This window comes from Streptosporangium sp. H13245 (genome assembly GCF_055690525.1).
Window position 1 is genome coordinate 173,015 of record NZ_JBSZKT010000007.1, and the last position, 114,248, is coordinate 287,262.

Genomic DNA, 114,248 nt, shown 5'->3' on the forward strand with positions numbered 1-114,248 from the left:
GGAAGAGCGGGATCGAGGTCAGCAGGTGCCCGATCGCCAGCCAGATCCCGGCCACGAGGAACCAGATCACGTTGCCGACGGTCGACAGCACGCCCGCCTCGGGGTCGCGCACCACGGTCCGGCCGAAGGGCCACAGCGCGTAGGCGGCGATCCGGAACGACGCGATGCCGAACGGGATGGTGATGATCAGGACACAGCACACGACTCCCGCGAGGACGTAGCCGATCGCCAGCCAGATTCCCGCGAAGACCAACCAGATGACGTTCAACAGCGTCCGCATATTTACGAGCATGTCAGGCGAGATGGGGCCGTTCCCATCCGGTGTCCCCCTGGCATACCCCTGATCCGGCCCGGGCCCATCCCTTACTCCGGCACGCCGGGCCGGGCGGAACCTGTCCTTTACCCCGGCCACCCCGATACCCCGGCCACCCCGACCGCTCCGGCCACTCCTGGCCGGGCGTGGCCTGTCCTTTACCCCGGCTCCCCCGGCTCCCCCGACCGCTCCGGCCACTCCGGCCCGAGCGGGGCCCGCCCCTTGCCCGGCGGCCCGGCGAAGGCCTGGGCGATCGCGGCCCACGTCCGGGCGATCTCGCCGCGTACCAGCAGGGACGTGTCGGCGAGGTGGCGGCGCTGGACCACCAGGAGGCAGAAGTCGACCATGGTGCCGCGGACCACGTCGACGGCGTCCGGGGGCCCGGCCTCCCACGGCGACCCGTCGGGCATGGTCAGCTCCACCCGCACCGGGCGCGACGGCGGCTCCAGGCCGCGCACCGCGAAGCCGTACGGCATGGCGCGCACCCCGAGCGTCGCCACGTGCCTGAGCCTGGCGGTCGGCACGCGTGCGACGCCGAGCGCGTCCGCCACGTCCTGCCCGTGGGCCCAGGTCTCCATCAGGCGCGCGGTGACGAAGGACGCGGCCGACATCTCCGGCCCGTACCAGGGCAGCCTGGCACCGGCGTCCAGCCGGGCGAAGGACTCCAGGACCCTGGCCCTCGCCTCGCGGAACCACTCGTGGATCTGGGCGGCGGTCAGGCCGCGCGAGGCGGCGGCGAGCTCGTCCACGGCGGAGTCCCCGCGGGCGAGGAACGCGGGCAGCGCGGCGCGGAACGCCTCGGGGTCGTCGGCGGAGACGGTGGCGGCGTCGTCGAACCAGGCGAGGTGGCCGACCTGGTCCCGTACCGCCCAGCCCTCGGCCGGGGTGGGCAGTTCCCACTCGTCCGGGCCGAGACCTGCGATCATGGCGTCGAACTCGGCCGTCTCGGCGCGCAGGTCCGCCAGCAGCTCGTCCATCAGACCCATGACGCCTCCCTGTCGCGGCCCAGACAAGGGTAACCGAGTGACGTTCTAGGAGGAACGGCGCAGAATGGACCCATGATCTGCGAGGAGTGCAAGGAGCGCCGGCACGAGAAGTGCCCGGGCGGCTCGTGGTGCGACTGCCAGCACCAGCCCGCCCCCGAGCCCCGGGAGTCGGCCCTGGACTGGCCCCGCCAGGGCTGACCGGACATCCCGGCGCCCCGCCGCCCCCGGCCCCTTCGGCTCCCCGGCGCGGGCCCGGACACCACGGCCGCGTCCAGATGGTGGACCCCACGTTGGACATCCACGGTGCCCGAGGTATCGTCGTAGACATGCCAGCGGACCCATTGCTCGTCGTGCGACGCCACGTCGACCTCCTGCGTGTCCGCAGTGCCATCTGTTGTGACGTCCGTTAACCGTCGCCCCCTGCTGATTTCACCCAGCTCGGCCGCGTAACAGGCGTCCTCCTCTGAGTAATCGACCCCCGCACTCGACGATGAGGCGGGAGGTGCCGCCCGTGCGCGTCCGGAAATCATTCCATCGAGCCACAATAAGGACGCGCGCATGACGACCCCTGCCCGGTCGGCGAATCGACATCACAAGCGCCCGCGCGGCGAAGGTCAGTGGGCTCTCGGTTACCGCGAGCCGCTGAACAAGAACGAGGAGAACAAGAAGAACGACGACGGGCTCAACGTCCGTCAGCGGATCATCGACGTCTACTCCAAGCGCGGCTTCGACTCCATCGACCCCGCCGACCTGCGGGGCCGGATGCGCTGGTTCGGGCTCTACACCCAGCGCAAGCCCGGGATCGACGGCGGCAAGACCGCGATCCTGGAGCCGGAGGAGCTCGACGACCGCTACTTCATGCTCCGCGTCAGGATCGACGGCGGCCGGCTCAACCTGGCCCAGCTGCGGGTCATCGCCGACATCTCCAACCTCTACGGCCGGGGCACCGCCGACGTCACCGACCGGCAGAACATCCAGCTGCACTGGATCGAGATCGAGGCCGTTCCCGACATCTGGGAGCGCCTGGAGTCGGTGGGCCTGTCCACCACCGAGGCCTGCGGCGACACCCCGCGCGTCATCCTGGGCTGCCCGCTGGCCGGGATCGACACCGAGGAGGTCCTCGACGGCTCCGCGCAGATCCAGGAGATCTACGACACCTACATCGGCGACCCTGCCTTCTCCAACCTGCCGCGCAAGTTCAAGTCCGCGGTGAGCGGGTGCCCGGCGCACTGCACCGTGCACGAGATCAACGACGTGGCGTTCGTGGGCGTCGTGAACGAGAGCGGCGAGCGCGGCTTCGACCTGTGGGTGGGCGGCGGCCTGTCCACCAACCCGATGCTGGGCAAGCGGCTGGGCGTTTTCCTCACCCCCGACCAGGTCGCCCCCGCCTACGGCGGCGTGATCGGCATCTTCCGCGACTACGGCTACCGCCGCCTGCGCCACCGGGCCAGGATCAAGTTCCTGATCAGCGACTGGGGTCCCGAGAAGTTCCGCGACGTCCTGGAGAAGGAGTACCTCGGCTACACCCTGCCCGACGGCCCCGCGCCCGAGCGGCCGCGCGGCGGGCGCAGGGACCACGTGGGCGTCTTCCCGCAGAAGGACGGCAACTTCTACGTCGGCTTCGCCCCGAAGGTCGGCCGCCTCGACGGCGACAAGCTGCACCTGATCGCCGACATCGCCGAGCGGCACGGCTCCGACCGGGTGCACACCACGGTCGAGCAGAAGATGGTCATCCTCGACGTGGCGCCCGACAGGGTCGACAGTCTCGTCGCCGAGCTGGAGGCGGGCGACCTGCGGGTCAAGCCCTCCACCTTCCGCCGCCAGACCATGGCGTGCACCGGTATCGAGTTCTGCAAGCTGGCCATCGTCGAGACCAAGGTCACCGCGGCCAACCTGATCGACGAGCTGGAGCAGCGGCTGCCCGACTTCAAGAGCCCGCTGACCATCAACGTCAACGGCTGCCCCAACTCCTGCGCCCGCATCCAGGTCGCCGACATCGGCCTCAAGGGCCAGCTCGTCGTGAACGACGAGGGCGAGCAGGTCGAGGGCTTCCAGATCCACCTGGGCGGCTCGCTGGGCGTCAACCCCGGCTTCGGCCGTAAGGTCCGCGGCCTGAAGACCACCTCCGAGGAGCTTCCCGACTACGTGGAGCGCGTGCTCCGCAACTTCGAGAAGCTGAAGAACGAGGACGAGACCTTCTCCGACTGGGTGCAGCGCGCCGACGACGCGGACCTGAAGTGAACGGCCGGGCAAGCGGGATGAGCGGGACGGGGGCGGGCGGATGAGCGAGCGAGCCGTTCCCTTCCACTGCCCGTACTGCGGTGAGGAAGACCTGGAGCCCTACGAGGGCGACGGCGGCTGGTACTGCCGGTCGTGCGTGCGCGCCTTCAAGCTGAAGTTTCTCGGAATCGGGGTGCGCTCGTGACGCGCGGCGAATCCGGTGCGGCGAACGCGACGGCCGCGGAGACCGGCGAGGTCACCGCGGTTCGTACGGCCCGCACGGCGAGTTCCGGCACGACGACGAGCGCGACGGCCCGCGAGGCACGACCTGCCCGCGCGGCGAACGAGGATTGGGTGAGCGAGCGATGACACTGGTGGACATCGAAGTCGGATTACGTCAGCAGCGGGGGACGCTCGACCTGCAGGAGATCGTCGAGTCGGCCGCGCGCTTCCTGGAGGACGCCTCGGCCCTGGAGATCATCCGCTGGGCGGCGGCGACCTTCGGCGACCGGCTCTGCCTGACCGCCTCCATGAGCGACGCCCTGCTGATCGACCTGGTCAGCCGGGTCAAGCCCGGCGTGGACGTGCTGTTCATCGACACCGGCTACCACTTCGCCGAGACGATCGGCACCCGTGACGCCGTCCAGCAGGTCTACGACGTCAACGTGATCGACGTGAAGCCGTCCCGCACGGTGGCCGAGCAGGAGCGCGACCTGGGCCCGCGCCTGTTCGGGCGCAACCCCGACCTGTGCTGCTACCTGCGCAAGGTCGAGCCGCTCAACCGCGCCCTGGAGCCGTACCTCGCCTGGGTCTCCGGCATCCGCCGCGACGAGGCCGTCACCCGCGCCGGCGTCAAGGTCGTCGAGTGGGACGCCAAGCGCCAGATGGTCAAGATCAACCCGATCGCCCGGTGGACGCAGGAGGACGTCGACAACTACATGGCCGACAACGGGGTGCTGATCAACCCGCTGCACTACGACAACTACCCCTCGATCGGCTGCGCCCCCTGCACCCGCCAGGTCGCCCCCGGGGAGGACCCGCGCAGCGGCCGCTGGGCGGGCATGGGCAAGACCGAGTGCGGGCTTCATATATGACGTGGCGTGCCCCTGGGACACCGCTGGTCGCGGTGGCGCACGGGTCGCGTGACCCGCGCGCCGCCGCGACGGTGGAGGACCTGCTCGACCGGGTACGGGAGGCGCGGCCCGATCTCCTCGTCCGCACCGCCTACCTCGACCACGCCTCCCCGACGCTTCCCGCGGCGCTGTCGGGGCTGGCCGAGGCGGCGGTGCTGCCGCTGCTGCTCACCGCGGCCTACCACAGCCGGGTCGACATCCCCGGCGCGCTGGCCGAGGCGACGGCCCGCAGGCCCCTGCTGCGCGTGCGCGTGGGCGCCACGCTGGGCCCGCACCCGCTGCTGGTCACCGCGCTGGAGCGGCGCCTGGCCGAGGCGGGCGTGCGGCCCGGCGAGCCCGGCACCGACGTGGTGCTGGTCTCGGCCGGTTCCAGCGACCCGCGGGCCAACGCCACGGTCGCCGGGATCGCCGGAGACTGGGCGAGGCTGCGCGGCTGGCGGTCGGTGACCGCCGCCTACGCCTCGGCCGCCGGGCCCACCCCCGAGGAGGCCGTGCTGCGCCTGCGGCGCTCGGGAGCCTCCCGGATCGTGGTCGCCCCCTACCTGCTGGCCCCCGGTCACTTCGCCGACAGGATCCGCCGCGAGACCCTGGCCGCGGGCGCCGACGCCGTCGCCGACGTGCTGGGCGCCGCCCCCGAGGTCGCCACGGTGCTGCTCGAACGCTACGAGCGGGCCGTCCACCGGCCAAGGGCCCTGGCCACCGCCTGAGCCCCGGCGGGGACGGAGCCGCTCAGGGGTTACCCGCAGGTGTGGCGTCCCCGCCCTCGCAGCTCAGGCGGACCATCTCCCCGGTGCGCGGATCCAGCTGGCGCACGTTGTCCCGGCAGGCCGGGGAGATCATCTCCCGTACGGTGAGCGACCACTGGAGGGGGAAGGGCCGCGCCGCGGCGAGCCGCTCCTGCCAGCCCTCGAAGAACCCCTCCATCCCCTCGGCCAGCTGCCCGGCCGTCCTGGGGGCCCCGCCGATCTCGCCGGGCAGTATGACCGCGGACACGGCCCGCCCCCCGGCCGGGCGATCCTCCTTCGGGATCACGCTGACGCCCGAGATGTTCCTGAAGATCTCCATGTTGTATCCGCCGGGACCGGTCCCGCAGACGTGCAGCTGGGGAGGGCCGTCGCCGATCCAGACGAGCGCGCGCCGCAGCGGCCCGGAGCAGCTGACGGTCACCTGCAGGGACCTGCCCCCGGATCCGATCCGGAGTTCCTCGCGTGTCCCGCCGGTTCCGTAGGCCCTCCTCGCGACCTCCTCCCCGGGGTACGCTCCGCCCATCGGCCGTGACGTCGTCGGGACGGTGGGGGACGGCCGGGCCATGACGCCGGTCCAGACGTCCGGGTCGTCGGCGACGCCGCCCGCGGGCGTGTTGAGGGCCGCCGCGACGACGAGGACGGCCGCGACCGCGCCGCCCGCCGTCCAGCGGCGCCGCCGCCTGATCGCGCGGACGCGCCGGTGGACACCGGCGACGGCCACGCCCCTGTTGCGGCTCTCGCCCTCGTCCTCGTTCAGGATCTCGCGCAGTTCGAATTCGGTGATCGTCATCTCAGCTTCCCGTGGTGATGGCGGCGACGGCCGCGGGATCGACGCGCAGCTTGCGCAGTGCCCGGCTGGCCTGGCTGCGTACGGTCGCCACCGAGCAGCCGAGGATCTCGGCGATCCGCTGGTCGGGCAGGTCGGCGAAGTAGCGCAGGACGATCACGGCCCGCTGTCGGCCGGGGAGCCCGGCCAGGACCTGCCGGACCGCCTCCCGCGTGGCCACCGTGTCCATCGCGTCGCCGTCCGGCGCCTCGGGGAGGACCGCGCTCGGCACCTCTCCTCGCCACCTGCGCCGCCACCAGGTGGCGTGGGTGTTGACCAGGATGCGGTAGACGTACGGGTCCGGATCGTCGCCCACCCTCCGCCAGGCGAGCCACGCCTTGGCCAGGGCCGTCTGCAACAGGTCCTCCGCGGTGCCCCAGTCGCGGCACAGCAGATAGGCGGCCCGTAACAGCCGGGCCGAGCGCTGCTCCACGTAGTACTCGAAGTCAGCCCGATCTCGCATCGGGGGATCCTCACTGTTCGGTGTGTGTCACCGATCACTACGCCGTGGAGACGCCGGGACGTTGCACGTGTCCCGGAGCCGCCCGCCGGGGAGCGGGAGGCGGGGCCGCCGTCAGTGGCGGGGCGGCTGAGGGGGGTGGGGAGGCTGGGGCGGCGCCGGGGGCCACGGGGGCGCGGGCGGATGCTGGTGCTGCGGGTGCGGCGGGTGCTGCGGATGGGAGGGGTGGACCTGGTGGGAACCCGGCCCGGCCCGGTGGTAACCCGGCTCCCCGCCGAGCTCGCCGCGCAGTTCGTCCCACTGCTTCCGCCAGGCGGCGATGGCCTTCTTGAGGGGTTTGGTCCTGGAGTCCCCGACCACCTTGACGTCTCCCATGAGGACGTAGGCGGTGACCCGGACGAGCGGCGCGTTCGTGCCCGGCGGCGCCTCGACGACCTGGACCTTCTTGTCCCCCATGATGGCGATGCCGTCGAGTTCGACGTCCACCCCGTCCGGGACGATGATCTTCACGTTCCCCATGACGGCGGTGGCCATGATGTCGACCACTCCCCCGGTGCGCACCTCGGCCTGCCGCAGGTCCAGCAGGACGTCGCCCATCACGGCGACGGCGCCGAGCGGCTTGTCGATCCGCCACGTGCCGCGCCGCTTGGAGCTGCTCATCACCGCCACGAACCAGCGCCGCACCTGGCCGCCCCGCTCCGCCGGAGGCGGGAAGTAGGCGGGGGACGCGGGCGCCGGACGGCCGCCGGGCAGGTCGGAGGTGACCACCGCCAGCTCGGCCTGGGTGACGGCGGTGTAGGCCGCCTCGGTGCGTTCGGTCAGCTCCCCGAGGGTCAGACGGCCCTCGACGGAGGCGACCCGCAGCCACTCGACGGCGGATTCCCGCTCTGCGTCCGAGACCCGCATTTCCCCGGGATCATTCATAACTCACAACATATCGCGAGTTGCCCTGATAGAGGATCCCCCTGGGCGAGGAAGGCCGACAAACACATCGGATGACGTCCCCTCACCGGGACACGGGGCTGGCTTACGGCCGCGCTGGGAGGGCACGCCATACAGGGCGCCACCTAGAGGGCGCGCACGGCCCGCCGGAGCGGCACGCCATGAGGCGTACGGCCGCATCGGGGAGCACGCCATATGATCCGGAGGCATGTACCGAGAACTCCTGGACGCGGTGGCGGCCAACGACGCCGAGCGGGCCGAGCGGCTGCTGCAGGGTGGCACGAGCGCCGACCCCGAAGGCGCGGAAGAGCCCACCGCCCTTTACCTGGCATCGAACCGGGGCCGCGTGGACGTCGTACGCGCGCTGCTGGCCCACGGAGCCGACCCCAACCGGATCAGCGGGGGCGAGGACGAGGGCCTGCCCCTGTCGGCGGCCTCCGCCTGGGACCGCGTCGAGGCCCTTGAGGCGCTACTGGCCGCCGGTGCCGACGTGTCGGGGCGGGAGGCCGGTGGGTGGACCGCCCTGCTCTGGGCCGCCGCCAACGGGCGCGACCACGCGGCCCGTACGCTGCTCGCGGCCGGGGCGAACCCCGAGGACGCCAACGAGAGCGGCGACACCGCGCTCACCCTGGCCACCCGGCGCGGCGCCCTGGGCGTCGTGCAGACGTTGCTGGGAGAGGGCGCCGAGGCCGACCGGCCCGACGGCGACGGCGACACGCCGCTGTCCATCGCCTACGACTGGCTGGGCACCCAGCTGGAGAGCGCGCTCCTGGAGCAGATCACCGAGCAGGCCCCCGAGGACTCGCAGTTCGTCGTGGGCCGCAGCAGGGCGAAGGACGGCACCGACCTGGTGACCGTCGCGGCGGTGGGCCCCGACGGGACCCGCGTGGCCGAGCTCACCTGCCAGCGCGGGCACGCGGCCGTCGCCACCCTGCTGGAGGACGCCACGGGTGAGCGGCTGCCGTTCGACGACCTGGTCGAGCGGGCGATGCCGTACCGGGACATCGACGAGGAGGCCGAGACCTGGTGGACCGTGGTCGGCTCGCTGAGCAAGCGCGGCGACGGTGAGACCTTCGACGCGGCGGCGCGGCTGTGCGCGAACGAGGATCCGCGCAAGCGCGAGTTCGCCGTCGACGTGATCGCCCAGCTCGGCTTCACCGAGGACGAGAAGCCGTACCTGGAGGAGGCGCTGCCGGTCCTGCGCCGGATGGCGGCCACCGAGGGCGACGAGCGGGTGCTGCGCTCGGTGCTCGGCGCGCTCGGCCACCACGCCGACCCGCGCGCCCTGCCCGAGGTGCTGGAGATCATCACCGCCGACGGCTGGACCCGCACCCAGGCCGACCCGGCCGCGCTGGCCGCCGTCCTGCCCCCGGGCCACGCCGAGGGGCTCGCGCTGCTCGTCTCCATGACCGAGGACCCCGACGCGGAGGTACGCGACTGGGCCACCATGGGCCTGGCGGGCCTGACCGAGGACCCGAAGGACAGCGAGCGGATCCGCGACGCGCTGGCCGCCCGCCTCGACGACGAGGACCTGAACACGGTCGCCGAGGCCACCCGCGGCCTCGCCACCCGGGGCGACGCGCGGGCCCAGCGGGGCGCCGACCGCGTGCTCGCCGAGAGTGACGAGGACGACGACTACATCCGCGATCTGGTCAAGAACCCGTGACCCGCGGGCCGGGCGCCCGGCCCGGCCGGCCGTTCCTCGTCCCGCCGTACGCGCCCGCGTACGGCGGGGTGAACTTCCGGAGGCCGGTGTCCGACTATGGACGAAAATCGGATATAGCGTCTAATAAAGGGCGCCACCCCTCCGAAAGGATGTTGAGATAGGCGCAGAAACCGGCGACGAGCCGGATGAGTGACCGGAGGCCGCACGTGACCCATGACGTCTTCAACCAGGCTCACCCGCTCACCGGGCACGACGTGTCCGCCGACGCCGCGCTGATGGACGGCGTGGAGCGCGAGGGTGCGGGATGGGCCACCGGGGAGCTGCACCGGCTCGGCCTTCTCGCCGGTTCCGAGCAGGCCCAGGACTGGGGACGGCTGGCGAACGAGCACCCGCCCGTCCTGCGCACCCACGACCGGTACGGGCGGCGGATCGACGAGGTGGAGTTCCATCCCGCCTGGCACGAGCTGATGACCGTCGCCGTCGACAACGGCATGCACGCCACCCCGTGGTCGAGCGCCAGGCCGGGCGCGCACGTGGCCCGCGCCGCCAAGTTCTACGTCTGGAGCCAGGTCGAGGCCGGGCACGGCTGCCCGATCTCGATGACCTACGCCTCGATCGCCGCGCTGCGCCACAGCCCGGCGCTCGCCGCCGACTGGGAGCCCCTGCTGGCCTCCCGCAGCTACGACTTCGGGCTGCGCCCGCCGCTCGGCAAGCGCGGCGTGCTCGCCGGGATGGCGATGACCGAGAAGCAGGGCGGCTCCGACGTGCGCGCGGGCACCACCCGCGCCGAACCACTGGGCGACGGAAGCTACGCCCTGACCGGGCACAAGTGGTTCAACTCGGCCCCGATGTGCGACGTGTTCCTGGTCCTCGCCCAGGCTCCGGGCGGGCTGTCGTGCTTCCTGCTCCCCCGCGTCCTTCCCGACGGCACCCTCAACGCCGTCCACCTGATGCGGCTGAAGGACAAGCTGGGCAACAAGTCCAACGCCAGCGCCGAGGTGGAGTACCACCGCGCGACGGCCTGGCTGGTCGGCGAGGAGGGCCGGGGGGTGCGGACCATCCTGGAGATGGTCAACATGACCCGGCTGGACTGCGTGATCGGCTCGGCGGCCGGCATGCGGCACGGCGTCACGCAGGCCGTCCACCACACCCGGCACCGCGGCGCGTTCGGCAGGAAGCTCGCCGACCAGCCGCTGATGCGCAACGTCCTGGCCGACCTGGCCCTGGAGTCGGAGGCCGCGACCGTCCTGATGACGCGGCTGGCCGGGGCCACCGACCGGGCCATCGCCGGGGACCAGGCCGAGGCCGCGCTGCGCCGCACCGCGCTGGCCGTGAGCAAGTACTGGGTCTGCAAGCGCGCCCCGGTCCACGCGGCGGAGGCGCTGGAGTGCCTGGGCGGGAACGGCTACGTCGAGGAGTCGCAGATGCCCCGGTTGTTCCGCGAATCGCCGCTGAACGGCATCTGGGAGGGGTCGGGGAACGTCGCGGCGCTGGACGTGCTGCGCGCCCTGGGCCGCGAGCCCGAGGCGCGGGAGGCGTTCTTCGCCGAGGTCGCGCTCGCCGCCGGAGCCGACCGGCACCTGGACGCCGCCGCCGACCGCCTGCGCAAGTCCCTGGACGACACCACCGACTTCGAGGTCCGCGCCCGGCGCGTCGCCGAGGACATGGCGCTGGTGCTGCAGGGCTCCCTGCTCGTGCGGCTGGCTCCCCCGGCCGTGGCCGACGCCTTCTGCGTCTCCCGCCTGGGTGGCGACGCGGGCCGCGCCTTCGGCACCCTGCCCGCCGGTCTGGACCTGGACGTCCTCGTCGAGCGCGCCTCCTTCTGACTTCTGACTTCCGATGTACGGCGTCCGGGGTAACGGGTGCTCCGGGACACGGTCGGGTCACGGCGCCGAGTAGGGTCGGTCATGGCCAACGGTTCATGATCGAAAGGACAATCGCCATGGCGACGACACGTACCGCGACGACCCAGTGGAAGGGCGCGCTGCTCAATGGTTCGGGCACCGTCTCCCTCGAATCCTCCGGGGTGGGCACGTTCGACGTGTCCTGGCCCTCGCGCGCCGAGCAGGCCAACGGCAAGACCTCCCCGGAGGAGCTCATCGCGGCCGCCCACTCCTCGTGCTTCTCGATGGCCCTCTCCCACGGGCTCGCCCAGGCCGGCACCCCGCCCCAGACCGTGGAGACGACGGCCGACGTGACCTTCCAGCCGGGCGAGGGCATCACCGGGATCGTCATCTCGGTCCGCGCCCAGGTTCCGGGCCTGACGGCCGAGCAGTTCCAGGAGGCGGCCGAGACGGCCAAGGCCAACTGCCCGGTGAGCAAGGCCCTCTCGGGCACGACGATCAGCCTCAACGCCGAGCTGCTGAGCTGATCGCGGCCGTACGCGCACGATCGGGCTGACCGGGACCGAACCGCTCCGCCGGGCGCGACCCCGGAGCGGTCGGTCGCCTCGAACCGGTCACCCTGGGTGGTCGGCGGCGGGCCGATCACGACGCCTTCGCGGCCACGCGTGTCCCGCCGGGCACGCGTGGTCACGTGACGCGTACGGAAACGGTAGGTACGGAAAGCACGCCATACCCCGGATACGAAACTCCTCCATACCACCTTAAAGTGACAGGGGCGAGAACACCCTGCACAAAGGGAGCCTTACCAGAGGAGAATAGGGTTACATGCGCGCAGTCTGGCCGGGAGAGTCTTATCCGCTCGGCGCCACCTGGGATGGCGTGGGTACCAACTTCTCACTGTTCTCCGAAGTAGCGGAGCGTGTCGAACTCTGCCTTTTCGGAGACGACGGCCGCGAGGAGCGCGTCGAGCTGACCGAGGTCGACGGATTCGTCTGGCACGGCTACGTCCCGGGCATCATGCCCGGACAGCGGTACGGCTACCGGGTCCACGGCCCCTACAACCCCTCCCAGGGGCACCGGTGCAATCCTTCCAAGCTGCTTCTCGATCCCTACGCCAAGGCCGTCGAGGGTGACGTGAAATGGAACGAGGCGATGTTCTCGTACCGGTTCACCGACCCGGGCAACCGCAACGACGAGGACACCGCCCCCTTCATGCCGAAGAACGTGGTGACCAACCCGTTCTTCGAGTGGGGCAACGACAGGTCGCCCCGGACCCCGTACCACCAGACCGTGATCTACGAGGCGCACGTGCGCGGGCTCACGATGCGCCACCCCGCGGTGCCCGAGGAGCAGCGCGGCACCTACGCGGGGCTGGCGCACCCGGCGGTCATCGAGCACCTGCTCAGCCTGGGCGTCACCGCGGTGGAGCTGATGCCGGTGCACCAGTACGTGCCCGAGCACGCGATGGTCGCCCGGGGGCTGACCAACTACTGGGGCTACAACACGATCGCCTACCTGGCCCCGCACGCCGCCTACTCCGGCTCGGGCCAGCGCGGCGAGCAGGTGCCGGAGTTCAAGGCGATGGTACGGGCGCTGCACGAGGCGGGGATCGAGGTCATCCTCGACGTGGTCTACAACCACACCGCCGAGGGCGACCACATGGGGCCCACGCTGGGCTTCCGCGGCATCGACAACCGGGCGTACTACCGCCTGCACGACGGCGACCGGCGCTACTACCTCGACTACACCGGCTGCGGCAACTCCCTCAACGTCCGCTCGCCGCACGCCCTCCAGCTGATCATGGACTCGCTGCGCTACTGGGTGCTGGAGATGCACGTGGACGGCTTCAGGTTCGACCTGGCCTCCGCCCTCGCTCGCGAACTGCACGACGTCGACCGGCTGAGCGCCTTCTTCGACCTGATCCAGCAGGACCCGGTGATCTCCCAGGTGAAGCTGATCGCCGAACCGTGGGACGTGGGCCCCGGCGGCTACCAGGTCGGCAACTTCCCGCCGCTGTGGATGGAGTGGAACGGCAAGTACCGCGACAGCGTGCGCGACTTCTGGCGCGGGAGCGGGTCCGCGCTGCCCGAGTTCGCCTCCCGGCTGACCGGGTCCGCCGACCTCTACGCCATCTCTGGGCGCCGCCCGGTGGCTTCCATCAACTTCGTCACCTGCCACGACGGGTTCACCCTGACCGACCTGGTCTCCTACGACCACAAGCACAACGAGGCCAACAAGGAGAACAACCGCGACGGCACCGACGACAACCGGTCGTGGAACTGCGGGGCCGAGGGCCCGGTGGAGGACCCGGGGATCGTGAGCCTGCGCCGGCGCCAGCGCCGTAACCTCCTGGTCACCCTGTTCATCTCCCAGGGCGTGCCGATGCTGCTGGCCGGTGACGAGATCGGCCGGACCCAGCACGGCAACAACAACGCCTACTGCCAGGACAACGAGACCTCCTGGGTCGACTGGTCGCTGGTCAGGAGCGAGGGAGATCTCCTCGACTTCGTCAGGAGCCTGTCCAAGCTGCGGCGCGAGCACCCCGTGTTCCAGCGGCGCCGCTTCTTCCACGGTCACAAGGCCGACGACGGGACCCGCGACATCGTCTGGCTCACCCCGGCCGGGGAGGAGATGTCGGCCGGTGACTGGCACACCGGCTACGCCAAGTCGCTGACCGTCTTCCTGAACGGCGACGCCATCACCGAACCGGGCACCCGGGGCGAGCGGATCGCGGACGACTCGTTCCTGCTCCTGATCAACGCCCACCACGAGGACATGTCCTTCACCCTTCCCGAGGCGAGGTACGGCAAGCGGTGGCAGCGCGTGCTGGACACCGCCGACGACGGGCCGGGCGAGTCCCCGTTCCCCGAGGAGTCCTGGCCCGCCGAGTCGTCGGTCGAGGTGACCGCGCGCTCGGTACGGATCCTGCGCTGCGCGCGCCTGTAGGGGTCTTCCGTACCTCTCTCGGACCTCCGTACCTCTCTCTAGACTCCGGACGCGATCGCGGCGGTGAGCAGGACGAGCACGAACGTCACCACCCCCACGGCGCCGTGCAGCAGGACGGCGACCGTGGGGAAGCGCTGCTCGGCGCCCCGGGCGTGACGGCCACCGCCCAGCCAGCGGGTGAACATCGCGAAGCCCAGCAGCGCGGAGGCCGAGAGCACGCCGAACGACAGCCAGGCGAAGAGCGGATCCAGGGTGACCACGTAGACGATCCAGCAGACCAGGGCGGAGACCGCCAGGATCGGATGAGCGAAGACCAGCAACGTCGGAAAGCGAGTGACCTTGGTCGCCTGCTGGCGCAACCCTCCCCCGGAGAGCCAGATGTACAGCAGGTAGATCCCGACCATCGCGGTGATCAACCAAGTCACAATCGCAACAAACCCCACACAGCCCTCCCGTGTCTCCAGGGATGAATCATGTATCGGGAGTCGCCCGAAGTCACTACAAGCCATCACAACCGTTATCGACCACGCTGTGAAAACCCGCGGACCGCCTTCACGCGAAGGTGAGAAAGCCTCCACGCGAAGGCGGAGCGACCGCGTACGGAGGCAGGGCGGCCTTCGCACGAAGGCGGGGTGACCTCCGCGCGGAGGTAGGGCGGTCGCATGCGAAGGTGGGGCAACCTCCGCGCGAAGGTGCGGCGGTCGCATGCGAAGGTGGGGCAATGCGCCTCATCCATCCCGAGACCTCCGACGAGGTCGACCTCGCGCGGGCCTACGCCTACCCGGACGGCCCGTGCCTCAGGATCAACATGGTCGCCAGCGCCGACGGCGGGACCTGGCTGAAGGGACTGTCGGGCGAACTGTCCGGCAGGGGCGACCGCCAGGTCTTCTGGGTGCTGCGCGGGCTGGCCGACGTCGTCGTGGCCGGGGCGGCGACCGTACGGGCCGAGGGGTACGGCCCGGCACGGGCCAGGCCGTCGTGGCGGGGGCTGCGCGAGGGCCGCCCGGCCGTCCCGCCGGTGGCGGTGATCACCCGTGGGCTCGACCTCGATCTGTCGGGCCCGCTGTTCGCCGAGGCGGAGCCGTACGCCCGGACGATCGTCGTCACCTGCGAGGCCGCGCCCAGGGAGCGGCGCGAGGAGGCCGCCAGGCACGCCGACGTGATCGTGGCCGGGGGCGAGCGGGTGGATCCGGCGCTGGCGGTACGGGAGCTCACCGAGCGCGGCCTGGGCCGGATGCTGTGCGAGGGCGGCCCGAAGGTCAACGCCCAGCTGGCCGCCGCGGACCTGGTCGACGAGCTCTGCCTCACGGTGAGCCCGATGCTGATCGGCGGGGACGCCGCCAGGGTCCTCGACGGCCCGCCCTCACTCGCGCGCCTGCGCCTGGCCCACGTCCTGGAGGACGAGGGGTTCCTCTTCACCCGGTACGTCCGGCGACGCGAGGAGGCCGGAACCGCCTGACACCGGAACTCCGGACACTCCCCGGTTCCGGGGGTCCGGGGGTCCGGGGGGCCGGGATCCTCCGACACCCGGGACACCGCGATTCCCCGACACCGAGACTTCCTCACGCCGGAGTCCGGTGGGTTCCGGCGGTCCGTGAGGCTGTATCGGCATTCGTATGGACATACTCCCAAAGAAGCGATATATCTCGAACATGCCACGAACCTCCTCCTCCGGTGACGACCTGCGCGCCTCCCTTGAGGCCCGCCGGGACCTCGGGCCGGAATACGAAGACTCCCTCGTCGAGGGTTTCCTGGAGAAGATGGACCAGGAGATCGACAAGCGGGTGGACGACCGGCTCGCCGCCCGTGCCCGCAAGGAAAGTCCCGCGGTCCGCCCCTCCGTGGACGCCGGGCAGCGACTGGCCCTGGCGATCGTCTCCCTCGTGCTCGGGGTGCCGGGGACGGTCGCGGTGTCCTACTCCGGCCTGGGCGACGCGCTCCTCGGGTTCGTCATGGTGCTCCTGTGGGTCGGGGTCATCGGCGTGAACGTGACGTTCACCACCGGGCGGCGCCGCCAGGGCTGACCTCCGCCACCCCCGCACGCTCCCGGACGAACACGCGCCCGGAAGGTTTCCCGGCACGGCCGAGCCCCGCTCACCCGTGCCGGGCTTTTTCATCTTTGTCACAAAGATCAGAGAAGACTGTGATGTTGACGATTCTCCTGGTTTACTCCTCGTTCATGGAAGGGAAATACGGAGTCGCGCCGCGGGGGTGCGGCACGCGTGACATCCAGGAGGCCGGTGCGCAGTGGTCGACGTCAACACCGAGGCCCTCAAGGCCGCTACCCAGGACTTGATCAGCACTCTCCGTCCCATCGCGGAGCAGGTCGGCACCCTGGCCGAGGGCACCCATCTCAACGCCCTCCAGTGGGGGGTCATCGGCGCGGTCACGGTGGCCAACAACTACACACCGGCCCGCGAGTACCAGGCCAAACAGGCCGCCGACTTCGTCAAATGCCTCGACGGCATCAACGCGGGACTGCTCAGCGTGGTGCTCCACTACCGGGAGGCCGAACTGGCGACCGCCACCCGCGCACAGGACGCGCAGAAGATGGCGGACCTCCCGGCCAAGATCGCGTTGGACAGGTCCGACCTCGAAAAGGCGACGCAGGGCAAGGCCCTGGGGCCCACCGACTAGACAGGGGGAGGCCCCATGGCGGGCGAAGAGGCTTTCATCGGCGGTGCCGCCGAGGTCGCCGTCATCGGCGGGATGAAGGCCCTGGGCAAGTACGGCCCGGCATGGGCCGCCAGCCTGGCGAAGATCCAGCTGGCCGGAACGCTGGCCAGGCCCGCGGCGGGCGCGTCGGCCGTATGGCTGCTCGCCCAGCCGTGGGGCGACGAGGCGATCACCAAGGTCTTCAACGACTGGCGCACGATCAACCTGAAGCTCACGCACCTGCGGAACAGGGAGTGGGACAACGAGCTCAAGGCGATCCAGACCGCCTGGCCGGAGGGCGAGGACCGCAAGGCCTTCGACACGTTCATGTCGGTGGTCTACCAGGAGGTCCAGCAACTGGAGACGGCCGCGCTGCAGATGGCCAACGCGGTGCAGAACGCCCAGTCGGACATCCACAAGATCGTCAACAACGCCGGGGTGGTCGTCGACAGCCTCCTGGGCATCATCATCGCCTCGGAGATCGCCGAGCTGATCGGCAAGCAGATGATGGCCTCGGCCATACCGCCGGTCGCCGCGAAGGGCGCCGTGATCGCGGCGATGGCCAAGGCCACCCAGGAGTCGTCCGGGCTCCTGCTGATGGGCACCGCGGTCAACACGATCGTCGGCGCGACGGCGGCCATCATCTTCAGCTTGGGCAACCTGACCTCGCTGATGAGCGCGGACAACCAGTTCCCCATGCCGCAGGCCAACCTCGACAGCGACGGCGCGGACGGCAAGACGGACTTCGACGACATCGTGCGCAAAAGCGCGGTCAGATCGCCGGGGGAAGGCTGGTCCTACACCTGACCGCGTACGCGGGGCGGGGCGTGCCCCCGCCCCGCGTACGGCTGGCGTCACACGAACACCGATACGCGTGGCCGCGTCAGGGCGCTTCAGAGTACGTATCTGTCGCACGTCGCACGAGCACCGGCGCGGCCCCGGCGCGTGCCCATGTCCGACCTCGTACCCGCCGCACGGCTCCGGCACGGGACCGTGTCAGGCCCCGTACCTGTCCCGTGGATTCGGCGCGGGGCCGCGTCAGGCCTCGTACTTGTCGCGCATCTCCCGCAGGTTCCGCAACGCCTCGGCGACGCGCGGATCCGCAGAGATGCCGGTCCCCGAGTCCAGGCCGGGCATCCGCCCCTGCAGCGCCTCGCTGAAGCCCGTCATGCCGCCGAGCAGGGGGGCGAGCACCTCGTCCATCCGGGCGGCGGCCACCTTCGTGGCCTCCCCGACGGCCTCCATGATCGCCTCTCCCAGCGCCTCGGAGCCCAGTCTCATGGCCCTGGGGTTGATGTCGACGCCCAGCAGGGCCCCGCCGGGGGCGACCTCCACCTTCACCAGCCCGTCGGCCGCCTCGCCGTGGCCCCGCATCTCGGCCAGCTCCTCGCGCATCCCCTCGTACCGCGCCGAGAGCTTGTCGAACCCCTCCGCCAGCCGGTCCACCTCAGGGTTGCCTGTCCGCCCGAAGCGGCCGTCAGCCGTGGTCATCCGATCCTCCAGGAAACGACTCAAGATCAAAGAACACCGTACGCACTCTAATACCCCGTCCGGCCGCGGCGCGGGTCCGCCACGAGGGGATGTGTGACGGCGACGTTCAGACGTGCACGGCCGACCAGCCGATGTGGGGGGCCGCGCGGCCGAGCAGGCTGGGCAGCGCGGGGTGGAGGCCGGAGGGCAGCTCGTCCTCGCCGAACCAGGTCAGGTTCACGACGCGGTCCGGCTCCGACGACGTGACCTCCCGCGGGTCGACCAGCACCGCGAACTGGACGGACACCCAGTGCGTCAGCAGGTCTCCCGAGGTCCGCCGCACGTTGACCACCCCCACCTGGACCAGGTCCTGGGCGGTGGCGCCGAACTCCTCCCCCACCTCGCGCCGCACGCACTCCTCGAAGTCCTCGCCGAACCCGAGCTCGCCCGCGCCGGAGTCCCATACCCCACGGCTGTCTCTCGCCCTGGGACCGCGCATGTGGAGGAGGACGCGGCCCGCGCCGTCGTGACAGACGAAGCTACAGCTGACCCCGATGTGGGCACGACCCGCCGGGCGGGGATCGACAAGGGTCCGGTCGTCGCGGTCGCTCAAGGAAATCCGTCCTGGGGGAGGGGAGGCGCGGGCGTCCGCCCGCCGGTCGGGAACAACCGTAGGCCAACAGGAGGCCGAACCGCACTGCGATATCGGCCGCACCCACCCCGGGGCCGTCGACACGGGTAGGTCCGCCCCGGAGCCGCCACGGCGGCGGGACCGGGCACTCAACGGGACGGACCGCACAATCACCTGCCGTACCCACCGGTGTCCAGGCGCTGGCGCGCCGCCCGGACGGTGGCATCGTGGCCGATCCGCGGAACGCGGAACGACCGGCAGATGATTTCACCCCTCAGCGGGAAGGCGAAACACCCCCCACATACCTAAAGACGCTAAAACGGTCATCAAAGGATGCTTCGCCCTTCAAAATTTTTCCGGCCACACACGGGGCACTTCGGACGCATCGATACCGCGCACGGCCTCCCGCGAACCACGGGCCCCACCTCCGGCGTTCCGGACTCGAACGAATGCCCGCCCGATCGCCGAACGGGACCGCGAGGCCGTCGATACCCTGCGGCGACAGTGCCCCTCCCCCGCCAAGGGCGATAATTGCCCCATGAATCCTGCCGTTGAATGACCCATTCCATGGGCCTTTGCCCGTCGTAGATTCGCCGGTGTCAGCGAGAGAGGCCCGGTGGGAAACCGGGCCGGACATCCGGGAGAACCCATGAACACCGGCACGAACCAGCCGACCACCCCCGTTCTGGTCCACGCCGCGGACGCCGAGTCCCTGCAGGACGGCGCCACCAGCCTGATCACGCTACTCGCCGACGCGGGCGCGACCGGCGGCGCGCTGACCGTCAACCGGGCGTCCCTCAGCAAGGGCTCGCCGGGCGCTCCCGCGCACTTCCACACCAGGGCCACCGAGATGTTCTTCATCTTGGACGGCACGGCGCGCATCCTCGTGAACGACGAGATCCTGACCCTGGGCAAGGGCGACTTCCTGACCGTCCCGCCGACCGTGCCGCACGCGTTCGCGCCCGCCCCCGGCTGTGAGGCCGAGATGCTGGTGGTCTTCACCCCCGGCATGCACCGATTCGACTACTACCGGCTGCTGGAGCGCGTCTACCGCGGCGAGGCCACGGTGCGGGACATCCGCGACAGCTCACAGGAGTACGACAACCACTACTTCGACAGCCCCGTCTGGTCGAAGTCCCTCGCCGAACGCTGAGCACCCGTCCGGGCCGCGCTCCCCCGTGGCCCGCCGTCGCGGTCGTCCTCCAGCACCGCCCTCCCGGCCCCGAACCCCCTCCTGCGCCCGCCTCGGCGACCGCATAGGCTGGTGGAATGGACAAGGTGGTAAAGAGCGACGCCGAGTGGCGCGTCCAGCTCTCTCCCGAGGAGTTCCGCGTGCTCCGCCAGGCGGGGACCGAGCGCCCCTTCACCGGCGAGTACGTCGACACCAAGACGGTGGGCGTCTACAGCTGCCGGGCCTGCGGCACCGAACTGTTCCGGTCCGATACCAAATTCGACAGTCACTGCGGCTGGCCGAGCTTCTACGAGCCGTCGAAGTCCGAGGCGGTGACGCTGATCGAGGACCGCTCGATGGGCATGACCCGCGTCGAGGTCAGGTGCGCGACCTGCGACTCTCACCTCGGCCACGTGTTCCACGGCGAGGGGTACGGCACACCCACCGACGACCGTTACTGCATCAACTCCGTCTCGCTGAGACTGGAGCCCGTCGAGTAAGCTACCGGCTCACACCGAAGGCCCCGCCGGACCACATCCGGCGGGGCCTTCACGCGCTTGGACAGCCACATCGCCCCATCCGGAAGGTTAGCGAGCCGCCGGGAGGGGCAGTGCGTTACGCATAGTATCCGGAGACCTCCGAAGCGTGATCACCTAAGGAGCCCCCGTGCATCTCCGTCACAGATGGGAGATCATCGAGACCATCGGCCGGGTGGTCACCCAGCGCTGCTCGATCTGCGGCAAGACCAGGGTCCGGGTGATCCCGGTGGCGCCCCGCGCCGACTACCGCGGCCTCGGATAGCCGGACCGTCGTGGCCTCCGGTGGCCGGGCTATCGCGGCCTCGGGTAGGTGAGGCGGCAGTCGGAGTCGTCGGGGCCCAGGACGTTGGCCAGGACCGGGTTGCCGTTCTCCCCGAACTCGGCCTGGACGAAGACCACGGGGCTGGGCGTGCCGAGCTCTCCGACGAGATAGTCGACCCCCGCCTCGCAGAGCTTGATCGCCTGCTTCGAGTTGTCCGCCGTCTCCGGCAGGTCCGTATATATCCGTAGATAGCCGCCGACCATGCGGATGTCCTTGACCCGCTTGGCCGCCTTGCGGCTCTCGAAGTAGGCCATCGCCTTCTTGTCGGTGTGCCTGGACGGCCCCGACGCCTCGGTCTCCCTGTCCTTCTGGCGTTTCTTCTCGGCCTTGGACCGTTTCGCGGCGGACTCCTCGCCCTTCGTACCCTTCCCGTCCACCTCGGCGGCCACCACCGCGCCACCCGCCGCGCCGTTCGCCGGGGCCCCCGGCGGCGCCATCGCGGCCACCCCGCCGGGAACCGGCACCCGGGCCGTCTCACCCCCGGGAGCGGACCCGCCGGAAAACCACCCGCTCACCGCGAGGGCCCCCACCGCGAAGGCGACGACGGCCACCGAGACCTCGAGAACGCGTGAGCGAGACTTCTTTCTCCGGCGCCCCCGAGCACGCCGCCTGGATCGTGCCAGAGCTTCGCCCCTTTTCACCCTTGGCCTCACATAGACAGGTGATTTTCCCCGAGTATGACAAAGCCAAGGGAAGGTAAAGAGACCTTCACCGGATTATTTTTCGCCGGGTCGTCACAGGAGACACATCCCTTACCTGGTGAAACTCCCGACACCCATGGACGTCACGAAGCGGCGCCGCCGCCGGGCCGGAGCCCCGCGGCGACGGAACGCGCGAAGACCTACGGCAGCGCCGCGATCAGCTCGCTCGGGGGCTTGCGGACCCCCGTGTAGAAGGGGATCTCCTCGCGGGTGTGCCGCCGGGCCTCGGCGCCGCGCAGGACCCGCATCAGGTCGACGATGCGGTGCAGCTCGTCGGCCTCGAACGCCAGCATCCACTCGTAGTCGTTCAACGAGAAGCAGGCCACGGTGTTGGCCCGCACGTCGGGGTAGTCGCGGGCCATCCTGCCGTGCTCGGCGAGCATCCGGCGGCGGTCGGCGTCGTCCAGGAGATACCACTCCAGGGAGCGGACGAACGGGTAGACGCTCACGTACGCCCGAGGCTCCTCCTCGGCCAGGAAGGCCGGGATGTGTGACTTGTTGAACTCGGCCGGGCGGTGCAACGCCATCGCCGACCAGACCGGCTCGGCCAGCTGCCCCAGGCCGGTACGGCGGAAGCGCGAGTAGGTCTCCTGAAGGTCCTCGGCCGTCGGAGCGTGCCACCAGAACATGAAGTCGGCGTCGGCGCGGAAGCCCGCCACGTCGTACAGGCCGCGGGTGACCACGTCCTTGCGCCCCATCTGGGCCATGAGCTCCTCGACCTCGGCGGCCATGCCCTCGCGGTGACCCGGGCAGCGCTCCCTCATCCTGAAGACCGACCACATCGTGTAGCGGATCACCTGGTTCAGGTCGCGCGCCTTGGGCCGCGGGTTCCCGTCCGTCATCGTCACCCCTTTGTCAACGAATCGGTGCTGTCCTGCCATTCTCCCGTGGGATCCAGGTGGTCGAGAATCCGGGCCGCCGCGGTACGGGCGGTGGCGACACAGGCGGGAATGCCGAGACCGTCGTAGGCGGCACCGCACAGGGCCAGGCCGGGCTGCCCGGCCGCGGCGGACCGGATGCGGGCCACCCGGTCGAGGTGGCCCACCTCGTACTGCGGCAGGGAGCCTCCCCAGCGGGTCACCCGCGAGTCGCGGGGCAGCCCGCGCACGCCCATGACCTCGGCCATCTCGGCCATCGCCAGCGCGACCAGCTCCGCGTCGTCGCGCTGGAGCACGGTCTCCTCGCCGATCCTGCCGATCGAGCAGCGCAGCAGGACGAGGCCGGGGTCGCCCTCGGCCAGGTGCGGCCACTTGACCGAGCTGAACGTGACGGCCTTGATCGGCCGCCCGTCGACGGCCGGGACCAGGTAGCCGCTGCCGGTCGGCGGCCCGGGGAACGCCTCGCGCGGGTAGGCGAGGGTGACGATGGCCATGCTGGCGTACTCGATCCTGGCCAGCTCCGCGGCGGCCCCCGGCACCTCCCGGGCGAGCAGCCGGCTCGCCGCGGAGGCGGGCACCGCGACGATCACCGCGTCGGCCTCGACGGTCTCCGGCGCGGGGACGGGACCGGTGACCAGCAGCCAGCCGTCCTCGGTCCGCCGCAGCTCCCTGACCGTGACACCGGTCCTGATCTCGGCCCCCGAGGCGGCGGCGACGGCCTCGGGCAGGCTGCCCATCCCCCGCCGCAGGGTGGTGAAGACCGGCCCGGCGTCCTTGGGGGCGTCGGCGGTGATCTCCCTGGCCGCGCTGAGCAGCGACCCCCCGGACCTGGCCGCGATCGCGATCCTCGGCATGGTCGCGTCCAGCGAGAGCCGCTCGGCCCTGCCCGCGTAGACGCCGCCGAGCAGCGGCTCGACGAGCCGGTCGACCACCTCCCCGCCCATCCTGGCCCGGATGTACGCCGCCACCGACACGTCGGCGGTGACGCGCGTGGCCGGGAGGATGTGGTCCAGCGGCACCCTGGCGAGGCCCGCGGGGCTCAGGACCCCCGACCTGGCCAGCGCGAGGACGTCGGAGGGCACGCCCATGACGTGCCCTTCCGGCATGGGCCGCAGCGCGCCCCTGCTCAGGATGCCCGCCCGGGTGGTGCCGGGAAGCCTCAGCTCGTCACCCAGCCCGGCCAGCCTGGCCAGCTCCTTGCCCTCGGGCCGCCGGGCGAGCATCGCCTCGGCCCCCGCGTCCATCGCGACCCCCGCCACCTCCGTGGCGTGCAGCTTGCCGCCGACCCGCGACGCGCCGTCGAGGACGGTCACCCTGAGGTGCTCGCCGTACCGCCGCAGGTGCCACGCGGCGGCCAGCCCGGCGATCCCGCCGCCGACGACCACCACGTGCCTCCGCTTGCCTTCCATGACTCCCGACCGTATCGCCCCCTCCCCCCGCCCGCGTATCCCGCCGTACGCCCCCGGCACCCCGTGACCCGGCGGCGCGCAGAACGTGACGCCATCGTGACTGCCCCCCGCCGAACCGCTCCACCGCGCCCGGCGTCATGAGGTTCATGAGCAGATTCCGGTACGGTCCGCGCCTGACGGTCCCCCTGGTGGGCCTGGCGCTGTTGGTGTCCGCCTGCGGGGGCGGGGCCGTCGAGAGCACGTCCTACGGCGGCGCGGCACCCGCCTCGGAAGTACAGGCGCCCAGGCAGGCCGCGCCCGAGGCGGCCATGCGGGACGCCTCGGGCAACGCCGCCGCCGCCCCGGCCGAGCCCCGGAAGGCCGAATCCCAGAAGACCGCCCAGGTGAAAGTGGTCCCACAGGACCGGGCGATCATCTACACGGCGGAGATGACGGTCAGGGCCAAGGACGTCACCGCCGCCGCCGACAGGGCCCGGCAGATCGTCACCACCGCGGGCGGCTACCTGGCCATGGAGAGGTCGGACGCCCGCTCCGGCGGCGAGGGCTCCGCGACGCTGGTCTTCAAGATCCCTCCGGGTAACTATCCCGGCACGCTCGACCGCCTGGGCAAGGACCTGGGCACCCGCGAGTCGCTGCAGCAGAACACCGAGGACGTCACCGAGCAGGTGGCCGACGTGGAGAGCAGGCTGAAGTCGGCCAGGGCCGCGCTCGACTCGCTGCGCACACTGCTGAAGCGGGCCAACACCATCGGCGAGGTGCTGGAGGTTGAGCGGGAGGTCTCCAACCGCGAGAGCGAGCTGGAGTCCCTGCAGGCCAGGCAGAAGACCCTCGCCTCGCAGACGAGCGTGGCGACGCTGACGCTGAACCTGGTCGGCCCGGCGACCGTGATCCCGGAGGAGGACGACGAGCCGTCCGGCTTCCTCGGCGGGCTGGAGACGGGGTGGCGCGCCTTCGTCGCCGCCGTCAAGGTCGGCCTGACGCTCCTGGGCGTGCTGCTCCCCTGGCTGGTCCTGCTCGGCCTGGTCTGGCTCGCGGTGGCCTTCGTGCTCCGCCTGCGCCAAGGGTTCCGCGACCGCGGCAGGCCGCTCGCCGCCACACCCACGGCCCCCGAGCCGGACGACGATGACGATAACGACGACGGCGACGAGAAGCCCGTCCCGGTGAGCCCGGGAGGGAGCGGCGTCCCCGGGTGAACATCCGGGGACACGGGCGGTCAGCGGGCCGGGGTCTCAACGAGGGCGCCGTTCCCCCTAGTCCGGAAAGGGACGGCGTCCTGGGGGCGCGGGGTTCGTTCCCGCAGGCTCGGCGGGGACGGCGTCCGGAACACTCCGGGTCAGCGGGCCGGGGCCTCAGCGAGAGCGCCGTTCCCCCGGGTTCGGGAGGGACGGCGTCCCCGGAAACCCCGGGTCAGCGGGCCGACGTCTCGTGGACGAAGTCGGTGAGACGGGCCAGCTGGTCGGGGTCGGTGCCGGGCAGCACCCCGTGGCCCAGGTTGAACACGTGGCCCTCGGTCCCGGCCGCGCGGGCGAGGATCTCACCCGCGCGGCGCTCGACCACCTTCCACGGGGCGAGCAGGATCGCCGGATCCAGGTTGCCCTGCAGCGCCTTGCCCGGCCCGACCCGCGAGGCGGCCTCGTCGAGCGGGACCCGCCAGTCGACGCCCACGACGTCGGCCCCCGCCTGGCCGAGCAGCCCGAGCAGCTCGCCGGTGCCGACGCCGAAGTGGACGCGCGGGACCTCCAGGGCGGCCAGGCCCTCGAAGATCCGGCTGGTGTAGGGGAGGACGAACTCGCGGTAGTCGTCGGGGGACACCGCGCCGACCCAGGAGTCGAAGAGCTGGACGGCGGAGGCCCCGGCGGCGATCTGCACGCGCAGGAAGCCCAGGGTGATCTCGGTCAGCCGGTCCATGAGGGCGTGCCACAGCTCCGGCTCGCCGTACATCATGGCCTTGGTGTGGTCGTGGTTCTTGGAGGGGCCGCCCTCGATGAGGTAGGACGCCAGCGTGAACGGCGCCCCCGCGAAACCGATGAGGGGGGTCGCGCCCAGCTCCTTCGTCAGCGTCTGGACGGCCTCGGTGACGTAGGAGACGTCGTCCGGCTCGATCGGGCGCAGCACCCTGGCCGCCTCGGCGTCCCTGATCGGCGTGGCCACCACCGGCCCGACGCCGGGCTTGATGTCGAGGTCGACGCCGATCGCCTTGAGCGGGACGACGATGTCGCTGAAGAGGATCGCCGCGTCCACGCCGTAACGGCGGACCGGCTGCATCGTGATCTCCACGACGAGCTCGGGGGTGGCGCAGGCCGTGAGCATCGGCACCCCCTCGCGGAGCGCCCGGTATTCGGGCAGCGAGCGACCGGCCTGGCGCATGAACCACACCGGCGTGTGGGGGACGGGCCGGCGGCGGCAGGCGCGCAGGAAGGCGGAGTCGGCGAGCTCGGAAGTCACCCCACCAGGGTGCCATGTCGGGGGACCGGTCGCCCCACCAAGGCCCTCGGCCGATGAGATCGATACGAAATCACCGGCTATTCAATGAGATCGCACCTCACACCCCCCAGACACTTTCAAGTGATGACAATGATCGTGTCTTACCGGTTTTGAGAGCTTCGTCCACTGAAATCCGATGTTGGCACGCGGCAGGTGACATCGCGCGGAGCGAAGCGATCATGTTTCCGGGTACAGTTCCTCCCATCGGCGATCCTGGCCCGGCCCCCGGCTGGTCCAAATGTTCGCCAAGTCACCGCGCGGCATCGATTCCCGCACCACTTTGGGGACACGCCGAGCACGCTGCGCGGAAATGTCGGCGCGACGTGCCAACGTCGGACCACGACCCGACGAAAGGCCCGTGCGATGTCCACCATGTGGAGTTCACCCGAACGTCGCGGTGAGCACCGTGCCTCCTGCGCCCGCGGGCGGGTTCCCGAACGACGATCCCACCCCCGAGGTCACAGCCGGGACGAGCCCCCGGAACGCCCCGCGGCGGCACGGATCCGCGCCGGACGAGGTCGCGCCCTCCTCCTGGGAGTTCCCATCGGCGGGGTCACCCCCGCCCTCCGCAGGCCGCCGGCAGCGGCTTGATCGGTTCCAATGGCTCCTACACACACCCCAGTGGTCCCCATGCGATCAGTTTCGACCTACGCTTCCGATATGACCGTCGGTGACGCGCCGCCCGCTCCCGCCGCCTTCAGGCGCGCGGTGGCGAGCATGCGCCCCGCGGAGGTCAGGCCCGAGATCGAGCTGGAGGACATCCCGGCCCCGCAGCGCCTGGCCCCCTACTCGGCCGCGATCGGCGCGTCGGTGTACCGCGACGACGACGAACTCGCGGTCGGCCGCCTCATCGTGCTCTTCGACCCCGACGGCCAGCGCGGCTGGGACGGCCAGTTCCGGCTCGTCGCCTACGTGCGGGCCGACATGGAGCCGGAGATCACCGAAGACCCGCTGCTCGGCCCCGTCGCGTGGAGCTGGCTCACCGAGTCGCTCGACGCGCACGGCGCCGGTTACGCCGCCGCCGGAGGCACCGTCACCCGGGCGGTCTCCGAGGGCTTCGGCAACAAGGCCGACGACCCGGTGACCACCGAGCTGGAGCTGCGCGCGTCCTGGTCGCCGCTGCAGGAGGACCTCTCCGGCCACGTCGCCGCCTGGTGCGACCTGATGTGCCTCGCCGCGGGCATCCCACCCCTGCCACCCGACGTGGCGGCGCTGCCGCCGCGCCGTCGCGAAGATCCGGAGCCCTTCAGAACGTGACCGATGAGACGACCGTAGTCCCGCTGCTGGAACCTCGCGAGGGAATCCCACCCGTCGTCGAGGACCCCGCCGCTCTCGCGCGCGTGGTGCGCGCCTTCGCCGAGGGCACCGGCCCCGTCGCCGTCGACGCCGAGCGCGCCTCCGGCTACCGCTACAGCGGCCGCGCCTACCTGGTCCAGCTGCGCCGCGCCGGTGCGGGCAGCGCCCTGATCGATCCCATATGCTGCCCCGACCTGTCGGAGCTCGACGCGGCACTGGCCGGCGCGGAAGTGGTGCTGCACGCCGCCTCCCAGGACCTGCCCTGCCTGGCGGAGGTGGGCTTCCACCCGCGAGAGCTGTTCGACACCGAGCTGGCCGGCCGGCTGCTCGGCTACGAGCGGGTCGGGCTCGGCCTGATGGTGGAGAACGTCCTCGGGTTCAGGCTGGAGAAGGGCCACTCGGCCGCCGACTGGTCCACCCGCCCCCTGCCGGAAGACTGGCTGCGCTACGCCGCCCTCGACGTCGAGGTCCTGATCGAGCTCCGCGACATCCTGCACGAGGAGCTGGCCTCCAGCGGCAAGCTGGCGTGGGCGCGGGAGGAGTTCGCCGCCGTGCTCGCGCACAAGGCCCCCGCCCCGCGCTCCGACCCGTGGCGGCGCACCTCGGGAATCCACAAGGTCCGCTCACTGCGCGGGCTGGCCGTGGTACGCGAGCTGTGGACGCTTCGCGACGGGCTCGCCCGCGAGTCCGACGTCGCCCCCGGCCGGGTCCTGCCCGACTCCGCGATCGTCACGGCCGCCCTGGAGCTGCCCCGCACCACCAAGGCGCTCACCGACATCCCCCCGTTCACCGGCCGCAGCGCCCGGCGGCACCTGCGCGACTGGCTGGCCGCGATCGGCGCCGCCCGCTCGCTGCCCGACTCGGAGCTGCCGCAGCCCAGCACCCCCGGCGACGGGCCGCCACCGGCCAACCGGTGGATGGACCGCGACCCGGTGGCCGCCCGCCGGCTCGCCGCCGCCAGGGCCGTGGTCGCCGCGCTCGCCGACGAGCACCACATGCCCGCCGAGAACCTGATCCAGCCCGACGCGGTCCGCCGCCTGACCTGGGAGCCGCCCCCGGTCATCGACGACGAGACCGTGATCGCCCGGCTGCGCGAGCTGGGCGCCAGGGAGTGGCAGATCGGGCTGACCGCCCACCCGATCGCCAAGGCCCTGCTGCGTCTGGAGATCAAGGGCCAGGTGTGAGGCCCGCGCCCTTTACAAAGTAGATCATTGCCCGTTCCGCCCCCGAGGCCAGGCTGAGCCCGCTCAGACCTGGGTCCCCGGACGGCGGAACGTTCCAGTTCGTCTCGGTTCCGGCCCGCCTCAGTTTCGGCAGATCCCGGTTTCCGCGGACCTCAGCCCCCGCAGGCCCGCGGGGAAGGCCCGCGACAGGGGCCGCTCCGCCTCGTCGTCCTCGGCGCACTCCGGCCGTACGTAGGGAATGGCGCACCACACCGTCCGGCCCAGCCCTCGGCCGTGCTCGCGGGTCCCCCAGCGCCCGCCGGAGAGCCGGTCGACGATGAGCAGGCCGCGACCGCGCCTCGCCCCCGGAGGCCGGTCCCGCGGGATGTGCGGCGCGCGGGAGGTGGAGCCGGGATCGGAGACCTCGACGTGGACGGAGTCGGGGGTGGCGGTCAGGGTCAGGCCGATCAGGTCGCCCACCAGGCCGTGGTCGGCGTGCTCCACGGCGTTCGCCAGCAGCTCCGAGACCACCTGGACGACATCCGGCAGGAGGACGTGGTCCGGGCCGAGGGCCTCGCGCGTCTCGCGGCGCGCCTGCCCGACCGATTCGTAGGCGCTGTCCAGAAATATCTCCGTGAGCTTTCCCGTCTCCATGTCCGAAGCCCTCCACCTGGATTTCGCAAATCGCCGTCTTCACGTCCGCCCCCCGCGGGCCCCCAAAGAACGACTACCCTTCGTGTCCGGCTCGACACCCGGCGGGCGCGCGCTTCCGGGCGCTTTCCGCGTGGCCGTGAAAGGGCCCACGACATTCGCCCGTACCGGTCTCGATGTCGGCTTTTCTCGGGGAATGCAATTCGGTGTGGAGTTCGGCGGGCCCGCGATGCCGCCGAATGTCAGGAAAGCAATGCGATCACCCTCCGTACGGCGTCACGCCCCCGGAGAGTGAGCACCCGGCGCCACCGCTCCCGAGGGCCGGGTGATGAAGACGCGGGGTGACCGGTGGGGCCGTCACGTCGCGGGGGCCGACTCCCCCGACCCCCGCGCGATGAGCTCCACCGGCACCGTCACGCGCCGGACCGGGCGGCCGGGGTCGGCGATGCGGGCCAGGAGCATGTCGATCGCGGTGCCGCCGATCGTGGTGGCGTCCTGGGCGACCACGGTCAGGTCGGGACGCAGGCTGGTGGCGAGCTCGGAGTCGTCGAACCCGACGACCGCGACGCGCTCGGAGCCGCCCCGGAGGCAGCGCAGCACCTCGACGCTGGTGGTGGCGTTCCCCGTGACGACGGCGGTCGCCGGGGACGGTCCCGACAGGACCGCGTGGACCGCCGCGGCGATCCGGTCCGGCTCGATCCTGCCCGGGTGGACCATCCCCTCGGCGGGGGCGCCGTGCGCCGCCAGGCAGCCACGGAAGGCGGCGGCCCGCTCGTGGCCGGTGAAGATGCGCTCGTCGTCGCCGATGTAGGCGATGCGCTCGTGGCCGTGGCGGACGAGGTGCCCGAAGGCCAGCTCGATGCCCGCGACGTTGTCGGAGATCACGCAGTCGACGTCGAGGCCGTGCACCGGCCGGTCGACGGCGACGAGCGACAGGCCGGCGTCCAGTTCGGGGATCAGGTAGTCGTGCCCGCTCCCTATGGGTTCGAGGATGATCCCGTCGAAGCGGCGCCGGCACATCGACATCACGACGTCGCGCTCCAGCTGCTCGTCGTCCTCGGTCGAGGCGGCCAGCACCATGAGCTTGGCCGCCCGCGCCGCGCGCTCCAGGGCCTGGAGCACCGGGTTGACGTGCGAGAGCTGCCGGACGGCCGCCCCCAGGGTGCCGGTCACCCCCAGGCGCAGCTGGCGGGCCCGCTCGTCCGGCTGGTACTCCAGGCTCGCGATGGCCGCGTGGACCCTGGTGGCCAGGTCGGGCCCCACCGTGGGGTCCTGGTTGACGACGCGGGAGACGGTGCGCAGCGCCACCCCCGCCTCTCGCGCCACATCGACCATCGTCGGCCGGCGACCGCGGCGCTTGCCTTTCACAGTGACCTCCGTGCCATCAGTGCCATCAAGGTGCCATCGGTGCCCCCCGGGCCCCCGGCGAGCCTTCCACGAGTCCCACCGGCTCCCATCATCGGGAGGATCGGCCCGATCGGCCACCCTCGTGTTCATCCACCCGACGTGACTAACTCGTTGCGAAGTCACCTCTTGAAACCTGGCGGTAACACCCTACCCTTCGAGATAACGTTATCTCGCCTCCGCTTCATAGACTCGAAGCCGGAGCAAGGAGGGCTGCGCTTTGCGTAGATCAATAGCAGTTGGCCTGGTCACACTACTCACTGTGAGCGGGTGTGGCATGGGTGCCGAGGCGGAGAAGCCCGCCGCCGGTGGCGGAAACGTCACGCTGAGTTTCCTGGTGTTCGAGACGCCGAACCTCGACGCGGCGTTCTGGGACGCGGCGATCGCGCGGGCGTCCGCGAAGGTCCCCGGCGTGACCATCAAGAAGCTGGTGACGCCGAACGTCGACCGGACCGGCTACGCCAAGCAGCTGGACGCCTCGGGCAACCTCCCCGACATCCTCCAGTCGGTCAACCCGGCCGGGTTCGCGCAGGCGGGCAAGTTCGCGGCCTTCACCGCCGACGAGCTCAAGAACTTCGTCGCGCCGACCGCGGGCGCCGTCGCGGGCAAGATCTACCAGCTGCCGTACAACACCCAGGTCATCCCGGTGGTCTACTACAACAAGACCCAGTTCGCCGACGCGGGCATCACCGAGACGCCGACCACGTACCAGCAGTTGCTGGACGTCTCCGCCAAGCTCAAGGCCAAGAAGATCACCCCGTTCGTGGTCGGCGGCGGCGGCGCGGACACCTGGGCGGACATGTATCCGCTGACCGGCACCGTCGCCACGGACGTCTACAAGAAGACCCCCGACTGGCTGACGCGGCGGGCCGCGGGCTCGGTGAAGTTCGCCGACCCCACCTTCACCTCGGCCGCCCAGAAGATCGCCGACCTGGCGAAGCAGGGCTACATCGACCCCGCGGGCCTGAGCCGCTCGTACGCCGACACCGAGCAGGCCTTCCGCGACGGCAAGGGCGCCATGTACCCCATGGGCTCCTGGTTCGCGACCTCGGCCGACAACAAGAAGCCGGACTTCGAGATCGGCGCCTTCCCCTGGCCCTCCGACGACGGCTCCCTGGTCGTGCCGACCTTCACCGGCGGCGGCACCTCCGTCAGCGCCACCGCGGCCGACGTCGGCCTGGCCAAGAAGTGGGCACTCGCCTTCGACGAGGACCAGCAGAACAACGACGCGTTCGTCAAGGCCGACGGCTCGATCCCGGCGATCAAGGGCTACAAGCCCCCGGCGGACATGGGCCCGGTCTACAAGGCGACCGTCGAGATCTACGAGCGGGGCATGGCGGAGAACGCCATCGTCAACGCCTTCTCCCAGGAGACCGGCGACGGCTCGCTGCCCCCCGGCCTGGCCGACAAGACCGCCGTCGCGGTCCAGGACCTGATCACCGGCAAGAAGCCGACCTCGGAGTTCACGGCCTACCTGGACGACCAGTGGGCGAAGGCGACGCAGTAGCGCCATGACACACACGCGACACGGGGTGCGCGGCGGGGACCCTCCCGCGGCGCACCGCCCGCCCCTCCCCAGCGGCCCGCCCCCCGTACGCGGCCGTCCCCCGCGCGGCAGGCGGCGGGTGAGCGGCAGGATCACCACCTTCGCCCTGTTCGCCCTTCCCGGCCTGCTGGCGTACCTGCTGTTCGTCCTGGTGCCGATCGGCATGACGGCGTACTACAGCCTGACCAACCGCAACCCGTTCAACCCGCCGACCAAATGGGTGGGGCTGCGCAACTACACCGAGCTGCTGGGCGACGCCGAGTTCCTCAGGGCGCTGGCGAACACCGTCGTGGTGACCGTCATCGTGATGGTGCTGGCCAACGTCGGCGGCCTGCTGATCGCGCAGCTGCTCGACCGGCCCACCCGGCTCTACGTCGCGCTGCGCGGGGTGTTCTTCACCCCCGTGGTGCTGAGCTCGGTGGTGGTCAGCGTCATCTGGCAGGTCGTCCTCACCGACGACGGCCTGCTCAACTCCGCGCTGCGCGGCCTCGGCGTCGAGGACCCGCCCGGCTGGCTGTCCGACCCGGGCATCGCGCTCTACACGATCGCGTGGGTCATCACCTGGCAGATGCTCGGCTTCTGCGTGGTGGTCTACCTCGCCGGTCTGCAGGGCGTGCCGCGCGAGCTGCAGGAGGCGGCGGCGATCGACGGGTGCGGGCCGATGGCCCGGTTCCGCAACGTCACCTGGCCGATGCTCGCCCCGGCGCTCACCATCAACACGGTGATGCTGCTGATCACCGGGTTCAAGGCGTACGACCAGATCCAGGTCATCACCAACGGCGGACCCGGAACGGGGACGACGACCACCATGGCCTTCCAGGTGGTGCAGACCTCCTTCAACGGCAACCGCGTCGGCTACGGCTCGGCGATGGCCGCGGTGATGCTCGTGCTGGTCGCGTGCGTCTCGGTGCTCGTGCTCCGCGTGCTGCAACGACGTGAGGTGACCCAGTAGTGAACGACACCCGCGTCCCCTGGCTGCGCCCGGTGATCGCCCTGTTCGTCAGCGCGGTGTTCTTCATGCCGCTCTACCTGGTGCTGGTCAACGTCTTCAAGCACGGCGCCGACATCGTGCCCGACCCGGCGGGCCTGCCCTCGCCGCCGACCATGGAAAACATCGCCGCCGTCCTGTCGCGGACGGACAACCTGTTCGTGTACGGGCTGGTCAACAGCGTCGCGGTGACGGCGATCTCGATCACCATCCTCACGGTGCTGTCGGCGATGCTCGGCCACTACATCGCCCGGTCCCGGCACCTGCTGGCCAAGGTGGTGATGGTCACGCTGCTGTGCGGCCTGCTCATCCCCTCGCCGGTCATCCTCGCCCCGATCACCATGGTGCTGCGGACGCTGGGCCTGATGAGCACCGCGCCGGGACTGATCCTGGTCAACCTCGGCTACTACGTGCCGTTCGGGGTGCTGCTCTTCATGGGGTTCGTCAAGTCCGTCCCCCTGGAGCTGGAGGAGGCCGCCAGGCTCGACGGCGCGAGCACCTTCCGCACCTTCTGGCAGGTGGTCTTCCCGCTGCTGCGCCCGGCCTCCGCCAGTGTGCTGATCTTCCTCGGCGTGTGGATCTGGAACGACTTCCTCACCCCGCTGATCGTCCTGGGACCGGACAGCGGCACCACGGTCACGGTCGGCGTCTACCGGGCGATCGGCGAGCACCAGTCGGACTTCGGCTCGGTCTTCGCCTTCATGTTCCTCGCCACGCTGCCGATCCTCGTCTTCTACCTGGCCCTGCAGAGCAGTTTCGTCAAGGGTCTCACCGGCGGGGCGATCAAGGGCTGAGGGACCACTCCCCCGGCTCCGCGCCCGCTTCCCCCCTCCCCACCACGCAAAGGCTTTGAATGTTGACGATCGGCTCCGTGGAGTCCACCGAGCTCTTCACCGGCCCGGAAGACGATCCGTGCCAGATCCTGCGCGTCCACACGGCCGGGGCCGGCCCGTCCGGGCGGCTGGAGGTGACGGTCACGGGAGGGGCGCGCGGCACGCTGGTCTCTTCGGGGTCCGGGGCCTTGGAGGTGCCGGTGCGTACGGACGCGCCGGTCGGCGCGCGGGTGGAGGTCACCGTCGAGGTGACGGCGGGCGGTGAGCGGGCCGTGGCGTCCGGCACGCTGACCGTGGCCGAGCCCGGCTGGACCGTGCACATGGTGTCGCACTTCCACTACGACCCGGTGTGGTGGAACACCCAGGCCGGGTATACCAGCGAGTGGGACGCCCTGCCCGGCGCCCAGGCCGAGCGGATGAGCTTCCAGTTCACCGGCTTCCACCTGATCGACGCGCACCTGGAGCTGGCCAGGCGCGACCCCGACTACCGTTTCGTGCTCGCCGAGGTCGACTACCTCAAGCCGTACTGGGACACCTTCCCCGAGAACCGCGAGGTCGTCCGGCGCCTGATCGCCGAGGGCCGACTGGAGATCATGGGCGGCACCTACAACGAGCCGAACACGAACCTGACCGGCGCGGAGACCACGATCCGCAACGCCGTCTACGGCATGGGCTTCCAGCGCGACATCCTCGGCGGCGACCCCGCCACCGCCTGGCAGCTCGACGCGTTCGGGCACGACCCGCAGTTCCCCGGCCTGATGGCCGACGCCGGGCTGACGTCGAGCTCGTGGGCGCGCGGCCCCTTCCACCAGTGGGGGCCCAGCCTGACCATGGGCACGTACGACACCCCGCAGGCGGAGCCCGCGGGCATGCAGTTCCGCAGCGAGTTCGAGTGGATCTCGCCGAGCGGGCGGGGCCTGCTGACGAGTTACATGGCCGCCCACTACAGCGCCGGGTGGTCGATGGACTCCGCGGAGACCCTCCCGGACGCCGAGGAGTCGGTCTACCGGCTGTTCCTGCGGATGAAGACCGTCGCAGCCACGCGCAACGTCCTGCTGCCGGTCGGCACCGACTACAGCCCGCCGAACAAGTGGGTCACCGCGATCCACCGCGACTGGAACGCCCGCTACACCTGGCCCCGGTTCGTGAGCGCGCTGCCCCGCGACTTCTTCTCCGCGGTCACCGCGGAGCTGGCGGCCACCGGCAGGCGGCTGTCACCGCAGACGCGCGACATGAACCCGATCTATACCGGCAAGGACGTCTCCTACATCGACACCAAGCTCGCGCAGCGGGCCGCGGAGAACCTGCTGCTCGACGCGGAGAGGTTCGCGACGCTGGCCTGCCTGGCGGGGGACGCCGCCTATCCGGAGGCCGCGCTGGACAAGGCCTGGCGCCAGCTCGTCTACGGCGCGCACCACGACGCGATCACCGGGACCGAGTCCGACCAGGTCTACCTGGACCTGCTGGCCGGGTGGCGCGAGGCGTTCGACCTGTCGCGGACCGTCCACGACGCCGCGCTGCGGCACCTGTCGGCCCGCGTCGACACCCGGGGCGAGGGCCGCGCCGTCACGGTGTTCAACGCCCTGGCCTGGCCGCGTACCGACGTGGTCCGCGTCACCGTGCCCGCGCCGTTCCACGGCGTCGTGGACGACGCGGGCGAGGCCGTGCCCTCGGTCGTCGAGCACCTCGGGGACGGCGTCGCCGAGGTGGCGTTCGTCGCCGCCGGGGTGCCCTCGGTCGGCTACCGCACCTACCGGCTGGTCACCGGCCCCCTCGACGCCGACGTCCCCCGGGGGTGGCGGCCGGTCGACACGCTCACCATCGCCAACGAGTACCACCGGCTCACCGTCGACCCGGAGCGCGGCGGCGGCGTACGGAGCCTGGTCGACCTGGCCGCCGGACGCGAGCTGCTCACCCCGGGCGGGCTGGGCAACGAGATCGTGGTGTACGACGAGTACTCCGAGCACCCGACCTTCCGCGAGGGCCCCTGGCACCTGCTGCCCAACGGCACGTCCGTCGGCTCCGCCTCGGCCCCCGCGCACGCGGTCGTCGCCGAGGAGTCACCGGCCGGGTGGCGCGTCACGGTCACCGGGGCGGTCGGGCCGCTCACCTACACCCAGGTCGTCACGCTGTGGCACGGGATCGACCGGGTGGACTGCGTGACCCACATCGACACCTTCGACGGCGACGACAAGCTGGTGCGGCTGCGCTGGCCGTGCGCCGTCGCCGGGGCGCTCCCCGTCTCCGAGGTGGGACACGCGGTCGTCGGCCGCCCGTTCGCCCACCCCGACGTCGACGCGGCCCGGCACCCGTGGACCCTCGACAACCCGGCCTACCAGTGGTTCGGGCTGAGCTCGACGGCCAGGGTCGCGCTGCGCGACACCGGCGGGGTCTCCGCGGGGACGCGCGCCATCGGGATCGCCGAGATCGTGGTCCCCGAGGAGGACGACACCGCCGGGCTCGGGCGGGCCCTCGCCGTCGCCCTCGCGCAGTCGGGGGTGACCGCGACCTGCTCGTACGCGGGCGGGAACCGCTACGGCCTGCTGGCGTTCGACTCGAACCTGCCGGACGTCCGGATCTCCGTCGGCGGCCCGGAGGAGAACGCGTTCACCTCGGCCGTCCTGGAGGCCGCCGGTGACCGCTACCGCGCGGAGTACGACCGGCAGCTCGCGACCGGCGGCCGGGCGCTGCTGTGGATCCCGGCGGGCCGGGGCCCGGCCGAGCTGTTCGTGCCCGACGCCGACCTGCGGGCCCCCGCGGACCTGCCGGTACTCGTCATCGCGGCGCACGACGTCGAGGAGGCGCTGGCCGGGGTCGTCGCGGACCTGGCCGACTCCCAGATCGAGGTGACGCAGCCGCGCGAGCTGTCGGGAGAGGGCTTCCTCGACAACCACACCGTGGCCGTGCTGAACCGGGGCGTGCCCGGCTTCGCCGTCGACACCGAGGGGCGGATGCACCTGTCGCTCATGCGCTCGTGCACCGGCTGGCCCTCGGGGGTCTGGATCGACCCGCCGAGGCGTACGGCGCCCGACGGCAGCGGGTTCCAGCTCCAGCACTGGAGCCACTCCTTCGACTACGCGCTGGCCGGTGGCCGGGGCGACTGGCGCGACACGGGCCTGGTGGCCAGGGCGCACGACTTCAACCACCCGCTCCGGGCCGTCGTCGAGGACGCGCACCCCGGCTCCCTGCCCGCCTCCGCGTCGCTGCTGTCGGTCGAGCCCCCCGGCGCGGCCGTCCTCGCCGCGTTCAAAGCGGGCGGCAACCCGACCGCGCACGGCAGCGCGCGCGCCGCCGACCCGCGCCGGGGCGTCAGCGCGCGGCTGTACGAGCCGCACGGCCGCCACACCACCCTGCGCCTGAGGTCGCACGTCCCGTTCGTCCAGGCGGCCGTCGCCGACATGCTGGAGGTGGAGAGCAGCGCGGCCAAGACGCTGGACGGCGTCCTGCACGGGGAGCTGGGTCCCAGCGGCGTCACGACGTACGCCCTGCAGCCGCAGGTCCCGGATCCGTCCCCGGAGTCGCGGTGGCGAGGCGACGGACCGGGCTCCGCGCCGGTTTCCGCTTCGGTCTCCGAGAGCGTTTCCGGGGAGGTCTCCCCGGACGCCTCCATGCAGGCTTCCGCGGACCTGGGCGCGCCCGGCGGGGCGCTGGGGCCCTCGGCCGAGGCCGCGCAGCCGGTCTTCTCCCGCTACTGGCTGCACAACAGGGGGTCGGCGCCGCTGGGCTACCAGCCGATGAGCGTCAGCCTGCGGCCGTCCGGCGAGCCGGGGGCCGGGTCCCGGCTGCGCGTGACCCTCGCCTCCGACCTGGTCGACGCCGACGCGGAAGGCCACCTCAGGATCGTGACCCCGCCCGGCTGGGACGCCGACCCCGGCGACCGGCCGGTGCTGCTGGGGCCCGGCGGCTGGACCTCCTTCGAGGTGGACGTCACCCCCGCCCCGGACGCCGGTGAGGGGCCGCACGTGATCGCCGCGCAGCTCACCCACGGCGGCCAGGTCCACGAGGACGTCCTCTTCGTGGACGGGCGCGGCCGTCCGGCGCCGGGCGGGCAGGCCGGGCTGCTGGAGGTCGAGCTGACCGGGGAGGGACTGACCCTCGCGCCGGGGCGGAGCGGGCGGCTCACCGCCGTGCTGCGCAACCGCGCCGGTTTCGACATCAGGGGCGAGGTCCAGGTGATCAGCCCCTGGGGGACGTGGGACGCGGTGCGGACGGCGTCCCGTCCCCTCGCGGTCGCGGCGGGCGGCGGCACGGAACTCCACGTCGACGTGGCCGTGCCACCCGGCGCCAGGCCGGGGTCGTGGTGGGTGCTGCTCAAGTGCATGTGGTTCGGCAGGCTCTCGTACTCCCCGGCGGTGCCTCTGCTCGTACGGGAGGACGGATGACCGCCGCCCGCACCGGAGACGCCCCCGAGACCGGCCCGCACCTCCACGGGACGCCCCCGGCCGCCACCCGTGCCGGGGAGGCGGCGCACCACCACGAGGCGCCCGCGGTCGCCGCCTGGGTCGGGGGGACGCCCGTAACGGTGGCCAGGGTCGAGGAGCGCGTCCGGCTGCTGCGGGCGGGGCCGCGCGGGCCCCTGCTGCCCGCCGACGGCACGACCGAGGGCCGTCAGCTGCGCCGCTGGGCCGTCCAGCTGCTCGTCACCGAGCAGGTCGTCGCCGACGAGGCGGCGCGGCGCGGCCTGACGGCGGCCCGCGATCCTAGAAAGCCCCCGCTGGAGCTGGACGCCACCGCGCGCCTGGAGCTCGGAAGCGTGCTGGCCGCCGTCCTGGCGGCCGGTCCCCTCGCGCAGGCCCTCTACCGGGAGATGACCGCCGGTGTCACCGTCGGCGACGGCGAGGTGGCGGCCTACTACGCCGCCAACCAGGACAGGTACCGGGGCCGCCCCGCCCGCATGGTGACCCACCACTACGACGACCGCCCGGTCAACGGTGGCCGCCGTTACCTGGTGCGCCAGGGCGAGTTCGCCGAGGCGATCGACAGGGCGCTGTTCGCGGCGCCCGAGGACGCCGTGGTAGGCCCGATCGAGCGCCACACCTTCGTCACGGGCCCGCTCCGGGCGGGGACCGTCACGCTCCAGCGGGCCGCCCCGCGCATCAGGGCCGACCTGCTGGAGGCCGCGCGCCGCCGGAGCTTCGCGCTGTGGGCGGACGCGCGGTGCGCGAGGGCCGTCCTCCTGCCGGGGTTCGAGCACCCCGGCGACATCCGGCAGCCCGACCACACCCACCGCCACTGACCCCCGAGACCCCGTTCCCAGAACGACAGGAGCCGCCACAGCCCCGTACACACCTCCGCCGACCCGGAGGCGATGAACCCCGGGACCACCAGAGACACTCAGAAAGCCCCCGCACTCCCACGAAAGGGACACCCCCCGTGAGCGGAACAAGGCAACCCCGTATCAGGAACCTCCTCGCCACCGCGCTGGCCGCCGCGCTCGCGGCCACGCTCGTGACGGCCACCCCGGCCCAGGCCGCGACCCCCTCCCCCGCCCAGCAGTGGACCGAGGTCCAGCAGCTGCTCTCCGGCATCAAGGGCAGATGGACCAACCAGGCGTACACCGGCGCCGTGTCGAACACCATGCCGAGCACCGCGCTGCTCGGCAACGGCGACGTCGGCGTCACCTCCGCCGGAGGTGACGGTTTCAAGACCTTCCACATCACCAAGGGGAACTTCTGGGCGGGCAATCCCAACCCCTCCCTGGTCTCCCTCGGCTCGGTCTCCATCTCCCCCGAGGGCGGCACGGGCTCCTCGGGCAACCTCGCGCTGGGCGCCTCGGCGACGGCGTCGAGCTCCCACCCGAGCTTCCCGCCGAACCGGGCCGTCAACGGCGGCTGGGGCTCCGGGTACGAGGGCTGGGTCTCCGAGGTCGGCAAGCCCCAGACCATCACCCTCGACCTCGGCTCCGCCAAGACCTTCACCCGCTACGTCGTGAGGCACGACTCCGCCGCCCGGCCCGCCGAGACGGCCAACAACACCAGGAACTTCACCGTCTCGGTCAGTTCCAACAACAGCACCTGGTCCACCGTGGACACGGTGACCGGCAACACCGGCGGGGTGAGCGACCGGACGATCGCCTCGGTCAGCGCCCGCTACGTGCGGCTGAGCATCACCGAGCCGACCCAGGGCACGACGCCGGACTCCACCGCCAACCCCCGCGCGCGCATCGGCCAGATCGAGCTGTACGGGGCCGGAGGGCCCACCCAGCCGTCCGGGCCGTTCCTTGAGGAGCAGAACATCCTCAAGGGCGAGGTCGACACCTCGATGACCATCGGCGGCGTGCCGGTGGCCATGAAGACCTGGACCGGCGCCAACGACAACCTCGTGGTCACCCAGATCCAGTCGCTCGGCTCCGCCACGGTGCGGCTCAGGGCGCAGACCTCCGCCGGGTCGCCCGCCCCCAGGACGGGCTTCACCAACACGGCGGGCGTCTCGGGCAGTACGACGTGGGCGACGCGCCAGACCCCCTCGGGGTCGAGGTGGGTCTCCCGGGCCTCCCTCGCCACCCGGCTGATCGGCGCGAACCCGGTGGGAACCCCCACCTCCTCGGGCGCGGCGGCGACGACGGTCTTCGACCTGGCGCCCGGCCAGACCGTACGCGTCGTGACGGGCGTCTCCGGCGGCGGCCAGAACCCGGCGGACCCGGCACCGGCCGCCCGCGCGCTGGTGGACGGCCAGAGCGGCGGATCGCTCGACACGCTCTACACCGCGCACGTGGAGTGGTGGAAGCAGTACTGGCTCAAGTCGTACGTCGACCTCAACGACGACGTGCTGGAGAGGTTCTACTACGGGTCGCTCTACCTGATCGGCTCCTCCAGCCGCGCGGGCAAGACCGCCCCCGGCCTCTACGGCGTCTGGGCCACCACCGACTCGCCCCAGTTCAGCGGTGACATGCACCTGAACTACAACTGGATGGCCAACTTCTACGGCGTCTACTCCAGCAACAGGACCGACCTCGCCCTGCCGTACTACGACCTGGTGCAGGCCTACCTGCCCGAGGCGAGGCGGCGGGCGCAGCAGGACCTGAGGCGGGTCAAGCCCGACTACGTCGGCGCCCGCTTCCCCAGCGGGGGCGTGCCCGGCGGCGTGCTCTTCCCGGTGGGCATCGCGCCCTTCGGCGCGACCGCCGACGACAACTACCACCAGCAGGTGGTCAACTCGCTGTTCACCGTCTCGCAGTACATCGCCTACTACGACTACACCAGGGACCGGACCTTCCTGACCTCGAAGGCGTACCCCTTCATGAAGGAGGTCGCCACCTTCTTCCAGCACTACCTGGAGTACGACGCCGGGGCGCAGCGCTACAACCTCTACGGCGGGCCGCACGAGGGCACCTGGGGCCGCAACTCCAGCGCCGACCTCGGGCTGCTGCGCAACCTGCTGTCGACGCTGGTCGACGCGAGCGTGGAGCTCAACGTCGACGCGGGCGACCGGGCCACCTGGACGACCATCCTGCAGCGCCTGGCGCCGATCCCGACCACGACCCACAACGGCAAGCGGGTCTACGCGCTGGCCGACCCGGGCACGCTCAGCGACGGCCGGGCCATCCGGCCGGGCGACAACACCGTCAACCTGGAGTTCGTCCACCCCGGCGAGGCCCTCGGGATCAACTCCCCGGCGGCCGACCGGCAGACCGCGATCGACACGCTCGACGCGATGAACTCCTGGGGCCAGGACAACAGCTTCCCCAAAGTGTTCACCCAGGCCGCGCGGGTGGGCTACCCGGCCCAGAGCCTGATCGACAGGCTCAAGAACGAGATCAACAACAAGCTGGACCCCAACCTGCGCGTCCGGGACCCCAACCACGGGATCGAGAAGGGCGGGGCGATCGAGGCGGTCAACAACCTGATGCTGCAGAGCGACGGCGGCGTCATGCGGGTGTTCCCCGTCTGGCCGTCGAACAGGAACGCGAGCTTCGTCAAGCTGCGGGAGAAGGACGCCCTGGTCGTCTCCAGCGCGTTCTCCGGCGGGCGCGTGACCTACGTCGACATCACCAGCGAGGCGGGCCGCCAGGTGCGCCTGCAGCATCCCTGGCCCGGCCAGACGATCGTGGTCAACCGGGTCGGCGGCGGCACGGTGGCCCACACCGTCAGCGGCAACGTGATCACCTTCCCGACCCAGGCGGGCGCGACGTACACCATCGCGGCCCCGTGACCCCCGCCTTCCGGCACCGTACGGCCTGACCGGCGCGTGACGGGGGGTTCCGGGTCCCGCCCCCACCCCTGAGCCGGGCGCGGGCCCCGGACTCCCCGTTTTTATGCGAAACGACGAGCGTTCCGCCCCCTCACGGTGAGGGGGCGGAACGCTCGTCGTTCTCGCGGAGGGCCGGGACAGTCAGCAGCTCGCGAGCATGCCCTGCAGGGCGCTCTTCTCCGAGCTCTGCAGCGTCAGCTTCCAGTAGTACTTCACCTGGATCCACGCCCTGGCGTAGGTGCAGTCGAAGCTCGCCAGCGGGGGCTGCCACGTCGAGGGGTCCTGGTCGCCCTTGGTCTGGTTGACGTTGTCGGTCACCGCCCACAGCTCGGGCCCGCCCAGGTCGTTGGCGTAGGACTGGCGCTGCGCGCTGGTCCACGCGTAGGCGCCCGAGCGCCACGCCTCGGCGAGCGGCACCATGTGGTCGATGTCGACGTCGCTCGCGGCGGTCCAGGTGGCGCCGTCGAACGGGGAGTACCAGCGGCCGGAGGTGGCCGCGCAGCTGGAGTCGACGACCACTCCCGTACCGTCCCGCTTGAGCACCGTCTCCCGGGTGTTGCAGGAGCCGCTGATGGTGATCCAGTGGTTGAACAGGGAGCGGTTGTAGGAGGACTGGTTCGTCTCGGCGGCGACGGTGAGCGTCGCGAGCCTGCTGGCGGCGGTGGCCGCGGAGGGGATGTTGGGCGGGGTCGCCGACGCCGATCCCGTTGTCAGGGAGACGGTGAGGAGAATTGCCGTGAGGGTGGCGGAAATCCCGGTGACGACTCGTTTCACGAGTGGCCCCTTCTGTCGCTCCACCTCGGCCAGTCGGGGGGTCTGGGCACGGCGAGAGGAGGACAGAACGAAACGTCTCAACCCATGACAAATGCGGAAATGTCATGGTTTGACGACGAGTCAGGACACGCTTGGTCGGATACTGCCTTGATCCAGGATCTGGCTCGCTTGATCTGCGACGACATGACGCGGGGGCGTTCGCGGGCCGTCCCGGCCCCCGCGAACGCACCGTGAAGATCCCGTAAACACCGGAGTCCCCGGGCTCACCCGGCGGTCAGGGCCGCCTCGATGTCGTCCGCGCCCGCCAGCGGCCCGGCCAGCCGTTCCCGTTCGGCGGCCTCCAGGGGGATCGCGCGGACGCGGGCCAGCAGCTCGCCCGCCAGCTCGCGGTCGGAGAGCGTCAGGGCCGTCTCGGCGCGGTAGAGGAGCGCTTCGACGAGCTCCGCGTTCGGCGCGTCCGCCGCCCGCGCCAGCGCGCCGTCGAGGATCTTGGCGGCCTGCCGGTGGTCGCCGCGGGAGTCGCCCATGACGACGGCGTTCCGCAACGCCTCGGCGAGCATGCCCGCCGGGGGCTCCTCCCCGGACGGAGGATCCGCGTCCCCGGACGAGGGGTAGATCCGGATCCAGTTCCCTCCCGGGTCGACGATCGTGAACCCGGCGAGGTCGTCGGCGTTCTTCCGCTTCCTCGGCCTGGTCATCCGGGGGATCCCGGAGACGAGGAGCCTGCCGTACGCCGACCGCATGCCCTCGGCGAAGGCGCGGTAGAGGACCCCGGTGTCGGGGACGCTGACGACGCAGCTGCCGTAGGAGTCCTCCGGCCTGAAGCCGGGGATGCCGCAGAAGTGCAGGTGGATGTCCTCCCGCCGCAGGGCGACGTACGGGTTCGGGCGGACCTGCCGGTAGGTCCTGGTGAAGCCCAGCGCGACGTAGAACTCCTCGACCTCGTCGATCGACAGGCAGGGCAGTATCGGCACGGTCGTCTCGTTGGCCACCTGGCTCCTCCGGATGAGCAGTAGTCAAATTTTACTAGCTGAATCCGAGTGTAGCGGCGCCGGAAGGCCGACACCTATGGGATTGCCATGTCTCGCCCGGAAACGCGCCACGCGGGAGCACCCGGCACGGAAACACCGCGCGCCGGGACACCGTGACGGCCGCACACCCGTGACTCCCCGCCCGCCCGGCCGGGGGCGTCGGCGCGGCCCCCCTCGGGCTCAGGACGTGCGCGCGTCCCTCTCCAGGCGTTCGATCAGCCCGCGGGTCCACTCGGCGCCGCTGCCGGAGAAGTGTGTCCAGAGCCGCATGATCTCGGCGGTCGGCTCCCACTCCCGGGAGGCGGTGTCGTCGGGCGACCAGTGGCGGGCGACCTCCGCCCGCCAGCCGTCGAGGGCGGCCACCCGCTCCTTCAGCAGCGCGACCACCTCCTCCCTGGGCAGGCAGTTGAGGAAACCCACCCCGGCCGTCAGCTCGTCGATCTTCTGGTCGTGCCTGGCCAGGGCTGTACGCAGCATGCCCAGGAACTCCGTGTCACCCTCGTCGGTGAGCTCGTACTCCACCCGGGGCGGCCCGCCCGCGGCGCTCGGCGCCAGCTCGTGGGCGCGCAGCAGCCCCTGCTTGGCCATCTGCCGGAGCGCGTGGTAGATCGAGCCGGGCTTGGCCGTGGACCACTCGTGCGCGCCCCAGCTCTCCAGGTCGCCGCGCACCTGGTATCCGTGCGCCCGGCCACGCTCACGGACGGCCCCGAGCACCAGCAGCCGGATGGCCGACACCCTGCTCCCATCTTCGGACGATCGTGATCGGAGCCTACCGGCCCCGCGCTCCCGGGAGGGCGAGGACCTCCCCCTGCTCAACCTCCTTCCCCCCGACGCTTGCCGCAGGTGGGACGGCTGTCGTACGGTGGAAAGGAAAGCGCTTTCCTTGGAGGTCGGAGAAAGATGTCCCCGCAAAGCATCGGCGTTGTGATGAACGGTGTCACGGGCCGCATGGGCTACCGCCAGCACCTGGTCCGCTCTGTCCTGGCGATCAACGAGCAGGGCGGCGTGACACTGTCGGACGGTGGGAGGGTCCTGCTCAGGCCGGTGCTGGTGGGCCGCAGCGCCGAGAAGCTGCGCAGGCTCGCGGAGGAGCACGGCGTCGAGTCCTGGACCACCGACCTCGACGCCGCCCTCGCGGACGACGACAACCTCGTCTACTTCGACGCCCAGGTCACCCAGGCCCGCGTGAAGGCCGTGCTCGCGGCGATCGAGGCGGGCAAGCACGTCTACGCGGAGAAGCCGACCGCCGAGACGTACGAGGACGCGCTGGCGCTGGCCGAGGCCGCGACCGCGAGGGGCGTGAAGAACGGCGTCGTGCAGGACAAGCTCTTCCTGCCCGGCCTGCTCAAGCTGAGGCGCCTGATCGACGGCGGCTTCTTCGGCCGGATCCTGTCGGTGCGCGGCGAGTTCGGCTACTGGGTGTTCGAGGGCGACTGGCAGGAGGCCCAGCGCCCGTCGTGGAACTACCGCGCCGAGGACGGCGGCGGCATCGTCCTCGACATGTTCCCGCACTGGGCGTACGTCCTGGAGAACCTCTTCGGCCGGATCACCTCCGTCTACGCCCAGGCCGTCACCCACATCCCCGAGCGGGTGGACGAGCGGGGAGAGGGCTACCGGGCCACCGCCGACGACGCCGCCTACGGGGTGTTCGAGCTGGAGGGCGGGATCATCGCGCAGATCAACTCCTCCTGGAGCGTCAGGGTGAACCGCGACGAACTGGTGGAGTTCCAGGTGGACGGCACGCACGGCAGCGCCGTCGCGGGCCTGCGCGACTGCCGGATCCAGCACCGCGCCACCACTCCCAAGCCGGTCTGGAACCCCGACCTGCCCGCCACCGCCCGCTTCAGGGACGGCTGGCAGGAGGTGCCCGACAACACGGAGTTCGACAACGGCTTCAAGATCCAGTGGGAGCGGTTCGTCCGCCACGTGGTCGAGGACGCCCCCTTCCCCTACGACTTCGCCTCGGGCGCGCGCGGCGTCCGCCTCGCCGAGCTGGGCCTGCGCTCCTCCGCCGAGGGCCGCCGCCTGCCGGTGGAGCCCTGATGGCCGCGCCGAGGATCGCGCTGCCCGGCGGGGAGCACACCCTGCGCGAGCCGGTCACCTGGACCAGGCCCGCGGGCCCCGCCGCGAGCCGCGTCGTCTACGCCGCCGCCCACGTGGTCGCCGACCCGCTCGGCGACAACACCCCGGGCTCCCCCGCCGCCGTCGACTGGGACGCCACCCTGCGCTTCCGGCACCACCTGTGGTCGTACGGGCTGCGGGTCGCCGACGCCATGGACACCGCCCAGCGCAACATGGGGCTCGACTGGGCGGCCACCCGCGAGCTGATCCGGCGCAGCGCCACCGAGGCGAAGGCCTTCGGCGACCCGGCGGCGCTGGTGGCCTGCGGCGCGGGCACCGACCAGGCCCCGCACGCCCGGACCCTGGACGAGGTCGTGGCGGCCTACACCGAGCAGATCGAGACCGTACGGGACGCGGGCGCCGGGGTCATCGTGATGGCGAGCCGCCAGCTGGCCGCGATCGCGCGGGGCCCCGAGGACTACCACCGGGTCTACGGCGAGCTGCTCTCCCAGGCCGACCGGCCGGTGATCCTGCACTGGCTGGGCGAGATGTTCGACCCGAACCTGGCGGGCTACTGGGGTTCGCGGGACGTGCCCGAGGCTACCGCGTCGTTCCTGTCCCTGATCCGCGAGCACGCGGCGAAGGTGGACGGGGTGAAGGTCTCGCTGCTGGACGCCGGGCACGAGATCGGGTTGCGCGCGGCGCTGCCCGAGGGCGTGCGGCTCTACACCGGCGACGACTTCAACTACCCCTCGCTGATCAGGTCGGGCAGCCACGCGCTGCTGGGCATCTTCGACGCGATCGCCCCCGCCGCCGCGGCGGCCCTGGCGGCACTCGACGCGGGCGACCTCGGGCGGTACGACGAGATCATGGAGCCCACGGTCCCGCTCTCGCGGAAGATCTTCGAGGCGCCGACGTACAACTACAAGACGGGCATCGTCTTCCTGGCGTGGCTCAACGGCCACCAGGACGCCTTCAGCATGGTCAACGGCGCCCAGGCGGCCCGTTCCCTGCCCCACCTGGCCGAGGTGTTCCGGCTGGCCGACAGGGCCGGGCTGCTGGCCGACCCCGGGCTGGCGGTCTCCCGGATGCGCTCCCTGCTGGCGGTGAACGGCCTGTGACGAGCCGTCTCTCGCTGAACCAGTGGACCACGAAGCGGTGGTCGGTGGCCGAAGCCGTCGACGGGTGCGTGCGGCACGGCGTCGAGGCCATCGGCCTGTGGCGGCAGGACGTCGCCGCGCAGGGCCTGGAGGAGACCGTCAAGCTCGTCGCGGACGCCGGGCTGCGGGTGTCGTCGCTGTGCCGGGGCGGGTTCCTCACCTCCGGCGGGCCGGAGGCCCTGGACGACAACCGCAGGGCGATCGACGAGGCCGCCGCGCTGGGCGCCGCCTGCCTGGTCATGGTGGTCGGCGGCCTGCCCGGCGTGGTGCCCGGCGAGCCGCCGGGCACGATCTCCCGCGACCTGCCCGCCGCGCGGGAGCGGGTCGCCGAGGCGCTGGCCGTGCTGGCCCCGTACGCGGGCGAGCGCGGGGTGCGGCTCGCCCTCGAACCGCTGCACCCGATGTACTGCGCCGACCGGGCCGTGCTGTCCACGCTCGGCCAGGCGCTCGACCTGGCGGAGGCGCACCCCTCCGAGCAGGTGGGCGTCGTCGTCGACACCTTCCACGTGTGGTGGGACCCGCAGGTCCTGGGGCAGATCGCCAGGGCCTCGGGCCGGATCGCGAGCTACCAGGTGTGCGACTTCCTGTCGCCGCTCCCCTCCGACGTGCTGCTGGGCCGGGGGATCATGGGCGACGGCGTGATCGACTTCGCCCCGATGACCCGCGCGGTGGCCGAGGCGGGCTACACGGGGGACATCGAGGTGGAGATCTTCAACGCCGACGTGTGGGCCGCAGACCCCGACGGGATCCTGGCCAGGGTGAAGACCGCCTTCGCCGCGTTCGTCGCGGGATGACACGCGGGCCCCCGCCACGACATTCCGGGGCGGGGGACCGTTCCAACGGGGAGGAAAACGCGTTCGCCGGGTCCGGATTACCGCTTCACGTTGGAGTGACATGGCAGGTACTCGTACGGTAGGGGTATGACGACCGCAGAAAGCGAAGCCAGCCCCGCCGTACAGCGGCCGCCGGAACATGTGATGGCCGTGCTCGAAGCGATCAGGGAGTGGGAGGCCGCCAACCCCGACTCGGCCCCCTCCGGCCAGGGAGAGGCGATTCTCTGGGCCCTGGGCAAGCGGGAGCAGGCGCCGGTCAGCGGTCGCCCCTCCTCGGGATCCCCGCCCACCCTCGCCGAGGCGCGCGCCGAGATCGACGCCGCCGAGCGGGTTCCGCGCGAGGGCCGGGTCGTGCCGGCCGACGGGGTCATCAGCACCCTGAACTGGCTGATCGGCGCGAAGGACGGGCTGCCCATCCCCGGCCGCCGCTCCTCGGAGGGCTGGGGACACCTGGTCGGCGGGCGCGGCGTGATCCTGCGCACCGAGGCCGAGATCGGCAGGATCGCCGAGCTGGCCCACCAGGGCCGGCCCAACGCGGCGGGCGAGTGGGAGAAGGAATGGTGCGCCGGCACCGCCGCCGTGTGCGAGTGGGTGCTCGGCACCCGCAGGAAGTCGCCGGTCCGCAACACGCCCCGCCCCATCCACGGACCGACCGGCCTCAACCTCGGCATGGAGGAGAGCGCGGCCGAGGACGTCTCCCGCCAGCTCGGCCGGGGCCGCCAGCACTCCCCCGGCTACGGTGACGGGGTCATCAGGACGATCCGCTGGCTGCGCGGGCAGATCATGGTCCCGCCGGTCAACGAGCAGGGAAACCCCGTTCCCGGCATGCGCTGACCCTCCTCCCCGCCACTCTCTCCCCGCCCCCCGCGTTCCCCTACGACACGACCGGCCCGGACCACCCCACGGGGGTCCGGGCCGCTTGTCGCGTCACCCCGGGGTGCTCCCCCGGAAGGTCACGCCGGACCGCGGGCGCTCGCCCGGAGGGTCACGCCGCCTGTCGCGCTCACACCGGACCGCGGGCGCTCACCCGGAGGACCGCGCCACCGCCGCGCCGCTCCAGGCGTCGGGCACTCGCCCGGAGGATCGTGCCGCCCGTCGTGCTCACCCCAGGCCGCGGGTGCTCACCCGGAGGACCGCGCCACCGCCGCGCCGCTCCAGGCCTCGGGCGCTCACCCGGAGGATCGTGCCGCCCGTCGTGCTCACCCCAGGCCGCGGGTACTCTCCCGGAGGATCACCTCGCCGGTCACCGCCTCGGCCCTGCCCTCCGCGGACGGGCCGAGGGCCAGCTCCAGCGCGCGGGCGCCCATGTCGGCGAGCGGCAGCCGTACGGTGGACAGCGAGGGGACCAGGTCGCGCAGGGTGAAGATGTCGTCGAAACCGGCCACGGAGACGTCCTCGGGCACCCGGATGCCCCGGTCCCTGAAGGAGGCCAGGGCGCCCACCGCCATCACGTCGTTGACGGCGAAGACGCACGTGATCCCGGAGACCTGGGTGGCCGCCGCGTAGCCGCCCTCCCGGTCGAAGGTGCCGTTCAGGACGCGCGGCGCGGGCAGCCCGAGCTCCTCAAGCGCGCCGGTGAACCCCTCCACCCTGTCCCTGGGCGCGATCAGCCAGTCGGGCCCGGCGAGGATCGCGAAGTTGCGGTGCCCCAGCCCGGCGAGGGCGCGGGCCAGTTCGGCGGCGCCCCGGCGGTTGTCCGGCACCACCGTGTCGACGCCGAGCAGGTTCTGGCCCACGCAGGCGACCCGGCCGCCGGACTCCCGGTAGTGGTCGAGCTCCACCCGCAGCCGCCGGGTCGTCTCCTGGTCGGTGACCCGGGAGCCGACGAGCAGCACGGCGCGGACCCGCTGGGCGTTGAGCGTCGAGACGTAGGCGATCTCCCGTTCGGGGTCGCGGTGGGTGGTGCCGATCATGACCATGAGCCCCTGGCTCTCGGCGACCCGCATGGCCCCGTCGGCGATCGCGGCGAAGTAGGGGTCGGTGAGGTCGTGGACGACCAGGCCGATCACGTTGCTGGCGCCCCTGGCGAGGGTCTGCGCGGCCACGTTGGTGCGGTATCCCAGCTCGGCGGCGGCGAGTTCCACCTTGGCCCGCAGCGGGGCGCCCACCTGCCGGGTGCTGCCGTTGAGCACCCGCGACGCCGTGGCGAGCGAGACCCCCGCGTGCCGGGCGACATCTTCAAGCGTGACCACCGACAACCTCCCGGAAAGCGTTTTCCAAAGTCTGCCAGAGTTACCCCCGCCCCGCACCCCGGACACGGCCCGCGAGGTGGGACGTAAAGCCCGCACACTCTTGGGGACAACTTACCCACCTCTCGCGCGCCCGGCCGCGCCAAGCGTTGTTACTGACGAGTAGCATGGTGGGGAAGCCATCCAGCAACGAGGAGCGAACCCGTGCCTTCGTCTCGTGACGTCGTATTCGTCGACGGTGTGCGCACACCATTCGGCAGGTCGGGCCCCAAGGGCCTGTACGCCGAGACACGCGCCGACGACCTGGTGATCCGCGTCATCCGCGAGCTGATCCGGCGTAATCCGAATCTGCCTCCCGAGCGCGTCGACGAGGTGGCCATCGCGGCCACCACGCAGATCGGCGACCAGGGCCTGACCCTCGGCCGCTCCGCCGCGATCCTGGCCGGGCTGCCCAAGACCGTGCCCGGCTACTCGATCGACCGCATGTGCGCGGGCGCGATGACCGCGGTGACCTCGGTCGCCGGTGGCATCGCCTTCGGCGCGTACGACGTCGCCATCGCCGGGGGCGTCGAGCACATGGGCCGCCACCCCATGGGCGAGGGCGTCGACCCCAACCCGCGCTTCCTCGCCGAGCGGCTCGTGGACGGCTCCGCCCTCGTCATGGGCATGACCGCCGAGAACCTCCACGACCGCTACCCCTCCATCACGAAGGACCGCGCGGACGCCTTCGCCCTCGCCTCCCAGGAGAAGGTCGCCAAGGCGTACGCCGACGGCAGGATCCAGGAGGACCTGGTCCCGATGGCGACCAGGTCCTCGGAGAAGGGCTGGGGGCTGGCCACGGCCGACGAGGCCCCCCGCCCCGGCACCACGCTGGAGGGCCTCGCCGGGCTGAAGACCCCGTTCCGCCCGCACGGCCGGGTCACCGCGGGCAACGCCTCCGGCATCAACGACGGCGCCACCGGCTGCGTCGTGGCCGCCGCCGACGTCGCGGAGGAGCTCGGCCTCGCGCCGAAGATGCGCCTGGTCTCGTACGCCTTCGCGGGCGTGGACCCCGAGGTGATGGGCGTCGGGCCGATCCCGTCCACCGAGCGGGCCCTGCGCCTGGCCGGGCTCTCCATCTCCGACATGGGGCTGTTCGAGATCAACGAGGCGTTCGCCGTGCAGGTGCTGGCGTTCCTGGAGCACTTCGGCGTCGCCGACGACGACCCCCGGGTGAACCCGTACGGCGGCGCCATCGCCTTCGGCCACCCGCTGGCCTCCTCCGGGGTGCGGCTGATGACGCAGCTCGCCCGCGAGTTCGGCGAGCGCCCCGACGTCCGCTACGGCGTGACCACGATGTGCGTGGGCCTGGGCATGGGCGGAACGGTCATCTGGGAGAACCTCGGCTGGGAGGGCGAGAAGTGACGGACATCAAGCCGGACACCGCGAGCGGCACCGACATCACCGGGCTCTTCGCCGACGAGGTCGTCACCCGGGCGGCCGTCCGCGACGTGGAGCTGCCCCACGGGGCGGGCACCATGGCCCTGATCACCCTGGACAACGGCTTCGACCACACCAAGCCGTCGACGTTCGGCCCCGGCGGGCTGACCTCGCTGGGCGAGGCCCTGGACGAGGTCGCCGGGCGCGGTGACCTGGCGGCCGTGGGCGTCGTCGGCAAGCCGTTCGTCTTCGCCGTCGGCGCCGACCTCAAGGGCGCCGCGCTGGTCTCCGAGCGGGACCAGGCGCTGCGGATCGGCAAGCTGGGGCACGACGTGTTCCGCCGCCTCGGCGAGCTGGACGTGCCGTCGTTCGCGTTCGTCAACGGCGCGGCGATGGGCGGCGGCCTGGAGGTCGCGCTGCACTGCGCGTACCGGACCATCTCCTCCGGCGTGGCCGCCGTGGCGCTGCCCGAGTGCTTCCTCGGCCTGGTCCCCGGCTGGGGCGGCACCCAGCTGCTGCCCCGGCTGATCGGCCCGGCCGCGGCCGTCAAGCTGATCGTCGAGAACCCGCTCGCGCAGAACCGCATGATCAAGGGCGGGGAGGCGTTCGCGCTCGGGGTCGCCGACGCGATGTTCGAGCCCGCCGACTTCCTGGAGGAGTCGCTGCGCTGGGCCGCCCAGGTGCTGCGCGGCGAGGTGACGGTCTCCCGTACCGACCACACCGGCGACGACTGGGCCAAGACGGTCGCCGACGCGCGCTTCCTGCTCGACATGAGGCTGCACGGCGCCTCCCCGGCCCCGTACCGCGCGCTGGAGCTGGTCGAGCTGGCCCGCACCGCCTCGCGCGACGAGGGCTTCGACGCCGAGGACCGGGCCCTGGCCGACCTCCTCATGGGCGACGAGCTGCGCGCGGGCCTGTACTCCTTCGACCTGGTCCAGCGGCGGGCCAAGAAGCCCGCGGGCGCGCCCGACAAGGCGCTGGCCCGCAAGGTCACCAAGGTCGGCGTCGTCGGCGCGGGCCTGATGGCCTCGCAGATGGCGCTGCTGTTCGCCCGCCGCCTGGAGGTCCCGGTCGTGCTGACCGACCTGGACCGGGAGCGGCTGGACAAAGGTGTCGGCTACGTCCACGCCGAGGTGGACAAGCTGCTCGGCAGGGGGCGCGTCTCCGCCGACCAGGCCAACCGGCTCAAGGCCCTGGTGACCGGTTCGCTGACCAAGGACGCGTTCGCCGACGCCGACTTCGTCATCGAGGCGGTGTTCGAGGACATGAAGGTCAAGCGGAAGGTGTTCGCCGAGGTGGAGGAGGTCGTCTCCGCCGAGTGCGTGCTGGCCACGAACACCTCCTCGCTGTCGCTGACCGAGATGGCCTCGGGGCTGCGCCACCCGGAGCGCGTCGTGGGCTTCCACTTCTTCAACCCGGTCGCGGTGATGCCGCTGCTGGAGATCGTCCGGGGGGCGGAGACCGACGACGCGACGCTCGCCACGGCCTTCTCCGTCGGCCGGTCGCTGAAGAAGTCGTCCGTGCTGGTCAAGGACGCGCCCGCGTTCGTGGTCAACCGCCTGCTGACCCGCTTCATGGGCGAGGTCATCGGCGCCGTCGACGAGGGTACCCCGCTGGAGGTAGCCGACCACGCGCTGGACGGGCTCGGCCTGCCGATGACCCCGTTCGCGCTGATGCAGCTCGTCGGCCCCGCCGTGGCGCTGCACGTCGCCGAGACGATGCACGAGGCCTTCCCGGCCCGCTACGGGGTGTCGGAGAACCTCGCCAGGCTGGTCTCCGCCGGTAAGCCGGGCGTCTACGCGCCCGACTTCTCGCTGGACCCCGAGGCGGTGGCCCTCTTCACCGGCGGCACCTCCCCGTCGACGGCGGAGGAGGTACGGTCGCGAGCGCTGCGGGCGCTGGCCGAGGAGATCCGCCTCATGCTGGAGGAGGGCGTGGTGTCGGCTCCCCAGGACATCGACCTGTGCATGATCCTCGGCGCGGGCTGGCCGTTCCACCTGGGCGGCGTCACCCCGTACCTCGACCGGACCGGCATCGCCGAGCCGCGCTTCCTGCCGCCGGGCGTGGCCTCGGTCCCCGCCTGACGTCCCCGCTGTACGGCTCCCCCGTCCTCGGGTGGCGGGGGAGCCGCTAGCGTTCCGACAGCCTGCTGTGCCGGTAGCCGTACCCGGCGTAGATCAGGATCCCGAGCAGCATCCACGCCACGAACCTGAGCCAGGTCTCCACCGGGAGGTTGAGCATCAGGTAGACGCAGGCAAGCACCGACAGGACCGGCACCAGCGGCACCAGCGGGGTGCGGAAGGAACGCGGCAGGTCGGGGCGGGTACGGCGGAGGATGACCACCGCGATCGAGACCACCACGAACGCGAAGAGCGTGCCGATGTTGACCAGCTCGGCGATGGTGGCCAGCGGCACCAGCCCGGCCAGGGCCGCGACGACGAGGCCCATCATGATGGTGATGACGTACGGCGTCCGATACTTGGGATGCACCTTGGCCAGCCCGCGCGGCAGCAGGTTGTCGCGGCACATGGCGAACATCACCCGCGACATGCCCAGCATGAGGATCATCACGACCGTCGTCAGCCCGGCCAGGGCGCCGACGCTGATCAGCGACGCGGCCCAGGTCTGGCCGACCGCCTTGAACGCGTCGGCCAGCGGCGCCGCCTCGCTGAGCCGGCTGTAGGGCTGCATGCCGACGACGACCAGGGAGACCGCGACGTAGAGCACCGTGCAGACGCCGAGCGAGGTCAGGATGCCGATGGGCAGGTCCCGCTGCGGGTCGCGCGTCTCCTCGGCGGCGGTGGCGACCACGTCGAAGCCGATGTAGGCGAAGAACACGATGGCCGCGGCGCTGAACACGCCCAGCACCCCGTACGCGACCGGGGTGATCCCGAACAGCACCTGGATGAGCGGCGCGGACAGTCCCTCCACGGCGGGGGTCACCTTCGACGGCGGGACGAACGGGGAGTAGTTGGCGGCCCTGACGAAGAACAGCCCGGCCACGATGACCAGCATGATCACCGCGAGCTTGATGGTGACGATGACCAGGTTGAACCGGGACGACAGCTTGATCCCGACGACCAGGATCGCGGTGAGGACCAGCACGATCAGCGCGGCGGGCAGGTTGAACGCCGCCCCCTCCCCCGCGATCGCGCCGGGCAGCGTTATCCCCAGGGACGCCAGCAGCGAGGTCAGGTACCCCGACCAGCCGACCGCGACGACCGCGGCGCCGAGCATCATCTCCAGCATCAGGTCCCAGCCGATGATCCAGGCGGGAAACTCGCCGAGGGTGGCGAAGGCGAAGGTGTAGGCGGACCCGGCCACCGGGACGGTGGAGGCGAACTCGGCGTAGCAGAGCGCCGCCAGCGCGCAGACGACGCCCGCGACCACGAAGGACAGGGCCACCGCGGGCCCGGCCATCTCCCTGGCCACCCGGCCGGTGAGCACGAAGATGCCGGTGCCGATGACGACGCCGATACCGAAGATGGTGAGGTCCAGCGCGCTGAGATCCTTGCGCAGCCGGTGTTCCGGTGCCTCGGTGTCCGAGATCGACTGTTCCACCGACTTGACGCGCAAGACGCTCATGGCCCCTCCTCGACCGCCGGTTCTGTGTTCCAGGTCACATTCCCGGTAGATCGGCGATCGAACGGCGAACCCGGGGTTGTTTGGGCGGATCGGCGATCGGACGGCGAACTCGGGGTTGTCTAAGGGGAGGTCCCCGATGCCGTCCGCCGCTCAGGGCCGCGATCCTTGGGTCATGCTCCTGGACATGCTGCAGTCGTCGTCTCCGTACCTGGTCGGCTCGATACTCCTCGCGGTGCTGGCGTTCGCCGGATCGCTGATACCCGGTGTCGCGGCGCTCCTCGTGGCGGGGGCGGCGCTGACGGGCCCCCGGGAGATCGCGGCGGTGGCGGTCGCCGGGTGCGCGGGGTGTGTCCTGTACGCCACCGGCGGCTGGCTCGTCGGCCGCAGGTACGGGTCGCGGCTGCGCCTCAGCGGGGCCGGGCGCCGGATCGGCGAGCGGCGCTGGTCGCGGGCCGAGCAGCTGGCCACGGGCGCGGGCAACGGCCCGGCTCTGGCCGTCGCCCGGTTCCTGCCCGTGGTCGGCTCGCTCACCCCGATCGTCGCGGGGACCCTGAGCATGCCGTACACGCGCTTCATACGCTGGGCCCTGACGGGCGGCGCGGTCTGGGTGACCGTCTACCTGTCGCTGGGCGCCCTCGTGGGTGAGGCCCTGCGCGAGAACCGGCACCTGCTGGTGCCGATCCTCGCCTGCGTGGCGGTCGTGGTGGCGGGCCTCGTCGTGATCAACCACCGCGCCCGCCCGCCGCGGGAGGCGGCGGGCACGGACGGCGGGACCGGCGGCCCGGACGACACGAGCCGGAGGATCCCCGGATAGCGGGGAGACCGGGTGACGCGGCGGGACCGGCGGCCCGGGTGACCCGGGCCGGAGGATCCCCGGACAGCGGGGTTCAGCGGGTCGGGTGGTTCTCCAGGACCGGGGAGCGCTTCGCGATCGCCTCGGTGATCTGGCGGGCGATGTCCTGCGAGGTCAGGCCGATCTCACCGAGGATCTTCGGGCGCTTGGCGTGGTCGAGGAAGCGCTGCGGGATGCCGTACGTGCGGACCGGGACGTCCACGTCGGCGTCGCGCAGCATGCGGGCGACCGCGTCGCCGACCGCGCCCACCCGGCCGTTGTCCTCGACCACCACGACCAGCTTGTGGACGCGGGCGGCCGGCACCAGGGCCTCGTCCAGGGGCTTGACCCAGCGCGGGTCGACCACCGTGGCGGAGATGCCCTGGGCGTCGAGCAGGTCGGCGGCCTCCATGCACAGCTCGGCCATCGGTCCCACGGAGACGAGCAGCACGTCGGGGTCGCCCGCGCGCAGCACGTCCATCTCGCCGAGGTGGCCGACCGCCTCGATCTCGGCGGCCACCGCCCCCTTGGGGTAGCGCAGGACGCTCGGGCCGTCGTCGATCTCCACGGCCTCGGCGAGCAGCTCGCGCAGGCGGGGCTCGTCGCGGGGCACGGCGATCGACAGGCCGGGGACGACCTGCAGGATCGACAGGTCCCACATGCCGTTGTGGCTTGCGCCGTCGTCACCGGTGACGCCCGCCCGGTCGAGCACGACCGTGACGGGGAGCCGGTGCAGGGCGACGTCCATCAGAAGCTGGTCGAAGGCCCGGTTGAGGAAGGTGGCGTAGACGGCCACCACCGGGTGCAGGCCGCCGAGCGCCAGACCGGCGGCGCTGGTCAGGGCGTGCTGCTCGGCGATGCCGACGTCGTAGAGGCGGTCGGGGTAGGCCTCGGAGAACGGGATCAGGCCGGTGGGGCCGAGCATCGCGGCGGTGATCGCCACGATGTCGCGCCGCTCGGCGCCCAGGCGCACCATCTCCTGGCCGAAGACGTTGGTCCAGCCGTGCGGCTTCGGCTTCTCCTCACCGGTCAGCGGGTCGAAGACGCCCGGCGAGTGGAAGCAGTCCTCGTCGTGGTTCTCCGCCGGGGAGTAGCCGAAGCCCTTCTTGGTGAGCACGTGCACGATGACCGGGCGGCGGAAGTCGCGGGCCCTGCGCAGCGCGGCCTCCACGGCCTGCTCGTCGTGGCCGTCGACCAGCCCGATGTACTTCAGGCCGAGGTCCTCGAACATGACCTGCGGGGCCAAGACGTCCTTGAGACCCTTCTTGACGCCGTGCAGCGCGTCGTAGACGGGAGGGCCGACCACCGGGACCCTGGTCAGGTTGCCCTTGACGAAGTCGAGCACGTCCTCGTAGCGCTGGTTCGTGCGCAGGGAGGCCAGGTGGGAGGCGAGGCCGCCGATGGTCGGCGAGTAGGAGCGGCCGTTGTCGTTGACCACGATGATCAGCGGCAGGTCCTTGCGCGCCGCGATGTTGTTGAGCGCCTCCCAGGCCATGCCGCCGGTGAGCGCCCCGTCCCCGATCACCGCGACGACCGTGCGGTCCGCCTCGCCGCGCAGCCGGTACGCCTTGGCCAGGCCGTCGGCGTACGACAGCGCGGTCGAGGCGTGGGAGTTCTCGATGACGTCGTGCTCGGACTCGCTCTGGCTCGGGTAGCCCGACAGGCCGCCCTCCTGGCGGAGCGTGTCGAACCGCCCGGCCCGGCCGGTGAGCATCTTGTGGACGTAGGCCTGGTGGCCGGTGTCCCACAGGATGCGGTCGTGCGGCGAGTCGAAGACCCGGTGCATCGCGATCGTCAGCTCGACGACGCCGAGGTTGGGACCGAGGTGGCCGCCGCTGCGGGCGGTGGAGGAGATCAGGAGCTCCCTGATCTCGGCGGCGAGGACCGGTAGCTCGTCCGCCGCCAGGCGCTTGAGGTCCCCTGGTCCCTTGACCGACTCCAGAAGATTTCCAGGCTGCCCGGTCCGCTCGCTCACGGAATCATCCCCTCTGTCCAGTCAACGTCACGACGAGTCTAGTTGCGATGGGGGACGCAACCCCCGAGAGCGGCGATTCTGCACGTTTTATCCACACTTGCAATAACCTTTGCCCCACCATGAAAACTCTCCCCTTTAGGCAACTATCATCTCTTGTTGCCGTCTCGTTGACGTTTGCCCTGGTGACGGGCCTGGGCACAGCCAGCGCGTCCGCCTCGCGGACTGCCGCGACCTCCGCCTCGCAGCAGGTCGCGCCGGTCACGACCACCTCCTCCGTCTCCTTCGCCAAGGAGTCCTCCGCCAGGGAGAAGGAGCAGGCGCCCCCGCGCGGCCGGGCCGCCGCGACGGCCAGTCCCCTTTACCGCACCGGCACCCTGCCCACCATGAGCTGCCAGGCCGGACAGATCCGCGCGGGGAGCGCGGCCTCCTACCGAGCCTTCGTGACCAAGCTCATCCGCTGCCTGAACCTGGCCTGGAAGACCCAGTTCAGGAAGACCGACCTCGCGTTCTCCCAGCCCAAGCTGCGCTTCTCCACCACCAAGGTGAACACCCCCTGCGGCCGGTGGCCCAGCAGCGCCGGGGGGCTGTACTGCTCCAGCAACCGCACCATCTACATCGGCGTCACGCGTGAGGTCCTGAAGAACGCCTTCCCGGCCAACCACGCCCAGTTCATCGCCCACGAGTACGGCCACCACGTGCAGCGCCTCGCGGGCATCATGGACTACTACGGCAACAGCATCTGGCGCGCCTCCTCGTCCACCAAGCTGGCCTTCTCCCGCCGCCTCGAACTGCAGGCCGACTGCCTCGGCTCCGCCTTCCTGCGCAAGATCGCCGACGACCTGCCGGTCGAGCCGGAGCAGTGGGACGCGATGGTCAGCTGGGTCAACGCCAACGGGCACAAGAACTGGCCCAAGAACGACCACGGCAAGGGCCGCAGCCAGGCCTACTGGATGGAGCGCGGCTTCGACGCGGGCTCCCCGTCCGGGTGCAACACCTGGTCGGCCCCCACCGGCCGTGTCGCCTGATCTCCCGACCACCGGCACGAACCCGCGATATGCGGCCATGCTCCCAGAGCGTGGCCGCATATCGGCTTTACCCCCCCTTCAGCCTCCCCTAGGGTTGAGGATCATGCGCATCCCCCTTATCGCACTGCTCTCCGGCGTGCTCGTCGGCACGCTGCTCGCCGGTACGGCGGGCGCGGCGGTCACCACCGAGCGACTCGCGCCGGTGCCCACGGGCAAGGCGGCCCTGACCGCCAACCCGATCTACAAGACGGGCAAGCTCGAACCGGACGACTGCCCGGACCAGTCCATCCACAACGACGACCTGGAGCTCGCCGAGGCCTATCTCAACTTCGCCTTGGACTGCCTCAACGAGGGGTGGGCGTACCAGTTCTCCAAGACGAAGCTGCCCTTCTCCAAGCCCAGGTTCGCGGTCACCTCGCGCCTCGGCGTCCCGACCGGCTGCGGCAAGTTCCCCAAGGGCGCCCAGGCGGTCTACTGCCCGTCGAACAAGAAGATCACCTTCTACCTCAGCAAGGGGATCCTCGCCGAGGCGAGCGAGCTGTTCCTGTTCCAGATCCTGGCCCACGAGTACGGCCACCACGTCCAGCAGCTCACCGGGATCATGACGGCCTTCAACTCCAGGGACTACAAGAACGAGAAGGCGGTGCTCGCCGAGCTGCGCAAGATCGAGCTCCAGGCCGAGTGCCTGAGCGGCGCCTTCATCGGCAGCATCTGGCGCTCCCTCGGCCGCCGCGAGTCGGACTTCCGGTACGTCCTGAACGCCGCCTACAGCACGGCCACCCACGGCACGGCCAAGAACATCGCCTACTGGGTGACCCGTGGCTTCCAGCAGGAGACCCCCGGCTCCTGCAACACCTTCACCGCCCCCAGGTCCAGGGTCACCTGACCTCCCGGCCCCTCCGCCCCCGCGACCACCCGCCGCCGTCCCACCGACGCGCGCCGGGTGGTCGTTCTTTTCCACCCGGTGTAAGCCACATCCTCCGGGGGGTGCCGGGGCTCATCCCCGCCCGGCGCGAACGGTCTCCCTCGAATCGCGACCACGAGTGGCGACGACCCCCTGACGTTCAGTAACCTGGCGACGCCGCCTGAACGACCCTCTCCGTGAGCGCCCTCCACGCCACGGCACCAGGCCCGGTCCCCCCGCTGGTCGACGGCAAGGAGAAAACAGATATGGACACAACCGATACTCGCCTGCGCGTCCTGGAAACGGACGTCGCCGTGCTCCGCGCGGAGAGCCAGGAAAACAAGGTGGTCAATGCGCGCATCTTCGAGGCCCTGGACGACCTTCGGGCGGTGACGACGAACCTCTGGACGGAGATGACCGGCCTCCGGACCGGGCAGGACATCCTCCAAGCCGGACAGGACAGTCTCCGGGCCGGACAAGAGAGCCTCCGAGCGGACATGAACGACCTCCGGGCCGGACAAGAGAGCCTCCGAGCGGACGTGAACGACCTCCGAGCCGGACAGAACATCCTCCGGGCCGGACAAGAGAGCCTCCGGGCGGACGTGAACGGCCTCCGGACGGACATGACTGAGCTTCGCGAGGAGGTCTCCGTGGTCAAGCGTTCCGTCGGCAACCTGGAACTCTCCATGAAGCGCGTCGAAGGTGACGTCGCCGAGCTCAAGGCCGGTCACATCGATCTGCGTCACCTGGTCGCCGGTCTCGTCAAGTAACACCCGCACCAGCGTCGGCACCCAGGGCCCCGGGTGCCGACGCGACATCTCACGGATCACCACAGCACACGGAACACCGATCCCCCGAGAACCCGGATCGCCGTAAACCAGGACGCCCCCGCCTCACGTCCAACGGGACAAACGCACCGTCCCCGGATGACCGAGGGAAAATTCAGGAGCCCGCGCGGGCGAGGACTTCGAGGGGGTCGGCGAGGACCTGGGAGAAGGCCAGTTCGGCGGCGCCGACAAGGGTGGCGTCATCGCCGAGCGCCGAGGTGCGCAGGCGCAGCTGCTCGCGGCACGGAGGCAGGGCGTCGAGGGCGAGGCGGCTGCGGACCTGCGCGGCGGAGCCGAGATAGATCTCCCTGAGTGTGCCCCCGAAGACGACCATCTCGGGGTTGAACAGGTTGACGAGGTTGGAGACGCCCAGGCCGAGCCAGTCGCCGACGCGGCTCAGGGCCGCCTGCGCGACGACGTCTCCCCGGTCGGCGGCGTCGACCACGGCGCGGACGGCGTCCCTGCCGACCCGGGAGCCGAAACGGCCCGCGGCCTCCAGGAGGGCGCGCTCCCCGACCTCCGCCTCCAGGCAGCCGTGCGAGCCGCACCCGCAGAGGCGGCCCTTGTCAGGATTGACGATCATGTGCCCGACCTCGCCGCCGAAGCCCAGGTGGCCGCCGAGCAGCTGGCCGTTGACGATCACTCCCCCGCCGATGCCGACGTCGCCGTGGAGATAGACGAGGTCGCGGCAGCCGACGCCGACGCCCCGGGTCTGCTCGGCGAGGGCGGCGAGGTTGGCGTCGTTGCCGACGGTGACCGGCAGGCCGAAGGCCAGCCGGCGGGTCATCTCGTCGGCGAACGGCACGTCGTCCAGGGTGACCATGTTGGGCCCGAACCTGATGACCCCGTCCCCGCGGCCCACTCCCCCGGAGAAGGCCGCCGCCACCCCGACGCACACCGTGTCGGGCCGGGTTTTGCGGTGCATCTGCCGGGCGAAGGCGGCGAGCGGGCCGACGATCTCCTCCAGCGAGAACTCCCCGCGCCGCCGTACCGTCTCGCGGCGGTCGAGGATGGTGCCGCCCAGGCCGACGCGGGCGGCGACCAGCCGGTCGACGCCCACGTCGAGGGCGAACACGTAGACCCGCGCCGACTCGGGGCGGACCACCAGGGACGGACGCCCGGCCCGGCCCGTCTCCCTGGGGAGTTCCTCCCTGACCAGGCCTGCGGCGGTCAGGTCGGCGGTGAGGGCCATGATGGTGCTGCGGTTGAGCCCCATCCGGTTGGTGAGCTCCGCACGCGAGGTGGGCCCGCTCAGATGAACGTGCCGGAGCAGGGCCCCAAGGTTGTGACGCCTGATCTCCTCTTGGGAGGGGCCTGCCCGCATGGCGTGGTGTTCCTTCGGTGAATCGGAGTCGCTGATCACCTTAGACCAGTGGCGGCCGCCCGCTTGCGGGACAGCGCGTCCACCATGGCGGCCAGCAACAGGACCGAACCGGTCACCATGAACTTCACACCGGAGCTGTAGCCCATCAGGCCCATGCCGTTCTCGATGACCGCGACCACGGCACCGCCGAGGATGGCGTCCAGCACCCGGCCCTTGCCGCCGAACAGGCTGGTGCCGCCGATGACGGCGGCGCCGACCGCGTAGAGCAGCACGTTGCTGCCACCGGTGTTGGGGTCGACGGAGCTGGCCCGCGAGGCGGCGATGACGCCGCCGACGGCGGCCATGGAGGAGCAGATCACGAAGGCGCTGATCTTCATCCGGTCGACGTTGATGCCCGCCCGGCGCGCGGCCTCGGCGTTGCCGCCGACCGCGTACAGGTGGCGCCCGTACGCCGTGCGGCGGAGCACGAACGTCAGGACCAGCAGCAGGACCACGATGATGGGGACCACGAGCGGCACGCCCGCCAGGGAGACGACGGCGGCGTTGCGGCTGCGCTCGATGTTGAGGAAGTAGACGGCTAGACCGCCGAGCAGCGCGAGGGCGCCGACCCTGACCGCGATCAGCGAGATCGGGTCGGAGGTCAGGCCCCGGCCGGCGCGCTTGCGGGAGCGCAGCAGCTGGAGCCCGGCGTAGGCGGCGACGCCCACGGCCAGCAGGATCCAGCCCACCGTGGGCGGGAGGTTCTTGTTGGCGATCGCGAGGATCGTCTCGTCGCGGATGGCGACGATGGTGCCGCCCTTGACGAGCAGCAGCACGAGCCCCTGGAAGGCCAGGAAGGCCGCGAGCGTCACCACGAACGACGGGATGCCGAGTTTCGCGACGATGGAGCCGATCGCGGTGCCGATCACCACACCGGTGAGGATGGCCGTGCCGACCGCCACGTACCAGGGAAGTCCCTGGCTGCTGAGCATGATCGCGAGCACCGCGGCGCAGACGCCGCTGGCGTAGCCCGCCGACAGGTCGATCTCACCGAGGAGCAGCACGAAGACGAGGCCCATCGCGATCACGGTGACCGCGGCGCCCTGGGTGAACAGGTTGGCGAAGTTTCCCGAGGTCAGGAAGGCGGGCCTCAGGATGGCGAAGATCGTGCAGAGCACCACGAGGCCGAACACCGCGGGCAGCGCGCCCATGTCGCCACCGCGTACCCTCTCGGCGTAGCCGCGGACGTTGGTCCTGATCGAGGGTGCCTCGTGGACGGTCTTCGGTGAAATCGTGGCGGTCATACGGTGACTCCGTTGGTGAGGCCGAGGTCCCCGCTGCGGCCAGAGGTGATCAGTTCGACGACCTGCGCGTGGGTGACGTCCGAGGTCTTGACCTGGGCCGCCATCCGGCCGAGGTAGAGGGTGGCGATCCGGTCGGACACGGCGAAGACGTCGTTCATGTTGTGCGAGATGAGGACGACGGCCAGGCCCTGGTCGGCCAGGCGCCGGACCAGTTCCAGCACCTGCGCCGTCTGGGCGACGCCGAGGGCGGCGGTCGGCTCGTCGAGGATGACGACCTTGCTGTTCCACAGCACGGCCTTGGCGATGGCCACCGTCTGGCGCTGGCCGCCGGAGAGGCTGGCGACGAGCTGGCGGATGGACTTGACGGTCCTGACCGACAGGCTCTCCAGGGTCCTGGCCGCCATCTCCTCCATCGTGTCCTCGTCGAGGACGATGCCGCGCGTGTGCTCGCGGCCGAGGAACATGTTCTGGACGATGTCGAGGTTGTCGCAGAGCGCGAGGTCCTGGTAGACGATCTCGATGCCCAGGTCGGCCGCGTCGCGCGGGCTGCCGATCTGGACGGGCTTGCCGTCGAAGAAGTACTCGCCGGAGTCGATCGGGTGGATGCCGCCGACGCACTTGACGAGGGTGGACTTGCCTGCGCCGTTGTCGCCGACCAGCGCGGTCACCTCTCCCGCGTACGCGGAGAGGGAGACGTCGTGCAGGACCTGTACGGGACCGAAACTCTTGTCGATCCCGCGGAGTTCCAGTGCGGGGGTCATGGGGTTGTGCTCCCTGGTTCATTTCGCGCGGCGAAGCTCGCGCGGGTCGGGCGCCTGCGGGCGGCGTCCCGCCCTGTCGCCGTCGCCGGGAGACGCTCGCCTGCCGCGTCTCCCGGCGTCACAGGGTGGGGTGTGCCGCGATCGAGCGCGAGGGGCGGCCGGCCCGGGGGAACGACCGGCCGCGCCCTCCACGCCCTACTGGATTCCGGCCTCGGTGCACTTGTCGGCGAACTCGCCGGTGCACAGCTCGTCCTTGGTCACGAAGCCGTCGGCGACGACGTCCTTGACGCTGTCGAAGAAGATCGGCTGCGGGTCGAGGAGGACGGCGGGCACGTCGGCGCCGCTCTCGGTGTCCTTGACCGTCCCGGTCGCCGCGGGCTTCTCGCCCTTGGCCAGGCCGATGGCGAGCGCGGACGCCGCGTCGGCCTCCTTCTTGATCGCCTTGTAGACCGTCATGCACTGGTCACCGGCGAGGATGTTCTGCAGGCCCTGCACGGTGGCGTCCTGGCCGGTGACCGGGACCTTGCCGTTCAGGCTGTTCTTCTTGAGGACCGCGATGGCGGCGTTGCCGAGCCCGTCGTTGGCGGCCAGGACGCCGGCGATCTTCGGCTGCTCGGTGAGCATCTGCTCGAAGATCGTGCCCGCCTGGGCGTTGTCCCAGTCGGGGACGGACTGGTCGGGACCCTTGACGTAGTCGCCGGAGTCGTACTTGGCCTTGAGCACGCCGTCGTAGCCGTTCTTGAACAGCGTGGCGTTGTTGTCGGTCGGCGAGCCGTTGAGCTCGGCGACGATCGGCTTCTCGGCCTTCTTGTCGGTCAGGCACTTCACCAGGCCCTCACCCTGAAGGGTGCCGACCTTGGTGTTGTCGAAGCTGACGTAGTACTGGGCGCCGCCGTTGAGGGTGAGGCGGTCGTAGTCGATGGTGGCCACGCCCTGCGCCTTGGCCTTGTCGAGTACGGCCTTGCCGGTGCCGCTGTCGAGGTTGACGATCATCAGGACCGTGGCCCCGTTGGTGATCATCTGGTCGGCGATGGTCTGGAACTGGGTCTTGTCACCCTGGGCGTTCTGGATGTCGTAGGCGACGCCCGCGGCCTTGAAGGCCTCCTCCAGGTACTTGCGGTCCGCGGTCTCCCAGCGGGCGGAGGACTTGCTGTCGGGAAGGATGACGCCGACCTTGCCCGGGGCGGCCGCCGTGCTCTCCGCAGGGGCGGCACTGCTCTGGGCGCTGGTGTCGGGGCTGTCGCTCCCGCAAGCGGTGAGGCCGAGAGTCATCGCCGCGGCGGCGGCGGTAAGGCTGAGGATCCCCTTGCGCATGGTGCACGGGTCCTTTCTTCGAAAGTGGGGGGTACGGACGTGCGGCATGCCGAATTCGCGGGTACGGCTATGCCGGGTCTCGGCTCACCGTTCCGTTGAATGTTGTTTGCGGCAACGTATTCCGCTGTTGGCCTGGAGCGCCAGACCCTCCAGAGGTAAAGTTTGTTGTGGCCGGTAACAATCCAGAAACGCGCTCTTAACCGCCTCGGGTCCGTGCGGTCCCCCACCGTGCCGATACCCCCGCAGTTGCGGGGATCGCGGTCCTGACCTGCCCGTTCACCGGCGCGGCCCGGCGCCCTCCCGCCCGGCCGCGGTCCTTTTCCCCTCGCCGCGGCCCTTTACACCCTCGTTCCGCCCCTTTGACTCCTCGGTCCGCCCCGGAAACCGTCGTTCCTCCGTGACCGCGGGGATCCCCGGAAAACACGGAACCGCCCGGCGGGATGGTGTCCCGCCGGGCGGTTCTCGTCTGGGGTGTGTCCCCATGCGGGCGAGGCTTGCGTGCGGCCCCGCCCCCCTGCTCAGCTCTTGGCGAGCAGGGAGCGCAGGACGTACTGCATGATGCCCCCGTGCCGGTAGTAGTCGGCCTCTCCGGGGGTGTCGATGCGCACGACCGCCTGGAACTCCTTGCCGTCGGCCCTGACCGTCACGGTCCGCGGGACGCCGCCCTCGTTGAGGGCCTCGACGCCGACGACGTCGAAGGTCTCCTCACCGGTCAGGCCCAGCGACTCCGCCGTCTCCCCCTCGGGGAACTGCAGCGGCAGCACGCCCATGCCGATCAGGTTGGAGCGGTGGATGCGCTCGTAGGACTCGGCGACGACGGCGCGGACGCCGAGCAGCGCGGTGCCCTTGGCCGCCCAGTCGCGCGAGGAGCCCGAGCCGTACTCCTTACCGGCCAGGACCACGAGCGGGACACCGGCGGCCTGGTAGTTGGCCGAGGCGTCGTAGATGAAGGACTGCGGCCCGCCCTCGACGGTGAAGTCGCGGGTGTAGCCGCCCTCCACGCCGTCGAGCAGCAGGTTCTTCAGCCGGATGTTGGCGAAGGTGCCGCGGATCATGACCTCGTGGTTGCCCCGGCGCGAGCCGTAGGAGTTGAAGTCCTTGACCCCGACGCCGTGCTCCTTGAGGTAGTCGGCGGCGGGGGTGCCGACCTTGATGGCGCCCGCCGGGGAGATGTGGTCGGTGGTGACCGAGTCGCCCAGCTTCGCGAGCACCCGGGCCCCGGAGATGTCGGTCACCGGCTCCGGCTCCGGCGGCATGCCCTCGAAGTAGGGGGCCTTGCGGACGTAGGTCGAGTCCGGGTCCCACTCGAAGGTGTTGCCGGTCGGGATCGGCAGCGAGCGCCAGGTCTCGTCGCCCCTGAACACGTCGGCGTAGTCGTGCAGGAACATCTCCTGGTCGATCGACGAGGCGACGACCGCCGCGATCTCCTCGGGCTCCGGCCAGATGTCGGCGAGGAACACCGGCTCACCGTCCGAGCCCACGCCCAGCGGCTCGTTGTTCAGGTCGAGGTCCATGGTGCCCGCGAGGGCGTAGGCGACGACCAGCGGCGGCGAGGCCAGGTAGTTCATCTTGACGTCGGGGTTGATCCGGCCCTCGAAGTTGCGGTTGCCGGAGAGCACGGCGGTGACCGCGAGGTCGTTCTCCTGGATGGCGGCGGAGATCTCCTCCTGCAGCGGGCCCGAGTTGCCGATGCAGGTGGTGCAGCCGTAGCCGACCAGGTTGAACCCGATCTTGTCGAGGTACGGCTGCAGGCCGGAGCGCTCGAAGTAACCGGTGACGACCTGCGAGCCGGGCGCGAGGGAGGTCTTCACCCACGGCTTGCGGGTCAGGCCCTTCTCGACCGCGTTCCTGGCGAGCAGCGCGGCGCCCATCATGACGTACGGGTTGGAGGTGTTGGTGCAGCTGGTGATCGCGGCGATGGTCACCACGCCGTGGTCGATCTCGAAGGCGGTGCCGTCGGCCAGGGTGACCTGGACGACCTTGCGCGGGCGCTCGCCGTTGAGACCGGCCGGGTGCGGCTTGTCGCCGTTGTCGTCGTGGGAGACCGCCGGGGAGTCGGAGGCGGGGAACGACTCGCCGGACGCCTCGTCGAGCGGGCCCTGCTCGCTCGACACGTAGTCCTTGACGGCCGCGCGCCAGGCACTCTTGGCGTCCGACAGCGCGATGCGGTCCTGGGGGCGCTTGGGACCGGCGATCGACGGGACGACCGTGGACAGGTCCAGCTCGATGTACTCGGAGAAGACCGGCTCCTCGGCCTCGGGGTCGAGCCACATGCCCTGGGCCTTGGCGTAGGCCTCGACCAGGGCGACCTGCTCGGCGGAGCGGCCGGTCAGCGTGAGGTAGTCGGTCGTCTGGCCGTCGATCGGGAAGATCGCGCAGGTCGAGCCGAACTCGGGGCTCATGTTGCCGATCGTGGCCCGGTTGGCCAGCGGCACGCTGGAGACGCCGTCGCCGTAGAACTCCACGAACTTGCCGACGACGCCGTGCTTGCGGAGCATCTCGGTGATCGTGAGGACGAGGTCGGTGGCGGTGGCCCCGGCCGGGAGCTTGCCGGTCAGCTTGAAGCCGACGACGCGCGGGATGAGCATGGAGATCGGCTGGCCGAGCATCGCGGCCTCGGCCTCGATGCCGCCGACGCCCCAGCCCAGGACGCCGATGCCGTTCTCCATGGTGGTGTGGGAGTCGGTGCCGACGCAGGTGTCCGGGTACGCCCTGCCCTCGCGGACCATCACGACCCGGGCGAGGTGCTCGATGTTGACCTGGTGCACGATGCCGGTGCCGGGCGGGACGACCTTGAACTCGTCGAAGGCGGTCTGGCCCCAGCGCAGGAACTGGTAGCGCTCGCGGTTGCGCTCGTACTCCCTGTCGACGTTGCGCTGGAAGGAGTCGGCCCCGCCGAAGAAGTCGACGATGACCGAGTGGTCGATGACCATCTCGGCCGGGGCGAGCGGGTTGATCCTGGCGGGGTCGCCGCCGAGGTCGCGGACGGCCTCGCGCATGGTCGCCAGGTCGACGACGCAGGGGACGCCGGTGAAGTCCTGCATGATCACGCGGGCCGGCGTGAACTGGATCTCCACGTTCGGGGCCGCCGTCGGGTCCCACTGGCCGATCGCGCGGATGTGGTCGGCGGTGATGTTCGCGCCGTCCTCCGTGCGGAGAAGGTTCTCCAGCAGGATCTTCAGGCTGTACGGGAGACGCCCCGAGCCCTCCACGGCGTCCAGCCGGTAGATCTCGTATTCCGCGTCACCGACGCGGAGCGTGTCACGGCTGCCGAAGCTGTTCGCGGACACGGTTCGCCTCCCTCATCACCTGATGTCTGGCGCGCCGGCACATAAGGCGCGATTGAAATCCTGCCGCACCGCCCGAGCACCCCTGACTGTTAGGTATGCCTAACTCGCAGGTCACTCACAGGTTGCGGCGGATGTCTCGATATCAAGATATCCCTCCGGGTATCTCGACATCAAATTACTCCCCAGTATGATCACTGTGGGGCGAGGCGGAGATACAGCAGCCCGAGAACGACGACGGAAAGTACCGGGGCGAGAAACTTCTGCTCGAAGGCGCGGCCCGTCTTGATGCCGATCTTCCACGGCAGCAGCCACTTCTGCCGCATCGGCCAGAGCACCGGACAGCCCTTCTCGGTGCAGCAGTCACCCAGGACGTGGGTCAGGCATCCGATCGCGACCGCCAGCCCCAGCCAGGCGTACTCCACGTTGTCGCTGCGGAACACCACGAACAGCCCGGCCGTCATGCCGACGTTGAGCATCGCCGAGGCGAACTTCTTGCCCGGGATGCCGATGCCGATCGACCGCAGCGCCAGGCCGATGAGCAGGACCACCAGGATGTCGCGGCCGATCGGGTAGGTGTTGGCCAGGTAGTGCGCGCCGAAGCCCATCGCGATCGCGAAGACCAGCGAGTGGGTGGCGTTGCGGTGGCCCCCGGCGAGCCACGAGACCGCCTTGCTCAGACCCCAGGTGACCGGCCCGAACGTCTGCGCGATCGTCGCGCTCGGATGGTCGAGGTCCGGCAGCATCGCGGCACCGGCGCAGATGATGGCCCCGGCGACGAACTCGGCCGGGTTGAGCGCGTTGACCATGACGCCGGTCTCGATGAACCTGGACGTCTCGGTCAGCAAGGGCAGCGCGGCCAGCGCGGGCGCCACCCCCAGCCAGGCGATCGCACCCGTCAACGCATGCGTATGCCCCATCATCGGTCAAACACCCCCATCAAGATCACCTCGGGAGACTGTACGTCAAAGCCTCCCCCTGATGGAGGACCGTGCCATTTCACGCCGTCGGCGTGTCGCGCGGGCGGGATGGCCCCGGCGCGTGAGCGCTGATCGTTTCCAGCCGGTTCCAGGGTCGCCCGGGGGCGACGACGGTCCGCTTCGATCTTCCCGTCCCTTCACGAAAGGTGACTGCCATCCGCATCTTCCTACGAATGGGGAACGGATGGAACGGGCGGATGGTGCCGGGGACGGCCGCCGGAGAGCGTCACGGCGCGGTGATCGTCCTCGCGGGAGAGCCTCGCGCGGCTCGCGGGGCGGGTCTCGTCCGGGGAACTTTCCGGGGCATCCTCACCGGAGGTCCTGACGCGCGTCCGGGAGGGTCGCGGCCGAACGGGGACACGGCACCCGGGAAGGTCGCGATCAAGCGGGGACGTGCGGAAACGACAGACGGGACCGTTCCGCGCCGAAAGCACCCCCCAGCCCTTCCGGCGCGGAACGAATCCCGTCTACGTCCTTTGTAACGTGCAGGTCTCAGGACTTGTTCCAGAATCCGGCAAGAATTACGTGATCTGCCTCACTTCTACGGAGAGTGACGGCTGATTACCGTTGGCGACGGCCCCTGGAGGGGGTTCGCGGAACGGCGGAACGAGGGCCGGAGGCCCCGCGCGCCACGTCGGCCATCTCGGCCGTCCCAGCTCGGTCGCGGAGTATTCCCAGCTCAACGGGCCTTACCCAGCAAGGTGGATGGACCCGGCACGGGCGGGGCGAGACGGCCGGGCCCGGCACGAACCGCGAAGCAGGATCCCAAAAACCGCTAACACCCAGATACACCCCAGACCGCCCAGAACCCCTATTTCATGACACGGGGTTGTCGTTAGAATGTTCTCGATATATCTTTGAAGCATCGAGAGCGATCAAAAGACGGTCGCAGCATGGAGGTACGACATGACACCGTCCAACGCGATGGGCGGCCCCTGGGCCGGATTCGGGTCCCAGGAGGTCAGGCGCGAGATGAAGCGCGCGGCCAGGGAGGCATGGCGGCAGATGGCCGCCGGATGGCACGAGGTCGGCCCGGAGCGCGGCCCGGGGCACCCTCCCCACCCGCCGCACCACACACACCACGAGGGCGGGCCCCACGAGCACCGCCACCGCGGTCACCGCGGCCCCTTCCCCTTCGGCGGCGGGTTCCCCTGGGACCTCGGCCGGGGCGGCAGGGGGGGCAGAGGCCCGTTCGGCGGGGGCCCCTTCGGCGGCGGTCCGCCGTTCGGGCGCGGGCGCAAGGCGAAGCGCGGCGACGTCCGTGCCGCGATCCTCGCCCTGCTCACCGAGTCCTCGCGCAACGGCTACCAGATCATCCAGGAGATCGAGCGGCGCAGCGAGGGCGGCTGGAAGCCCAGCCCGGGAGCGGTCTACCCGGCCCTGCAGCAGCTCACCGACGAGGGCCTGGTCCTGGCCGAGGAGAACGAGGGCCGCAAGACCTTCAGCCTCACCGACGCCGGGCGCGCCTACGTGGCCGAGCACTCCGACGAGGTGCGCGCCCCGTGGGAGGAGATGACTCCCGAGGTCGACGACAGCACCTGGGAGCTGATGGACATCACCCGCCAGTCGGGGTTCGCCATGCTCCAGATCCTGCAGACCGGAAGTGACGCGCAGATCCGCCAGGCGAAGCAGACTCTAGTTGAGACGCGCCGCAAGCTCTACCAGATCTTGGCCGACGGCGACCCCGGCGACACCGGCGAGGAGTGACCCGACCATGACCCCCCGAGACGACCTCCGTATAGGAGACGCCGAGCGTGACGTGGCGATGGAGTCCCTGCGCGAGCACTACGTGCAGGGGCGCCTGACCCGCGAGGAGCTCGACGAGCGCCTCGAACTGACCATGTCCGCGCGGACCGGCGGCGAGCTGGCCCGGGTGAGCGCGGACCTTCCCGGCCCGTCCGACCCCCGGCCGGAGGAGTCCGGTAACGCCCGGGGTCCCTGGGGCGCGGGAGCCCCCTGGGGCCCCGGCGAACCGTGGGGCCCGGGGCGCGGGCATCGCGCGCACACCCACCCCTGGGGCCATCACGGGCCGGGGGGCCGCCGTCACCACCGGGGCCGTCACGGCGGGCCGCCGTTCTTCCCCATGATCATCCTGGTGATGGTCGCCGGGGTGCTGATCGGCGGGTTCGGGGTGCTCAAGTTCATCTTCTTCGCCTGGCTGGTGATGGCCGTGCTGAGCATGCTCCACCGCGGGCGGGGACGCTCCAGGACGCGCTCGCGCCGGGTCGGCCCCCCGGCCGCGTCCTGACCCGCCGCTGATCGGCTCCGGCCGGTGCGGGCGTCCCGCGAGGCACCCGTACCGGCCGGTACGGGCATGCCCCCGGCCGGTCAGGCGAGAGACTCCCGCAGCCGCCGCATCTCCTCCGCGATCCCGTCCAGCGTCCAGTGCGCGTTCAGGCCGCTCGGGTTGGGCAGCACCCACACCGCCGCGCCGCCGATCCGGGACCCCTGCGGCCCGATGACGGCCCCGGGCACGCCGAACGCCTGCCGGTAGGCGGTCACCCCCGCCACCGCCAGCACCTTCGGCCGGACCTCGGCGACCAGCCTCACCAGTCGTTCCCCGCCCGCGCGGAACTCCTCCGCGGACAGTTCCGCCGCCCGCGCGGAGGCCCGCCGCACCACGTTGGTGATCCCCAGCCCGTACGAGGGAAGCAGGTCCTGCTCTCCGGGGGACAGCAGCCGGGGGGTGAAGCCCGATCGGTGCAACGCGGGCCAGAAGCGGTTGCCGGGGCGGGCGAAATGGTGGCCGGTGGCCGCGGAGTACAGGCCGGGATTGATCCCGCAGAACAGCACGTCCAGCGAGGGCCCGAGGACATCCTCGATCGTCGCGTCCCCGGCCGCCGCGAGCTCGGCGCGGCTCGGCCGCGCCTCGGCCCGCCCCGCGGAGGTCACGCGTCTCGCGGGCGGGGTACTTTCCTGCTCCTGGGACGGCACGAGGCGAACCTAACCCATCTCCTCAAGCTTCCGCCCCTTGGTCTCCCGTACCTTGAACAGCACGAAGACGAAGGACAGCGCGGCGAAGGCGGCGTACCCCACGTAGGCCCCGGCCAGGTTCCACTCGCTCAGCGACGGGAACGAGACGGTGATCAGCCAGTTGGCCACCCACTGGGCGGCGGCGGCCACCGAGAGCGCGGCGGCCCTGACGCGGTTGGGGAACATCTCGCCCAGCAGCACCCAGACGATCACACCCCACGACAGCGCGAAGAACAGCACGAAGACGTGCGCGGCGACCAGGGCGACCGTACCCTGCGCCTCGGGCAGCCTGACCGCGTCACCGCTCGGGACGCCCGCGCCGAACGCCCACGCGGCCACGGCGAGCGCGACCGTCATGCCCGCCGAGCCGACCAGCAGCAGCGGCCTGCGGCCGATCCTGTCGACCAGCGCGATGGCGACGAACGTGCCCACGATGTTGATGATCGAGGTGGAGAAACTGATGAGCAGCGAGTCCGACTGGTTGATGCCGACCGACTGCCACAGCGACGCCGAGTAGTAGAAGATCACATTGATCCCCACAAACTGCTGGAAGACGGACAGCAGGATGCCGATCCAGACGATCGGCATCAGCCCGAGCCGGGAGCCGCGCAGGTCGCGCAGGCGGGGGCGGCGCTCGCTGCGCAGCGAGGTCTCGATCTCCGCCACCCGGGTGTCCAGGTCGGCTCCCTCGCCCTCGACCTCCGACAGCACCTTGCGCGCCGCGTCCGTTCTGCCGACCGCGACGAGGAAGCGCGGCGACTCGGGGATGACCGTCGCGAAGACCAGATAGAGCAGCGCGGGGACCAGGCAGGCGCCGAGCATCCACTGCCAGGCCTGGAGCCCGAGCAGCTCGTTGTTGACGTCTCCCCCGGCCCGTTCCGCGATCGCGTAGTTGGCCAGCTGGGAGACCGCGATGCCCAGCACGATCGCGAGCTGCTGGAAGGAGCCCAGGCGTCCCCGGTAGGCGGGCGGCGCGACCTCCGCGATGTAGGCGGGGCCGATCACCGAGGCCATGCCGATGCCCACTCCGGCGAGCACCCGCCAGAAGGCCAGGTCCCAGAGCGCGAAGGGCAGGGCCTGGCCGACGGAACTGACCGCGAACAGGATCGCGGCCACCTGCATCGCCCGGGTGCGTCCCCAGCGGTCGGCGAGCCCTCCGGCGATCCAGGCGCCCAGCGCCGAGCCCAGCAGCGCGATCGCCACGACGAAGCCGGTCTGGACCGGGCCGACGTCGAAGTTCTTCTCGATCCCGGTGACGGCGCCGTTGATGACCGCGCTGTCGTATCCGAAGAGGAAGCCGCCGATCGCCGCCGCGGCGGTGATGAAGACGACGTGCCCGATGTTCTCACCGGAGGTCCCCGAAGGGGTGGTGCTGGCCATGACGACCCTTTCCCCCTGAGGGGGGCTTGAGACATGCGTCTCCAACCTCCGGGAACAACCGCGCCTTCCGGGAACGACCGCGCGCCGGGTCCCCTTCCCGGCGCGGTCTCCCGGGGGGCATCTCCACCGGCGCCGTCTCCGCCTCCGGGCCCGGGGACCGGTATCGGTCCCCGGGGCGCGGCTCGCGGCTCGCGGCTCGCGGAGGGGGGCTACAGGCGGGGATCGACCGGTTCGGACTCCAGTGCCAGGACGGCGAAGACCGCCTCGTGCACCCTCCACAGCGGCTCCCCACCGGCCAGCCGGGAGAGCGCCTCAAGACCCAGCGCGTGCTCGCGCAGGGCGAGCGAGCGCTTGCGGCCCAGGAACCGGCGGCGCAGGACGTCCAGGCTCTCGGTGTAGTCGGGGCCGTAGATGATCCGCAGGTACTCCCGCCCGCGCACCTTGACCCCGGGCTGCACCCGGCTCCGCCCGTCAGGTAGCTCCAGCGGTTTGACGACCATGCCCTCGCCGCCCTCGGCGGTCAGCGCCGACCACCAGGCCGTGGCCGCCTCGGTCGACTCCGGCGAGGTCAGGTCCGCGAACACGTGCCGGGTGGGCGCGATCAGCGGGTCGTCGAGCCGGGACAGCAGGTCCAGGTGCCAGGAGTGCGGCTCCTCGATCGCGGTCGCCCGGCCCTCGCAGGCGAGGATCTGGAACGGTGCGAGGCGAAGACCCTCCAGCCCGGAGACAGGCCAGCAGTAACGTGCATATGCCTGCCTGAAACGGGCAGCGTTGGTGGAGCGGCGTCGGGTGCGGTCCAACAGATCGCCCACATCCAAACCGCGCCCGGCCGCCGCTTCCAACACCGTGATCGCCTCGGGCAGCACCGTACGGGCCGCGGCGCCCACCGACGCGTACTGGCCCCGGATCAGCCCCTCGGCCTTCGCCGACCAGGGCAGCAGCTCGCAGTCGAGGGCGATCCAGCCGGACCCCAGCTCCTCCATCAGCGGCGCGCATACCCGCCTGAGCCTGTCGACCAGCTCGGTGGTGTCGGCGAAGAACGGCCTTCCGGTACGGGTGTAGACCGCCCCGGCGCTGCCGTCGGTGATCCCGAACCGCGCCGCCGCCACCTCCGGGTCGGCGGCCAGCACGGCCACCGCCCGCGAGCCCATGTGCTTCTCCTCGCACACCACCCGGGTCACCCCGGCCGCCGCGAACTCGGCGAACGCCTCGGCCGGGTGCTCCAGGTAGCCGTCGAGGCGGGAGGTCTCCGGGGGCGCCATCGTCGGCGGGAGGTAGACCAGCCAGCGCGGATCGACCGCGAACCGGCTCATGATCTCCAACGCGGCGGCCGAGTTCTCCTCGCGGATCTTGATGTGGCCACCGCCGTGGCGCACCTCGATGTGGCGGGTGCCCCGCACGTCGTCGACGGAGAGCAGGCCGGGGTCGCGGTAGCCGGGGGCGGTCAGCGGCCTGACCGACTCGTACCAGGCGCGCTCGGCGGGCACCGAGACGAGCTCCCGCTCCGGGTAGCGCAGCGCGGTCAGCCGCCCGCCGAAGACCACCCCGGTGTCCACGCAGATCGTGTTGTTGATCCATTCGGGCTCGGGAACCGGGGTGTGGCCGTAGACGACCATGGCCCGGCCCCGGTACTCGCTCGCCCAGGGGTAGCGCACCGGCAGGCCGTACTCGTCGGTCTCGCCGGTGGTGTCGCCGTACAGCGCGAAGGAGCGGACCCTGCCGGAGGCGCGGCCGTGGTACGCCTCCTTGAGCCCGGCGTGGGCGACGACGAGCCTGCCCCCGTCGAGCTGGTAGTGGCTGATCAGCCCGTCCATGAAGGCCAGCGCCTCCCGCCTGAACTCCTCGGGCTCGGCGGCCAGCTGGTCCAGCGACTCCTGGAGGCCGTGGGCCACCCTGACCTTGCGGCCGTTGAGCGCGCGGGCCAGCTTCTGCTCGTGGTTGCCCGACACGCACAGCGCGGTCCCGGCCGCGACCATGCCCATCACCAGCCGGAGCACGCCCGGCGAGTCGGGCCCCCGGTCCACCAGGTCGCCGACGAACACCGCCGTCCTGCCCTCGGGGTGCACCGCCCCCGCGCCGCCGGGGCCGATCTCCCAGCCGAGGTCGCGCAGCAGCGTCTCCAGCTCGGCGCGGCAGCCGTGCACGTCACCGACGATGTCGAACGGGCCGGTCAGCTCGCGCCTGTCGGTCCACGCCTTCTCGGTGACGACCGTGGCGGCCTCGATCTCCTCGGCTCCGCGCAGCACGTGGACCCGGCGGAAGCCGTCACGCGCGATCTTGCCCATGGAACGGCGCAGGTCCTTGCGCTGCCTGGTGACCACCCGCGCCCCGAAATCCCGGTCGGGCCTGGTCTCGTTGCGCGCGACCGCCAGCTCCTCCGGCACGTCGAGGACGATCGCGTCGACCAGTACGTTGTGCGACTTCGCGAGGTCGACCAGTTGCTTACGCGCCTCCCACTGGACGTTCGTGGCGTCCACGACCGTGAGCAGCCCGCGCCGCAGCCGGGTGCCGACGATGTAGTGGAGCACGTCGAAGGCGTCGGGGGTGGCGGCCTGGTCGTTCTCGTCGTCGGCGACCAGGCCACGGCAGAAGTCGGAGGAGATCACCTGGGTCGGCGCGAAGTGCCTGGCGGCGAAGGTCGACTTGCCGCTGCCGGACACCCCCACGAGCACGACCAGCGACATCTCCGGTACGGCGATCTCAGTCATCTCCACCTCCCGCGTTCGTGTCCGCACTCACGGAACCTCCCGCACTCACGCCCACGGAGCCTTCCGCGCTTTCCCCATCCGCACTCGCGGAGCCTTCCGTACGCGTGGAGCCCCCCGCGCCCACGCTCGCGGACCCCTCCGCGCTTCCCGCCTTCACCGGTCTTTCCGCGCCCGTGGGACCCTCCGTACGCCCGGGACCTCCTGGCGTGCCCGTGAGGCCGAACAGGGCCATCTGGGTCGGCGGGCCCACCTCGGGGTCGTCGTCGCCGACCGGCAGGAACTCGACGCGGTAGCCGTACTCGCCGCATACCTTCGCCGCCCACGCGCGGAACTCGGCGCGGGTCCACTCGAAGCGGTGGTCGGGGTGGCGCATGCCGCTCAGGGACTCGTAGCGGACGTTGTGCTCGGCGTTGGGGGTCGTGACGATCACGTGCCCCGGCCGGGCGGCTCCGAAGACCACCCGCTCCAGCGCGTCCAGGCGCGGCGGGTCGACGTGCTCGACGACCTCCATCAGCACCGCGGCGTCGTACCCGGCGAACCGGGCGTCGGTGTAGGTGAGCGCGCCCTGGAACAGCTCCAGCCGCTCCCGTCGCCGCTCGGGCATCCGGTCGAGTCTCAGGCGCCTGGCCGCGAGCGCCAGCGCCTGGGAGGACACGTCCGCCCCGGCCACCCTGGTGAAGCGGGGCCGTTCGAGCAGCGCCCCGACCAGGCGGCCGGAACCACACCCGAGGTCGATGACGGTGCTCGCGCCCAGCCCTTCCAGCGTGGCGAGCACGGCCTCCAGGCGCAGGGTGTTCAACGGACGCCTGACGGCACCCTCGGGAGAGGCCTCACCGGCTGGAAGGACACCGTCCGGCACACCGCTCCCGCCGAAGGTCGTGGCGGTGGCGTCCGTACCGGGCAAGGGGGCGTCTCCCGGCACGGCGGAGGTCCCCGCGACGGGATTCTCCCCGGTGGAACTCCCCATGACAGGGCTCTCCTCGGCGGAATCAGCGGAGTCATCCGCGACAGGGCCTTCCCCGGCGGAATCCTCCGTGGCGGGGTCGGTCGCGGGGTCCTCCTCGACCGGGGGTTCGAGGTCCTCCTCCACGTCGTCGCCGATCTCGGCGAGGCGGGCGAAGGCGGTACGGGTGAGGGCCCAGCGACGGCCGAGGTAGCGGCGGGTGATCAGCCCCCGGTCGGGGTGGGCGGCCAGCCACGACTCGCCCGCCCTGATCAGCTTGTCCACCTCGTCGGGGGCCACCCAGTAGTGCTTGGCGTCGTCGAGCACCGGAAGCAGCACGTAGAGCTGGTTGAGCGCGTCGGCCAGGCGGACCTCCCCGCGCAGCACCAGCCGCACGTAGCGGGAGTCGCCCCACTCGGGGAACTCCTCGTCCAGTGGCAGGGCGGTCGCCTCGACCCGCCAGCCCAGCGGTTCGAACAGCCGGTGCGCGAGCTCGGGACCGCCCTTGCACGGCAGCACGGGCAGGCCGATCTCCAGCGGGATCGGTCCCGCGGCCAGCTCGGGACGGCTGTCACAGCGCCCGGTGCGCGCCGTACGGAACACGTCGGCCAGTGCCACGGCCAGCAGCGACGACGCGGCGTAGGGCCGGTCGTTGACGTACTGGCCCAGTGTGTAGTCGGGCGTGGACCGGTCGCGCGAGCGCACCAGGCGGATCGGGTCGACGTCGAGCATCAGCGCGGCCGTGCAGCGCTCCTCGCCCGCCTCGGGGTAGAGGACGCGTGCCGTACCGTACGACTGCCCGAACTCCTGGACCCGGTCGGGATGCTTGTGCAGCAGGAACCCGAGGTCCGTGGCGGGCCGTACGGTGGTGGAGATCGTCAGTAGCACCCGGCTCAGTGTGCCGCACGCCCGCCGGGACGGCCATCGGTTAACGGCCCGAAACCATACGAAGCGGCCGTCGGCTGGACGACATGTCCCGGGTCGCGGCGGGACGGTTCGCGGTGGGGCGGGCCGGTCCGCGACCGGCTCGCCCGGGAGCGGCCCGCGACCTACACGCGGGACAGGATCTCGTCCGCGATGAGCTCCAGGTGGTCGAGGTCGTCCAGGTCCAGCACCTGCAGGTAGACCCGCTCGGCGCCCAGCTCGGCGAACCGGCCGATCTTCTCGATCACCTCGGCGGGGGTGCCCGCCAGGCCCGTCGCGCGCAGCGCGGCGAGGTCCTGCCCGGTCGCCTCGGCCCGCCGTGCGATCTCCGCGTCGTCGGAACCGACGCAGACGGTCTGCGCGACGGAGAGCAGGACCGGCTCCCTGCCCTCCGCCTCGCACGCCTTCCCGACGCGGTCGAAGGCCTCGGAGGTGTCCTCAAGGGTGCGGAACGGCACGTTGTACTCGTCGGCGAACCGGGCGACCAGCCGCGGGGTGCGCGTGGCGCCGGTGCCGCCGATGATGATCGGCGGCTTCGGGCTCTGCGCGGGCTTGGGCAGCGCGAGCGAGTCGGCCAGCCGGTAGTGGGCGCCTTCGAAGGAGAACGTCTCACCCACCGGCGTGGTCCAGAGCCCGACCAGTATCTCCAGCTGCTCCTCGAACCGGCCGAACCGCTCGCCGATCGGCGGGAACGGGATGCCGTACGCGACGTGCTCGGCGTCGTACCAGCCGGTGCCCAGGCCCAGCTCGACCCGCCCGCGGCTCATCTGGTCGACCTGCGCCACGCTGATCGCCAGCGGGCCGGGCAGCCGGAAGGTGACCGGCGTGACCAGGGTGCCGAGACGGATCGTGGTGGTGTCCCTGGCCAGGCCCGCCAGGGTCGTCCAGGCGTCGGTGGAGCCGGGTCCCGGGTCACCGGGACCGATCCGCATGTAGTGGTCGGAACGGAAGAAGGCATCGAACCCCAGCCGCTCCGCGGCCAGCGCGACCGCCAGCAACTCGTCGTATGTGGCGCCCTGCTGCGGTTCCGTGAAGATCCTCAACTTCATGAGAACCATTATCCGGGCACTCCGGACGGCATCCGCAGAAAGCCCGCGCCGTGGCGGGAACGCTTGCTAACGTTCTGGCCTCTGACGCAACGGGTAGCGGGTCGACCACTCACAGCGATCGCCCCTCGGACGTCGAAAAGGGGATCACATGCCTGTGGCGACCGACCGCCCCGACACCCACCGGACCCGTGAGCCCGGCACCCCGCCCCGCCCCCTCGTGGTGCTCGCCTCGATCGTGCTGGCCACGGGCACCGGGGTCGCGATCTGGCTGCTGCCCTCCAGGCCGCAGGGCGAGTGGGCCGCAGGGCAGGCCGGGCCGGGGGCGACGCCCTCGAAGACGGCCCCGGGGCCCACGGCCGGGCCGTCGCCCACCCCGGTCGTCGCCCGCCCCTCGGGCTTCGTGACGTTCGTGGACGCGGTCCGCGAGCCGCGCTTCAACCTGTCCAGGGAGGCCAGGAGGAGCCACGTACGCTGGTTCACGCTGGGCCACCTCACCGCCGGGCAGAGGGGCTGCGTGCCCAAGTGGGGCGGGCTCCAGGAGCAGGGCGGCAACCCGGTCGCCAACCGGCTCGCCCCGCTGCGCGCCGCGGGCGGGGACGCGGGCCTCGCCTTCGGCGGCCCCGCGGGACGCGAACTCGCCGCGGCCTGCTCCGATCTCGCCAGGCTCACCGCCGCCTACCGCCGGGCGATCGGCACCTTCGGCGCCACGTACATCGACTTCGAGGTCCGCGCCCCGGCGGGCGACGCCACCGTGCTGCGGCGGGCCATGGCGATCGCGGCCCTGCAGCGCGAGGCCGCCCGCGAGGGCCGTTCCCTCACGGTGAGCTTCACCCTCCCGGTCACGAGGGCGGGCCTGTCCTCCGGCGACCAGGAGATGCTCCGGGCCACCCGGTCGGCGGGCGCCGAGATCGCCGCCGTCAACCTCCTGGCGCCCGTCGACACCGCCTCGGGCCCGGGGAACCGCCTGCACCCGATCGCCTCGGCCGTCCGGGCCGCGCACCCGCAGATCGCCCGTTCCCTGGGCGAGAGCACCGCCTGGGACCGAATCGCCCTGACGCCCGTGCTGGCCGGGACCGGCGACCTCACCCGGCTGGAGGCGCGCAGGCTCGCCGCCTTCACCAGCCGCAACCACCTGGCATGGCTCTCCACCAGGGGCGCGGTCCTCTCCCCCGGCATCACCCGCTTTCTCACCGGCGCGACCCGCTAGACAAGTACCTCCTTTGGGGTTATGAATGGGTTATACCCCTTCCATAACCCCACCGGGGAGACGCAATGCCGAAGATCAATGTCTACCTGCCGGACGAGCTGGCCGAGGCGGTGAAGAAGGCGGGCGTGCCGGTCTCCGCCGTGTGCCAGCGGGCGCTGGAACAGGCCGTGCGGCGGGTGACCGCCATCCGCGAGACGGCGCTCGGCACCCCCGACCTCGGCGACCTGACCGCGCGCCTCACCCAGTTCACCCCCCGGGCCAGGGAGGTGGTGAAGCTGGCGGTGGAGCAGGCGAGGGCCCTGGGCGCGGCCGAGGTCGGCACCGAGCACCTGCTGGGCGGCATGCTCGCCGAAGGAGGCAATCTGGCGATCCAGGTTCTCGGCGCCCTGGAGATCGACCCCGAGGAGGTGCGGCGCCGCCTGGACCAGCTCAGCCTCGACGCACCGGCCCCGGCCGGTGCCGCCGAGGCGGAGCTCGCCTTCGGGGGGCCCGCGGCGGCGGCCCTGGAGATGACCGTCACCGAGGCCACCTCGCTCGGCCACAACTACGTCGGCTGCGAGCACCTGCTCCTCGGGCTGGTCGCCGAGCCGGACGGGGCGGCCGGGCGCATCCTGCGGGAGCTGGGCGCCGAGCACCGGCTGACCCGCCACGCGGTCTCGGCCGCCCTCGCCGGATACGTCCACCTGCGCGCGCAGACCCGGGCCGCCACCCCTCCCCCGGCCCTGCCCGCCGACGCGGCGAGCGCCCTGTCGGCGGCCGTACGCGAGGAGTTGCGCCCCGTCCTGCTCAGGCTCGAACGACTGGAGGAGCGCCTCGGCCCGGCGGACGAGGCGTGACCGTGGGCGCGACCACACGCGTGGCCGAGCATCTGGCCGTACGCCTGTCCGGGCGCCCGGCCCTGCGCCCGGCTCTGTGCCTGGTCGCGAGCGTGATCGCGCGGCTGGTCACGGGGGTGGCCGTCGGCGTGCTCGTGGGGATGGGGCCGGGCGTGCTCGCCGGGGTGCTGGCGGGCACGATCGCGGGCATGCTCGTGCGTGTCCCGTGCCCTTCCGGCCCGCGCCGGACAACGTGATGCCCGCCCCCTGATCGTGATCGGCGGCGTCGCACGGCTCCCGGTGCCCGGCGGTCCCCGGCCCGCCAGGACAGCACTGACCGACGGCGATGCCAAGGGCCTCGCCGGGCTCGGGTCCTGCCGGACAACGTGATGCCCGCCCCCTGATCGTGATCGGCGGCGTCGCACGGCTCCCGGTTCCCGACGGTCTCCGGCCCGCCAGGACAGCACTGACCTGCGGCGATACCGAGGAACTCACCAGGGCCTGGGTCCTGCTCGTCGCCCGGTTCCCCGGCACCCCGGTGGGCGTCGACACGCTCGACGTCCGAGGCCACCGCGGTCATCGACCGGACGCGGGGCACCCGGCCGTCTCATACCGGCCGGGTGCCCGCGCGGGTCAGCCGACGCTGGTGATGACGGCGAAGCGTGCGCCGTGGGGGTCGGAGACCACGGCGAAACGGCCGACGCCCTCGATGTCCGCGGCGGGCGTGACGAGGTCGCCGCCGAGCTCCCGCACCCGGACGACGGACGCGTCACAGTCGGCCACCTCGAAATACGGCAGCCAGTGCGGCCTGTCGCCCTCCCGGAGCGACATGACGCCCCCCAGGTCCGGGCTCTCCCCCTCGGAGGTCGACAGCAGGAGATAGGGCACGTCACCGAATGTGATGTCCTGGATCTTCCAGTCGAAGACCGTCCGGTAGAAGGGACGGACGGCGTCCGGGTCGGCGACGTAGAGCTCAAGCCAGGTCAGGGAGCCGTCCTCGGTGACGAGCTCCAGGCCCTTGGTCTCGCCCGGCTGCCAGACGGCGAACTCCGCCCCGGCGGGGTCGGTGAACCCGGCCATCCTGCCCTTGGTGAAGACGTCGTCCGGCGCGACGCGCACGGTCCCGCCCGCCTGCTCGACCACCTTCGCCGTGGTGTCGGCGTCGGCGGTCTGGAAATACGGCATCCAGGCGGAAACCGCTCCCTCCTCGCTGAGCGGCCCGACGGCGGCGACGGTCTTGCCGTCGAACTGGAAGAAGCCGTAGCCGCCCGCGTGGGGACCTGCCGACTGGAAATGCCAGCCGAACAGGGGGCCGTAGAAGGCGACGGTGGCCTCGGTGTCGGGTGTGCCCAGGTCAATCCAGTTGGGGGCGCCGGGGACATATCGGGTGGTGAGCATGGCCTCTTCCTTCGATGCGTTCACGTGCCGGTGACCCGCCTTCCGGGCCGCCGCGCGCGGGGGCGGAACCGTTGAGCCGGTCGCCCGTCAGCCTGGCAGACCCCACCGACAGTTTTCCCTCGCCCGTACCCGGCGCACGGGCGAGGGATAAGGCGCAGGCCGGACGGCCCTGGTCTCGCCGTGCCGCCGTCACGGGGTGGCACCGGCGCCGTCCACGTACGGTCTCGTCGTAGCCACCGTCACGATGCGCGACTCGCACCGGTGTCGTCCACGTACGATCTCGTCGTGTCACCGTCACCGTCACGGTGCGCGGCTCGCGTCAGTGTCATCCGCGTGCGGTCTCGTCGTGTCACCGTCACCGTCACGGTGCGCGGCTCGCGTCAGCGTCGTCCGCGTGCGGTCTCGTCGTGCCACCGTCACCGTCACGGTGCGCGGCTCGCGTCAGCGTCGGTGTCGGCCGGATGGGACGGCCAGTTGCGGAGCGCGACGTCGAGCGTGTCGAGCACCCGGTTCCAGGACTCGTCCGCGCCACGCGGGTGGTAACGGAAGCCACCCGCCCGTTCCAGGCTCACGAACCCGTGAAAGGCGCTGCCCAGCAGCCGGACCGCGTCGGTCTGGTCGGGCTCCCCCAGTGAGTAGCCACGCAGGATGGCCCGCATCATGTCCGAGTGCCGACGCCCCGCACTCGCCCGCGCCGTTTCCGGGTCGAGCTCGACCTGCGTCGCCGCGTACCTGCCCGGATGCTCCTTGGCGTAGTCGCGATAGACGTTGGCGAAGGCGACCAGCGCGTCCTTGCCCGCCCGTCCGGCCAGCGCCGCCGCGCCCCGGTCGGCGAGCTCGGCCAGCGCCAGCACGGCCACCCGGACCCGGAGCTCGTACGCGTTCCCGAGGTGCGAGTACAGGCTCGCGTCCGTCACCCCGAACCTGCGCGCGACCTCCGAGACGGTCACGTTCTCCAGCCCCACCTCGTCGGCCAGTTCCGCCGCCGCCTCGGCCAGCCGTTCGACACTCACCCCGGCACGTGCCATCTGCCGTCCTCCCCTCCCAGGAATCCTAGAAGTCCTAGGAAAAAACATAATCGTTTGCTGTCCTAGCATACGGGAGATAGCTTTTGGGCTATGAGAGCGATTTCCGAGCACGAGATTCGTGCCTCTTTCGTCAACTGCACCAAGGGCGAGGTCAGGCGCCTCTCCGTGCCCAGGGATCTTGACGCCCTGCCGTGGGACGACCTGGACTTCCTCGGCTGGCGGGACCCCTCGTCCCCCGGCCGCACCTACCTGGTCGCCGAGCAGGGCGACCGGCTGGTCGGGGTGGCGCTGCGGCGGGCCACCCCGCACGCTGGACACGCGCGGCGCAGCATGTGCTCGCTCTGCCTGACCACGCACACCGGCGACGGCGTGTCACTGATGACCGCCCGCCGTACCGGCGGCAACGGCGACTCCGTGGGCGCCTACATCTGCACCGACCTGGCCTGCTCCCTCTACCTGCGCGGCATGAGGGACGCCGGGCCCGGCGGGCGGATGCCCGAGTCGCTCACGCTCGAGGAGAAGATCGACAGGACCTCGGCCAACGTGACCGGATTCCTCCAGAAAGTGACCCAATGACCGGCATCCCCATCACACCCGATCTCGTACGCGGTGCGCCGGAGCCGCGACGCACCGGCCACGGAACCGGCGGCCGGGGCGCCCTCGCGGTCGCTAACGGCGTCGCCGGGCGATCGTGTCACCGGCCACGCCCACCGCGAGGCCAAGGACGATCATGATGACGTAGCTGTAGACCTCGTAGCCGTCGGGAGCGAGGAAGCGGACGAAGCCCATGAAGTGGATCCAGTCGAACCACTCGTGCAGGAGGCCGCTCGCGCCGCCGACGACGAAGACAAAACAAAACAGGCCGGACAGCGCGGACAGGGCGGATTTCGGGGAGGAGCTCATGGCCCAACGCTAGGCACGCGGTACCGGGCGCGGCATCGGGCTCAAGATGGCCCGGCGACGACCGAAGTCGGCCGTCGGCGGCCTCGGAGTCGTACTTAAGTATCCGGTCGCGCCGCGAATACCCGGTCGCGGGCGGGGGCGCGTAAATTCCTGGACTATGCGCCGCATCCACCGCACCCGTCGTGACTGGGTGGCCGACATGGCGCTGTTCCTCTTCGCCGCCTGCTTCGCCGCCGTCAGCTCGCAGTCCATACCGGCCTCGGAGAACCTCGATCCCCTGTGGCGGGACGTCGACCAGGTGGTCGGCGGGCTGGGCTGCGCGGCGGTGCTGCTGCGGCGGCGCTGGCCGGTGCCGCTGGCGGTGACGCTGCTGCTGGCGGGCACCTGGGCGCACTACCTGACCGGCCCGGCGATGGTGGCGGTGTTCACGGTGGCCGCGAACCGCCCGTGGCGGGCCACCGCCTGGGTTGCGGCGCTGGCCTTCGCGCCGCTGCCCGTCTTCCTGTGGCGGCTGGCGGAGCTGCCCGGGGAACGGGCTGGATCGGCGCTGACGTACTTCGCGCTCATCGCCGGGGCCTTCGGGTGGGGGCTGTTCCGGCGCTCCCGGCAGCAGCTGATCGCCTCGCTGCGAGAGCGCGCGGAACTCGCCGAGGCGGGCGCGGAGCTGCGGGCCGAATGGGTCCGGCGGGAGACGCGAGAGGAGATCGCCCGCGAGATGCACGACGTGCTCGGCCACCGGCTGTCGCTGCTGAGCGTGCACGCGGGGGCGCTGGAGTTCAATCCGGGCGCGCCCCGGACGGAGATCGAACGGGCCGCCGGGGTGATCCGGGAGAACGCCCACCTGGCCCTGCGCGACCTGCGCGAGGTGATCGGGGTGCTGCGGGCCTCGCCGGAGGAGGATGAACGGCCGCAGCCGGAACTGGCGGACCTGGCCCGGCTGGTGGCGGAGGCGCGGGCGACGGGCGGCCGGATCGAGCTGACCGGGCCGCCGGACGGACCGGCGCCGCCGCCCGTGGTGGGACGTACGGCGTACCGGATCGTGCAGGAGGCGCTGACCAACGCGCGCAAGCACGCGCCCGGCGCGGCGGTCGCGGTGGAGGTGAGCGGGAGCCCGTCCGGCAGGCTGGCGGTGCGGGTCCGTAACACACGACCGCCGCCGGTTTCCGGTACGGGCGGAAACGAGAGCGGGGGCGAAGGCGGCGGGCAGGGACTGATCGGGCTGGCCGAACGGGCCCGGCTGGCGGGCGGCGAGCTGACGGCCGGTCCCGCCGACGGCGGATTCCTGGTCCACGCCTGGCTCCCCTGGCCCACGACGGGCACCGTGTCCGCCGCACCCAGGAGGTCCGGCGGCGACGAAGGGGGGATGAGGTGATCCGCGTCCTGCTGGTCGACGACGACGCGATCGTAAGGGCCGGGCTGCGCCTGATGCTGGGTGGCGCCCCGGACATCGAGATCGTCGCGGAGGCCGCCGACGGGGCCGAGGTGCCCGATCTGGTCACCGCGTACGAGCCCGACCTGGTGCTGATGGACATCCGGATGCCGGGCGTCGACGGGCTGGCCGCCACCGAGAGGCTCCGGGCCCGGCCCGGCGCCCCGGAGGTGCTGGTCCTGACCACCTTCCACACCGACGCGCACGTGCTGCGGGCGCTGCGCGCCGGCGCGGCCGGGTTCCTGCTCAAGGACACTCCGCCGCAGGACATCGTCACGGCCATCCGGACGGTGGTCGCCGGAGATCCGGCGCTCTCCCCCGCCGTCACCCGCAGGCTCATCGAGCAGGTGGCGGACGGCTCCGGGCAGGACGACCGGGCCGCCGCCGCCCGCGCCCGGCTGGCGTTGCTGGCCGAACGGGAGCGGGAGGTGGCTCTGGCGGTCGGGCGCGGCCGTTCCAACGCGGAGATCGCACGGGAGCTGCATCTGGCGCTGCCGACGGTGAAGACGCACGTGTCGCGGATCCTGACCCGGCTGGACCTCAACAACCGGGTCCAGATCGCCCTGCTGGTCCACGACGCGAGCGCGCCGGAGCGCCGGTAGGACCGTCGGCGTGCCGTACGACCCGTGACCGGCCGGGATCCCCTGCGATCGATCAGCGGGCCAAGCGTTCGTTATTGTACGATTTCGGGCCAGTGACAAGATGATCATTGGATCGTACGGGGGAATTAACGATGTATGAGGCCGTATTGACGTTGGCAGGTCCCGCGCGTGCCGCGGGTGCCGTCGTCGGGAGATTACTTTTCATCGCCATGGTGGTCGTCATCATTGTCTTCGCTGTGCGATGGATACGCAGACGGCGCTGACCGCACACGCGAAGAAGCCCCGCCGTTCCGAAGAGCGGCGGGGCCTCCGTGTCCCGCGGGGCGGGTCAGCTGCAGCATCCCCAGGGGAGGGGCAGGGCCAGCGTACGGCGACGCATGGGTCGTAGGTAGCGATTCGATCGCATGACGTGAAGATCGGCTTTCGGCACGGTCCACTTGCGGAGTGACCTTGCAGAGTGACCACAAAACCATCCAAACCTTTCTGGATTTAGATATTAAAGACGCCGCCACCCTGATTATGATCGCGGGTTCAACCAGCTTGGACTGCCTACCCCATTCAAATCTTCCCGGTGGTTCTTGGTGGTCATTGCTGCCGTAATGATCCTTGGCGGTCGTGTGGGCCTCTGGCGGCACGAGAAAACCGAACGAGAGATCTTCGGTGAATAAAGCGCCGCCGCCCGTCTTCGCCGCCTCGTCCGCCTCGTCAGCCACGCGGTGAGTGAAGCGGCCGAGGTGATGGACGAACTCCGCCGTGATCTCGAAGCTCAACAAGCCGCTCGGGAGATGCTCCTTGCCCAGCCTGAAGAGCAGCAGTACGACGCCGTCGACCAGGAGCAGGCCGAGAAGGTTCGGCGGATTCTTATCGGTGCCAGCCAGGGGGAAGCAGCTCGCCAGCGCCATCAAAACTGGATGTTTCTCCTCATACAACGCCGTTGACCTGACCGATGAGGTCATCGCCGAGTGGGACGCGTGGCTCAAGGCTGAAGGTCATCTGCAGCGGCTTCCGAACGCATGAAGCGCCCCGCCTGCCCTCCGCGAGGAGGAGCGGGGCGCTCACGCGTTCAGGTCGGGCGAAATAACCCTAACAAACGCACCATCCGCCCGAAATATGGAGAATTGATATCTCCTCAGGCCCGGTAGCCGATGCTCAGCTGAAGGTGTTCTCCTTCCCATATGTGAGGAGTCACCCATGACGAAGGTCCGCCGACTGCACTCCGCCGTACTCGCCGTGGCGCTGGGCGCCGGCATCCTGGCCGGTACCGCACCCGCCCTCGCCGCCACCCAGACCAGCACGGCCGTGGCCGCCGGGATGTGGCCGGCACAGGACTGGTACCTGCAGGGTCCCTACCAGACCCTGGCCGCCTGCGACCTCGCCTACGAGGACGCCGCGCAGACCGGTTACTACACCGGGCTCGTCTACTGCCACTGGTTCCGCGGGGGTGGCCCTTGGCTGCCGGGCTTCTACTACGAGGTGTACATCCCCTGAGCTTCACCAGGTGTGCCGGGCGAGCCCCGGCCGCCGGTGCGACTCGAGCCTTGGCGGCCTTCCGCGGGCGCATCGGAATCTCGCGGTCGGACATGTTCCCCACGGACGGCACGCGAGCACCGGGCGTTCCTACGATTTGGAGAACACCGGCTCACGCCGAAACACCGCCCGACAGAGAGCTAGACCGACTCCTTGACCAGGTGTGCCACGCACTCCACGTGGTGGGTCATCGGGAACGCGTCGAAAGCCCGCAGATCGGCGAGGCGGTAGCCTCGCTCGGCGAACCAGGCCAGGTCTCGGGCGAGGGTGGCCGGGTCGCAGGAGACGTACACGATCCGGGTCGCCTGGAGGGCGGCCACGTTGTCGACGACGTCGCGGCCCAGGCCCGCCCTGGGCGGGTCGACGACGACCAGGTCCGCGCGCTCGATGCCGAAGCGGTCGAGGGCGTTCTCCACGCGTCCCCTGGCGAAACGGGCCTGGGGCAGGTCGCGGAGGTTGCGCTCGGCGTCGCGGACGGCCACGGACTCGGACTCGACGCCGAACACCGCGCCCTCGGGACCGACCGCCTGGGCCAGCCCGGCGGCGAACAGGCCGACGCCGCAGTACAGGTCGAGGGCCCACTCGCCCGGCCGCGGGGCGGCGAACTCCAGGACGGCGTCGAGCAGGGTGGCGGCGGCGCCGGGGTGCACCTGCCAGAAGCCGCTGCCGGTGACCTGGAAGTCGCGGTCGGCGACGCGCTCGACGAGGTGGTTGCGGCCGTGGACGACGCGGCTGCGGCCCTTGCCCTCGTCGACGAAGACGGCCACGCTCGTGTCGAGGTCGGGTACGGCCACCGTGCGCCGGGGCTTGGGAGCGACCACGACCGCCTGGTCACCGGTAGTGGAGGCGATGACCTCCACCGAGGAGGCGTTGCGCCAGTTCATGACCTCGGCGCCGACGTTCTCCACCTCGGGGTGGGCGATCAGGCAGGCGTCCACCGGCTCGACGTCGTGGGAGCGGTGGCGGCGCAGGCCCAGCCCTCCCTCGCGGTCGACGGCGAACTGGACCCGGGTACGCCAGCCGAGCCCGTCCGGGGCCCCGGGGACCTCCTCGACGGTGCCCTTCCAGTCGATCGAGGCCAGGCGCTTGAGCTGCTCGGCCACCACGTCGGCCTTCAGGCGGCGCTGGGCGTCGAGGGAGGCGTGCTGCCAGTCGCAGCCGCCGCAGCGGCCGGGGCCCGCGAACGGGCACGGCGGGGTCACCCGGTCGGCGGAGGGCTCCAGGATCTCGACCGCGTCGGCCCGCAGGAACCGGGAGGTCTCCTCGGTGACCTCGGCGACGACGCGCTCGCCGGGCAGCGCGTGCCGTACGAAGACGACCCGGCCGTCATGGCGGGCGACACACCAGCCACCGTGCGCAACCGGTCCCACCGTCAGTTCGATCGCCATGGCCGTCGCCCCCAAGATAAATCCGTCGTCGGTCGAGCCTCCTCGCGTCAGGAGCGCATACGAAAGGTTATGCCTTGACGTCGTCGTTCCGTGCCGCCTCCTGGCGCGGACGGCGTACGGCGCCCGGCGCGAAGGGCTCGGGGCGGCCCTTGAGCCGGTCGGAGGAGTGCAGCTGCCAGGGCACGCTGATGACCATCACGCCTGGCTGGAACAGCAGGCGGCCCTTCAGGCGCAGCGCGCTCTGGTTGTGCAGGATGTGCTCCCACCAGTGGCCGACGACATATTCGGGAATGTAGACGCTCACCACGTCCCGGGGGGAACGGCGGCGCAGCGACTTGACGTACTCCAGGATCGGCCGGGTGATCTCGCGGTACGGCGAGTCGAGCATCTTCAGCGGCACCGGGATGCCGCGCCGCTCCCACTCCTCCTGCAGCGCCCTGGCCTCCGGGCCCTCCACGCCCACGGTGATCGCCTCCAGTGTGGAGGGACGGGTGGCGCGGGCGTAGGCGAGGGCGCGCAGGGTCGGCTTGTGGATCTTGGAGACCAGGACGATGGCGTGGTTGCGCGCGGGCAGCATCGACTCGTCCACCTGGGAGTCCTCGGCCACGGCGAGCTCGGCCGCCACGTTCTCGTAGTGGCGGTGGATGCCCTTCATCATCAGGAACAGCACCGGCATCGCCACGCAGACGATCCACGCCCCGTGGGTGAACTTGGTGACCAGCACCACCACCAGCACCACGCCGGTCATGACGCCGCCGAAGAAGTTGATGGTCCGCGAGCGGTACATCTGGTGCCGGACCTTCGGGTCGCTCTCGGTTCTCAGGTGCCGGGTCCAGTGCCTGACCATGCCGATCTGGCTCAGCGTGAACGACACGAAGACGCCCACGATGTAGAGGTTGAGCAGGCGGCTCACGTCGGCGTCGAAGCCCCACAGCAGCAGGCAGGCCCCGGCGGCGAGGATCACGATGCCGTTGGAGAAGGCGAGCCGGTCGCCCCGGGTGTGCAGCTGGCGGGGCAGGTAGCGGTCCTGGGCCAGGATCGAGCCGAGCACCGGAAAGCCGTTGAAGGCGGTGTTGGCGGCCAGGAACAGGATCAGCGCGGTGACGGAGGCGATGACGAAGAAGGGGAGCGAGCCATTCCCGAAGACCGCGTCGGCCACCTGGGCGATGATCGGCTGCTGGTAGTAGTCGGGCCCCGCGGGCCTGCCGTCGATCAGGACGTCACGGTAGGCGACGGCGGGGTCGGCGACCTTGACGCCCGAGGCCAGGCCGAGGGTGATGATGCCGACGAACATGGTCACCGAGACCAGGCCCATCATCAGCAGGGTGTTCGCGGCGTTCCTGCTCTTGGGCTTGCGGAAGGCGGGCACGCCGTTGCTGATCGCCTCGACGCCGGTGAGCGCGGCGCAGCCGGAGGAGAACGCGCGCAGGATCAGGAAGGCCGCCGCGAAGGAGGTCAGGTTGGACTGCTCGGCGATGATCTCGTACCCGGCGGTGGGGGCGCGCAGCTCGTCGCCGAGGACGAGGACGCGGAAGCCACCCCACGCGACCAGGCCGAGGACGGCGAACATGAAGGCGTAGGTGGGGACCGCGAAGGCCGCGCCCGACTCGCGGATGCCGCGCAGGTTCACCAGCGTCAGCAGCACGACGATCACGATCGCGACCAGCGGCTTGTGCTCGGCGACGTACGGGATGGTGGCGCCCACGTAGTCGACGCCGTTGGCGACCGACACCGCGACGGTCAGCACGTAGTCGACCATCAGGGCGCTGGCGACGGTCAGACCGGCGTTCGGGCCGAGGTTGACGGTGGCGACCTCGTAGTCGCCGCCCCCGCTGGGGTAGGCGTGCACGTTCTGCCGGTACGACGCCACGACGGTGAGCATCACCACGACGACGGCGACGGCGACCCAGGGGCTGAAGTGGTAGAAGGAGACTCCCGCGAGCGAGAGGATGACCAGGATCTCCTGCGGGGCGTAGGCCACGGAGGAAAGGGCGTCACTCGCGAAAACGGGCAGCGCGATGCGCTTGGGGAGCAGCTGCTCATGCAACTGCGTACTGCGCAGCGCCCGCCCGATGAAAAGGCGTTTGACAAGGTCCGTCACCTTCGACACGTCTGCAGATGCTAGCCGTTATTACTTGGCCCCACTCACGCGGCACTCCCGGGGCGGTCCATACTGGCTGAATACATCGGGAACAAGATCCGCCTCACAGCGACCGGCGGGGGAGCATGCATATCGTGATCATGGGGTGTGGCCGGGTTGGTTCGACCCTGGCGCACATCCTTGAGGACAGCGGCCACTCGGTCGCGATCATCGACCGTGACCCGCAGGCGTTCCGCCGCCTGCGGGCGGGTTTCAGGGGTCGCAGGGTGACCGGGATCGGCTTCGACCGGGACGTCCTGGAAGAGGCCGGCATCGAGGCCGCGGGCGCCTACGTGGCGGTGAGCAGCGGCGACAACTCGAACATCATCTCCGCCAGGGTCGCCCGCGAGACGTTCGGCGTGGACAACGTCGTGGCCAGGATCTACGACTCCCGGCGCGCCGAGGTCTACCAGCGGCTGGGCATCCCCACCGTGGCCACGGTCCGCTGGACCGCCGACCAGATCCTGCGCCGCGTCCTGCCCGAGGGCGCCGAGCCGCTCTGGCGCGACCCCAGCGGGTGCGTGGTGCTGGCGGAGGTGGCCTACCACCCCGGCTGGATCGGCACCCCGACGAGGGACCTGGAGGCGGCGGCGAGCACCCGCCTGGCGTTCATCAACCGGATCGGCGACACCCTGCTGCCCAGGAACGACTCGGTGGTGCAGGAGGGCGACGTGCTGCACGTCATGGCGGTCGAGGCCGACATGGACCGCATCAACAAGGTGCTGTCCGGGGCGCCGGAGGAGGAGCACTGATGCGCGTCACCATCGCCGGCGCGGGAGCGGTCGGCCGGTCGATCGCCGCCGAGCTCCTGGAGAACGGCCACGAGGTCCTGCTCGTCGACATCGACCCCAAGGCCATCAAGATCGATACCGTGCCCCGGGCGGAGTGGCTGCTCGCCGACGCCTGCGAGATCTCCTCGCTGGACGAGGCTGGCCTGGCCGACTGCCACGTGGTCGTCGCCGCCAGCGGCGACGACAAGGTCAACCTCGTGGTGTCGCTGCTCGCCAAGACGGAGTACGGCGTGCCGCGCGTGGTCGCCAGGATCAACCACCCCAAGAACGAGTGGCTGTTCAACGAGTCGTGGGGCGTCGACGTGGCCGTCTCGACCCCGCGCCTGCTGAGCGCGCTGGTCGAGGAGGCGGTCAGTGTCGGCGACCTGGTACGGCTGATGACCTTCCGCCAGGGCCAGGCCAACCTGGTCGAGCTCACCCTGCCCGAGGACGCGCCGGTCGTCGGCCAGCGCGCGGGCTCGGTGCCGTGGCCCAACGACACCGCCCTGGTCGCGATCCTGCGCGAGGGCCGGGTGCTGGTGCCCACCGCCGACGACCCGCTGGAGGCCGGTGACGAGCTGATGTTCGTGGCCAGCCAGGAGGTCGAGGAGGAGCTGGCCGAGCTCCTGTCCCCGCACCGCACGCCCCACTGAGCCGGGTTCCCTCCCGTTTCTTCCCTCGCCGGGTCGGCGAGGGAGGGGATGGGAGGGCCGCGTACGGAAAAGCCCTCCGCGAGGGCGGAGGGTCCCCGGAACCGGGCCGCGCGTGCCAGTGGCCGCGGGACCCGCGGCTGCCCGGAGACGGCGAGCCTCAGGTGCCGGGCCGCGGGTCCCGGCTTCCCGGAGAGCGAATCCCGGAACAGGGCCGCACGTACTACAGGCCGCGAATCCCGGCTTCCCGGAAACGGCGGGCCTCAGGACTCACGACCGGGCCGCGCGTGTCACGGGTCCCGGCCTCCTGGGACAGCGGGTCCCGGAACCGGGCCCGCCGGTCAGGAGACCGCGGGCCGCACCGGGGTCCTGCCGCGGGCCAGGAGCCACACCATGGCGGCGAGCGCCGCGACCTGGAGCGGCCAGCCCATCGCGATCTTGAGAATGCCCAGCTCGGCGACCGCGTCGTCCCGCCCGATCAGGTAGACGGGGAGCTGCACCGCCACCCGGACCACGCACGGGATCATCAGCAGCCAGGTGAGCCTGGTGCACAGCTTCACCACGGCCGGATCCGCGCGCCACGCGGTCGGGTCGCCGGTGACGGACCCGATGAGGAAGCCCACCACCGGCCATCGGGTGACGATCGACAGCAGCATCACCACGGAGTAACCGGCGTTGTAGAGGATGCCCGGCAGGAAGACGTCCTCCGCCTGGCCGGTACGGGAGGCGAAGAACGCGCCGATGCCGATGCCGATCAGGCTGTTGATCACGAACTGCGGCGTCGAGCGCTGCAGCAGCCGCACGACGAGCAGCAGCACCGCGGCCGAGATGCTGACGATCAGGGACTGCTTCAGGTCCGAGGTGGTGATCCACATGCCGGTGAAGGCGATGGTGGGCACGGCGGCCTCGATGACGCCCCGCACTCCGCCGAAGGCCTTGGCAAGCTGGCTGCGGATCGCGGCCTCGACCGTGTCGTGCGCGGCGGTCTCGCCGGTGGTGGTCATCTTCTCGCTCACCGTCTCGTGATCGTCAATCACTCACGCACCGCCCGCAGGGCGCAGCTCGTATCTCGGATTGAACATGACTTTGCGGCCATCCTGCACGCTGACGAGCCCTTCCGCCAGCACCAGGCGCCCCGGCTCGATGCCCGCGATCTTCCTGCGGCCCAGCCATATCAGGTCGATCACATCGGAACCATCGTAAAGCTCCGCCTCCAGCGCCGGAGCGCCCCCGCGAGGACGCAGCGTCACCGTCCGCAGGGTTCCGGTCACACAGAAGCGTCGGCGCGCGCCACACGAGACGATGGGTGTGGCGCCGTGACGATCGAGGTCCTGCTGGAGCTCGTCGGCCTCCAGTTCGGCCTGACCGGCGGTCAACCGGCGGAAGAACCCCCGCAAACCGCCCTGTTTATCCGGCTCCTGAGAACCCACGGACCTCTCCTTCACACACGAGTCGAACCAGCGTACGCGATCCGGCCCGTCAGCGAATCTCGGCGATTTCCGGTCCCCGGTCGAACGGGTTGAGATCGGGCACCTCGCCTCCGGCGGCCTGCTGTTCCGCGGCCTGCCTGGCCTCGGGCGGCAGCCGGAGCTCGATCGCCTCCTTGGGGGCCATCGGCTCGTCGCCGCGTACCACGACTATGTCCCGGACGACACCCTCCAGTGTCGCGGCGACCCCGGCGTCCTCGGCGGCCTTGCCGCTGATCACCGCGCGCAGGAACCAGCGCGGCCCGTCCACCCCGATGTAGCGGACCGGCTGCTCGCCGCCCTCCGCGGGGATCCTGGCGGCCAGCTCGACGCCGAACTCGCCCTCCCGCTCCTCGGCGGTGCCTCCGGCGCCCTTGACCCCCTCGGCCAGCTCGGCCCTGACCTCGTCCCAGATCCCGCTCCGCTTGGGCGCCGCGAAGGCGTGCACCTGCAGGGCGCTCCCCTCGAACAGGACCACGGCGCCGACGATCTGCTCGCCGGCCAGGTTGAGCTGCACCTCGAAGCCGGGGTCGACCGGCAGGCGCATGCCCCCGAGGTCGACCCGCTCCCGCTCGGGATGGGCCTCGTCGGCGTCCCACGGCCCCGACTCCCGCGACGGGACCCGCTCGACCTCTTCCACCACGGCCTTGGCGGCCGGGGACTTCTCACGACGGCTGCGTCCGAACACTTTCCTCACGCTCCTTGAAGATTCACTGGTCACTCGCCCCCCGCCGGGCACTGCGGCGGGTGGCCCTGCGGGCCGGAGGCGCGCCCCGGCCCCCGATCACCGCCGGGGTCACTCCCTGTCAGCGGCCGGTGGACCCGAACCCGCCGGCGCCTCGCGCCGAACCCGGCAACCGGTCCACCTCGTGGAACGCCGCCTTCTCCACCTTCTGGATCACCAGCTGCGCGATGCGGTCCCCCCTGCTCAACCGTACGGCGCTCTTGGCGTCGGTGTTGATCAGCGTCACCCTGATCTCGCCCCGGTATCCCGCGTCGACGGTGCCGGGCGCGTTGACGAGCGTCACGCCGTGCCGGGCGGCCAGGCCCGAGCGCGGGTGGACGAACGCGGCGTACCCGTCGGGCAGGGCGATCGCCAGCCCGGTGCCGACCACGGCCCGCTCTCCGGGGAGGAGCTCGACGTCCTCGGCGGCGTGCAGATCCGCGCCCGCGTCGCCCGGGTGGGCGTACGAGGGCGGCGGCAGGTCGGCGTCGAGCCGGTGGATCAACACCTCGACGGTGTGGGTCACGGGTTCACCTCGTACTCGTGGTGCTCGTCGGTGATCTTCTGGATGTCGCCGTGTTTGGCGAAGTGCTCCATGCCCACCTCGATGAAGAGCGCTGCGGCCCGCACGGCGACCGGGCCGTCCGGGGAACCGATCCGGCCCTCAGCCTCAAGGTACGCCTTCCTGCCGGACATGCCGTTGCACCAGGCGCGCAGATGCAGGACGGTGCCGACCGGGACCGGCGCGAGATAGTCGGTCTCCAGCCGTGCGGTGACGTAGGGGCGCTGGAAGAGCCACACGGACATGCCGATGACCTCGTCCATCGCCGCGGCGAGCACGCCGCCGTGCGCCAGGCCGGGGGCGCCCTGGTGGGTCTCCTCCACGGTGAACTCGGCGACCACCGTGATCCCGTCGGGGGTGAGGGCGGTCAGGCGCAGGCCGTTCGGGTGGGCGTCACCGCAGCCGAAGCAGCCGCTGTAGTGGGGGCCGAGCGGGGTGCCGGGGGCGGGCGCGCCGGGGAGCGGGCTCGGCCGGGTCGCGTCCGGCGGGGGGTCGGTCAGGGCGGAACGGGTCACGGGGCAGAACGTTACCCCCTGGGCTGCGGTGATTCCTCATTCACCGGCTTTCCCGCCGCACCGGCCGGTCCGGGCTCGCCGGGGCCGGTGTCCGGAGCAGCGGGGTCGCGAGGCTCGCCGGGATCGGGCCCGCCCGGGTCGGGGGGATGCGGTGGGGCCGGTGGCAGGGCCCGATGGGTGTCACCCCTGAGCTCCGGCAGCGCACGGTAGATCACCGCGGCCACCGGCACCGCCACGGCGGCCCCGGCGATGCCCGCCAGGATGCCGCCCACCGCCAGCACCAGGATGATCGCCAGCGGGTGGAAGTGCAGCACCCTGCCGACGATCAGCGGCTGGAGCACGTGGTTCTCCAGCTGCTGCTCCACCAGCAGGATGCCGAGGAAGATCAGCGCGTAGATCGGGCCCTTGGCGCCGAGGGTGACCAGGGTGGCCACGGCACCGGCGAAGAAGATGCCGACGATGGGGATGAAGCTGGCCAGGAAGATCATCACCGCGAGCGGCGCCCAGAGCGGCACGCCCATCCCCGCGAGCACGATGCCCATGATCACGCCGTGCACCGCGGCCACCGCGACCGTGCCCTGCACGTAGTGCGAGAGCGTCACCCAGGCGGCCCGGCCGGCCCGGTCGACACGGGGCGCGACCCCGCCGAAGCCCTTCAGGAACCACGACCAGATCCGGTCGCCGTCCTTGAGCAGGAAGAACGTCACGAACAGCAGCAACACGATGGAGGCCAGCACCTCCAGCGCCACCGTGGCGCCGGTGAGGACCGTCTGGGTGATCTGGTTGCGCTGGGTGGTGATCTGCTTGCCGATCTCGTCGACCCAGCTGGTGATCTGGGTCGGCTGCAGGTGCAGGGGGCCGGTGTAGAGCCAGTTCTCCACGGTCTTGGCCGTCTCGCGCACCTGGTCGACGAGGCCGGGGAACTCGTCGTTGGCGCGCACCCCGATGATCCAGCCGGTGCCGCCGAGCACGGTGAGCGCGATGATCATCGTGAGCCAGGTGGCGTAGATGGGCCGCATGCCCATCTTGCCGAACCGCCGGGTGAGCGGGAACAGCAGCGCGGTCAGCAGCAGCGCGACGGCCACCGGCAGCACCACGATGCGCAGCGTCGCGATGAACTGGGCGAAGTAGAAGACCGCCCAGCCGATGATGATCAGGCAGAGGCTCCACATCGCGATGCGCAGCAACGTACGAGGCACCAGGCTGGTCAGGCGTTCCCGATCGGAGATCACGTGTTCAGACTGTCACGCCGCGCAGGGAAATGCGCGGGGGTTGTCGCCGGGACACACGGCCGGGACGCGAAAAGCGGCGGCCCGGCCGGGTGACCGGGCCAACCGGTGTGCGTCAGGGGCCGGCACCCACCCCGTGGAGGCGGACACCGGCCCGGCCGGGGGGCGCCCACCCGTCGGGGTGGGCGCTCGCCCCGACGGGAGTGACGGCCGCCCGCCCGGTCACGGACCGGCGCTCACCCGGCCGAGATCAGCGCTCGTCCGGCGGGCGGGAGATCACCCTGTCTTCGAGGTAGCAGCTGCAGTTGCCACATCCTGGCGGCATGCCTGTCCTCCTCTCACCTTCTGTATTGCTGTCTTGACCGTACGGCAGGATTCCCCGACGGGAAGGACAGATTCGCGTGCGCGCCCGGAGGGGCGTCAGGTGAGGGCGACCTCCACGAGCAGATCCCCCTCGCCCTCGTGGAGCACGAACTCGTCGATGACGCCCGCGCCGCACAGGTCGTCCTGCGCCCGGCGCACCAGGGCGGCCCGCGCGCCGGTGACGGTCAGCCGGGAGACCTCGGCGCGCATGGAGAGGCGGGCGTCGGACTTGGCCTTGCGGACCCGGCCGAGGACGGCGGCCACCACGGGCAGCAGCTCGGGGTCGCCCCCGCGCTCGCGCGCCTCGGGCCAGGCGGCCCGGTGCACCGAGCCCTCACGCCACCAGGACCAGACCTCCTCGGTGACGAAGGGCAGGAAGGGGGCGAACAGCCGGAGCATGACGTCGAGCGCCTCGCGCAGCGCCGCGTGCGCCGAACGCGCCGCCGCGCTCGCCTCCCCCGTACTGCTGGCGTCGTCGTAGGCCCTGGCCTTGACCAGCTCCAGGTAGTCGTCGCAGAACTCCCAGAAGAACCGCTCGGTCCGCTCCAGCGCGCGGGTGTAGTCGTAGCCCTCGAACGCCTCGGTGGCCTCGTGGACCACCTCCGACAGCCGGGCCAGCATCGACAGGTCGATCGGCTCGGTGACCTCCCCGCCCCCCTCGCCCAGGCCCAGGACGAACCTGGAGGCGTTCAGGATCTTGATGGCCAGACGGCGGCCGACCTTGATCTGGCCGGTGTCGAACGCCGTGTCGGTGCCGGGACGGCCGTTGGCCGCCCAGTAGCGGACCGCGTCGGAGCCGTACTGCTCCAGCAGGCCGAGCGGGGTGACCACGTTGCCCTGGGACTTGGACATCTTCTTGCGGTCGGGGTCGAGGATCCACCCGGAGATCGCGACGTCGCTCCAGGGCAGGGTGCCCCCCTCCAGGTGGGCGCGGACCACGGTGGAGAACAGCCAGGTACGGATGATCTCGTGGGCCTGCGGGCGCAGGTTCATCGGGTAGACCCGCTCGAACAGGTCCTGGTCGCGCTCCCAGCCCCCGGCGATCTGCGGCGTCAGCGAGGAGGTGGCCCAGGTGTCCATGACGTCCGGGTCTGCGATGAAACCGAACGCCTTGCCGCGCTGGTCCTCGGTGTAGCCGGGCGGGACGTCGGCGGACGGGTCGATCGGCAGCGCGGACTCCGGCGGCGCGATCGGCGCGGAGCGGTCGGGCTCGCCCTCGCCGTCCAGGGGGTACCACACCGGGATGGGCACGCCGAAGAACCGCTGCCGGGAGATCAGCCAGTCGCCCGCCAGGCCCTGCACCCAGCTGTCGTAGCGGACCCGCATGTGCGGCGGGTGCCAGGACAGCTCCGCGCCGCGCGTCAGGAGCGCGTCGCGCAGGGCCAGATCGCGCCCGCCGTTGCGGATGTACCACTGGCGGGTGGTGACGATCTCCAGGGGCCGGTCGCCCTTCTCGTAGAACTTCACCGCGCGCCTCACGGGCCGGGGCTCACCCTCCATGTCGCCCGACGCGCGCAGCAGCTCCACGATCCGCTCGCGGGCGCCGTGCACGGTCCTGCCCGCCAGCTCCGCGTACGGCTCCCGGGGCACGTCCCCGGGGGCGTCCGGCAGCAGCCTGCCGTCCCAGCCGATGACGGCGCGGGTGGGCAGGTCGAGCTCGCGCCACCAGACGACGTCGGTGACGTCGCCGAAGGTGCAGATCATCGCGATGCCCGAGCCCTTGTCCGGCTCGGCCAGGTGGTGGGCGAGCACCGGCACCTCGACGCCGAACAGCGGCGTCCTGACCGTGGTGCCGAACAGCGGCCGGTAGCGTTCGTCGTCCGGGTGGGCGACGAGCGCGACGCAGGCGGGCAGCAGCTCGGGGCGGGTCGTCTCGATCCAGACCCGGTCGCCGAACCCCCTGGCCCGCTGCTCCTCCGACAGGCTGAAGCCCAGCCGGTGGAAGGCGCCGGGCCACTCGCGGTCCTCCAGCTCGGCCTGGGCGACGGCGGTGCGGAAGGTGACGTCCCACAGGGTGGGCGCCTGCGCGACGTACGCCTCCCCCCTGGCCAGGTTGCGCAGGAAGGCGCGCTGGGAGGCGGCCCGCGCGGCGTCGCCGATGGTGGCGTACGTCAGCGACCAGTCGACCGACAGGCCCAGGCGGCGCCAGAGCTCCTCGAACGCCTTCTCGTCCTCGACGGTGAGCCGCTCGCACAGCTCGATGAAGTTTCCGCGCGAGATCGGGATCTGCCGCTTGGGGTCGGGCCTGGCCGGGGGCTCGAACGAGGGGTCGTGGGCGATGGAGGGGTCGCAGCGCACGCCGAAGTGGTTCTGCACCCGGCGCTCGGTGGGCAGGCCGTTGTCGTCCCAGCCCATGGGGTAGAAGACCTCGCGCCCGCGCATGCGCTGGAAGCGGGCGACGGTGTCGGTGTGGGTGTAGGAGAAGACGTGGCCGACGTGGAGGGAACCGGAGACGGTCGGTGGCGGGGTGTCGATCGAGTAGATCTCCTCGCGCGTGCGCGACCTGTCGAAACGGTAGGTCCCCTCGGTCTCCCAGCGGCCCGACCATACGGCTTCCAGGCCATCGAGAGTCGGTTTCTCGGGCATGGGCGCAGGGCGCGGTCGCTGTTGTGTCATGCCTCCCTATGGTATGGCTTCACGCGATGCGACGCTCGGGGAGACTAGTGTTCTTGGGGCGAACCGCGAACGGGAGGACCACATGGCCGACAAGAACGAGAAACAGGACATGGCGTGGAAGGCCATCGGCGGCCTCCTGGGCCTCGCCACCGCGTGGGGGGCGAAGAAGGCCATCGGCTTCGCCTGGGAGAAGACCACCGGCAGGAAGCCGCCCGTCGACAACGAGTCCCTGGAGATCAGCCTCGGCGAGGCGATCGGCTACGCCGTGGTGATGGGGGTCGGCATGCAGGTGACGCAGATCGTGGTCGCCCGCACCGCCAGAAAGCGCTACAACGCGTGGAAGGCCGTGAAGGACGCGGCCAGGGACGTCACCACCTGAGCCACCTAGAACCACCTAGCCCCGCCACCGGGCTCGTCCGCGGTGCCCCGGCGCTCACGGGCGATCCCGGTCGTACGGGTGACGTGGGGGCCGGACTCCCCCGGACCGCCCCGGCGGGCGGCACCGGGGGCACCGGGGCGGTCCGGGGCATCGGTGTCAGGAGGACTCTGGGGAACCCGGGGACTCCGGGGCACCTGAGGGCCCCGGGGAAGCCGGGGACTCCAAAGAACCCGGGGACTCCGGAGAACCCGAGGCGCCCGAGGCACCATGGGCGCCCGAGGAACCCGAGGACTCCAGTGAGTTGAGAAACTCCTTGGCCCAGCGGTCCACGTCGTAGGTGGACACCCTGCGGCGCAGCGACCGCATCCGGCGTGACAGGTCGTGCGGGGTGGCCCGCATCGCGGTCAGCATCGCCCGCTTGAGGCCGTCGACGTCGTAGGGGTTGACCATGAACGCCTGGCGCAGCTCGTCGGCGGCCCCGGCGAACTCGCTGAGCACCAGCGCGCCGCGCAGGTCGTTGCGGCAGGCGATGTACTCCTTGGCGACCAGGTTCATCCCGTCGCGCAGCGGCGTCACCACCATCACGTCCGCCGCGAGATAGAGCGCGGCGAGCTCGTCCCTGCCGTACGACTGGTGCATGTACTGCACGGGTTGCTGGCCGAGCTCCCCCCGCTCGCCGTTGATCCGGCCGACCTGGAGCTCGATCGAGTCGCGCAGCCGCATGTACTCCTCGACGCGTTCCCTGCTCGGCGTGGCGATCTGCACGAACGCCGCCTCGCCCGGCTTGATCGCCCCCTCGGAGAGCAGCTCGCCGAACGCCTTCAGCCGCTGGCCGATGCCCTTGGTGTAGTCGAGCCGGTCGACGCCGAGCAGCACGCACTCGGGATCACCCAGCTCCGCGCGGATCTCCCTGGCCCTGGAGATGATGTGCGGCTCCCTGACCAGGGAGTCGAGCTCGCCGAAGTCGACGGAGATGGGGAACGCCCCGGCGCGCACCACCCGGTCCCCCACGTAGATCTCGTGCTTGTGGTGCTGGAGGCCGAGCAGGCGGCGGCAGAGCCGGATGAAGTTGGACGCGCCGCCGGGGCGCTGGAACCCCACCATGTCCGCGCCGAGCAGGCCCTCGACGATCTCGCGCCGCCACGGCAGCTGGGAGAACAGCTCGACCGGCGGGAAGGGGATGTGCAGGAAGAAGCCGATGCGCAGGTCGGGGCGGAGCTTGCGCAGCATGGCCGGGACCAGCTGGAGCTGGTAGTCCTGGATCCACACGACGGCGTTCTCCGCGGCCTCCTCCGCGGCGGCCTCGGCGAAGCGCTCGTTGACGGTGCGGTAGGCCTCCCAGGCGACCCGGGAGTAGATGGGAGCGGCGACCACGTCATGGTAGAGCGGCCAGAGGGTGGCGTTGGAGAAGCCCTCGTAGTAGAGCTCGACCTCGGACTCCGACAGCGGGACGGGGACGAGCTGCATCCCGTCGTGTTCGAAGGGGTCCAGGTTCTCCTCCGGGGCGCCGTGCCAGCCGACCCAGGCCCCCTCCCTGCGCTGCAGGACGGGGGCGATCGCGGTGACGAGGCCGCCGGGGCTACGCCGCCACATGTCCTCCCCGACTCGGTCGACGGGGAGACGGTTGGCGACGATCACAAATGCGCTGCGGCCCAGCACAAATTCCTCCAGGTAGTCGGGGGCTTACTGAATTAACTACCCGTTCGAGAGGTTTCTATGACTTCCCAGGTGGAAGGGCGCGGTGGACCCTCAGATCGGCCCGTACGACCTCGCCGAGCTTCTTGGTGGCGGCGCGGTTGAGGAACCCTCCGGCCACGGCGCCCGTGAGGAACGGGCCGAAGGTGGTGAGGTGGCGCCCGAGGGTGCGCATCAGCCTGTTGCGCAGGGCGGTCTTGGCCGCGGTGCCCAGGGCGACGGTCATCGTGCCGGGGGCCATGGGGTCGACGCCGCGCTGCTTGGACCAGGCCATCGCGAAGGCCATCGCCCGCTGGGAGCCGGTGCCCGGCACCTGGATGCCGTACACCTCGTGGAGCTCGGCGATGAGCTTGACCTCGATCGCGGCCACGACGAGGGTCTCGGCCACCAGCTGGGCGGGGGCGGAGAGCAGGAGGGGAGGCGCGGCGAACTCGGCGGCGGCGACGGCTCCGCCGATGGCCCCGACGGTCATGGTCCCCTTGGTCGCGGCGCGTACCAGGTCGTCGGCGAGCGCCTCGGAGGTGAGGCCGTGGTGGTGCTCGGAGAGGGTCTGCAGGTCGCGGATGGGGATGCGGGGCGCCACGGCCATGAACACGTCGGTCAGCCAGCGGCCCCGGCCCTCTCCCGACGCCTTGGCCCGCTTGGCCCCTCGCGCCAGTGATGCCGTGAGACGGCCGAGCAGCCGTCGCCGCTCGGCCCCGTCCATGTCGCCCGGCTCGGTGAGCCTGCCGACGATCTCAGCCGTTTCCCGGTCGGAGTCGCCGTCCGGAGCCACCTCGTGACCGGGAGCGGCGACCTTACGGTCGGGGGTGCCGTCCACGGCCGTTCCGTGATCAGACCCGGTGTCCGCGGTCGCCTTGTGATCGGGACCGCCGTCCGAGGCTGTTTCGTGATCAGATCCGGTGTCCGCGGTCGCCTTGTGATCGGGAGCACCGTCCGCGGTCACCTTACGGTCGGGGGTGCCGTCCGCGGTCACCTTGTGGTCGGAACCGTCGTCCGAGGCCACTTGGTGATCAGGTTTGTGATCAGGCGCGCCGTCCGACTCCTCGGCCGTGGAGTCGTCCGGCGCGGCACCGGTCTGCCTGTTCTCTGACGTCATGTCTCGGAACCTCCTCAAGGCTGTCCTGAGGCCCTACCCATACTTGGAAGAGCACACCTCGGACAGGCCATCGGAATCATCTCAAGCCGCGCATTCCCGACAGATCTGCTGGCCGTTCTTCTCAACGGCGAGTTGACTGCGGTGGTGCACCAGGAAGCAGCGCGCGCAGGTGAACTCGTCGGCCTGACGAGGAATCACCCGGAGCGAGAGCTCCTCATTGGACAGGTCCGCGCCCGGCAGTTCGAGCGACTCGGCGAGATCCGTCTCGTCGATGTCGATGCTGCCCGAGGACTTGTCGGTACGGCGGGCCTGCAGTTCCTGAAGACTGTCCTCGCTGAGGTCGTCGTCGGTCTTGCGTGGGCTGTCGTAATCGGTAGCCATCGGTCTGCTCCATCCCCCTCATCTATCTGTCTGCGCTAACTCGCGCGTGTGTAACGTTCGAGAGGCACGACTTGTGCCCGATCCGCCAGAGAGATTCCTGCTTCGGTACCCCGCCGGAATGGTCACTGAACCTCCCTACACGTGAGGGACGTACTGCCAATGGCCACGGTTAGCCAAATATGGCGTAAACCACAGCATCGGCGGCATGCACCACCGTGTTCGACGGCACATCCAACCACATGTACGGCGTGAACGAGACGCCCCCCGCCGGATCAACGTGACTGAAGTCGCACGGTGACCACCAGACCTCCTCCGTCCCTGGGTATGGCGGTCACATTGCCCCCGTGGGCGCGCACGACCGCGCGGACGATGGACAGCCCGAGCCCCGCCCCCTTGTCCGAGTCGACCCGGTCGGCGTTGAGCCGCCGAAACGGCTCGAAAAGGCTGTTCACCTCGTACGCGGGCACATGCGGCCCCGTGTTGGCCACCTGAACAACCAACGCACCCTCCACCATTCCCGTCCTGACCCACAGACGTCCCGAATCGGAGAGATTGTGTTTTATAGCGTTCTCGACCAGGTTGGCCACACACCGCTCAAGGAGCACCGGATCGCCGACGGTCTCGGCCCCGCGAAGCTCGGGGATCACGGTGACCCCGGCCTCCTCGGCCCGCGCGGCGAGCTGGTCGACGACGGTCTCGGCCACGTCCTTCATGTCCACCGGCTTGCGCACGCTCAGCTCGCGCTCGCTGCGGGCCAGCAGCAACAGGCCCTCGATCAGGCGCTCGTTGCGGGCGTTGACCTCCAGGAGCGTGCGGCCCAGCGCCTTCAGGTCACCCGACGCCTCCGGGTCGCCCAGGGCGATCTCCAGGACCGTCCGGTTGATCGTCAGGGGGGTGCGGAGCTCGTGCGAGGCGTTGGCCACGAATCTTCGTTGTGTGTCGAAGGCCACATTGAGCCTGGTGAGCATCGCGTCGAAGGTGTCGGCCAGCTCCTTCAGCTCGTCGTCGGGCCCCTTGAGGTCGATCCGCTCGTGGGCGAGCGTGGTGCCCGACAGCTTGCGGGCCGTGGCGGTCATCTGCTGGATGGGCTTGAGCGCCCGGTCGGCGACGATGTAGCCGATGATGACGGCCAGGATGCCGACCCCCAGCAGGGCCAGCAGCGCGCGGGCCAGCAGTTCCCGCTGCGCCCCGGAGATCGCGGTGTGCTGCTGCCAGAACCACTGCTGCTTGAAGATCGCCGCCGCCTCCGGCCCCACGAGCTCCCTCAGCTCGTCGTACGGGAAGGGCGGCCAGGCCGCGTAGAGCGCCCAGCCCACCATCAGGTAGATCACGGCCATCAGCAGGGCACCGGCCATGAAGAACAGCACGGCGTAGGTGATGGTCAGCCGCCACCGGATGCTGAGCCTGTCCATGATCGACCGCAGCCGGTCCAGCGGGGCCCGCGGGACCGGGGCGGCGCCCACCGGGGGCGGCCCGTCCCACGCGGGCGGGCCGGTCGGCGGCGGGGGCCGCTCACCCGGCTTCCCCTCCCTCTCGGGGGGCCCTGACTCCAGCCGCTCGCTCTTCCAGACGCCCCGCTCGGAGTGCGGACTGATCATCGGGTGGGTCGGCACGGACTCGCGGCTCTCGCCCACCGGGACGAACGTCGGGCGTTCCTCTCCCCCGCCTGCCGGAGCGCTCACAACTTGTACCCGACCCCTGGCACGGTCTCGATCACCTGAGGCTCGCCCAGTTTCTTCCTCAGCGTCATCATGGTGACGCGCACCACGTTGGTGAACGGGTCGATGTTCTCGTCCCAGGCCTTGTCCAGCAGGTCCTCCTGGCTGACGACCGCGCCCTCGGCGCGCATCAGCTCCTCCAGGACCGCGAACTCCTTCTTGGTGAGCGCGATCTCCCCGCCGTCCCTGGTCACCAGCCGCTTGCCCGGGTCCAGGCGGACCCCCGAGCGCTCCAGCACCGGCGGCAGCGCCGGGGCGGAACGACGGCCGAGCGCCCGCACCCGCGCCACCAGCTCGATGAACACGAAGGGCTTGGCCAGGTAGTCGTCGGCGCCCAGCCCCAGCCCCTCCACCTTGTCGTCGACGTCGCCGGACGCGGTCAGCATGAGGATCCTGGACGCGGTACGGGAGGCCACCAGGCGGCGGCAGACCTCGTCACCGTGGACCTTGGGCAGGTCCCGGTCCAGGACGATCACGTCGTAGTCGATGTACCCCGTCCGCTCCAGCGCCCCCGCGCCGTCGTAGGCCACGTCCACGGCCATCGCCTCGCGCCGGAGCCCGGTCGCGATCGCGTCGGCGAGCACCCGCTCATCCTCAACCACAAGCACTCGCACGGCCTATGGCACCTCCCGTCACATTCCCAGAGCAGCCGCTGGGACGGCTCCCCATTGTCCCCTCACCACCTGTAAGCACACGGTAAGGCCCTCACTAGAGCGGGCACTCCGTGTGATGTCGGAAACACACAGGTTTAGTGCCCGGTTCACCCTGGGTACAGCCGGTTCCAGTCTCTGTCGCGGTATCTTCCGTCCCCATGAGCCCGTGAGAAAGAAGGTGATGATGGGCGAGTTCACCGCCACAATCGAACACCGCCTCGACCAGGCATACCGGAACTTGCAGGAGGCCAGGTCCTCCGGCGACGACTACCTCGCCGACACCTTCACCGCCGAGATCGAGGATCTCCATCGTCTAGCCACAGACAACGGCGTCTCCGTTCGGCGCTGATGGGAAGGAGCCCCCCGGCCGACCGCCGGGGGGCTTTTTCACGCCCTGGCCCGTCCCCTCACCCGGGGACACCCGGGGACACCCGGGGACGCGGATCAGGCGTCGCGTTCCGGGTCGAGCGGGAGCAGCAGGTCGTGCAGCTCCTCGAACAGGCCGGGGGCCGCGCACAGGATGAGGCCGGGATTGGCCGGCCTGCCCTCCAGCCCGCCGACCCTCGCCCCGGCCTCCGAGGCGACGAGGCCACCGGCCCCGTAGTCCCAGTAGTGAGGGCCGCGCTCGTAGTAGCCGTCCACCCGCCCCGCCGCCACCGCGCACAGGTCGGAGGCCGCCGAACCGCCCCTGCGGATGTCGCGCACGCGCGGCAGCACGTGGCGGAGCACCTCCGCCTGCACCGCGCGCCGCCCGCTCTCGTAGCCGAAACCGGTGGCGATCAGTGCCCGCTCCAGCGGTACGCCGGTGTTGCAGGTCAGCCGCTCCCCTGCCAGCCACGCTCCCCCGCCCCTGACGGCGGTGAACACCTCGCCGCGGGGCACGACGTTGACCACTCCCGCGATCACCTCGCCGTCCACCTCGACCGCGATGCTGACCGCCCACTCGGGCACCCCGTACAGGAAGTTGACCGTCCCGTCGATCGGGTCGACGATCCAGCGGACCCTGCCCTCTCCGGTGGGCCCGCCCTCCTCGCCGAGGATCGCGTCGTCGGGCCTGACCGCCTTGATCCTGTCTCGGATGAGCTCCTCCGAGGCCCGGTCGAGGGCGGTCACCACGTCGGTGGGGCTGGACTTGGTGACCAGCACCTCCGGCCTGGCCGGCCGCTTGGCCAGCAGCATCTCACCGGCCTCCCTGGCGATCTCCTCCGCCAGCCGCCCGAAGGTCACGGCGCTGTCCACGATCCCCTCACCACTCCTCGCTCGTTCCGGCGGGCCCGCGACGGCGCCCGCCCTCTCCCGTGCCCGGCCGGGCGTGCGGCAATCCCCGCCCGTCCCGCCGGACCCCGGGTCCTTTCCCGCCGCTCCCGGCCCACGGCGAACACCGCTCGCCGCGCCGGGCTCACGACAGCGACTCCGGGCGCTTCCACTCCCGCCCGAGGACGTGCTGGTCGAGGAAGGCCAGCACGGTCTCGTACCAGACGACCGCGTTGCCCGGCTTGAGCACCCAGTGGTTCTCGTCGGGGAAGTAGAGGAACTTCGACTCCACCTCCGAGCGCTGCAGGTCCCACCACAGGCGCAGCGCCTCCCCGATGGGGACCCGGTAGTCCTTGTCGCCGTGGACGACCAGCATCGGGGTGGAGATGTTCTCCAGCGACAGGTGCGGGGAGAGCTTGGCGTACAGGCCGGTGCCCGGGGAGCCGAACTCGCGCTGCCAGTACATGGACGCGTCGGTGGTCCCGGCGAACTGGTCGAGGTTCCACAGCGAGGCGTGGGTGACGATCGCCCTGAACCTGCCGGTGTGCCCGGCGACCCAGTTGGCCATGTAGCCGCCGAACGAGCCGCCCATCGCGGCGGTCCTGGTGGGGTCGACCTCGGGGAGCTCCAGGGCCGCGTCGGTGATCGCCATCAGGTCGGCGTGGGTACGCGGGCCCCAGTCGGCCCAGCCGCGCCGGATCATGTCGGGCCCGTAGCCGGTGGACAGGCACGGGTCGGGCAGCAGCACGGCGTAACCGTGCTGGGCCATGATCCACGGGTTCCAGCGCCAGGACCAGTCGTTCCAGCTGGACAGCGGGCCGCCGTGGATCCACAGCAGGAGCGGGGCGGGGTTCTCCGCGGAGGCTCCCTCGGGCAGCGCCAGCCAGGCCCTGATCTCCGCGCCGTCGTCGGCGGTCACGGTGACCTCGGTGAGCGTGCCGGGCAGCTCAAGATCGGGAACGGGAGAGACGAGCCTCTCGACGGCGCCGTCCGGCGCCACCCTGACCGGGGCCGCGGGCGCGTCCACGGCGCTGCGCAGCGCGTAGACGGCGCCGTCGGGCGCGACGTTGAGCGAGCCGTACGCGGCGTCGTCGAGGGTGAGCCGCTCCGGCGCCGCCCCGTCGGCCGGGACCCGGAAGACCGGGCGGCGGCCGTGGTCGTCGGCGACCACGAACAGCGAGCGGGAGTCGGGCGCCCAGACGATGTCGGACGGCCAGAGCGCGCCGCCCGCCGGGTGGCCCTCTCCGGTGGCCAGGTCGACGATCCACAGGGTGCTCTCGGGGATCCGGTCGATGTCGGCGTGGTTGTTCCTGACGCACGCGACCAGGCGCCCGTCGGGGGAGATCCTGACCGGCCCGTCGAAGTCGTGGTCGTCGGCGGCGGCCAGGACCCGCCGGGCGCCGCCGTCGGCCGTGTCGATGGCGACCAGCTCGAAGCGGAGCTCGCCCTGCGGCATCGACACGCCCCAGGTGGTCACGACCGTGGAGCCGTCCGGCGTCACGTCGCACGCGCTGTGGCTCGACAGCGCCTTGCCCGGCTGCGGGGTGAGGTCCCTGACCTCGGTCAGCCGCTCGCCGTCGCCGAGGGTGCCCGCGAACAGCCGGGGCTCTCCGGGACCGAGGTCGTGATCCCAGTAGCGGACGGGGTAACTCTCGTGCAGGATCGCGCTGATCCCCGCGTCCTTGCGTGTCTTGCGCCGCTCGGCCTCGCCCGCCTCGTCCCCGGGGAGCACGTCGGAGCAGAAGACCACGGTCCTGCCGCCGGTCACGAATCCGGTGATGCCTCCCGGTCTGGAGGCGATCTGCCGGGCCTCGCCTCCCGCCGCGGGCAGCAGCCAGAGCGCGGGAACCTCCTCCTCCGCCTCCTTGACGGTCGGGTCGGGGCGGCGCGAGCCGAAGAGCAGGTCGCCGTCTTGCGTGAAATCGGCCCCGGCCTCGCCCTTGACGGATCTGGTCAGCCGGTACGGCCGGCGGCCGTCGAGAGGGATCTCCCACAGGGAGGTCCCATAGGATCTTCCGTCGGGATTAAGCGCCTGCACCACGCTGACCAGGCGCGCTCCATCGGGGGATAGCCGCAGGGATGCCACCCGCGGCACGCCGACATAATCGCGGATGTCGTTAAATGGGGTCACGGTTTCGAACTTACCCCGGCGATCGTCTCCGAACATGCATCCGAACATGCATCCACAAACCTTGTTGATAACGAACTCCTCAAGGTGACCATGCGAGAGGACACCCCGGCATGCGGTTTGATAAATGCCATGGGGAATTACGACGCACTTCTCGTCGTCTCGTTCGGGGGCCCGGAGAAACCTGACGACGTGATGCCGTTCCTGGAGAACGTGGTCCGGGGCAGGGGGATCCCGCGCGAGCGGCTGCTGGAGGTCGAGGCGCACTACCAGCGCTTCGGCGGGGCCAGCCCGATCAACCAGCAGTGCCGCGACCTGATCGCGGCCGTGGAACCGACCGTCGGCCTCCCGGTTTACTGGGGCAACCGCAACTGGCACCCCTACCTGGAGGACACGCTCCGCCGGATGGCCTCGGACGGCGTACGCAGGGCCGCGGCCTTCGTCACCGCCGCGTACAGCTCGTACTCGGCCTGCCGCCAGTACATCGACGACATCGCGCTCGCCAGGGCCGCGGTCGAGGGCGCCCCGGAGGTCGTCAAGCTCCGGCACTACTTCGACCACCCCGGGTTCGTCGCGGCGATGGCCGACCACACCCGTGAGGCCCTGGACCGGCTGCCCGCCGGGCTCCGGGACTCCGCGCGGCTGATCTTCACCGCGCACAGCATCCCGGTCTCGATGGCCGCGACGGCCGGGCCAGGCGGCGGCGCGTACGAGGCGCAGCTGCGCAGGGCGGCGGCGCTGGTCACGGCCGAGGTGGGCGGCGGCGACGGCGGCAGGGCGTGGGACCTGGTCTGGCAGAGCCGGAGCGGCGCCCCCCACATCCCGTGGCTGGAACCCGACGTCTGCGACCACCTGCTGGAGGTCGACGCCCCGGCGGTGGTGCTGGTGCCGATCGGCTTCGTCTCCGACCACATGGAGGTCGTCTACGACCTCGACGTGGAGGCCGCGGAGACGGCGAGGAAGATCGGCCTGCCGCTGGTCAGGGCCGCCACGGCCGGGACCCACCCGCGGTTCGTCTCGATGGTCGGGGAGCTGCTCGCCGAGCCGGAGCCCGCCGCGTGCGCGGCCACCTGCTGCCCGGCCCCGCCCCGCCGCCACGGGTAACCACGGGTGATCGGGTGACGGTCCCGAGCCACGGGTGACCACGGAGCCCGCCGGTGGCCTCGGGGGTCTCCGCGCGTGTCTCAGGGGTAGGCGGCGGCGTAGCCCCGGGAGATGCCCATGACCTTGGCGACGTACGACCAGGAGTGGTTGTAGAACCAGATGGCCTTCTCCAGCTTCTTGCCGCCCCGGCCCGCCCCGTTGGCGCACAGGTAGTTGGCCGCGCCGGGGACCGCGTCGTACGGGTTCCAGATGTCGGCGATGCCGTCGCCGTCGCCGTCCACGCCGTAGGCCCGCCAGGTGGCGGGCATGAACTGCATCGGTCCCTGCGCGCCCGCGGAGGAGGGGCCGTTGTTGCGCCCGTGCGAGCTCTCCACCTGGCCGATCGCGGCCAGGACCGTCCAGGAGAGCCCCGGGCAGACCTCGGCCGCCTTGCGGTAGAGCTCCAGATAGCTGCCGGGCCTGCCGACCGTGACCCGCCGTACCCGGCCGGCTCCCGTCGTCCCGGCGGCGGTGGCCTTCGCGGTGGGTCTCAGGGTGGGTTTCGCCGTACGGGGACCGCCGACGGCGACCACCTGGGAGCCGGGGCTCAGCAGCCTGCCCACCCGGGTCCTGAGGACACCGGCGGCCTTCTCGGGGCTGTGCACGAGCAGCGCCACGCCCGGCAGCAGGCCCAGCCTGCGGCCGGTCTCCTCGCCCACGATGCCGTCCACGCCGGGCAGGCCGAACGCGGCGGAGGCCGCGGCCCGCAGCCGGGGGCCGCCGTCCACCTGGTACTCCGAGCCGAGGACCAGCCCGAGGCGGCGCGCCGCCGCGTTGTCGGCGACGAACTCCCCCCTGTCGAGGGCGTCCCAGATCCCCTGCTGGTCGGCGACGGCCCTGGGGGCCCACGCGCGGAAGCGGCCGGGGTCGACCGCGATGAGGTTGAGCCCGACCCCGGACACCTTGACCGCCCCGCCGTCGAAGGAGTCGATCTTCTGGACGTACTTGAGCCGGGAGATGTCCTCCTTGGTCTGCTCGGTCAGCGTCGAGGGCGAGATGACCAGCAGCCGGGGCGGGGTGGGGGTGAGCCCTAAGGCGCCCGTCGCCCCCGGCTCGGGGGTCGGCCCCAGGGAGGCCGACGGGTCCGGGTCCTCCCCGGTCACGACGCCGGGGTCCGGGATCGCGGGAGGGCTCGCCACCGGCGCGATCGCCGACAGGTCCCGGACGCGGGACTCCACGACGGCGCTCCCGCCGGAGGCCGCCGGAGCGGCGGGGCGACCGGCGTTGATCACCGCGAGCGCGACGCCGCCGAGGGCGAGGAGGGCGGTCAGGGCGACCACCACTGGGACGAACAGCCGCAACCCGGGAAGACGTGACACCGCGCTCACGTTAGCTCCAACGGACCGCTCCATGAGCCGTTGCCTGGAAAATCACTTGCCGATCGGCGGTTCTGTGCGAAATCGTCGGCATGTTCCACGCGCGCGGATCAGCAAGGGGATTACCGGTGGTCGGGCCGTATCGAGAGCTCTTCAGCACGCCCGGCGTCAAGGGTTTCGTCATCGCGGGGTTCTTCGGGCGGATGCCCATGTCGATGCTCGGCATCGGCATCGTGGTGCTCGTCAAAGAACTCACCGGCTCCTACGCGACGGCGGGCGCGGTCGCGGCCACCGTCAGCGTCTCCTTCGCCGTCGCGGCCCCGCTGTCGGGACGCCTGGTGGACAGGTTCGGCCAGGCCAGGATAGTCATCCCGCTCACCCTGGCGCACGGCGCCACGCTGACCGGCCTGATGCTCTGCGCCGAGTACGGCGCCCCCCGCTGGACGCTCTTCGCCACCGGCGTCGTGGTCGGCGCGACCGCGCTCTCGCTCGGCTCGCTCGTGCGGGCCCGCTGGTCACACCTGCTGGCCGGGTCGGGGAGGCTGCACACGGCGTTCTCCTTCGAGTCGGTCGCCGACGAGGTCATCTTCGTCGCGGGCCCGGCGCTGGTCACCGCGCTGGCCACCGCGGTCAACCCGTACGCGGGCCTGATCGTGGCTCTGGCCTGCACGGTCGTGGGCACCGTCGCCTTCGCGCTGCAGCGCGGCACGGAGCCGCCCCCGCGCCCCAGGGAGAGCGGCTCGGGCACCCCGATCACCATCCCCGGCGTCGCCCTGATGTCGTGCGCCTTCCTGGCGATGGGAGCGGTGTTCGGCTCGGTCGACCTGATCACGGTCGCGTTCGCCGAGGAGCGGGGCGCCGAGGCCGCGGCCGGGCTGCTGCTCGCCTCGTTCGCCGGTGGGAGCCTGGTCTCCGGGCTCTGGTACGGCGCGCGGCAGTGGAGCATCCCGCTGAGCAGCAGGTTCGTCCGCTCGCTCGCGGTGTTCGCGGCGGGCATGATCCCGATCATGCTCATCGGCGACATCAGGGTGATGGCGGGCGCGCTGTTCCTGGCCGGGCTGGCCATCTCCCCGACCGTCATCACCGGCTACAGCCTGACCGAGCGGCTGGTCCCGGCCGGTCTGCTCACCGAGGGCATGGCGTGGATCTCGACCTCGGTCGGGTTCGGCGTGGCGATCGGCGCGTGGGCGGGGGGC

Annotated in this window: 103 protein-coding genes (2 of these 103 running past the window's edge); 51 read left to right on the forward strand and 52 right to left on the reverse strand. The window is 71.3% G+C overall.

Annotated features, from left to right (window positions below; translation table 11 throughout):
- Positions 1-280 carry the 5' portion of a YccF domain-containing protein gene (locus ACW9TB_RS15150; protein ID WP_472748651.1) on the reverse strand. 119 nt of this gene lie to the left of the window's left edge, so 280 of the gene's 399 nt are visible here — the first part of the coding sequence; it begins with the start codon at positions 278-280; the stop codon falls past the left edge of the window.
- Between the two features lie 191 nt (positions 281-471).
- Positions 472-1,299, reverse strand: a complete 828-nt coding sequence (locus ACW9TB_RS15155; protein ID WP_472748652.1) for a TIGR03084 family metal-binding protein — start codon at positions 1,297-1,299, stop codon at positions 472-474.
- Positions 1,300-1,371: 72 nt separating this feature from the next.
- On the opposite strand from ACW9TB_RS15155, the gene ACW9TB_RS15160 reads away from it, so the two are divergent.
- The 6 genes from ACW9TB_RS15160 (at position 1,372) to ACW9TB_RS15185 (ending at position 5,359) form a co-directional block, all read left to right on the forward strand.
- The gene (locus ACW9TB_RS15160; protein WP_472748653.1) at positions 1,372-1,497 is read left to right on the forward strand and encodes a hypothetical protein; all 126 of its coding nucleotides are present in this window, start codon (positions 1,372-1,374) and stop codon (positions 1,495-1,497) included.
- Between the two features lie 360 nt (positions 1,498-1,857).
- On the forward strand, positions 1,858-3,540 hold the full coding sequence (locus ACW9TB_RS15165) for a nitrite/sulfite reductase (protein ID WP_472748654.1): 1,683 nt from the start codon (positions 1,858-1,860) through the stop codon (positions 3,538-3,540).
- A 40-nt stretch (positions 3,541-3,580) separates the two neighbouring features.
- On the forward strand, positions 3,581-3,724 hold the full coding sequence (locus ACW9TB_RS15170) for a hypothetical protein (protein ID WP_012893136.1): 144 nt from the start codon (positions 3,581-3,583) through the stop codon (positions 3,722-3,724).
- Positions 3,721-3,888 (forward strand): hypothetical protein, encoded by a 168-nt coding sequence (locus tag ACW9TB_RS15175; RefSeq protein ID WP_472748655.1) that lies wholly within the window; start codon positions 3,721-3,723, stop codon positions 3,886-3,888. Before ACW9TB_RS15170 ends, ACW9TB_RS15175 begins: the two co-directional genes overlap by 4 nt.
- Positions 3,885-4,613 carry a phosphoadenylyl-sulfate reductase gene (locus tag ACW9TB_RS15180; RefSeq protein WP_329083912.1) on the forward strand — a complete coding sequence of 243 codons (729 nt, stop codon included), beginning with the start codon at positions 3,885-3,887 and terminating at the stop codon, positions 4,611-4,613. Before ACW9TB_RS15175 ends, ACW9TB_RS15180 begins: the two co-directional genes overlap by 4 nt.
- Positions 4,610-5,359, forward strand: a complete 750-nt coding sequence (locus tag ACW9TB_RS15185) for a sirohydrochlorin chelatase (RefSeq protein WP_472748656.1) — start codon at positions 4,610-4,612, stop codon at positions 5,357-5,359. Before ACW9TB_RS15180 ends, ACW9TB_RS15185 begins: the two co-directional genes overlap by 4 nt.
- A gap of 22 nt (positions 5,360-5,381) precedes the next feature.
- Here ACW9TB_RS15185 and ACW9TB_RS15190 read toward each other — a convergent pair whose 3' ends face one another.
- The 3 genes from ACW9TB_RS15190 to ACW9TB_RS15200 form a co-directional block, all read right to left on the reverse strand.
- Positions 5,382-6,188, reverse strand: a complete 807-nt coding sequence (locus ACW9TB_RS15190) for a hypothetical protein (protein ID WP_472748657.1) — start codon at positions 6,186-6,188, stop codon at positions 5,382-5,384.
- Position 6,189: 1 nt separating this feature from the next.
- Positions 6,190-6,687 (reverse strand): SigE family RNA polymerase sigma factor, encoded by a 498-nt coding sequence (locus tag ACW9TB_RS15195; RefSeq protein ID WP_472748658.1) that lies wholly within the window; start codon positions 6,685-6,687, stop codon positions 6,190-6,192.
- A 111-nt stretch (positions 6,688-6,798) separates the two neighbouring features.
- Positions 6,799-7,608 (reverse strand): DUF1707 SHOCT-like domain-containing protein, encoded by an 810-nt coding sequence (locus ACW9TB_RS15200; RefSeq protein ID WP_472748659.1) that lies wholly within the window; start codon positions 7,606-7,608, stop codon positions 6,799-6,801.
- 226 nt (positions 7,609-7,834) lie between these two features.
- Here ACW9TB_RS15200 and ACW9TB_RS15205 point away from each other — a divergent pair, with 226 nt between their 5' ends.
- The 4 genes from ACW9TB_RS15205 (at position 7,835) to glgX (ending at position 14,082) form a co-directional block, all read left to right on the forward strand.
- A complete protein-coding gene (locus ACW9TB_RS15205; protein WP_472748660.1) occupies positions 7,835-9,292 on the forward strand; it encodes an ankyrin repeat domain-containing protein in 1,458 nt (485 codons plus the stop codon).
- A gap of 206 nt (positions 9,293-9,498) precedes the next feature.
- Positions 9,499-11,118, forward strand: a complete 1,620-nt coding sequence (locus ACW9TB_RS15210; protein WP_472748661.1) for an isovaleryl-CoA dehydrogenase — start codon at positions 9,499-9,501, stop codon at positions 11,116-11,118.
- A gap of 116 nt (positions 11,119-11,234) precedes the next feature.
- Entirely contained in the window at positions 11,235-11,663 is a 429-nt protein-coding gene (locus ACW9TB_RS15215; protein WP_472748662.1) for an OsmC family protein, read from the forward strand.
- A gap of 298 nt (positions 11,664-11,961) precedes the next feature.
- Entirely contained in the window at positions 11,962-14,082 is a 2,121-nt protein-coding gene (gene glgX / locus ACW9TB_RS15220) for a glycogen debranching protein GlgX (RefSeq protein ID WP_472748663.1), read from the forward strand.
- A gap of 38 nt (positions 14,083-14,120) precedes the next feature.
- Here the strand turns inward: glgX and ACW9TB_RS15225 are convergent, their stop codons facing one another.
- On the reverse strand, positions 14,121-14,507 hold the full coding sequence (locus tag ACW9TB_RS15225) for a hypothetical protein (RefSeq protein WP_472748664.1): 387 nt from the start codon (positions 14,505-14,507) through the stop codon (positions 14,121-14,123).
- 296 nt (positions 14,508-14,803) lie between these two features.
- On the opposite strand from ACW9TB_RS15225, the gene ACW9TB_RS15230 reads away from it, so the two are divergent.
- From ACW9TB_RS15230 to ACW9TB_RS15245, 4 genes are all read left to right on the forward strand, one after another.
- Entirely contained in the window at positions 14,804-15,541 is a 738-nt protein-coding gene (locus tag ACW9TB_RS15230) for a pyrimidine reductase family protein (RefSeq protein WP_472748665.1), read from the forward strand.
- A 193-nt stretch (positions 15,542-15,734) separates the two neighbouring features.
- Positions 15,735-16,106 (forward strand): hypothetical protein, encoded by a 372-nt coding sequence (locus ACW9TB_RS15235; protein WP_472748666.1) that lies wholly within the window; start codon positions 15,735-15,737, stop codon positions 16,104-16,106.
- Positions 16,107-16,329: 223 nt separating this feature from the next.
- A complete protein-coding gene (locus ACW9TB_RS15240) occupies positions 16,330-16,719 on the forward strand; it encodes a hypothetical protein (protein ID WP_472748667.1) in 390 nt (129 codons plus the stop codon).
- A gap of 15 nt (positions 16,720-16,734) precedes the next feature.
- A complete protein-coding gene (locus tag ACW9TB_RS15245) occupies positions 16,735-17,544 on the forward strand; it encodes a hypothetical protein (RefSeq protein ID WP_472748668.1) in 810 nt (269 codons plus the stop codon).
- A gap of 231 nt (positions 17,545-17,775) precedes the next feature.
- On the opposite strand, the gene ACW9TB_RS15250 is transcribed toward ACW9TB_RS15245, so the two are convergent.
- Together ACW9TB_RS15250 and ACW9TB_RS15255 are read right to left on the reverse strand one after the other, a co-directional pair.
- Positions 17,776-18,228: a YbaB/EbfC family nucleoid-associated protein gene (locus tag ACW9TB_RS15250; RefSeq protein WP_472748669.1), complete on the reverse strand. Its 453-nt coding sequence runs from the start codon at positions 18,226-18,228 to the stop codon at positions 17,776-17,778.
- Positions 18,229-18,334: 106 nt separating this feature from the next.
- Positions 18,335-18,820 (reverse strand): NUDIX domain-containing protein, encoded by a 486-nt coding sequence (locus tag ACW9TB_RS15255; protein WP_472748670.1) that lies wholly within the window; start codon positions 18,818-18,820, stop codon positions 18,335-18,337.
- 667 nt (positions 18,821-19,487) lie between these two features.
- Between ACW9TB_RS15255 and ACW9TB_RS15260 the strand changes: the two genes are divergently transcribed.
- The 3 genes from ACW9TB_RS15260 to ACW9TB_RS15270 all read left to right on the forward strand — a co-directional run bounded on the left by ACW9TB_RS15260 (position 19,488) and on the right by ACW9TB_RS15270 (position 20,810).
- On the forward strand, positions 19,488-19,991 hold the full coding sequence (locus ACW9TB_RS15260) for a cupin domain-containing protein (RefSeq protein WP_472748671.1): 504 nt from the start codon (positions 19,488-19,490) through the stop codon (positions 19,989-19,991).
- Between the two features lie 116 nt (positions 19,992-20,107).
- On the forward strand, positions 20,108-20,509 hold the full coding sequence (gene msrB, locus ACW9TB_RS15265; protein ID WP_344746678.1) for a peptide-methionine (R)-S-oxide reductase MsrB: 402 nt from the start codon (positions 20,108-20,110) through the stop codon (positions 20,507-20,509).
- A 166-nt stretch (positions 20,510-20,675) separates the two neighbouring features.
- A complete protein-coding gene (locus tag ACW9TB_RS15270) occupies positions 20,676-20,810 on the forward strand; it encodes a hypothetical protein (protein ID WP_472748672.1) in 135 nt (44 codons plus the stop codon).
- Positions 20,811-20,839: 29 nt separating this feature from the next.
- On the opposite strand, the gene ACW9TB_RS15275 is transcribed toward ACW9TB_RS15270, so the two are convergent.
- The 3 genes from ACW9TB_RS15275 to hemG form a co-directional block, all read right to left on the reverse strand.
- On the reverse strand, positions 20,840-21,421 hold the full coding sequence (locus tag ACW9TB_RS15275) for a hypothetical protein (protein WP_472748673.1): 582 nt from the start codon (positions 21,419-21,421) through the stop codon (positions 20,840-20,842).
- 290 nt (positions 21,422-21,711) lie between these two features.
- Positions 21,712-22,413: a hydrogen peroxide-dependent heme synthase gene (gene hemQ / locus ACW9TB_RS15280; protein WP_472748674.1), complete on the reverse strand. Its 702-nt coding sequence runs from the start codon at positions 22,411-22,413 to the stop codon at positions 21,712-21,714.
- Positions 22,414-22,415: 2 nt separating this feature from the next.
- A complete protein-coding gene (hemG, locus tag ACW9TB_RS15285; protein ID WP_472748675.1) occupies positions 22,416-23,858 on the reverse strand; it encodes a protoporphyrinogen oxidase in 1,443 nt (480 codons plus the stop codon).
- 146 nt (positions 23,859-24,004) lie between these two features.
- On the opposite strand from hemG, the gene ACW9TB_RS15290 reads away from it, so the two are divergent.
- Positions 24,005-25,051, forward strand: a complete 1,047-nt coding sequence (locus ACW9TB_RS15290) for a DUF4349 domain-containing protein (protein WP_472748676.1) — start codon at positions 24,005-24,007, stop codon at positions 25,049-25,051.
- 214 nt (positions 25,052-25,265) lie between these two features.
- On the opposite strand, the gene hemE is transcribed toward ACW9TB_RS15290, so the two are convergent.
- Positions 25,266-26,303, reverse strand: a complete 1,038-nt coding sequence (gene hemE, locus ACW9TB_RS15295; RefSeq protein ID WP_472748677.1) for a uroporphyrinogen decarboxylase — start codon at positions 26,301-26,303, stop codon at positions 25,266-25,268.
- A gap of 699 nt (positions 26,304-27,002) precedes the next feature.
- Between hemE and ACW9TB_RS15300 the strand changes: the two genes are divergently transcribed.
- Complete coding sequence (locus tag ACW9TB_RS15300) at positions 27,003-27,599, forward strand: DUF3000 domain-containing protein (RefSeq protein ID WP_472748678.1); 597 nt, start codon at positions 27,003-27,005, stop codon at positions 27,597-27,599.
- Positions 27,596-28,822, forward strand: coding sequence for an HRDC domain-containing protein (locus tag ACW9TB_RS15305; RefSeq protein ID WP_472748679.1), 1,227 nt, complete (start codon positions 27,596-27,598; stop codon positions 28,820-28,822). The genes ACW9TB_RS15300 and ACW9TB_RS15305 overlap by 4 nt, the downstream gene beginning before the upstream one ends.
- Before the next feature lie 120 nt (positions 28,823-28,942).
- Here ACW9TB_RS15305 and ACW9TB_RS15310 read toward each other — a convergent pair whose 3' ends face one another.
- Together ACW9TB_RS15310 and ACW9TB_RS15315 are read right to left on the reverse strand one after the other, a co-directional pair.
- Positions 28,943-29,455, reverse strand: a complete 513-nt coding sequence (locus ACW9TB_RS15310; RefSeq protein ID WP_472748680.1) for an ATP-binding protein — start codon at positions 29,453-29,455, stop codon at positions 28,943-28,945.
- Positions 29,456-29,809: 354 nt separating this feature from the next.
- A complete protein-coding gene (locus tag ACW9TB_RS15315; protein ID WP_472748681.1) occupies positions 29,810-30,778 on the reverse strand; it encodes a LacI family DNA-binding transcriptional regulator in 969 nt (322 codons plus the stop codon).
- A gap of 340 nt (positions 30,779-31,118) precedes the next feature.
- Here ACW9TB_RS15315 and ACW9TB_RS15320 point away from each other — a divergent pair, with 340 nt between their 5' ends.
- From ACW9TB_RS15320 to ACW9TB_RS15345, 6 genes are all read left to right on the forward strand, one after another.
- Complete coding sequence (locus ACW9TB_RS15320; protein WP_472748682.1) at positions 31,119-32,363, forward strand: ABC transporter substrate-binding protein; 1,245 nt, start codon at positions 31,119-31,121, stop codon at positions 32,361-32,363.
- Positions 32,364-32,367: 4 nt separating this feature from the next.
- On the forward strand, positions 32,368-33,354 hold the full coding sequence (locus ACW9TB_RS15325) for a carbohydrate ABC transporter permease (RefSeq protein WP_472748683.1): 987 nt from the start codon (positions 32,368-32,370) through the stop codon (positions 33,352-33,354).
- A complete protein-coding gene (locus ACW9TB_RS15330; protein ID WP_472748684.1) occupies positions 33,354-34,184 on the forward strand; it encodes a carbohydrate ABC transporter permease in 831 nt (276 codons plus the stop codon). The genes ACW9TB_RS15325 and ACW9TB_RS15330 overlap by 1 nt, the downstream gene beginning before the upstream one ends.
- Before the next feature lie 77 nt (positions 34,185-34,261).
- Entirely contained in the window at positions 34,262-38,605 is a 4,344-nt protein-coding gene (locus ACW9TB_RS15335; protein ID WP_472748685.1) for a glycoside hydrolase family 38 N-terminal domain-containing protein, read from the forward strand.
- Positions 38,602-39,459, forward strand: coding sequence for a DUF7158 domain-containing protein (locus ACW9TB_RS15340; protein ID WP_472748686.1), 858 nt, complete (start codon positions 38,602-38,604; stop codon positions 39,457-39,459). Before ACW9TB_RS15335 ends, ACW9TB_RS15340 begins: the two co-directional genes overlap by 4 nt.
- Before the next feature lie 137 nt (positions 39,460-39,596).
- The gene (locus ACW9TB_RS15345) at positions 39,597-42,374 is read left to right on the forward strand and encodes a glycosyl hydrolase family 95 catalytic domain-containing protein (protein WP_472748687.1); all 2,778 of its coding nucleotides are present in this window, start codon (positions 39,597-39,599) and stop codon (positions 42,372-42,374) included.
- Between the two features lie 180 nt (positions 42,375-42,554).
- Here ACW9TB_RS15345 and ACW9TB_RS15350 read toward each other — a convergent pair whose 3' ends face one another.
- From ACW9TB_RS15350 to ACW9TB_RS15360, 3 genes are all read right to left on the reverse strand, one after another.
- Positions 42,555-43,187 carry an HNH endonuclease family protein gene (locus ACW9TB_RS15350; RefSeq protein ID WP_472748688.1) on the reverse strand — a complete coding sequence of 211 codons (633 nt, stop codon included), beginning with the start codon at positions 43,185-43,187 and terminating at the stop codon, positions 42,555-42,557.
- 263 nt (positions 43,188-43,450) lie between these two features.
- Positions 43,451-44,179: a VOC family protein gene (locus ACW9TB_RS15355; RefSeq protein WP_472748689.1), complete on the reverse strand. Its 729-nt coding sequence runs from the start codon at positions 44,177-44,179 to the stop codon at positions 43,451-43,453.
- A 219-nt stretch (positions 44,180-44,398) separates the two neighbouring features.
- Positions 44,399-44,953 (reverse strand): PadR family transcriptional regulator, encoded by a 555-nt coding sequence (locus ACW9TB_RS15360; RefSeq protein WP_472748690.1) that lies wholly within the window; start codon positions 44,951-44,953, stop codon positions 44,399-44,401.
- 165 nt (positions 44,954-45,118) lie between these two features.
- Here ACW9TB_RS15360 and ACW9TB_RS15365 point away from each other — a divergent pair, with 165 nt between their 5' ends.
- The 4 genes from ACW9TB_RS15365 (at position 45,119) to ACW9TB_RS15380 (ending at position 49,106) form a co-directional block, all read left to right on the forward strand.
- On the forward strand, positions 45,119-46,261 hold the full coding sequence (locus ACW9TB_RS15365; RefSeq protein WP_472748691.1) for a Gfo/Idh/MocA family protein: 1,143 nt from the start codon (positions 45,119-45,121) through the stop codon (positions 46,259-46,261).
- The gene (locus ACW9TB_RS15370; RefSeq protein ID WP_472748692.1) at positions 46,261-47,400 is read left to right on the forward strand and encodes a dihydrodipicolinate synthase family protein; all 1,140 of its coding nucleotides are present in this window, start codon (positions 46,261-46,263) and stop codon (positions 47,398-47,400) included. Before ACW9TB_RS15365 ends, ACW9TB_RS15370 begins: the two co-directional genes overlap by 1 nt.
- A complete protein-coding gene (locus ACW9TB_RS15375) occupies positions 47,397-48,233 on the forward strand; it encodes a sugar phosphate isomerase/epimerase family protein (RefSeq protein ID WP_472748693.1) in 837 nt (278 codons plus the stop codon). Before ACW9TB_RS15370 ends, ACW9TB_RS15375 begins: the two co-directional genes overlap by 4 nt.
- Positions 48,234-48,359: 126 nt before the next feature.
- Positions 48,360-49,106 carry a hypothetical protein gene (locus tag ACW9TB_RS15380; RefSeq protein ID WP_472748694.1) on the forward strand — a complete coding sequence of 249 codons (747 nt, stop codon included), beginning with the start codon at positions 48,360-48,362 and terminating at the stop codon, positions 49,104-49,106.
- A gap of 365 nt (positions 49,107-49,471) precedes the next feature.
- Here ACW9TB_RS15380 and ACW9TB_RS15385 read toward each other — a convergent pair whose 3' ends face one another.
- Positions 49,472-50,464, reverse strand: coding sequence for a LacI family DNA-binding transcriptional regulator (locus ACW9TB_RS15385; protein ID WP_472748695.1), 993 nt, complete (start codon positions 50,462-50,464; stop codon positions 49,472-49,474).
- 201 nt (positions 50,465-50,665) lie between these two features.
- Here ACW9TB_RS15385 and ACW9TB_RS15390 point away from each other — a divergent pair, with 201 nt between their 5' ends.
- Positions 50,666-51,865 (forward strand): thiolase family protein, encoded by a 1,200-nt coding sequence (locus tag ACW9TB_RS15390; RefSeq protein WP_472748696.1) that lies wholly within the window; start codon positions 50,666-50,668, stop codon positions 51,863-51,865.
- On the forward strand, positions 51,862-53,964 hold the full coding sequence (locus tag ACW9TB_RS15395) for a 3-hydroxyacyl-CoA dehydrogenase NAD-binding domain-containing protein (protein WP_472748697.1): 2,103 nt from the start codon (positions 51,862-51,864) through the stop codon (positions 53,962-53,964). Before ACW9TB_RS15390 ends, ACW9TB_RS15395 begins: the two co-directional genes overlap by 4 nt.
- Before the next feature lie 46 nt (positions 53,965-54,010).
- On the opposite strand, the gene ACW9TB_RS15400 is transcribed toward ACW9TB_RS15395, so the two are convergent.
- Entirely contained in the window at positions 54,011-55,465 is a 1,455-nt protein-coding gene (locus tag ACW9TB_RS15400; RefSeq protein WP_472748698.1) for an amino acid permease, read from the reverse strand.
- 172 nt (positions 55,466-55,637) lie between these two features.
- Between ACW9TB_RS15400 and ACW9TB_RS15405 the strand changes: the two genes are divergently transcribed.
- Positions 55,638-56,279, forward strand: a complete 642-nt coding sequence (locus ACW9TB_RS15405) for a DedA family protein (protein WP_472748699.1) — start codon at positions 55,638-55,640, stop codon at positions 56,277-56,279.
- A gap of 73 nt (positions 56,280-56,352) precedes the next feature.
- Here ACW9TB_RS15405 and dxs read toward each other — a convergent pair whose 3' ends face one another.
- Positions 56,353-58,272, reverse strand: a complete 1,920-nt coding sequence (dxs, locus tag ACW9TB_RS15410; RefSeq protein ID WP_472748700.1) for a 1-deoxy-D-xylulose-5-phosphate synthase — start codon at positions 58,270-58,272, stop codon at positions 56,353-56,355.
- Positions 58,273-58,454: 182 nt separating this feature from the next.
- Between dxs and ACW9TB_RS15415 the strand changes: the two genes are divergently transcribed.
- The 3 genes from ACW9TB_RS15415 (at position 58,455) to ACW9TB_RS15425 (ending at position 60,971) form a co-directional block, all read left to right on the forward strand.
- Positions 58,455-59,297: a neutral zinc metallopeptidase gene (locus tag ACW9TB_RS15415; RefSeq protein ID WP_472748701.1), complete on the forward strand. Its 843-nt coding sequence runs from the start codon at positions 58,455-58,457 to the stop codon at positions 59,295-59,297.
- A gap of 103 nt (positions 59,298-59,400) precedes the next feature.
- Entirely contained in the window at positions 59,401-60,183 is a 783-nt protein-coding gene (locus ACW9TB_RS15420) for a neutral zinc metallopeptidase (protein ID WP_472748702.1), read from the forward strand.
- A 215-nt stretch (positions 60,184-60,398) separates the two neighbouring features.
- Entirely contained in the window at positions 60,399-60,971 is a 573-nt protein-coding gene (locus tag ACW9TB_RS15425; RefSeq protein WP_472748703.1) for a hypothetical protein, read from the forward strand.
- A gap of 172 nt (positions 60,972-61,143) precedes the next feature.
- On the opposite strand, the gene ACW9TB_RS15430 is transcribed toward ACW9TB_RS15425, so the two are convergent.
- The 6 genes from ACW9TB_RS15430 to ACW9TB_RS15455 form a co-directional block, all read right to left on the reverse strand.
- The gene (locus tag ACW9TB_RS15430) at positions 61,144-62,352 is read right to left on the reverse strand and encodes an ROK family transcriptional regulator (protein ID WP_472748704.1); all 1,209 of its coding nucleotides are present in this window, start codon (positions 62,350-62,352) and stop codon (positions 61,144-61,146) included.
- A gap of 35 nt (positions 62,353-62,387) precedes the next feature.
- Complete coding sequence (locus tag ACW9TB_RS15435; protein ID WP_472748705.1) at positions 62,388-63,635, reverse strand: sugar ABC transporter permease; 1,248 nt, start codon at positions 63,633-63,635, stop codon at positions 62,388-62,390.
- Positions 63,632-64,396, reverse strand: coding sequence for an ATP-binding cassette domain-containing protein (locus tag ACW9TB_RS15440; protein ID WP_472748706.1), 765 nt, complete (start codon positions 64,394-64,396; stop codon positions 63,632-63,634). Before ACW9TB_RS15440 ends, ACW9TB_RS15435 begins: the two co-directional genes overlap by 4 nt.
- A 195-nt stretch (positions 64,397-64,591) precedes the next feature.
- On the reverse strand, positions 64,592-65,710 hold the full coding sequence (locus ACW9TB_RS15445; RefSeq protein WP_472748707.1) for a sugar ABC transporter substrate-binding protein: 1,119 nt from the start codon (positions 65,708-65,710) through the stop codon (positions 64,592-64,594).
- A 518-nt stretch (positions 65,711-66,228) separates the two neighbouring features.
- Positions 66,229-69,000, reverse strand: a complete 2,772-nt coding sequence (gene acnA, locus ACW9TB_RS15450; RefSeq protein WP_472748708.1) for an aconitate hydratase AcnA — start codon at positions 68,998-69,000, stop codon at positions 66,229-66,231.
- 191 nt (positions 69,001-69,191) lie between these two features.
- Positions 69,192-69,920, reverse strand: a complete 729-nt coding sequence (locus ACW9TB_RS15455; protein WP_329083971.1) for a metal-dependent hydrolase — start codon at positions 69,918-69,920, stop codon at positions 69,192-69,194.
- Between the two features lie 963 nt (positions 69,921-70,883).
- On the opposite strand from ACW9TB_RS15455, the gene ACW9TB_RS15460 reads away from it, so the two are divergent.
- The gene (locus ACW9TB_RS15460; RefSeq protein ID WP_472748709.1) at positions 70,884-71,684 is read left to right on the forward strand and encodes a PadR family transcriptional regulator; all 801 of its coding nucleotides are present in this window, start codon (positions 70,884-70,886) and stop codon (positions 71,682-71,684) included.
- Positions 71,685-71,691: 7 nt separating this feature from the next.
- Positions 71,692-72,225 carry a DUF1707 SHOCT-like domain-containing protein gene (locus ACW9TB_RS15465; RefSeq protein WP_472748710.1) on the forward strand — a complete coding sequence of 178 codons (534 nt, stop codon included), beginning with the start codon at positions 71,692-71,694 and terminating at the stop codon, positions 72,223-72,225.
- Between the two features lie 80 nt (positions 72,226-72,305).
- Here the strand turns inward: ACW9TB_RS15465 and mug are convergent, their stop codons facing one another.
- The 5 genes from mug to ACW9TB_RS15490 form a co-directional block, all read right to left on the reverse strand.
- Entirely contained in the window at positions 72,306-72,869 is a 564-nt protein-coding gene (gene mug, locus ACW9TB_RS15470) for a G/U mismatch-specific DNA glycosylase (protein ID WP_472748750.1), read from the reverse strand.
- 51 nt (positions 72,870-72,920) lie between these two features.
- Positions 72,921-74,330, reverse strand: a complete 1,410-nt coding sequence (locus ACW9TB_RS15475) for a sugar porter family MFS transporter (protein WP_472748711.1) — start codon at positions 74,328-74,330, stop codon at positions 72,921-72,923.
- Positions 74,331-74,539: 209 nt separating this feature from the next.
- Positions 74,540-77,038, reverse strand: a complete 2,499-nt coding sequence (locus ACW9TB_RS15480) for a polynucleotide kinase-phosphatase (protein WP_472748712.1) — start codon at positions 77,036-77,038, stop codon at positions 74,540-74,542.
- Complete coding sequence (locus ACW9TB_RS15485; protein WP_472748713.1) at positions 77,031-78,869, reverse strand: 3' terminal RNA ribose 2'-O-methyltransferase Hen1; 1,839 nt, start codon at positions 78,867-78,869, stop codon at positions 77,031-77,033. Before ACW9TB_RS15485 ends, ACW9TB_RS15480 begins: the two co-directional genes overlap by 8 nt.
- Before the next feature lie 161 nt (positions 78,870-79,030).
- Positions 79,031-79,954 carry an LLM class F420-dependent oxidoreductase gene (locus tag ACW9TB_RS15490; protein WP_472748714.1) on the reverse strand — a complete coding sequence of 308 codons (924 nt, stop codon included), beginning with the start codon at positions 79,952-79,954 and terminating at the stop codon, positions 79,031-79,033.
- 148 nt (positions 79,955-80,102) lie between these two features.
- Between ACW9TB_RS15490 and ACW9TB_RS15495 the strand changes: the two genes are divergently transcribed.
- From ACW9TB_RS15495 to ACW9TB_RS15505, 3 genes are all read left to right on the forward strand, one after another.
- A complete protein-coding gene (locus tag ACW9TB_RS15495) occupies positions 80,103-81,161 on the forward strand; it encodes a glycoside hydrolase family 18 protein (RefSeq protein ID WP_472748715.1) in 1,059 nt (352 codons plus the stop codon).
- A 65-nt stretch (positions 81,162-81,226) separates the two neighbouring features.
- On the forward strand, positions 81,227-81,997 hold the full coding sequence (locus tag ACW9TB_RS15500) for a Clp protease N-terminal domain-containing protein (RefSeq protein ID WP_472748716.1): 771 nt from the start codon (positions 81,227-81,229) through the stop codon (positions 81,995-81,997).
- Positions 81,998-81,999: 2 nt separating this feature from the next.
- Positions 82,000-82,233: a hypothetical protein gene (locus ACW9TB_RS15505; protein WP_472748717.1), complete on the forward strand. Its 234-nt coding sequence runs from the start codon at positions 82,000-82,002 to the stop codon at positions 82,231-82,233.
- A gap of 376 nt (positions 82,234-82,609) precedes the next feature.
- On the opposite strand, the gene ACW9TB_RS15510 is transcribed toward ACW9TB_RS15505, so the two are convergent.
- Both ACW9TB_RS15510 and ACW9TB_RS15515 read right to left on the reverse strand, forming a co-directional pair.
- Entirely contained in the window at positions 82,610-83,374 is a 765-nt protein-coding gene (locus ACW9TB_RS15510) for a VOC family protein (RefSeq protein WP_472748718.1), read from the reverse strand.
- A gap of 422 nt (positions 83,375-83,796) precedes the next feature.
- A complete protein-coding gene (locus tag ACW9TB_RS15515; protein ID WP_472748719.1) occupies positions 83,797-84,402 on the reverse strand; it encodes a TetR-like C-terminal domain-containing protein in 606 nt (201 codons plus the stop codon).
- Positions 84,403-84,492: 90 nt separating this feature from the next.
- On the opposite strand from ACW9TB_RS15515, the gene ACW9TB_RS15520 reads away from it, so the two are divergent.
- Positions 84,493-84,978 (forward strand): FBP domain-containing protein, encoded by a 486-nt coding sequence (locus ACW9TB_RS15520; RefSeq protein WP_472748720.1) that lies wholly within the window; start codon positions 84,493-84,495, stop codon positions 84,976-84,978.
- A gap of 93 nt (positions 84,979-85,071) precedes the next feature.
- Here the strand turns inward: ACW9TB_RS15520 and ACW9TB_RS15525 are convergent, their stop codons facing one another.
- Positions 85,072-85,305 carry a hypothetical protein gene (locus ACW9TB_RS15525; RefSeq protein ID WP_472748721.1) on the reverse strand — a complete coding sequence of 78 codons (234 nt, stop codon included), beginning with the start codon at positions 85,303-85,305 and terminating at the stop codon, positions 85,072-85,074.
- Positions 85,306-85,462: 157 nt separating this feature from the next.
- On the opposite strand from ACW9TB_RS15525, the gene ACW9TB_RS15530 reads away from it, so the two are divergent.
- The gene (locus ACW9TB_RS15530) at positions 85,463-86,677 is read left to right on the forward strand and encodes a sensor histidine kinase (RefSeq protein WP_472748722.1); all 1,215 of its coding nucleotides are present in this window, start codon (positions 85,463-85,465) and stop codon (positions 86,675-86,677) included.
- Positions 86,674-87,336, forward strand: a complete 663-nt coding sequence (locus tag ACW9TB_RS15535; RefSeq protein WP_472748723.1) for a response regulator transcription factor — start codon at positions 86,674-86,676, stop codon at positions 87,334-87,336. The genes ACW9TB_RS15530 and ACW9TB_RS15535 overlap by 4 nt, the downstream gene beginning before the upstream one ends.
- 194 nt (positions 87,337-87,530) lie before the next feature.
- Here the strand turns inward: ACW9TB_RS15535 and ACW9TB_RS15540 are convergent, their stop codons facing one another.
- Positions 87,531-88,292 (reverse strand): hypothetical protein, encoded by a 762-nt coding sequence (locus ACW9TB_RS15540; RefSeq protein WP_472748724.1) that lies wholly within the window; start codon positions 88,290-88,292, stop codon positions 87,531-87,533.
- Positions 88,293-88,527: 235 nt separating this feature from the next.
- Here ACW9TB_RS15540 and ACW9TB_RS15545 point away from each other — a divergent pair, with 235 nt between their 5' ends.
- Positions 88,528-88,824: a hypothetical protein gene (locus ACW9TB_RS15545; RefSeq protein WP_472748725.1), complete on the forward strand. Its 297-nt coding sequence runs from the start codon at positions 88,528-88,530 to the stop codon at positions 88,822-88,824.
- Positions 88,825-89,003: 179 nt separating this feature from the next.
- Here the strand turns inward: ACW9TB_RS15545 and ACW9TB_RS15550 are convergent, their stop codons facing one another.
- Both ACW9TB_RS15550 and ACW9TB_RS15555 read right to left on the reverse strand, forming a co-directional pair.
- Positions 89,004-90,251 carry a class I SAM-dependent RNA methyltransferase gene (locus ACW9TB_RS15550; protein ID WP_472748726.1) on the reverse strand — a complete coding sequence of 416 codons (1,248 nt, stop codon included), beginning with the start codon at positions 90,249-90,251 and terminating at the stop codon, positions 89,004-89,006.
- Between the two features lie 67 nt (positions 90,252-90,318).
- Positions 90,319-92,361: an APC family permease gene (locus ACW9TB_RS15555; protein WP_472748727.1), complete on the reverse strand. Its 2,043-nt coding sequence runs from the start codon at positions 92,359-92,361 to the stop codon at positions 90,319-90,321.
- A gap of 116 nt (positions 92,362-92,477) precedes the next feature.
- On the opposite strand from ACW9TB_RS15555, the gene ACW9TB_RS15560 reads away from it, so the two are divergent.
- A complete protein-coding gene (locus ACW9TB_RS15560) occupies positions 92,478-93,143 on the forward strand; it encodes a potassium channel family protein (RefSeq protein ID WP_472748728.1) in 666 nt (221 codons plus the stop codon).
- Positions 93,143-93,814: a potassium channel family protein gene (locus ACW9TB_RS15565; RefSeq protein WP_435294158.1), complete on the forward strand. Its 672-nt coding sequence runs from the start codon at positions 93,143-93,145 to the stop codon at positions 93,812-93,814. The genes ACW9TB_RS15560 and ACW9TB_RS15565 overlap by 1 nt, the downstream gene beginning before the upstream one ends.
- A gap of 338 nt (positions 93,815-94,152) precedes the next feature.
- Here ACW9TB_RS15565 and ACW9TB_RS15570 read toward each other — a convergent pair whose 3' ends face one another.
- From ACW9TB_RS15570 to valS, 7 genes are all read right to left on the reverse strand, one after another.
- Positions 94,153-94,815 carry a DUF3159 domain-containing protein gene (locus tag ACW9TB_RS15570; protein ID WP_386270104.1) on the reverse strand — a complete coding sequence of 221 codons (663 nt, stop codon included), beginning with the start codon at positions 94,813-94,815 and terminating at the stop codon, positions 94,153-94,155.
- 33 nt (positions 94,816-94,848) lie between these two features.
- Positions 94,849-95,241, reverse strand: coding sequence for an OB-fold nucleic acid binding domain-containing protein (locus ACW9TB_RS15575; protein ID WP_472748729.1), 393 nt, complete (start codon positions 95,239-95,241; stop codon positions 94,849-94,851).
- Positions 95,242-95,290: 49 nt separating this feature from the next.
- Entirely contained in the window at positions 95,291-95,965 is a 675-nt protein-coding gene (locus ACW9TB_RS15580) for a DUF3710 domain-containing protein (RefSeq protein ID WP_472748730.1), read from the reverse strand.
- Between the two features lie 118 nt (positions 95,966-96,083).
- Complete coding sequence (dut, locus tag ACW9TB_RS15585; protein ID WP_472748731.1) at positions 96,084-96,527, reverse strand: dUTP diphosphatase; 444 nt, start codon at positions 96,525-96,527, stop codon at positions 96,084-96,086.
- Positions 96,524-97,078: a PaaI family thioesterase gene (locus ACW9TB_RS15590; protein WP_472748732.1), complete on the reverse strand. Its 555-nt coding sequence runs from the start codon at positions 97,076-97,078 to the stop codon at positions 96,524-96,526. The genes dut and ACW9TB_RS15590 overlap by 4 nt, the downstream gene beginning before the upstream one ends.
- An 11-nt stretch (positions 97,079-97,089) precedes the next feature.
- Positions 97,090-98,310 (reverse strand): AI-2E family transporter, encoded by a 1,221-nt coding sequence (locus ACW9TB_RS15595; RefSeq protein ID WP_472748733.1) that lies wholly within the window; start codon positions 98,308-98,310, stop codon positions 97,090-97,092.
- A gap of 417 nt (positions 98,311-98,727) precedes the next feature.
- A complete protein-coding gene (gene valS / locus ACW9TB_RS15600; RefSeq protein WP_472748734.1) occupies positions 98,728-101,286 on the reverse strand; it encodes a valine--tRNA ligase in 2,559 nt (852 codons plus the stop codon).
- Positions 101,287-101,368: 82 nt separating this feature from the next.
- Between valS and ACW9TB_RS15605 the strand changes: the two genes are divergently transcribed.
- A complete protein-coding gene (locus tag ACW9TB_RS15605) occupies positions 101,369-101,665 on the forward strand; it encodes a DUF4235 domain-containing protein (RefSeq protein WP_472748735.1) in 297 nt (98 codons plus the stop codon).
- Positions 101,666-101,821: 156 nt separating this feature from the next.
- Here the strand turns inward: ACW9TB_RS15605 and ACW9TB_RS15610 are convergent, their stop codons facing one another.
- The 5 genes from ACW9TB_RS15610 to ACW9TB_RS15630 form a co-directional block, all read right to left on the reverse strand.
- Positions 101,822-103,324 (reverse strand): trehalose-6-phosphate synthase, encoded by a 1,503-nt coding sequence (locus tag ACW9TB_RS15610; protein ID WP_472748736.1) that lies wholly within the window; start codon positions 103,322-103,324, stop codon positions 101,822-101,824.
- A 55-nt stretch (positions 103,325-103,379) separates the two neighbouring features.
- The gene (locus ACW9TB_RS15615; protein WP_472748737.1) at positions 103,380-104,459 is read right to left on the reverse strand and encodes a hypothetical protein; all 1,080 of its coding nucleotides are present in this window, start codon (positions 104,457-104,459) and stop codon (positions 103,380-103,382) included.
- An 81-nt stretch (positions 104,460-104,540) separates the two neighbouring features.
- Positions 104,541-104,840: a DUF4193 domain-containing protein gene (locus ACW9TB_RS15620; protein WP_030914836.1), complete on the reverse strand. Its 300-nt coding sequence runs from the start codon at positions 104,838-104,840 to the stop codon at positions 104,541-104,543.
- A 272-nt stretch (positions 104,841-105,112) separates the two neighbouring features.
- Positions 105,113-106,522, reverse strand: a complete 1,410-nt coding sequence (locus ACW9TB_RS15625; protein WP_472748738.1) for a sensor histidine kinase — start codon at positions 106,520-106,522, stop codon at positions 105,113-105,115.
- Positions 106,519-107,172 (reverse strand): response regulator transcription factor, encoded by a 654-nt coding sequence (locus tag ACW9TB_RS15630; protein WP_329084012.1) that lies wholly within the window; start codon positions 107,170-107,172, stop codon positions 106,519-106,521. Before ACW9TB_RS15630 ends, ACW9TB_RS15625 begins: the two co-directional genes overlap by 4 nt.
- A 205-nt stretch (positions 107,173-107,377) precedes the next feature.
- Here ACW9TB_RS15630 and ACW9TB_RS15635 point away from each other — a divergent pair, with 205 nt between their 5' ends.
- A complete protein-coding gene (locus ACW9TB_RS15635; RefSeq protein ID WP_472748739.1) occupies positions 107,378-107,560 on the forward strand; it encodes a hypothetical protein in 183 nt (60 codons plus the stop codon).
- Positions 107,561-107,655: 95 nt separating this feature from the next.
- Here ACW9TB_RS15635 and ACW9TB_RS15640 read toward each other — a convergent pair whose 3' ends face one another.
- Both ACW9TB_RS15640 and ACW9TB_RS15645 read right to left on the reverse strand, forming a co-directional pair.
- Positions 107,656-108,450: an inositol monophosphatase family protein gene (locus ACW9TB_RS15640; protein ID WP_472748740.1), complete on the reverse strand. Its 795-nt coding sequence runs from the start codon at positions 108,448-108,450 to the stop codon at positions 107,656-107,658.
- 160 nt (positions 108,451-108,610) lie between these two features.
- Positions 108,611-110,632 carry a S9 family peptidase gene (locus ACW9TB_RS15645; protein ID WP_472748741.1) on the reverse strand — a complete coding sequence of 674 codons (2,022 nt, stop codon included), beginning with the start codon at positions 110,630-110,632 and terminating at the stop codon, positions 108,611-108,613.
- 93 nt (positions 110,633-110,725) lie between these two features.
- Between ACW9TB_RS15645 and ACW9TB_RS15650 the strand changes: the two genes are divergently transcribed.
- Positions 110,726-111,697 (forward strand): ferrochelatase, encoded by a 972-nt coding sequence (locus ACW9TB_RS15650; protein WP_472748742.1) that lies wholly within the window; start codon positions 110,726-110,728, stop codon positions 111,695-111,697.
- Positions 111,698-111,777: 80 nt separating this feature from the next.
- Here the strand turns inward: ACW9TB_RS15650 and ACW9TB_RS15655 are convergent, their stop codons facing one another.
- On the reverse strand, positions 111,778-113,055 hold the full coding sequence (locus ACW9TB_RS15655; protein ID WP_472748743.1) for a lytic transglycosylase domain-containing protein: 1,278 nt from the start codon (positions 113,053-113,055) through the stop codon (positions 111,778-111,780).
- A 125-nt stretch (positions 113,056-113,180) separates the two neighbouring features.
- Between ACW9TB_RS15655 and ACW9TB_RS15660 the strand changes: the two genes are divergently transcribed.
- Positions 113,181-114,248: the 5' portion of an MFS transporter gene (locus ACW9TB_RS15660; RefSeq protein ID WP_472748744.1), read on the forward strand. 129 nt of this gene lie beyond the right edge of the window; only the first 1,068 of its 1,197 coding nucleotides appear in the window; its start codon is at positions 113,181-113,183; its stop codon lies off the right edge, out of view.

What these genes read in the sequence shown, in the direction of transcription:
- ACW9TB_RS15155 (WP_472748652.1), bottom strand. Translation starts at nt 1,299, where the DNA reads ATGGGTCTGATGGACGAGCTGCTGGCGGACCTGCGCGCCGAGACGGCC.
- ACW9TB_RS15160 (WP_472748653.1), top strand. Translation starts at nt 1,372, where the DNA reads ATGATCTGCGAGGAGTGCAAGGAGCGCCGGCACGAGAAGTGCCCGGGC.
- ACW9TB_RS15165 (WP_472748654.1), top strand. Translation starts at nt 1,858, where the DNA reads ATGACGACCCCTGCCCGGTCGGCGAATCGACATCACAAGCGCCCGCGC.
- ACW9TB_RS15170 (WP_012893136.1), top strand. Translation starts at nt 3,581, where the DNA reads ATGAGCGAGCGAGCCGTTCCCTTCCACTGCCCGTACTGCGGTGAGGAA.
- ACW9TB_RS15180 (WP_329083912.1), top strand. Translation starts at nt 3,885, where the DNA reads ATGACACTGGTGGACATCGAAGTCGGATTACGTCAGCAGCGGGGGACG.
- ACW9TB_RS15185 (WP_472748656.1), top strand. Translation starts at nt 4,610, where the DNA reads ATGACGTGGCGTGCCCCTGGGACACCGCTGGTCGCGGTGGCGCACGGG.
- ACW9TB_RS15190 (WP_472748657.1), bottom strand. Translation starts at nt 6,188, where the DNA reads ATGACGATCACCGAATTCGAACTGCGCGAGATCCTGAACGAGGACGAG.
- ACW9TB_RS15195 (WP_472748658.1), bottom strand. Translation starts at nt 6,687, where the DNA reads ATGCGAGATCGGGCTGACTTCGAGTACTACGTGGAGCAGCGCTCGGCC.
- ACW9TB_RS15200 (WP_472748659.1), bottom strand. Translation starts at nt 7,608, where the DNA reads ATGAATGATCCCGGGGAAATGCGGGTCTCGGACGCAGAGCGGGAATCC.
- ACW9TB_RS15205 (WP_472748660.1), top strand. Translation starts at nt 7,835, where the DNA reads ATGTACCGAGAACTCCTGGACGCGGTGGCGGCCAACGACGCCGAGCGG.
- ACW9TB_RS15215 (WP_472748662.1), top strand. Translation starts at nt 11,235, where the DNA reads ATGGCGACGACACGTACCGCGACGACCCAGTGGAAGGGCGCGCTGCTC.
- glgX (WP_472748663.1), top strand. Translation starts at nt 11,962, where the DNA reads ATGCGCGCAGTCTGGCCGGGAGAGTCTTATCCGCTCGGCGCCACCTGG.
- ACW9TB_RS15230 (WP_472748665.1), top strand. Translation starts at nt 14,804, where the DNA reads ATGCGCCTCATCCATCCCGAGACCTCCGACGAGGTCGACCTCGCGCGG.
- ACW9TB_RS15235 (WP_472748666.1), top strand. Translation starts at nt 15,735, where the DNA reads ATGCCACGAACCTCCTCCTCCGGTGACGACCTGCGCGCCTCCCTTGAG.
- ACW9TB_RS15245 (WP_472748668.1), top strand. Translation starts at nt 16,735, where the DNA reads ATGGCGGGCGAAGAGGCTTTCATCGGCGGTGCCGCCGAGGTCGCCGTC.
- ACW9TB_RS15250 (WP_472748669.1), bottom strand. Translation starts at nt 18,228, where the DNA reads ATGACCACGGCTGACGGCCGCTTCGGGCGGACAGGCAACCCTGAGGTG.
- ACW9TB_RS15260 (WP_472748671.1), top strand. Translation starts at nt 19,488, where the DNA reads ATGAACACCGGCACGAACCAGCCGACCACCCCCGTTCTGGTCCACGCC.
- msrB (WP_344746678.1), top strand. Translation starts at nt 20,108, where the DNA reads ATGGACAAGGTGGTAAAGAGCGACGCCGAGTGGCGCGTCCAGCTCTCT.
- hemQ (WP_472748674.1), bottom strand. Translation starts at nt 22,413, where the DNA reads ATGACGGACGGGAACCCGCGGCCCAAGGCGCGCGACCTGAACCAGGTG.
- hemG (WP_472748675.1), bottom strand. Translation starts at nt 23,858, where the DNA reads ATGGAAGGCAAGCGGAGGCACGTGGTGGTCGTCGGCGGCGGGATCGCC.
- ACW9TB_RS15290 (WP_472748676.1), top strand. Translation starts at nt 24,005, where the DNA reads ATGAGCAGATTCCGGTACGGTCCGCGCCTGACGGTCCCCCTGGTGGGC.
- ACW9TB_RS15300 (WP_472748678.1), top strand. Translation starts at nt 27,003, where the DNA reads ATGACCGTCGGTGACGCGCCGCCCGCTCCCGCCGCCTTCAGGCGCGCG.
- ACW9TB_RS15310 (WP_472748680.1), bottom strand. Translation starts at nt 29,455, where the DNA reads ATGGAGACGGGAAAGCTCACGGAGATATTTCTGGACAGCGCCTACGAA.
- ACW9TB_RS15325 (WP_472748683.1), top strand. Translation starts at nt 32,368, where the DNA reads ATGACACACACGCGACACGGGGTGCGCGGCGGGGACCCTCCCGCGGCG.
- ACW9TB_RS15340 (WP_472748686.1), top strand. Translation starts at nt 38,602, where the DNA reads ATGACCGCCGCCCGCACCGGAGACGCCCCCGAGACCGGCCCGCACCTC.
- ACW9TB_RS15365 (WP_472748691.1), top strand. Translation starts at nt 45,119, where the DNA reads ATGTCCCCGCAAAGCATCGGCGTTGTGATGAACGGTGTCACGGGCCGC.
- ACW9TB_RS15370 (WP_472748692.1), top strand. Translation starts at nt 46,261, where the DNA reads ATGGCCGCGCCGAGGATCGCGCTGCCCGGCGGGGAGCACACCCTGCGC.
- ACW9TB_RS15380 (WP_472748694.1), top strand. Translation starts at nt 48,360, where the DNA reads ATGACGACCGCAGAAAGCGAAGCCAGCCCCGCCGTACAGCGGCCGCCG.
- ACW9TB_RS15400 (WP_472748698.1), bottom strand. Translation starts at nt 55,465, where the DNA reads ATGAGCGTCTTGCGCGTCAAGTCGGTGGAACAGTCGATCTCGGACACC.
- ACW9TB_RS15405 (WP_472748699.1), top strand. Translation starts at nt 55,638, where the DNA reads ATGCTCCTGGACATGCTGCAGTCGTCGTCTCCGTACCTGGTCGGCTCG.
- ACW9TB_RS15420 (WP_472748702.1), top strand. Translation starts at nt 59,401, where the DNA reads ATGCGCATCCCCCTTATCGCACTGCTCTCCGGCGTGCTCGTCGGCACG.
- ACW9TB_RS15430 (WP_472748704.1), bottom strand. Translation starts at nt 62,352, where the DNA reads ATGCGGGCAGGCCCCTCCCAAGAGGAGATCAGGCGTCACAACCTTGGG.
- ACW9TB_RS15435 (WP_472748705.1), bottom strand. Translation starts at nt 63,635, where the DNA reads ATGACCGCCACGATTTCACCGAAGACCGTCCACGAGGCACCCTCGATC.
- ACW9TB_RS15440 (WP_472748706.1), bottom strand. Translation starts at nt 64,396, where the DNA reads ATGACCCCCGCACTGGAACTCCGCGGGATCGACAAGAGTTTCGGTCCC.
- ACW9TB_RS15445 (WP_472748707.1), bottom strand. Translation starts at nt 65,710, where the DNA reads ATGCGCAAGGGGATCCTCAGCCTTACCGCCGCCGCCGCGGCGATGACT.
- ACW9TB_RS15455 (WP_329083971.1), bottom strand. Translation starts at nt 69,920, where the DNA reads ATGATGGGGCATACGCATGCGTTGACGGGTGCGATCGCCTGGCTGGGG.
- ACW9TB_RS15460 (WP_472748709.1), top strand. Translation starts at nt 70,884, where the DNA reads ATGACACCGTCCAACGCGATGGGCGGCCCCTGGGCCGGATTCGGGTCC.
- ACW9TB_RS15465 (WP_472748710.1), top strand. Translation starts at nt 71,692, where the DNA reads ATGACCCCCCGAGACGACCTCCGTATAGGAGACGCCGAGCGTGACGTG.
- ACW9TB_RS15475 (WP_472748711.1), bottom strand. Translation starts at nt 74,330, where the DNA reads ATGGCCAGCACCACCCCTTCGGGGACCTCCGGTGAGAACATCGGGCAC.
- ACW9TB_RS15480 (WP_472748712.1), bottom strand. Translation starts at nt 77,038, where the DNA reads ATGACTGAGATCGCCGTACCGGAGATGTCGCTGGTCGTGCTCGTGGGG.
- ACW9TB_RS15490 (WP_472748714.1), bottom strand. Translation starts at nt 79,954, where the DNA reads ATGAAGTTGAGGATCTTCACGGAACCGCAGCAGGGCGCCACATACGAC.
- ACW9TB_RS15495 (WP_472748715.1), top strand. Translation starts at nt 80,103, where the DNA reads ATGCCTGTGGCGACCGACCGCCCCGACACCCACCGGACCCGTGAGCCC.
- ACW9TB_RS15500 (WP_472748716.1), top strand. Translation starts at nt 81,227, where the DNA reads ATGCCGAAGATCAATGTCTACCTGCCGGACGAGCTGGCCGAGGCGGTG.
- ACW9TB_RS15510 (WP_472748718.1), bottom strand. Translation starts at nt 83,374, where the DNA reads ATGCTCACCACCCGATATGTCCCCGGCGCCCCCAACTGGATTGACCTG.
- ACW9TB_RS15515 (WP_472748719.1), bottom strand. Translation starts at nt 84,402, where the DNA reads ATGGCACGTGCCGGGGTGAGTGTCGAACGGCTGGCCGAGGCGGCGGCG.
- ACW9TB_RS15520 (WP_472748720.1), top strand. Translation starts at nt 84,493, where the DNA reads ATGAGAGCGATTTCCGAGCACGAGATTCGTGCCTCTTTCGTCAACTGC.
- ACW9TB_RS15525 (WP_472748721.1), bottom strand. Translation starts at nt 85,305, where the DNA reads ATGAGCTCCTCCCCGAAATCCGCCCTGTCCGCGCTGTCCGGCCTGTTT.
- ACW9TB_RS15530 (WP_472748722.1), top strand. Translation starts at nt 85,463, where the DNA reads ATGCGCCGCATCCACCGCACCCGTCGTGACTGGGTGGCCGACATGGCG.
- ACW9TB_RS15540 (WP_472748724.1), bottom strand. Translation starts at nt 88,292, where the DNA reads ATGACCTCATCGGTCAGGTCAACGGCGTTGTATGAGGAGAAACATCCA.
- ACW9TB_RS15545 (WP_472748725.1), top strand. Translation starts at nt 88,528, where the DNA reads ATGACGAAGGTCCGCCGACTGCACTCCGCCGTACTCGCCGTGGCGCTG.
- ACW9TB_RS15550 (WP_472748726.1), bottom strand. Translation starts at nt 90,251, where the DNA reads ATGGCGATCGAACTGACGGTGGGACCGGTTGCGCACGGTGGCTGGTGT.
- ACW9TB_RS15560 (WP_472748728.1), top strand. Translation starts at nt 92,478, where the DNA reads ATGCATATCGTGATCATGGGGTGTGGCCGGGTTGGTTCGACCCTGGCG.
- ACW9TB_RS15565 (WP_435294158.1), top strand. Translation starts at nt 93,143, where the DNA reads ATGCGCGTCACCATCGCCGGCGCGGGAGCGGTCGGCCGGTCGATCGCC.
- ACW9TB_RS15570 (WP_386270104.1), bottom strand. Translation starts at nt 94,815, where the DNA reads ATGACCACCACCGGCGAGACCGCCGCGCACGACACGGTCGAGGCCGCG.
- valS (WP_472748734.1), bottom strand. Translation starts at nt 101,286, where the DNA reads ATGACACAACAGCGACCGCGCCCTGCGCCCATGCCCGAGAAACCGACT.
- ACW9TB_RS15605 (WP_472748735.1), top strand. Translation starts at nt 101,369, where the DNA reads ATGGCCGACAAGAACGAGAAACAGGACATGGCGTGGAAGGCCATCGGC.
- ACW9TB_RS15615 (WP_472748737.1), bottom strand. Translation starts at nt 104,459, where the DNA reads ATGACGTCAGAGAACAGGCAGACCGGTGCCGCGCCGGACGACTCCACG.
- ACW9TB_RS15620 (WP_030914836.1), bottom strand. Translation starts at nt 104,840, where the DNA reads ATGGCTACCGATTACGACAGCCCACGCAAGACCGACGACGACCTCAGC.
- ACW9TB_RS15645 (WP_472748741.1), bottom strand. Translation starts at nt 110,632, where the DNA reads ATGTTCGGAGACGATCGCCGGGGTAAGTTCGAAACCGTGACCCCATTT.
- ACW9TB_RS15650 (WP_472748742.1), top strand. Translation starts at nt 110,726, where the DNA reads ATGGGGAATTACGACGCACTTCTCGTCGTCTCGTTCGGGGGCCCGGAG.